The 115343-nt window shown below is 44.2% G+C and carries 106 protein-coding genes and 3 pseudogenes (1 of these 109 running past the window's edge); 61 read left to right on the forward strand and 48 right to left on the reverse strand.

Annotated features, from left to right (window positions below):
* Positions 1–248 precede the first annotated feature (248 nt).
* The 9 genes from AB6D07_RS05235 (at position 249) to AB6D07_RS05275 (ending at position 10970) form a co-directional block, all read left to right on the forward strand.
* A complete protein-coding gene (locus AB6D07_RS05235; protein ID WP_009845981.1) occupies positions 249–1352 on the forward strand; it encodes a hypothetical protein in 1104 nt (367 codons plus the stop codon).
* Between the two features lie 425 nt (positions 1353–1777).
* On the forward strand, positions 1778–2383 hold the full coding sequence (gene betI / locus AB6D07_RS05240; RefSeq protein WP_017097225.1) for a transcriptional regulator BetI: 606 nt from the start codon (positions 1778–1780) through the stop codon (positions 2381–2383).
* Between the two features lie 113 nt (positions 2384–2496).
* Positions 2497–3957 (forward strand): betaine-aldehyde dehydrogenase, encoded by a 1461-nt coding sequence (gene betB / locus AB6D07_RS05245; RefSeq protein ID WP_017102255.1) that lies wholly within the window; start codon positions 2497–2499, stop codon positions 3955–3957.
* Positions 3958–4029: 72 nt separating this feature from the next.
* Positions 4030–5742 carry a choline dehydrogenase gene (gene betA, locus AB6D07_RS05250; protein ID WP_017102256.1) on the forward strand — a complete coding sequence of 571 codons (1713 nt, stop codon included), beginning with the start codon at positions 4030–4032 and terminating at the stop codon, positions 5740–5742.
* Between the two features lie 157 nt (positions 5743–5899).
* Positions 5900–6871, forward strand: a complete 972-nt coding sequence (locus tag AB6D07_RS05255) for a choline ABC transporter substrate-binding protein (RefSeq protein WP_004732435.1) — start codon at positions 5900–5902, stop codon at positions 6869–6871.
* 95 nt (positions 6872–6966) lie between these two features.
* Positions 6967–7809, forward strand: coding sequence for a choline ABC transporter permease subunit (gene choW, locus AB6D07_RS05260; RefSeq protein WP_009845976.1), 843 nt, complete (start codon positions 6967–6969; stop codon positions 7807–7809).
* A gap of 2 nt (positions 7810–7811) precedes the next feature.
* A complete protein-coding gene (choV, locus tag AB6D07_RS05265) occupies positions 7812–9026 on the forward strand; it encodes a choline ABC transporter ATP-binding protein (RefSeq protein ID WP_017102258.1) in 1215 nt (404 codons plus the stop codon).
* Between the two features lie 363 nt (positions 9027–9389).
* A complete protein-coding gene (locus AB6D07_RS05270) occupies positions 9390–9872 on the forward strand; it encodes a MarR family winged helix-turn-helix transcriptional regulator (RefSeq protein ID WP_009845974.1) in 483 nt (160 codons plus the stop codon).
* 441 nt (positions 9873–10313) lie between these two features.
* The gene (locus AB6D07_RS05275; protein WP_012600074.1) at positions 10314–10970 is read left to right on the forward strand and encodes a Qnr family pentapeptide repeat protein; all 657 of its coding nucleotides are present in this window, start codon (positions 10314–10316) and stop codon (positions 10968–10970) included.
* Between the two features lie 176 nt (positions 10971–11146).
* Here the strand turns inward: AB6D07_RS05275 and AB6D07_RS05280 are convergent, their stop codons facing one another.
* Positions 11147–11362 carry a hypothetical protein gene (locus AB6D07_RS05280; RefSeq protein ID WP_029222792.1) on the reverse strand — a complete coding sequence of 72 codons (216 nt, stop codon included), beginning with the start codon at positions 11360–11362 and terminating at the stop codon, positions 11147–11149.
* Positions 11363–11745: 383 nt separating this feature from the next.
* Here AB6D07_RS05280 and AB6D07_RS05285 point away from each other — a divergent pair, with 383 nt between their 5' ends.
* The 7 genes from AB6D07_RS05285 (at position 11746) to AB6D07_RS05315 (ending at position 17957) form a co-directional block, all read left to right on the forward strand.
* Positions 11746–12006 carry a DUF5062 family protein gene (locus AB6D07_RS05285; protein ID WP_009845972.1) on the forward strand — a complete coding sequence of 87 codons (261 nt, stop codon included), beginning with the start codon at positions 11746–11748 and terminating at the stop codon, positions 12004–12006.
* Between the two features lie 463 nt (positions 12007–12469).
* Positions 12470–13003 carry a diaminobutyrate acetyltransferase gene (gene ectA, locus AB6D07_RS05290; RefSeq protein ID WP_009845971.1) on the forward strand — a complete coding sequence of 178 codons (534 nt, stop codon included), beginning with the start codon at positions 12470–12472 and terminating at the stop codon, positions 13001–13003.
* Between the two features lie 35 nt (positions 13004–13038).
* Positions 13039–14304: a diaminobutyrate--2-oxoglutarate transaminase gene (gene ectB, locus AB6D07_RS05295; protein ID WP_017102262.1), complete on the forward strand. Its 1266-nt coding sequence runs from the start codon at positions 13039–13041 to the stop codon at positions 14302–14304.
* Between the two features lie 13 nt (positions 14305–14317).
* Complete coding sequence (locus AB6D07_RS05300) at positions 14318–14704, forward strand: ectoine synthase (RefSeq protein WP_009845969.1); 387 nt, start codon at positions 14318–14320, stop codon at positions 14702–14704.
* A gap of 79 nt (positions 14705–14783) precedes the next feature.
* Entirely contained in the window at positions 14784–16208 is a 1425-nt protein-coding gene (locus AB6D07_RS05305) for an aspartate kinase (RefSeq protein ID WP_017102263.1), read from the forward strand.
* A gap of 229 nt (positions 16209–16437) precedes the next feature.
* The gene (locus AB6D07_RS05310; protein ID WP_017102264.1) at positions 16438–17061 is read left to right on the forward strand and encodes an HAD family phosphatase; all 624 of its coding nucleotides are present in this window, start codon (positions 16438–16440) and stop codon (positions 17059–17061) included.
* A gap of 56 nt (positions 17062–17117) precedes the next feature.
* A complete protein-coding gene (locus AB6D07_RS05315) occupies positions 17118–17957 on the forward strand; it encodes a hypothetical protein (RefSeq protein WP_017102265.1) in 840 nt (279 codons plus the stop codon).
* A gap of 101 nt (positions 17958–18058) precedes the next feature.
* Here AB6D07_RS05315 and AB6D07_RS05320 read toward each other — a convergent pair whose 3' ends face one another.
* Together AB6D07_RS05320 and add are read right to left on the reverse strand one after the other, a co-directional pair.
* Entirely contained in the window at positions 18059–18634 is a 576-nt protein-coding gene (locus tag AB6D07_RS05320; RefSeq protein WP_017100458.1) for a sugar O-acetyltransferase, read from the reverse strand.
* A 331-nt stretch (positions 18635–18965) separates the two neighbouring features.
* Complete coding sequence (add, locus tag AB6D07_RS05325) at positions 18966–19964, reverse strand: adenosine deaminase (RefSeq protein ID WP_017100457.1); 999 nt, start codon at positions 19962–19964, stop codon at positions 18966–18968.
* Positions 19965–20084: 120 nt separating this feature from the next.
* Here add and AB6D07_RS05330 point away from each other — a divergent pair, with 120 nt between their 5' ends.
* The 4 genes from AB6D07_RS05330 to AB6D07_RS05345 all read left to right on the forward strand — a co-directional run bounded on the left by AB6D07_RS05330 (position 20085) and on the right by AB6D07_RS05345 (position 24377).
* Positions 20085–21020, forward strand: a complete 936-nt coding sequence (locus AB6D07_RS05330; RefSeq protein WP_372091901.1) for a LysR substrate-binding domain-containing protein — start codon at positions 20085–20087, stop codon at positions 21018–21020.
* A gap of 136 nt (positions 21021–21156) precedes the next feature.
* On the forward strand, positions 21157–22611 hold the full coding sequence (locus AB6D07_RS05335) for a glutathione synthase (RefSeq protein ID WP_017102266.1): 1455 nt from the start codon (positions 21157–21159) through the stop codon (positions 22609–22611).
* A gap of 195 nt (positions 22612–22806) precedes the next feature.
* The gene (locus AB6D07_RS05340; RefSeq protein WP_017098497.1) at positions 22807–23325 is read left to right on the forward strand and encodes a TetR/AcrR family transcriptional regulator; all 519 of its coding nucleotides are present in this window, start codon (positions 22807–22809) and stop codon (positions 23323–23325) included.
* Positions 23322–24377, forward strand: a complete 1056-nt coding sequence (locus AB6D07_RS05345; protein WP_017102267.1) for an alcohol dehydrogenase family protein — start codon at positions 23322–23324, stop codon at positions 24375–24377. The genes AB6D07_RS05340 and AB6D07_RS05345 overlap by 4 nt, the downstream gene beginning before the upstream one ends.
* 75 nt (positions 24378–24452) lie before the next feature.
* Here AB6D07_RS05345 and AB6D07_RS05350 read toward each other — a convergent pair whose 3' ends face one another.
* From AB6D07_RS05350 to AB6D07_RS05360, 3 genes are all read right to left on the reverse strand, one after another.
* Complete coding sequence (locus AB6D07_RS05350; RefSeq protein WP_017102268.1) at positions 24453–25961, reverse strand: SgrR family transcriptional regulator; 1509 nt, start codon at positions 25959–25961, stop codon at positions 24453–24455.
* 9 nt (positions 25962–25970) lie between these two features.
* Entirely contained in the window at positions 25971–26981 is a 1011-nt protein-coding gene (locus AB6D07_RS05355) for a Gfo/Idh/MocA family protein (RefSeq protein WP_029222793.1), read from the reverse strand.
* Positions 26982–27094: 113 nt separating this feature from the next.
* Positions 27095–27994: a homocysteine S-methyltransferase family protein gene (locus AB6D07_RS05360; protein ID WP_029222794.1), complete on the reverse strand. Its 900-nt coding sequence runs from the start codon at positions 27992–27994 to the stop codon at positions 27095–27097.
* 391 nt (positions 27995–28385) lie between these two features.
* Between AB6D07_RS05360 and AB6D07_RS05365 the strand changes: the two genes are divergently transcribed.
* Positions 28386–29285, forward strand: a complete 900-nt coding sequence (locus tag AB6D07_RS05365; protein WP_017102270.1) for a hypothetical protein — start codon at positions 28386–28388, stop codon at positions 29283–29285.
* 144 nt (positions 29286–29429) lie between these two features.
* A complete protein-coding gene (locus AB6D07_RS05370; RefSeq protein WP_029222795.1) occupies positions 29430–30131 on the forward strand; it encodes a lipoyl protein ligase domain-containing protein in 702 nt (233 codons plus the stop codon).
* 167 nt (positions 30132–30298) lie between these two features.
* Here the strand turns inward: AB6D07_RS05370 and AB6D07_RS05375 are convergent, their stop codons facing one another.
* Positions 30299–31108, reverse strand: coding sequence for an SDR family NAD(P)-dependent oxidoreductase (locus tag AB6D07_RS05375; RefSeq protein WP_032500570.1), 810 nt, complete (start codon positions 31106–31108; stop codon positions 30299–30301).
* A gap of 281 nt (positions 31109–31389) precedes the next feature.
* The gene (locus AB6D07_RS05380) at positions 31390–33462 is read right to left on the reverse strand and encodes an alkyl/aryl-sulfatase (protein WP_372091908.1); all 2073 of its coding nucleotides are present in this window, start codon (positions 33460–33462) and stop codon (positions 31390–31392) included.
* 188 nt (positions 33463–33650) lie between these two features.
* Here AB6D07_RS05380 and AB6D07_RS05385 point away from each other — a divergent pair, with 188 nt between their 5' ends.
* On the forward strand, positions 33651–34565 hold the full coding sequence (locus AB6D07_RS05385; protein ID WP_017097566.1) for a LysR family transcriptional regulator: 915 nt from the start codon (positions 33651–33653) through the stop codon (positions 34563–34565).
* An 88-nt stretch (positions 34566–34653) separates the two neighbouring features.
* Here the strand turns inward: AB6D07_RS05385 and AB6D07_RS05390 are convergent, their stop codons facing one another.
* Positions 34654–35541: a DMT family transporter gene (locus AB6D07_RS05390; RefSeq protein WP_080518041.1), complete on the reverse strand. Its 888-nt coding sequence runs from the start codon at positions 35539–35541 to the stop codon at positions 34654–34656.
* Positions 35542–35750: 209 nt separating this feature from the next.
* Here AB6D07_RS05390 and AB6D07_RS05395 point away from each other — a divergent pair, with 209 nt between their 5' ends.
* From AB6D07_RS05395 to AB6D07_RS05415, 5 genes are all read left to right on the forward strand, one after another.
* Entirely contained in the window at positions 35751–36140 is a 390-nt protein-coding gene (locus tag AB6D07_RS05395; RefSeq protein ID WP_017102273.1) for a VOC family protein, read from the forward strand.
* A gap of 51 nt (positions 36141–36191) precedes the next feature.
* On the forward strand, positions 36192–36716 hold the full coding sequence (locus tag AB6D07_RS05400; RefSeq protein WP_029222797.1) for a hypothetical protein: 525 nt from the start codon (positions 36192–36194) through the stop codon (positions 36714–36716).
* A 170-nt stretch (positions 36717–36886) separates the two neighbouring features.
* Positions 36887–38326, forward strand: coding sequence for a 6-phospho-beta-glucosidase (locus AB6D07_RS05405; RefSeq protein WP_017102275.1), 1440 nt, complete (start codon positions 36887–36889; stop codon positions 38324–38326).
* Between the two features lie 99 nt (positions 38327–38425).
* Positions 38426–39424, forward strand: a complete 999-nt coding sequence (locus AB6D07_RS05410) for a LacI family DNA-binding transcriptional regulator (protein WP_017102276.1) — start codon at positions 38426–38428, stop codon at positions 39422–39424.
* Positions 39425–39627: 203 nt separating this feature from the next.
* On the forward strand, positions 39628–40191 hold the full coding sequence (locus tag AB6D07_RS05415; protein WP_017102277.1) for a sugar O-acetyltransferase: 564 nt from the start codon (positions 39628–39630) through the stop codon (positions 40189–40191).
* 64 nt (positions 40192–40255) lie between these two features.
* On the opposite strand, the gene AB6D07_RS05420 is transcribed toward AB6D07_RS05415, so the two are convergent.
* A complete protein-coding gene (locus AB6D07_RS05420; protein WP_029222798.1) occupies positions 40256–41443 on the reverse strand; it encodes an MFS transporter in 1188 nt (395 codons plus the stop codon).
* Between the two features lie 281 nt (positions 41444–41724).
* Here AB6D07_RS05420 and AB6D07_RS05425 point away from each other — a divergent pair, with 281 nt between their 5' ends.
* A complete protein-coding gene (locus AB6D07_RS05425; protein WP_017102279.1) occupies positions 41725–42606 on the forward strand; it encodes a LysR family transcriptional regulator in 882 nt (293 codons plus the stop codon).
* Between the two features lie 154 nt (positions 42607–42760).
* On the opposite strand, the gene AB6D07_RS05430 is transcribed toward AB6D07_RS05425, so the two are convergent.
* A complete protein-coding gene (locus tag AB6D07_RS05430) occupies positions 42761–43258 on the reverse strand; it encodes a hypothetical protein (protein WP_017102280.1) in 498 nt (165 codons plus the stop codon).
* Positions 43259–43397: 139 nt separating this feature from the next.
* Positions 43398–43964: a dihydrofolate reductase family protein gene (locus AB6D07_RS05435; protein ID WP_017102281.1), complete on the reverse strand. Its 567-nt coding sequence runs from the start codon at positions 43962–43964 to the stop codon at positions 43398–43400.
* Positions 43965–44024: 60 nt separating this feature from the next.
* Here AB6D07_RS05435 and AB6D07_RS05440 point away from each other — a divergent pair, with 60 nt between their 5' ends.
* Both AB6D07_RS05440 and AB6D07_RS05445 read left to right on the forward strand, forming a co-directional pair.
* Positions 44025–44588 (forward strand): TetR/AcrR family transcriptional regulator, encoded by a 564-nt coding sequence (locus AB6D07_RS05440; RefSeq protein WP_017097576.1) that lies wholly within the window; start codon positions 44025–44027, stop codon positions 44586–44588.
* Between the two features lie 160 nt (positions 44589–44748).
* Positions 44749–46281, forward strand: a complete 1533-nt coding sequence (locus AB6D07_RS05445; protein ID WP_372140707.1) for a phospholipase D family protein — start codon at positions 44749–44751, stop codon at positions 46279–46281.
* A gap of 123 nt (positions 46282–46404) precedes the next feature.
* Here AB6D07_RS05445 and nfsA read toward each other — a convergent pair whose 3' ends face one another.
* The 3 genes from nfsA to AB6D07_RS05460 form a co-directional block, all read right to left on the reverse strand.
* Positions 46405–47127, reverse strand: coding sequence for an oxygen-insensitive NADPH nitroreductase (gene nfsA, locus AB6D07_RS05450; RefSeq protein ID WP_017102283.1), 723 nt, complete (start codon positions 47125–47127; stop codon positions 46405–46407).
* A gap of 188 nt (positions 47128–47315) precedes the next feature.
* Positions 47316–48428, reverse strand: coding sequence for an OmpP1/FadL family transporter (locus AB6D07_RS05455; RefSeq protein ID WP_017102284.1), 1113 nt, complete (start codon positions 48426–48428; stop codon positions 47316–47318).
* 127 nt (positions 48429–48555) lie between these two features.
* Complete coding sequence (locus AB6D07_RS05460) at positions 48556–49956, reverse strand: DUF1254 domain-containing protein (protein ID WP_017102285.1); 1401 nt, start codon at positions 49954–49956, stop codon at positions 48556–48558.
* Between the two features lie 242 nt (positions 49957–50198).
* Between AB6D07_RS05460 and AB6D07_RS05465 the strand changes: the two genes are divergently transcribed.
* The 7 genes from AB6D07_RS05465 to AB6D07_RS05495 all read left to right on the forward strand — a co-directional run bounded on the left by AB6D07_RS05465 (position 50199) and on the right by AB6D07_RS05495 (position 58722).
* Complete coding sequence (locus AB6D07_RS05465) at positions 50199–51350, forward strand: anaerobic sulfatase maturase (protein WP_086968824.1); 1152 nt, start codon at positions 50199–50201, stop codon at positions 51348–51350.
* A gap of 17 nt (positions 51351–51367) precedes the next feature.
* On the forward strand, positions 51368–52264 hold the full coding sequence (locus AB6D07_RS05470) for a LysR family transcriptional regulator (protein ID WP_050652997.1): 897 nt from the start codon (positions 51368–51370) through the stop codon (positions 52262–52264).
* Positions 52265–52428: 164 nt separating this feature from the next.
* Positions 52429–53967, forward strand: coding sequence for a sulfatase-like hydrolase/transferase (locus AB6D07_RS05475; RefSeq protein ID WP_017096312.1), 1539 nt, complete (start codon positions 52429–52431; stop codon positions 53965–53967).
* A 61-nt stretch (positions 53968–54028) separates the two neighbouring features.
* Positions 54029–54706, forward strand: a complete 678-nt coding sequence (locus AB6D07_RS05480; protein WP_017102288.1) for a hypothetical protein — start codon at positions 54029–54031, stop codon at positions 54704–54706.
* A 12-nt stretch (positions 54707–54718) separates the two neighbouring features.
* Positions 54719–56167: a DUF1254 domain-containing protein gene (locus tag AB6D07_RS05485; protein ID WP_017096310.1), complete on the forward strand. Its 1449-nt coding sequence runs from the start codon at positions 54719–54721 to the stop codon at positions 56165–56167.
* Between the two features lie 177 nt (positions 56168–56344).
* Positions 56345–57589 (forward strand): NADH:flavin oxidoreductase/NADH oxidase family protein, encoded by a 1245-nt coding sequence (locus AB6D07_RS05490; protein WP_017102289.1) that lies wholly within the window; start codon positions 56345–56347, stop codon positions 57587–57589.
* 218 nt (positions 57590–57807) lie between these two features.
* The gene (locus tag AB6D07_RS05495) at positions 57808–58722 is read left to right on the forward strand and encodes a LysR family transcriptional regulator (RefSeq protein ID WP_017096308.1); all 915 of its coding nucleotides are present in this window, start codon (positions 57808–57810) and stop codon (positions 58720–58722) included.
* Between the two features lie 106 nt (positions 58723–58828).
* On the opposite strand, the gene AB6D07_RS05500 is transcribed toward AB6D07_RS05495, so the two are convergent.
* Positions 58829–59869 (reverse strand): DUF1214 domain-containing protein, encoded by a 1041-nt coding sequence (locus tag AB6D07_RS05500; protein ID WP_017096307.1) that lies wholly within the window; start codon positions 59867–59869, stop codon positions 58829–58831.
* A 667-nt stretch (positions 59870–60536) separates the two neighbouring features.
* Between AB6D07_RS05500 and AB6D07_RS05505 the strand changes: the two genes are divergently transcribed.
* Positions 60537–60773, forward strand: coding sequence for a YdcH family protein (locus AB6D07_RS05505; protein ID WP_017060944.1), 237 nt, complete (start codon positions 60537–60539; stop codon positions 60771–60773).
* 258 nt (positions 60774–61031) lie between these two features.
* On the opposite strand, the gene glpD is transcribed toward AB6D07_RS05505, so the two are convergent.
* From glpD to AB6D07_RS05530, 5 genes are all read right to left on the reverse strand, one after another.
* Complete coding sequence (gene glpD, locus AB6D07_RS05510; RefSeq protein WP_029222800.1) at positions 61032–62591, reverse strand: glycerol-3-phosphate dehydrogenase; 1560 nt, start codon at positions 62589–62591, stop codon at positions 61032–61034.
* A gap of 267 nt (positions 62592–62858) precedes the next feature.
* Complete coding sequence (locus AB6D07_RS05515) at positions 62859–63644, reverse strand: DeoR/GlpR family transcriptional regulator (protein ID WP_017096306.1); 786 nt, start codon at positions 63642–63644, stop codon at positions 62859–62861.
* 292 nt (positions 63645–63936) lie between these two features.
* The gene (gene glpK, locus AB6D07_RS05520; protein WP_017082581.1) at positions 63937–65457 is read right to left on the reverse strand and encodes a glycerol kinase GlpK; all 1521 of its coding nucleotides are present in this window, start codon (positions 65455–65457) and stop codon (positions 63937–63939) included.
* Positions 65458–65516: 59 nt separating this feature from the next.
* Positions 65517–66371, reverse strand: a complete 855-nt coding sequence (locus tag AB6D07_RS05525) for an MIP/aquaporin family protein (protein ID WP_004732234.1) — start codon at positions 66369–66371, stop codon at positions 65517–65519.
* Between the two features lie 448 nt (positions 66372–66819).
* Positions 66820–67251 carry a PACE efflux transporter gene (locus AB6D07_RS05530; protein ID WP_017102291.1) on the reverse strand — a complete coding sequence of 144 codons (432 nt, stop codon included), beginning with the start codon at positions 67249–67251 and terminating at the stop codon, positions 66820–66822.
* Positions 67252–67381: 130 nt separating this feature from the next.
* On the opposite strand from AB6D07_RS05530, the gene AB6D07_RS05535 reads away from it, so the two are divergent.
* The gene (locus AB6D07_RS05535) at positions 67382–68272 is read left to right on the forward strand and encodes a LysR family transcriptional regulator (protein WP_017102292.1); all 891 of its coding nucleotides are present in this window, start codon (positions 67382–67384) and stop codon (positions 68270–68272) included.
* 77 nt (positions 68273–68349) lie between these two features.
* Here the strand turns inward: AB6D07_RS05535 and arsB are convergent, their stop codons facing one another.
* Complete coding sequence (arsB, locus tag AB6D07_RS05540; RefSeq protein WP_017102293.1) at positions 68350–69405, reverse strand: ACR3 family arsenite efflux transporter; 1056 nt, start codon at positions 69403–69405, stop codon at positions 68350–68352.
* A 105-nt stretch (positions 69406–69510) separates the two neighbouring features.
* Positions 69511–69852 carry a helix-turn-helix transcriptional regulator gene (locus tag AB6D07_RS05545; RefSeq protein ID WP_017102294.1) on the reverse strand — a complete coding sequence of 114 codons (342 nt, stop codon included), beginning with the start codon at positions 69850–69852 and terminating at the stop codon, positions 69511–69513.
* A gap of 319 nt (positions 69853–70171) precedes the next feature.
* On the opposite strand from AB6D07_RS05545, the pseudogene AB6D07_RS05550 reads away from it, so the two are divergent.
* The 3 genes and pseudogenes from AB6D07_RS05550 to AB6D07_RS05560 all read left to right on the forward strand — a co-directional run bounded on the left by AB6D07_RS05550 (position 70172) and on the right by AB6D07_RS05560 (position 73025).
* Positions 70172–70968, forward strand: a pseudogene (locus AB6D07_RS05550) (Cof-type HAD-IIB family hydrolase).
* Positions 70969–71149: 181 nt separating this feature from the next.
* A complete protein-coding gene (locus tag AB6D07_RS05555) occupies positions 71150–71797 on the forward strand; it encodes a DsbA family oxidoreductase (RefSeq protein ID WP_017102295.1) in 648 nt (215 codons plus the stop codon).
* Between the two features lie 34 nt (positions 71798–71831).
* Positions 71832–73025 (forward strand): winged helix-turn-helix domain-containing protein, encoded by a 1194-nt coding sequence (locus AB6D07_RS05560; protein WP_017102296.1) that lies wholly within the window; start codon positions 71832–71834, stop codon positions 73023–73025.
* Positions 73026–73090: 65 nt separating this feature from the next.
* On the opposite strand, the pseudogene AB6D07_RS05565 reads toward AB6D07_RS05560, so the two are convergent.
* A pseudogene (locus AB6D07_RS05565) lies at positions 73091–73923 on the reverse strand (LysR substrate-binding domain-containing protein).
* A 106-nt stretch (positions 73924–74029) separates the two neighbouring features.
* On the opposite strand from AB6D07_RS05565, the gene AB6D07_RS05570 reads away from it, so the two are divergent.
* From AB6D07_RS05570 to AB6D07_RS05580, 3 genes are all read left to right on the forward strand, one after another.
* Positions 74030–74317, forward strand: a complete 288-nt coding sequence (locus AB6D07_RS05570; protein WP_029222801.1) for a putative quinol monooxygenase — start codon at positions 74030–74032, stop codon at positions 74315–74317.
* A 39-nt stretch (positions 74318–74356) separates the two neighbouring features.
* A complete protein-coding gene (locus tag AB6D07_RS05575; RefSeq protein WP_017102297.1) occupies positions 74357–75322 on the forward strand; it encodes a Gfo/Idh/MocA family protein in 966 nt (321 codons plus the stop codon).
* Positions 75323–75521: 199 nt separating this feature from the next.
* Entirely contained in the window at positions 75522–75860 is a 339-nt protein-coding gene (locus AB6D07_RS05580) for a hypothetical protein (RefSeq protein ID WP_017102298.1), read from the forward strand.
* An 85-nt stretch (positions 75861–75945) separates the two neighbouring features.
* On the opposite strand, the gene AB6D07_RS05585 is transcribed toward AB6D07_RS05580, so the two are convergent.
* Positions 75946–76845, reverse strand: a complete 900-nt coding sequence (locus AB6D07_RS05585) for a GyrI-like domain-containing protein (protein WP_017102299.1) — start codon at positions 76843–76845, stop codon at positions 75946–75948.
* Between the two features lie 416 nt (positions 76846–77261).
* Here AB6D07_RS05585 and AB6D07_RS05590 point away from each other — a divergent pair, with 416 nt between their 5' ends.
* On the forward strand, positions 77262–79493 hold the full coding sequence (locus tag AB6D07_RS05590) for a hypothetical protein (protein WP_017102300.1): 2232 nt from the start codon (positions 77262–77264) through the stop codon (positions 79491–79493).
* Between the two features lie 53 nt (positions 79494–79546).
* On the opposite strand, the gene AB6D07_RS05595 is transcribed toward AB6D07_RS05590, so the two are convergent.
* The 3 genes from AB6D07_RS05595 to ulaR form a co-directional block, all read right to left on the reverse strand.
* Complete coding sequence (locus AB6D07_RS05595; RefSeq protein WP_009845904.1) at positions 79547–79789, reverse strand: hypothetical protein; 243 nt, start codon at positions 79787–79789, stop codon at positions 79547–79549.
* Between the two features lie 68 nt (positions 79790–79857).
* Positions 79858–80925 (reverse strand): L-ascorbate 6-phosphate lactonase, encoded by a 1068-nt coding sequence (gene ulaG / locus AB6D07_RS05600; RefSeq protein WP_017089479.1) that lies wholly within the window; start codon positions 80923–80925, stop codon positions 79858–79860.
* Positions 80926–81045: 120 nt separating this feature from the next.
* Positions 81046–81801: an HTH-type transcriptional regulator UlaR gene (gene ulaR / locus AB6D07_RS05605; protein WP_009845902.1), complete on the reverse strand. Its 756-nt coding sequence runs from the start codon at positions 81799–81801 to the stop codon at positions 81046–81048.
* A gap of 340 nt (positions 81802–82141) precedes the next feature.
* Between ulaR and AB6D07_RS05610 the strand changes: the two genes are divergently transcribed.
* From AB6D07_RS05610 to AB6D07_RS05635, 6 genes are all read left to right on the forward strand, one after another.
* Positions 82142–83965, forward strand: coding sequence for a PTS ascorbate-specific subunit IIBC (locus AB6D07_RS05610; RefSeq protein ID WP_017102301.1), 1824 nt, complete (start codon positions 82142–82144; stop codon positions 83963–83965).
* A 66-nt stretch (positions 83966–84031) separates the two neighbouring features.
* The gene (locus AB6D07_RS05615; RefSeq protein ID WP_009845900.1) at positions 84032–84499 is read left to right on the forward strand and encodes a PTS sugar transporter subunit IIA; all 468 of its coding nucleotides are present in this window, start codon (positions 84032–84034) and stop codon (positions 84497–84499) included.
* 16 nt (positions 84500–84515) lie between these two features.
* Entirely contained in the window at positions 84516–85208 is a 693-nt protein-coding gene (locus tag AB6D07_RS05620) for an L-ribulose-5-phosphate 4-epimerase (protein WP_029222802.1), read from the forward strand.
* 111 nt (positions 85209–85319) lie between these two features.
* Positions 85320–86141, forward strand: coding sequence for a pyridoxal phosphatase (locus AB6D07_RS05625; protein WP_017096287.1), 822 nt, complete (start codon positions 85320–85322; stop codon positions 86139–86141).
* Between the two features lie 4 nt (positions 86142–86145).
* Positions 86146–86793, forward strand: a complete 648-nt coding sequence (locus AB6D07_RS05630) for a 3-keto-L-gulonate-6-phosphate decarboxylase UlaD (RefSeq protein ID WP_009845897.1) — start codon at positions 86146–86148, stop codon at positions 86791–86793.
* 8 nt (positions 86794–86801) lie between these two features.
* Positions 86802–87683 (forward strand): L-ribulose-5-phosphate 3-epimerase, encoded by an 882-nt coding sequence (locus tag AB6D07_RS05635; RefSeq protein ID WP_017102302.1) that lies wholly within the window; start codon positions 86802–86804, stop codon positions 87681–87683.
* Between the two features lie 166 nt (positions 87684–87849).
* On the opposite strand, the gene AB6D07_RS05640 is transcribed toward AB6D07_RS05635, so the two are convergent.
* Positions 87850–88059, reverse strand: coding sequence for a hypothetical protein (locus AB6D07_RS05640; protein WP_017092753.1), 210 nt, complete (start codon positions 88057–88059; stop codon positions 87850–87852).
* 246 nt (positions 88060–88305) lie between these two features.
* On the opposite strand from AB6D07_RS05640, the gene AB6D07_RS05645 reads away from it, so the two are divergent.
* The 3 genes and pseudogenes from AB6D07_RS05645 to AB6D07_RS05655 all read left to right on the forward strand — a co-directional run bounded on the left by AB6D07_RS05645 (position 88306) and on the right by AB6D07_RS05655 (position 89519).
* On the forward strand, positions 88306–88935 hold the full coding sequence (locus AB6D07_RS05645; protein WP_017092754.1) for an HAD family phosphatase: 630 nt from the start codon (positions 88306–88308) through the stop codon (positions 88933–88935).
* Positions 88936–88939: 4 nt separating this feature from the next.
* Positions 88940–89143, forward strand: a pseudogene (locus AB6D07_RS05650) (ribulose phosphate epimerase); the annotation flags it as partial.
* 238 nt (positions 89144–89381) lie between these two features.
* On the forward strand, positions 89382–89519 hold the full coding sequence (locus tag AB6D07_RS05655) for a hypothetical protein (RefSeq protein ID WP_012600138.1): 138 nt from the start codon (positions 89382–89384) through the stop codon (positions 89517–89519).
* Positions 89520–89730: 211 nt separating this feature from the next.
* Here AB6D07_RS05655 and AB6D07_RS05660 read toward each other — a convergent pair whose 3' ends face one another.
* From AB6D07_RS05660 to yiaK, 13 genes are all read right to left on the reverse strand, one after another.
* On the reverse strand, positions 89731–90930 hold the full coding sequence (locus tag AB6D07_RS05660) for a sugar MFS transporter (RefSeq protein WP_017096284.1): 1200 nt from the start codon (positions 90928–90930) through the stop codon (positions 89731–89733).
* Between the two features lie 89 nt (positions 90931–91019).
* Positions 91020–91343, reverse strand: a complete 324-nt coding sequence (locus AB6D07_RS05665; RefSeq protein WP_009845890.1) for a hypothetical protein — start codon at positions 91341–91343, stop codon at positions 91020–91022.
* A gap of 10 nt (positions 91344–91353) precedes the next feature.
* Positions 91354–92223, reverse strand: coding sequence for an L-ribulose-5-phosphate 3-epimerase (locus AB6D07_RS05670; protein WP_012600141.1), 870 nt, complete (start codon positions 92221–92223; stop codon positions 91354–91356).
* Between the two features lie 9 nt (positions 92224–92232).
* On the reverse strand, positions 92233–92991 hold the full coding sequence (locus AB6D07_RS05675; RefSeq protein ID WP_009845888.1) for an IclR family transcriptional regulator: 759 nt from the start codon (positions 92989–92991) through the stop codon (positions 92233–92235).
* A 7-nt stretch (positions 92992–92998) separates the two neighbouring features.
* Positions 92999–93664 (reverse strand): 3-keto-L-gulonate-6-phosphate decarboxylase UlaD, encoded by a 666-nt coding sequence (locus tag AB6D07_RS05680; protein WP_017096283.1) that lies wholly within the window; start codon positions 93662–93664, stop codon positions 92999–93001.
* Complete coding sequence (locus AB6D07_RS05685; protein ID WP_017102303.1) at positions 93657–95150, reverse strand: FGGY-family carbohydrate kinase; 1494 nt, start codon at positions 95148–95150, stop codon at positions 93657–93659. The genes AB6D07_RS05680 and AB6D07_RS05685 overlap by 8 nt, the downstream gene beginning before the upstream one ends.
* Positions 95150–95638: a YhcH/YjgK/YiaL family protein gene (locus AB6D07_RS05690; protein WP_372140708.1), complete on the reverse strand. Its 489-nt coding sequence runs from the start codon at positions 95636–95638 to the stop codon at positions 95150–95152. Before AB6D07_RS05690 ends, AB6D07_RS05685 begins: the two co-directional genes overlap by 1 nt.
* Before the next feature lie 48 nt (positions 95639–95686).
* The gene (locus AB6D07_RS05695) at positions 95687–96550 is read right to left on the reverse strand and encodes a Cof-type HAD-IIB family hydrolase (RefSeq protein ID WP_012600144.1); all 864 of its coding nucleotides are present in this window, start codon (positions 96548–96550) and stop codon (positions 95687–95689) included.
* Between the two features lie 10 nt (positions 96551–96560).
* Positions 96561–97271, reverse strand: coding sequence for an L-ribulose-5-phosphate 4-epimerase (locus AB6D07_RS05700; protein WP_017096280.1), 711 nt, complete (start codon positions 97269–97271; stop codon positions 96561–96563).
* A gap of 96 nt (positions 97272–97367) precedes the next feature.
* Entirely contained in the window at positions 97368–98342 is a 975-nt protein-coding gene (locus AB6D07_RS05705; protein ID WP_012600146.1) for a DctP family TRAP transporter solute-binding subunit, read from the reverse strand.
* Between the two features lie 21 nt (positions 98343–98363).
* A complete protein-coding gene (locus tag AB6D07_RS05710) occupies positions 98364–99644 on the reverse strand; it encodes a TRAP transporter large permease subunit (RefSeq protein WP_009845881.1) in 1281 nt (426 codons plus the stop codon).
* Positions 99644–100132, reverse strand: a complete 489-nt coding sequence (locus AB6D07_RS05715; RefSeq protein WP_012600147.1) for a TRAP transporter small permease — start codon at positions 100130–100132, stop codon at positions 99644–99646. The genes AB6D07_RS05710 and AB6D07_RS05715 overlap by 1 nt, the downstream gene beginning before the upstream one ends.
* Positions 100133–100156: 24 nt before the next feature.
* A complete protein-coding gene (yiaK, locus tag AB6D07_RS05720; protein WP_009845879.1) occupies positions 100157–101158 on the reverse strand; it encodes a 3-dehydro-L-gulonate 2-dehydrogenase in 1002 nt (333 codons plus the stop codon).
* 427 nt (positions 101159–101585) lie between these two features.
* Between yiaK and AB6D07_RS05725 the strand changes: the two genes are divergently transcribed.
* From AB6D07_RS05725 to AB6D07_RS05735, 3 genes are all read left to right on the forward strand, one after another.
* A complete protein-coding gene (locus tag AB6D07_RS05725) occupies positions 101586–102755 on the forward strand; it encodes a glycerate kinase (RefSeq protein ID WP_017102304.1) in 1170 nt (389 codons plus the stop codon).
* 201 nt (positions 102756–102956) lie between these two features.
* Entirely contained in the window at positions 102957–104408 is a 1452-nt protein-coding gene (locus AB6D07_RS05730; protein ID WP_017102305.1) for a catalase, read from the forward strand.
* A gap of 217 nt (positions 104409–104625) precedes the next feature.
* Positions 104626–105498 (forward strand): patatin family protein, encoded by an 873-nt coding sequence (locus tag AB6D07_RS05735; RefSeq protein WP_017102306.1) that lies wholly within the window; start codon positions 104626–104628, stop codon positions 105496–105498.
* Between the two features lie 120 nt (positions 105499–105618).
* Here the strand turns inward: AB6D07_RS05735 and AB6D07_RS05740 are convergent, their stop codons facing one another.
* The 3 genes from AB6D07_RS05740 to AB6D07_RS05750 form a co-directional block, all read right to left on the reverse strand.
* The gene (locus AB6D07_RS05740) at positions 105619–106611 is read right to left on the reverse strand and encodes a 2-hydroxyacid dehydrogenase (protein WP_017102307.1); all 993 of its coding nucleotides are present in this window, start codon (positions 106609–106611) and stop codon (positions 105619–105621) included.
* Positions 106612–107097: 486 nt separating this feature from the next.
* On the reverse strand, positions 107098–107430 hold the full coding sequence (locus AB6D07_RS05745; protein ID WP_009845875.1) for a DUF1971 domain-containing protein: 333 nt from the start codon (positions 107428–107430) through the stop codon (positions 107098–107100).
* A gap of 66 nt (positions 107431–107496) precedes the next feature.
* Complete coding sequence (locus tag AB6D07_RS05750; RefSeq protein WP_032500572.1) at positions 107497–108300, reverse strand: ferredoxin--NADP reductase; 804 nt, start codon at positions 108298–108300, stop codon at positions 107497–107499.
* Positions 108301–108640: 340 nt separating this feature from the next.
* Here AB6D07_RS05750 and AB6D07_RS05755 point away from each other — a divergent pair, with 340 nt between their 5' ends.
* Positions 108641–109585 carry an acyltransferase gene (locus AB6D07_RS05755; RefSeq protein WP_017102309.1) on the forward strand — a complete coding sequence of 315 codons (945 nt, stop codon included), beginning with the start codon at positions 108641–108643 and terminating at the stop codon, positions 109583–109585.
* Positions 109586–109734: 149 nt separating this feature from the next.
* On the opposite strand, the gene AB6D07_RS05760 is transcribed toward AB6D07_RS05755, so the two are convergent.
* The 3 genes from AB6D07_RS05760 to glgX all read right to left on the reverse strand — a co-directional run bounded on the left by AB6D07_RS05760 (position 109735) and on the right by glgX (position 114600).
* Positions 109735–110478 carry a tRNA (adenine(22)-N(1))-methyltransferase TrmK gene (locus AB6D07_RS05760; protein WP_017102310.1) on the reverse strand — a complete coding sequence of 248 codons (744 nt, stop codon included), beginning with the start codon at positions 110476–110478 and terminating at the stop codon, positions 109735–109737.
* A gap of 153 nt (positions 110479–110631) precedes the next feature.
* Positions 110632–112374 carry a diguanylate cyclase domain-containing protein gene (locus AB6D07_RS05765; protein WP_032500573.1) on the reverse strand — a complete coding sequence of 581 codons (1743 nt, stop codon included), beginning with the start codon at positions 112372–112374 and terminating at the stop codon, positions 110632–110634.
* 252 nt (positions 112375–112626) lie between these two features.
* On the reverse strand, positions 112627–114600 hold the full coding sequence (glgX, locus tag AB6D07_RS05770; protein WP_017102312.1) for a glycogen debranching protein GlgX: 1974 nt from the start codon (positions 114598–114600) through the stop codon (positions 112627–112629).
* A gap of 433 nt (positions 114601–115033) precedes the next feature.
* Here glgX and AB6D07_RS05775 point away from each other — a divergent pair, with 433 nt between their 5' ends.
* Positions 115034–115343, forward strand: partial view of a carbohydrate porin gene (locus AB6D07_RS05775; RefSeq protein ID WP_017102313.1) — the beginning only. Its footprint extends 1031 nt past the window's final position; only the first 310 of its 1341 coding nucleotides appear in the window; it begins with the start codon at positions 115034–115036; its stop codon lies beyond the right edge, outside the window.

Below are 115343 nucleotides of genomic sequence, written 5' to 3' on the forward strand. Positions count from 1 at the left end.
GCTGATCAGATCGTAGGTTCTTGATTTAGTTCCATTGAATTACGCAACAAAGCCCAAATGCGTCACGAAGAAATTCCTGATGCGAATGATTAAACACTTTCCATGCTAGTTCAATGCCGATTTCTTATTTTAATCGAAAAATAAAAAACAATGTTCAAAAAAATCTACATTCTATTACATTCGCACGACAGATAATCTAATTGTTATCCAATAGAATTTCTCCAATCAAAATTTTGGGGAATAATGGTATGAAGTACTATCGAAATACGTTGCTAGCGTTACCTTTGGCTCTCTTGGCTGGCTGTAATTCAAGTTCAAACACGGGACAATCAACCACCATTTCGCAAAAGGAACCGAAGGCTGACTACGTATTTTCTTCAGCTAAACTTGGTGAGTTGTATCAAGAGAGGCAAGAGCTCCAAGAAGAGGCTATGAAGCTCTCTTACGATGGTATTTTGTATGAAAAAATTCAGTTTGCTGAAGACATTAGTGATAAGCAAAAAGTGATTAGGCTTTTGGATGGCTTAGGTCAAAGTGTTGATCTGTACTTTCCTGAAGCTGGGTTTGATAGTTGTGGTATTTATACAGAGAGCAAGGGCTTGGATCTATTTGATTGTGATGCAGCACAACGCTTTACTTCTAGTGATACTACGTCAATAAAAGCAATGACGAAGGATAAAAAAGTCTCCGTTAATCTTGAATACCAAAACGAGTTGTCGCAATACGTGACGAGCCTAGGTTCGACGATTCTGAGTAAATCCAAAAATGGTAATAAAGTCACCATTACCACATCGTTTGCCTTCAACGCTTTTTACCGCGATGTGCTCAACGAAACTGGCGCTGTTGAACGGATTACTTCCACTCTAGGCGCATCAACCTATTCTCAGCTTTTTGATATCGTGAAGTTATACCGAGGCAGTGAGATGACGTTGAAGTTCACCAACCATATTGGCGGTAGTGCTGATGACGAAATCAACATGTACACCGGGCGTATGATCAATAACAACAAGATGACGACGGTTGTGACTCCAACGGGTTCGGTTTTTTCGGGTGGTACGGATCTATTTGCTGCTGGCAACCCACGCATATTGCAACGCGCTGATACTACCAAGGTCATTGAACTGAATAAACAGGTGGGTGTGCATAGTTGGGCTGAAGGGAATAAAACGGCCAAAGAATTCCCATACACCAATGAGAGTCATCGTCAGCAAGCGACCTATTTTAAAAAGGTGATGGGAGAAAAAGGGATAGACTTCTATATCTTCACTTTAGATTCTGCCCCGGCTTCCGGTGAACACTGGATGACCAAAGCAGACTCTGATAAGTACGGTTTTATTACTCGTATTGAGTAGTCAAAGAAAGTAACAATAACGACTCCGCAAAGGTTGGTGATGGCTCTGTCATTATCGGCCTTTTTTTGTTCATGTCTTGATTCGTTACTTTGTTGAGTGCAGATTTCCTAGTCTTAAATTTCAGTATTAAGACTCATTGATACTACCTTTCAACTTCCCCCAAAAAAGTGTCTACACGTATTCCTACTGATTTATTTTTTGCTCTTCCTAAGCAAAACTTTTGACCCGTAACCATCATACCTCAAACCTTTAATGATTCTATTTAGTGGTCTAAATGATATTTAAAGCATTGTTTTAAAATGATTTATTCTATTTTGAATGCTGTATTGTTACGGGTTTGTTTTAAATAATCATTTGAACCCTAACTAAATTTCTGTCATTTTATATTTAACTGAACGTTCAATATAAAATAAAAGGACTAAGAAATGCCCAAGGTTGGGATGCCTGATATACGTAAACCACAGCTTGTTCAAGCCACCATGACGGTGATTGATCGAGTGGGTTTGCATGCCGCGAGTATTGCGTTGATCAGCAAAGAAGCGGGAGTCTCCACTGGCATTATTAATCACTATTTTGGTGGAAAGCATGGGCTGCTCGAAGAGACCATGCGAGAAATACTGCGCCAACTTTCGAATACCGTAACAACAGAATTAAAAGCGCTCCCTGCTGATGCTCACCAGCAAAGGATCAACGCTATCATCAACGGTAATTTCGAAGGCTATCAAGCGGAAAATAAAGTGTCGAAAACATGGCTCGCATTCTGGTCTTATTCGATGCATGACGCTCAACTCAAGCGCCTTCAGCGCGTGAATGAAAAGCGTTTGATTTCTCACTTACTTATTGAATTGAAGTCGATTTTTCAACCTGATCAAGCGGAATTGATCGCACACGGCATCGCATCATTAATTGATGGCATCTGGCTGAGAGGGACGCTCAATCCTGAAGGCATTAACGCCGACAAAGCTCGTGCAATCATCAATGACTACTTAGACAAGCAACTTACGTTTTACTCGTGTCAGCGTGATCAATGAGTCGTCAAAAATTCTAGTGAGTGAGCTCAAAAGGCTCGCTCTCAACAACGATATGCATTCACAAATACATAGACCGATAGAGTCTAACAACAATAATTAAGTCAGAAGATCAAATGGAAATGAACTCGTTATACATCGATGGTAAAGCGGTTGACGCTACCTCAGGCGAAACTTTCGTCAGCATTAACCCTGCAAACGGCGAACCTATCGCAACGCTTGGCCAAGCTTCTTCAGCTGACGTTGAAAATGCGATTGAATCGGCGAAGCGCGGATTTGCGGTATGGTCAGCAATGACAGCCGTAGAACGCAGTCGTATTCTTTTAAAGGCGGTAGAGATACTTAGATCTCGAAATAATGACCTTGCGAACCTTGAGGTTGTCGATACGGGCAAGCCGTTACAAGAAGCGATCGAAGTCGATGTGGCTTCTGGCGCTGACGTTATTGAGTATTTCGCAGGGCTAGCACCTACGCTGCAAGGCGATCAACAACCTCTTAGTGAATCTCAATTTTTCTACACACGCCGTGAACCGCTAGGTATCTGTGCGGGCATTGGCGCGTGGAACTACCCTATCCAAATCGCAATGTGGAAATCGGCTCCAGCACTCGCTGCGGGTAACGCGATGATTTTCAAGCCTTCAGAAGAAACGCCGCTAACGGCACTTAAGCTTGCTGAAATCTTCACAGAAGCTGGCCTTCCTGATGGCGTGTTTAACGTAGTTCAGGGCGATTACCGTGTCGGCCAAATGCTCACGGCGCACCCAGACATCTCTAAAGTGTCGTTCACAGGCGAAACTGGTACGGGCAAAGCGGTAATGTCAGACAGTGCTAAAACACTCAAGTCTGTAACGATGGAGCTCGGCGGTAAATCACCAATGATCATCTTTGATGATGCGAAATTGGACGATGCGGTGTCGGCTTCAATGGTCGCTAATTTCTACACCCAAGGCGAAGTGTGCACTAACGGTACTCGCGTTTACGTTCATGAAAATATCTACAACGATTTCATCGACCAACTTAAAACACGCACTGAAAAGCTCATCATTGGTAACCCAATGGACATGGAGACTCAGATCGGCGCGTTGATTTCTAAAGAACACCTTTCAAAAGTCCTTGAAGCAATTGAACTGGCTAAACAGTCTGGCGCTACATTGCTGACTGGCGGTTATCAAGTGACGGATAACGGCTTAGCAAACGGCAACTTTGTTATTCCTACGGTATTCACCGATTGCCATGATGACATGCCTCACGTTCAGCAAGAGATCTTCGGCCCTGTAATGTCAGTGTTGAAGTTTACGGACGAAGACGATGTGATTCGTCGTGCTAACGATACTAAGTACGGCCTTGCTGCTGGCGTATTCACGCAAAACCTTTCTCGCGCTCACCGTGTTATTCATCAAATGCAGGCGGGTATTTGTTGGGTTAATACATGGGGTGACTCACCTGCAGAAATGCCTGTTGGTGGCTACAAACTTTCAGGGGTTGGCCGCGAAAACGGGCCAGAGACTCTACTCCACTATACGCAGACTAAGAGCATTCTTATTGAACTTGGCGACTACGCCAGCCCTTATGCCTAACGCGTAACACTCAATTTTATGGGTTAGCTTAACAGAGCTAACCCTACTGACTCATCTCAGGGAAATCAAAACATGGAACAACGCTACGATTATATTATCGTCGGCGCGGGTTCGGCCGGCTGTGTGTTAGCGGATAGGCTAACGGAAAGCGGTGAACATAGCGTTTTATTATTGGAAGCGGGTGGTACGGATAAGAGTATTTTTATCCAAATGCCGACTGCGCTTTCTTACCCGATGAATACTGAAAAGTACGCTTGGCAATTTGAGACCCAACAAGAACCGGGCCTTGATGGACGTGAACTGCATTGTCCACGCGGCAAGGTGTTGGGTGGCAGCTCATCGATCAACGGCATGGTTTACGTTCGTGGCCACGCATGTGACTTTGACCAATGGGAAGAAGAGGGCGCTGCTGGTTGGAATTACCAAGCTTGCTTGCCCTACTTCCGTCGTGCTGAATCGTGGAATAAAGGTGGTGACGAATATCGTGGCGACAATGGCCCAGTCGGCACTTGTAACGGTAACGATATGGAGCTCAACCCGCTTTACCAAGCATTCATTGATGCAGGTAAAGATGCCGGTTACCCAGAAACGCAAGATTACAACGGCTACCAGCAAGAAGGCTTCGGTACCATGCATATGACGGTGGACAAAGGTGTTAGAGCCTCAACCTCTAACGCTTATCTACGTCGTGCATTGAAGCGTTCAAACCTTACCTTGAAAAAAGGCATCGTGGCGCGTCGTTTCTTACTTGAAGCACAAGACTCAGAAGGTCAATCAGGCTTGAAAGCGGTTGGTGTCGAGTTTGAAAAGTCAGGCAATACCCAAGTGGCAGTGGCGAACAAAGAAGTGATCTCTTCTGCGGGATCTATTGGCTCGGTTCAACTGCTGCAACTTTCTGGTATCGGCCCGAAAGCGGTGCTTGAAAAGGCGGGTGTTGAGCTTAAACACGAACTCAGTGGCGTCGGTGAAAACCTACAAGATCACTTAGAAGTGTACTTCCAATATCACTGTAACGAACCTATCACGCTCAACAGCAAGTTGGGCTTAGTCAGCAAAGGCATGATTGGCGCGGAATGGATTCTGACTCGCAAAGGTTTGGGTGCTACTAATCACTTTGAATCGTGTGCGTTTATTCGCTCTCGCAAAGGATTGAAGTGGCCAAACATTCAATACCACTTCCTGCCAGCAGCGATGCGTTACGACGGGCAAGCGGCCTTTGATGGTCACGGTTTCCAAGTTCATGTTGGGCCTAATAAGCCAGAAAGTCGTGGTACGGTAGCGATCACTTCTGCTGACCCACATGCCAAGCCAGAGATCATTTTCAACTACATCTCGACCGAACAAGATCGCCAAGATTGGCGCGATTGTATTCGTCTGACGCGTGAGATTTTGTCGCAACCTGCGATGGATGTTTACCGTGGTGAAGAGATTCAGCCGGGTCTAAGCATTACCTCCGATGAAGCAATTGACGAATGGGTTAAGCAGAACGTTGAAAGTGCATATCACCCTTCTTGTGGCTGCAAAATGGGTTCAGATAACGACCCAATGGCGGTACTTGATGAAGAGTGTCGTGTTCGTGGTATTGATAATCTGCGCGTTGTCGACTCGTCTGTTTTCCCTGTTATTCCAAACGGCAACCTTAACGCACCGACCATCATGGTAGCTGAGCGTGCCTCGGATCTGATTCTGGGCAAGCCCGTTCTAAAAGAGCAAAACGTTCCGGTCTGGATAGCACCGGAATGGGAAGAAACACAAAGAATCAATAAGCCAGTACGAGAAGCGTAAGCGTCTGTTATTGGTTAAAAAACAGCAAAAGCAGCAAAGAATAAAAACAACAAGTAACAAGCAAAAAATAACAAAACTAATTAGTCAAAAGTCAGAAGAACTGCTCTCTATCGGTGTTGATATCGAGCAGAAAAAGGAAAGATAAAAAGGAACCATTATGACGACTCTAAATATTCAGAACATGACCACGAAAACGTTAACAGCACTAGCCATCAGTTCATTTGCATTTGGTGCTAACGCTTCTATTGAACCACAGCAATGTGAAAACGTTCGTTTCGCTGATGTAGGCTGGACTGACATTACTGCAACAACCGCCGTTACTTCTGAACTATTAAAAGGCCTTGGTTACAAAACCAAAACCGACCTACTTTCAGTACCGGTGACTTACTCTTCAATGGCGAACGGCGATATTGATGTATTCCTAGGTAACTGGATGCCAACCATGGAAGGCGATATTGCTAAGTACCGTGAAGCGGGCACGGTTGAAACCGTTCGTGCCAACCTTGAAGGCGCAAAATACACACTAGCTGTACCAAAATATGTGTACGACTCTGGCGTAAAAAGCTTCGCAGACCTAGCAAAACATGCCGACAAATTTAAAGACCGCATCTACGGCATCGAGCCGGGTAACGACGGTAACCGCCTAATCCAATCAATGATTGATTCTGACGCGTTTGGCTTGAAAGATTTCAGCCTAGTGGAATCAAGTGAAGCGGGCATGGTATCGCAAGTATCTCGCGCTGCTCGTCGTAGCCAGTGGATCGTTTACCTTGGTTGGGCACCGCACCCAATGAACAGCAATGTTGAGATGGAATATCTATCAGGTGGTGACGACTTCTTCGGCCCTAACTACGGTGGCGCGAATGTTTACACTAACGTTCGTTCAAACTACCTGTCTGAGTGTGCAAACGTCGGTCAACTTCTACAAAACCTAGAATTCACTCTAGAGATGGAAAACCAGTTGATGGAAGAGATTCTTAACCAAAAAGTGAAGCCAGAAAAAGCAGCTCAACAATGGTTGAACAAGAACCCTCAACAAGTTGAAGCTTGGTTAGACAACGTAAAAACGCATAAAGGTGAATCAGCGACTCAAGCGGTTACTGAATACCTAAAACAAGTTAAAGCTTAGTTCTACCTATCTCAACAGCTACATAAATAATAAAGGTGGGCTTGCCAATTTATCGATTGGTTTGAAGTAGCCCACCCTTAATAAAAGGCAATATTGTGAATTTTATTACGGAAAACAAAATCCCTGTCGGACAATGGATGGAAGCGGGTGTTGATTGGCTAACAATCAATGCAGCAGGATTCTTTGACGCTATTTCGATTTTTCTAGAAACCGTCATTATGTTTTTAGTCGATGTATTTAAGTGGATGCCGCCTGCACTGCCAATCGTGATGACTGCTGCGATTGCATGGTACTTACACCGTAAACCTTCGCTAGTGATCTTTGTGGTCGCGGCACTGCTGACTATTCTTAACCTCGGCTACTGGCAAGAAATGCTGGAAACCTTTGTTCTCGTCTTTGCGGCGACAACGATTTCCGTATTAATTGGCGTACCGGTTGGCATCATGGCAGCGCATCGTCCTTGGCTTTATACAGTTTTGCGTCCAATCCTTGATTTGATGCAGACAGTCCCAACTTTCGTTTATCTGATTCCTACTCTGGTTCTATTCGGCTTGGGCATCGTTCCTGGCTTAATCTCGACCATTATTTTCGCGATAGCTGCACCGATTCGTTTGACCTACTTAGGCGTCACCAAAGTGCCTGAAGAGTTGATTGAAGCGGGTAAAGCCTTTGGTGCCAGTCGCATGAAATTGCTGATGAAGGTCGAATTACCGGCGGCTTTACCAAGCATTATGGCGGGTGTAACCCAATGTATTATGTTGTCGCTTTCGATGGTGGTTATCGCCGCACTTGTCGGTGCTGACGGACTTGGTAAACCTGTTGTTCGTGCATTGAACACAGTGAACATCTCACAAGGTTTTGAAGCTGGATTAGCGATTGTATTAGTCGCAATCATCCTTGACCGCTTGTGCAAAACACCAAACCAGAAGGAAGCTTAATCATGTCTAACTCTCAGGAAAAAAAGACAATGGACGCGATTACCATTAAGAATCTCGATGTTGTGTTTGGTAATAAATCGAAACAAGCGCTTGAGCTACTCGACCAAGGTAAAACTCGCCAAGAGATCATTGATGAGACTGGCCAAGTGGTTGGCGTAGACAATGTGTCGCTGACCGTTGAAGAAGGCGAGATTTGTGTGCTGATGGGGTTGTCTGGTTCTGGTAAATCATCTTTGCTTCGCGCAGTTAACGGCCTGAATGAGATCAGCCGTGGCTCATTGGCGATCAAAGATGGAGACAAGCTGGTTGATTTCGGTGAACAGTGCGACGAAGCGACTCTGCGTCATCTTCGTACTCACCGCGTCTCTATGGTGTTCCAAAAGTTTGCCCTAATGCCTTGGTTAAACGTGTTAGATAACGTGGCGTTTGGTCTAGAAATGCAAGGCGTAGCCAAAGATGTTCGTCGTGCTAAAGCGCGTGAACAACTTGAAATGGTGGGTTTGGCAGAGTGGGAAACCAAGTATCCGCATGAGCTTTCTGGCGGTATGCAGCAACGTGTTGGTCTAGCGCGTGCCTTTGCGATGGATACCGACATTCTTCTTATGGATGAACCGTTTTCAGCGCTTGATCCGCTGATTCGTGCGCAGTTGCAAGATGAGCTAATTTTATTGCAAAACAAGCTTAACAAAACGATTTTGTTCGTGAGTCATGATTTAGACGAAGCGCTGAAGATTGGTAATAACATTGCGATCATGGAGTCAGGCAAACTGATTCAACACGGTAAGCCTGAAGAGATCGTACTCACACCAAAAACGGAATATGTGAAAGATTTTGTCGCACACACTAACCCGTTGAACGTATTGAAAGGTCGTTCGTTGATGCAGCCACTGGATTCTTTGAAACAAGAAGATGAAAGTTGGAAGATCTGTGACTCTAAAGACTTATGGATTGAGCAGAGTGAAGGTACTTTGTCTGTAAAAGGTGAATCGACTTTAGCGCTTGTTGAGTGGAACGAATCCGACGATTTAACGGCAATCAGCGCGTCGAGTGTTGTAGTGGCAAGTCCAGAGATTGGCATGCGCGATGCGATTAAACTGAAACAGCTAAGTAATCACCCGATTTTGCTAGTGGAAGACAATAAACTGGTCGGTATTTTGGATAACAGTGAATTTTATAATGCGCTAACGGGTAACTTTCAGATGAATACCGCTGCGTAAAATTTCGTTTTTCAGCTTAGCTATTGAGGCTGGTTTTTTATTGGGTGGAGAGGGTTAAATCTCTCTATCTCTATGATTATTAAAATATATTATTCTTTGAGTTTGTATTCTCTGACTCATTATTTTTGTCTTCATTGAAGCTTTGATTCCCCCTTCATTAGGCAAAAGTGCCGTACCACGCAAGTTTAGTGGTATAGAAAAGATTGAGAATAGTATTAACATCAGTACAATGCGGAAAAATCAATGAAGTAAATTATCAATTTACAGTGTAATTCGAGCGATCCTAAGCTGTTCAGTTTGGAAAATCTCATCGCCACGACACTGTAAAGTCACTCACAGTATATTAGTACAAAGGTCTGCATCTTGGATAAACATGACGAAATCTTGGTCGCTATTCGCCAAATTATTCGCGCTATCGATTTACACTCGAAAAAGCTGAGTAAGGAGTATGGTTTGACGGGCCCTCAATTGATTTTAATGCGCGCAATCCAAGAGATGGGTAATGTGACGATCAAAGAATTGTCTAATCAGACCAATGTAAGCCAAGCAACGACAACGACGATCATCGATCGCTTGGAATTGAACGGCTATGTACAACGTGTTCGCAGCTCGTCAGATCGCCGAAAAGTACACGCAAATCTGACTGAAAAAGGTCAAGAGCTACTTAACAATGCGCCACCACCGCTACAAGATAACTTCGTTAAAAAATTCCAAAATTTAGAAGCATGGGAGCAAAGCCTACTACTTTCTTCGATGCAACGCGTGTCTGCAATGATGAACGCCGAAGACATCGACGCAGCTCCAGTTCTACAGCTTGAAGGCATTGCAAACGTCGTCAAGAGCTAACGTAGTTTTAAATTGTCTAGCTAAGAAAAAGTTTAAAGAGTTATAAAATGGTCGCATCAAGCGGCCATTTTTTGCTCTTGGCCTCCCAATTTTTCTGACTTTACTAATAAAAATCATCTTTTAGTTGTAGCCTATCGATATAAGCTAAGGTTTTCGAAAGACTAAGTATCAAGCGAAGGTATCTATATAGGCTATGGCATCAAGTTTATGCTGACATATGATGATCTTCTCGTTGTGTCTAATCTCCCCCCTTCTAAGCGACAAAACTTTTTTCAAGATAAGCGCATGCCATAAAACGAAAATAACAACCTTAAATGGCTCGTTTGGTGCCTTAAAATGGCCAAAACAGGGTGTTTTAAGTTGCTGTTTTTGTTGGTTTTTAATTTGATGTTTTCTTAAGATCACAATGGTAGTCTTAGCTTGATTTCTTTAGGGGGCTAAATGGATACCAATAACAGCACTTATCATCAGCACAGTTTTGCTCAGCAAGATCTATCAGAGCTTACATTTACGGCCTGTACGTTTATCCGTTGTGATTTCAGACGTTCGAACTTACGTGATGCAACGTTTATTAACTGTAAGTTTATTGAACAAGGCGATATTGAGGGATGCCACTTTGATATTGCCGATTTACGAGACGCAAGTTTCCAGAATTGCCAGTTGGCGATGGCGAACTTTAGTAATGCGAATTGCTATGGGATTGAGCTGCGTGAATGCGATTTAAAAGGAGCGAATTTTACTCGTGCTAACTTTGCCAATCAAGTAAGTAATAGGATGTACTTTTGCTCTGCATATATTACGGGCTGTAACCTGTCATATGCCAACTTGGAGCAGGCCTGCTTGGAAAAGTGTGAGTTGTTTGAAAACCGCTGGATAGGGACTTACCTTGGCGGTGCGTCACTGAAAGAGTCTGATCTAAGCCGAGGCGTGTTCTCCGAAGATGTATGGGGGCAATTCAGTATGCAGGGGGCTAACTTGTGTCATGCGGAATTAGAAGGGTTAGACCCTCGCAAAGTGGATACGACAGGGATTAAGATTGTCGCTTGGCAACAAGAGCAGTTGCTTGAAACCATGGGTATTGTTGTGATGCCTGATTGATTTTCTAATTCTGCATATAACGCTGTAAAACTCGGTTGTCGTATCACTCGGTCGTAATTAACCACAGCAGTTAGAAGAAAAGCCCAAAGTTAATAACTTTGGGCTTTTCCGTATTTGGCCGCATGCATTTTATAATGAAGTTTAGAAAAGAGAATGCTTGGCGAATATTGAGTTGATTAGTGCATCCCTGAACGCATTTTGTCAGCAAGTGCAAAGAAGACAAACAGCACGAAACACACTAGCGCAGCACACAATGAAACTAAGATCGTCGTTGCGTCTTTTGATATCAATGGAATTGCGATAGAAGCAACCGCTACTAACATAACAAAGACATGAACGATTCGTCCGATAATTGGATTTTTATGACAGAATGAGGCCCAACGATAACGCATTTTTAACACCAGTATAATATTAGTCTTTTTATTCTATTTTACTAGTGAGCACTTTGTAAATTACTTTTCATTGCAGGGTACGGTAAATGTGATTAAAGCAAAATCAATATAAAACTAGTTAAGTAACAGTGCATTATATGACAACCACTAGATATATGAGTGTGGTGGCATTTCGTACTCTTCAGGGAGTGATTATTGATAACAGTTCTATTGCTTATTGTTATCTGCCTCGTCAATGTTATTGAAATTAACATTGATATCTACGTGGTAATTAATTTTATGTTATTTATCAAAGCGACTCCTCAAACTGAGAGCGAAGTAATCTTGTGAGTCTTTCTGTTTGATATACTCAGTGTTCATTCGATTAAGATGATGGAGATGATATGTCGAAAACCGCGAAGATCATTAATGAAGATAAATTGCTTAAGAAAGCTCTGGAAGTCGGTTCTAAAATGGCAAAGTTACAAGGCTTTGATTTGCCACACTCATCTCAACCTATAAAAGTTAAGGCTGTGTACTTGTTTCTTGTTGGAGTTAATCAGATCACGCCTTTACCTGAAAGTAAGCTTGATGGCGCGAATATTAAGAAGCGTTTAGCATTATGGATACACAAGGCTCTGCCTGATAATGATCCCCTGAAGTAATTCGCGATTAACTCAGTGATTCGAATTTGTTTCTTTTGATTGCCAATTTATGTTTACTTGAAAAACCTAGCTATCTCACGCTAGGTTTTTTTGTTTTAGGTATCTGCGTTTCAATATTAGAGCCTAAGTCATCTCTTTTTAGAGCGTCACTGTTTACCTTATTCAGTATTGGAGTCGTCGATATTTTTGCTGATTCCTATCCTTCCTACTCAGGCACTTGAACGCTGTATTTTATGAATTGCACTAACGATTTCCTTTCGTCTATTCCCTTCAAGACTCTCAAATTTATACCGACCCAATAAATACATTAGAACTCAAAGTATTATTTAATACATATAATACTTGTTCAAGTGTGATGTGCGTCGCTAAAATTTGATTTTTAGCGCTATGTGTTGATCTTTGTGTATGGGAAATGCTCATAATTAAAAGGAATTTAATTAGAGTTCAAAGGAAATGTCTCGGTATGATTACGTCAGCGCCTTGGATATTGTATCCAGAGGTTGTAGAAAAGATGATTGAAAAATGGAATTTTCGTGAGCCAGAAGTTTCGGATGGCAACAACATTTATCAATTAATTTCAGAGTGCCCCCCATTAGATACTAACTCTTCATATTGCAATTTCTTGCAGTCTACTCACTTTAGTAAAACTTGTATTTTAGTGGAGCATGAAGGTGACCTTGCTGGCTTTATTTCTAGTTATCAAAAACCCAGTGAGCCCAATGTTCTCTTTATTTGGCAAGTGGCGGTGGCGCCTAAGTTTAGAGGCAATGCTTTAGCCTACAAGATGCTGAACACCTTACTTAAACGAGAGGGTCTAAAGAGCATTGAAGCGATAGAAACGACTATCACTGAATCAAACCAAGCGTCTTGGGCATTGTTCAAAAAGCTGGACGAAAAAAACGGTAACACCGGGAAAGTGACTACTTTCTTAGATGAAAATCTTCACTTTAACGGGCAGCACGATACCGAATACCTCTATCGAATCCTCCTTAAATAATCAAACACTTATAGGAATTAAATAACGGCATTATCATGGATATTTTTAAAAAGCAGGAATCTAACGTACGTTCATACTCGAATAGTTTTCCAGTCACTTTTAGTAAATCAAAAGGTTGCTGGCTTGAAACAAAACAAGGTGATCGTTACGTCGATTTTCTTGCTGGAGCAGGATCTCTCAATTACGGTCACAACAATCCAATACTTAAGCAAGCCTTGCTTGATTACATTGAAATGGACGGGATTACGCACGGCTTAGATATGCATTCAGAAGCCAAAGCTGAATTCTTAGAAGCGCTTACTCGCTTAATTCTAGAACCAAGAGATCTCAATTATAAAGTTCAATTTACAGGCCCAACAGGAACTAATGCCGTTGAAGCCGCGATTAAATTGGCTAAAAAAGTGAAAGGCCGAAGTAGCATTGTAGCGTTTACCAATGGTTTTCATGGTTGTACTGCAGGTGCACTGGCTGCTACGGGTAACCAACATCATAGACAAGGCGCGGGCTCAAACCTTAACAACGTTACGCGTTTGCCATTTGAGGGTTACGCTGGCATTGATGGATTAAAATTGTTCGAAACGATGTTAGCTGATAATTCTGCCGGTATGGATAAGCCAGCAGCCGTCTTATTGGAAACGGTTCAAGGTGAAGGTGGATTGAATGTCGCTTCAAATGAGTGGCTACAGCGTTTGAGTAAAATTTGTAAAGCTCACGATATCTTAGTCATTGTCGATGATATCCAAGCGGGTTGTGGTCGAACGGGTACGTTCTTTAGCTTTGAACCATCAGGTATCAAGCCAGATATAGTCACGCTGTCTAAGTCGATAAGTGGTTATGGCTTGCCGATGGCCGTCGTTTTATTAAAGCCTGAATTAGACAAATGGCAGCCGGGAGAACACAACGGCACCTTCCGTGGTAATAACCATGCGTTCGTTACCGCTACGAAAGCGTTAGAAATGTATTGGTCAAATGATGATTTTGAAAATCATATTCAACGTAGCTCAAGCATGGTTGATGATGTCATTCAACGCAATATCAAGCGTTTCCCAGAGCTATTCGTTCAACGCAAGGGACGTGGAATGATGATTGGCATTGAATGTAAAGATGGAAACACGGCTGACGAAATTGCCAAAACGTGTTTTGAAAACGGTATGGTCATTGAAACAGCTGGCCCTAACGATGAAATAGTGAAGTTCTTTTGCCCACTGACGATATCTGAATCGGAACTGATGCAAGGTTTAACCATCTTCGAAGATTCAGTAGAAATTGTAGCAACTAAGTATTTCAAGAAAGTATCGTAATAGGGACAGTAAAATGATTGTTAGAACACTTGATGAATGTCGTAATAGCGAAAGACGTATTGTTTCGGATAATTGGGAAAGTACTCGCATGTTGTTGAAAGATGACAACATGGGTTTTTCATTTCATATCACGACAATTTATGAAGCGACGGAAACACATATTCATTACCAAAACCATTTAGAATCAGTATATTGCATGAGTGGTGAAGGCGAAATTGAAGTGGTTGGTGGTGAGACTTATCCCATCAAACCTGGGACGCTTTATATCCTTGATAAGCACGATGAACACTATTTACGTGCGTATAAAAACAAAGAAATGGTTATGGCGTGTGTATTCAATCCGCCAATTACTGGCGCTGAAGTTCACGATGAAAACGGCGTTTATCCTCTGGTTGATTAACCGACTTTTTCTGGGGTGAAATCTCACCCCAATTTCCATTTATCTAGTCTTTATTGCTTATCTATAACTAAGGTCTTTTATGACATTTACCGTAGAAAAAATCGGCGGTACATCCATGACAGCATTTGATGCTGTGCTCGACAATATTATTCTCCGCCCGAAAAATCCGTACAATCGAATTTTTGTTGTGTCAGCTTATAGCGGGATGACAGATGCACTTTTGGAGTGCAAAAAAACAGGCAAGCCAGGTGTTTATCAATTGATCGCAATGCGTGATGATTCTTGGGAAGAAGCGTTATCTTACATTGAAAGCCGTATGTTGTTGATCAACGAGCATATTTTTGCAGATCCTATGAATCGTGCGCGTGCTGATAAGTTCATCCGGTCGCGTATTTCAGAAGCGAAGAACTGTATTACAAATATCCTTGAAACGTGTCAATACGGTCAGTTTTCATTGAGGCATTACTTGCCTCAGATCCGCGAGTTTCTCTCTTCAATTGGCGAGTCACATAGTGCGTACAATACGGCTCTTAAATTGAAAAATATTGGTATTAATTCAACCTTTGTTGACCTTTCTGGTTGGGATAACAAGACTCCTCAGAGTTTGGACGATACTATCAGAGACGCTTTTTCAGACATAAATGTGGCTGAAGAGCTACCTATAGTGACGGGTTATGCCTATTGCAAACAAGGTTTGATGCATACTTATGACCGTGGTTACAGTGAGATGACGTTTAGCCGTGTCGCGACTATGACTAAGGCATCACTGGCTATTATTCATAAGGAGTATCACTTTAGTTCGGCCGATCCAAAAGTGGTTGGGGTTAGCTCAGTTAAACCAATTGGAGCGACTAATTATGATGTTGCCGATCAGTTAGCAAACCTTGGTATGGAAGCTATTCATTCTAATGCCGCAGCAGGGTTGCGCGAGAGTGGAATCGAACTACAAATAAAGAACACTTTTGAGCCAGAGCATGAAGGTACACTGATTTCTTCAGATTACCGCCCAGACACCAATCAGATAGAGATTATTGCCGGAAAACAGAAAGTATATGCGTTGCATGTATTTGATCAGGGGATGGTCGGTAAGGCTGATAACGTCAGTTATGAACTAATGGAAATTATCGCGGATGCGAGAGTTAATCTTATCGGAAAAGAGATGAATGCTAACTCTATTACGTATTATCTAGGCGGCAGTTCAGAAAGTTTAAATAAGGTGTTTTATAAGGCAGAGAAGCGATATCCGAAAGCATCTATTTCGGGACGTATGGTCGCTATCATTTCGGCGATCGGCTCTCAAATTGACACCAATAAAACGCTAGCGAATGGCGTATTGGCTTTGATGAGCAATAGTGTTACGCCCATTGCGTTACATTCGTCGATGAGAAACGTGAATGTACAATTTGTTGTGAGCGACGATAAGTATCAAGAGGCCATTTGTGCATTACATGAAGAGTTTTTTGAACAAAAGCAAAAGGTCACATCATCAGTGAATGCTGCTTAAATAAAGAGCGGTGAGCCCATCCCATCGACTAACTGAACGTTTGATCTGTAGGGTTGAGACTGCAAAAAATTCTGTGTAAAGGCCATTTTTATGATGGCCTTTTTCGTACCTGCTCGATGACATATTGTGATTTCAGTCCTTATTTTGTAAAACAAGGTTATGAACTTTAAGGTGCGGCATTTAATGTCGGTGTTGTTGTTATTTCACGCGAATAATTCAGGAGCAAGGTATGAGTACTCATCAAATAAAAAATGTGGTATTTGACGTCGGCAATGTGATTGTACGTTGGTCACCGCTAGAAATTACTCGCCTGACTTTCGGGGAACTTGATGATCTGGAAACCCAAGCGCGTTCAATTTTCCAAAGTTCGATTTGGTTGGATTTGAACAAAGGATTCTTGACCGAAAGTGAGGCCAAGCTTCGTTATCAACAAGAACTCGACTTATCCCCGTTAGAGTGCGATCGCCTGTTCTATTACGTTAAGCAAACGCAGATCTTACTGCACGGTTCAGTTGAACTCATCGAGCGTGTAAAGCGATCTGGGTATGGTGTGTACGCGCTTACCGACAACGTAGTCGAGATTGTTGAATACCTAAAATCAACCTACCAATTTTGGCCGTTGTTTGATGGCGCGGCGGTATCCGCTGAATTGGGCATGCTCAAGCCTCAACCTGAAATTTATCATGCTCTACTGTCACAACATGGTCTTGATGCTTCAGATACGGTGTTCATTGATGATATGCCTTGCAACGTAGAGGGGGCGAAAGCTGTAGGTATTACCGGTATCCAGTTTAGTGATGTGTCTCAGTGTGAAAGAGAATTGCTTGCACTGGGTATTGATTTGAATCGTTAACGGATTTGATGATTTCGGGTTAACGATTTAACTCTTCTTTCTAAGGGTTTAACAAGATGAAAAAATACTCAGTAAGATCAATGATCACTTTTTTGGTTCTCGCTTTATCTGGATTGGTTCTTATTGTGGCAGCAATGCTGCAGATGCAAGGTGAAGAACGCTGTCATAATTGCTATGAATCAGATAAAGGGCAGTTTAAGTATGTCCTTTACGATGGAACCTCACCTTCGATAATTCCAAGTATTCACAACGAGCTATTGCTCAAACAGGCTCCTTTGATGAAAAGCTTCGGCCTTGATTCAATACCGGTCGTAACGGTGAGAGTATGGCGAAACCAAAAAGCCTATTTGGATGAGCAGGAGCGGAGCATAGGGTATCGATATGCTTTCTCTACGGGGTATATTGACCCTAAAAGCAATGAAATTAGGCTGCTCTATTTTGGTGGTGAGATCCATAAAACCGCACTGCATGAGTTCGTACATTTACTGACTCTGCAAGTGAATCCGAACTTTGCGAATAATCCGCGTTGGTTGTGGGAAGCTATCGCTATCTACAAATCTGAAGATTATTGGTTTCACGTCAATAACAGGACTGCCATCAGTCGCCGTTTCGATGGGCTAGTTCAGGATTTATACCATATGCCAAACAGTAGCTCAGCTGTTTATGAGCTTGGCTATACGGTCGGTGAGTTTATTGAACGTTCATGGGGGGAGGAGGCGTTTGTTTATCTCATTAAAAGCAATGGTGATCCATCACAACTTACAGAGCAACCAATAGAATCGCTGTTTTCTGATTGGGAAAAGTTCGTCAAAACCACGTACTTGAGTAGCCCGAAAAGTGAGTATGAAAAGGCCATGGAACGAAATCCATTCGATAGAAGAGACACGTCTAACTAATCAAAAAAAGAGGTGATGTTTCATGTGAACATCGCCTCTTTTTGTATTCGTTGTTCTAAGTAGCTTTATTCTACTGATACGTTTTATTCTTCTACTTAGCTTTATTGTTCAGTATTTAAATATCGAATCAGTTTTGCCGGCGTGCCACCGTATAGGCAGTCTGGCGGTACATCGCTGTTGACCACAGAGTTCGCAGCAATCACTGAACGAGCCCCAATTGTCACGCCTTGGTTGATGACTGAGTTTCCGCCAACCCACACATCATCTTCGATTGTTATTGGTAAACAGAAGGTTTCCCATTTACGGCGGCTACGATAATCAAGGGAGTGTGATGGCGTATAGAATTGGGCACTTGGTCCAATTAAAACATTGTTGCCAATTTTGATTCTCGCACCATCTAGCATTACTGCGTTCATGTTAATGAAGGTGTCGTTGCCAATCTCAATGGTTTTGCCAAACTCACAGTGAAAAGGGGGCTGGATTAAGCTGCTACTACCAACCTTACCAAATAGCTGCTCTTGCAATGTGTGTTGCTGGTCTGGATCTTGGTAGTTGTTGAAAGCCATTAGCGACTTTCTGGCATTGGAACGCATGGTATCAATTTCTTGGTCTGCACCATCATATACTTGCCCAGATAGCATCTTTTCTAGTTCAGTTTTAACGTTTGTATTACTCATGCTTGCCCACTTTCCGAGAGTCTCGGTTTAATACCAATCGTAGTAAATAACTGGTCATCCTAGCTGGTTAAAACGCTCAATAACTGTGTTAGAAATTTTGATTGTAGAATGACTACTTATCGAAAATTTCTGCCTTGTTCTTAAGCCTTTTTCCTGCGCTATTTATGATCACTTACTTACTGTGATTGGTATAAATGACGAATACTGCAAGATTAGCGATTTTCAGGCATAAAAAAAGAGAAAAGCGTCAGCCTTTCTCTTCCTATTTTGTGCTTTTAAGCACTAATGCTAAGTGAGCCTAGCTATTCAGCCATAGGCGCGCTTTGACAAGTTAGATTTGCTCAACGAAACCCATTAGGTGCTGTTTCACTTCGTCTGAAGCAAAAGCGCTCTCTACAGAGAACTTGTAGATCTCTACGTAGTCTTCTTTTGTTAGGCCGAATGTTTCACACACACGCTTCACTTCGTTGGTCATGGTTGTGTTCGACACAGTACGGTTGTCTGTGTTGATCGTAACAACGATGCCGTCTTTCTTGAATTCAGCAATTGGGTGGTCGCTGAATTGGTGAATACATTTAGTTTGAACGTTACTTGTTGGGCAAGTTTCAAGCGCAACTTGCTTCTCTTTAACGATGTTGTATGCGTCTTCGTTACCTTGGATGTGAACACCGTGGCCGATGCGTTCAGCGTCAAGCATTGTCACTGCATCGTAAACGTTTTGACCATGCCATTGCTCACCAGCGTGCACGGTAATGCGGTAGCCTTTTTCAAGAGCGTATTGTGTGTATTCAGGGAATTCAGCACAGAAGCCTGGCTTTTCGCCGCCTGCGATATCAAACGCCACAACACCTTTACCTAGGTAGGGTTGGCCTGCGTCGATTACGTCTTTGATAGAATCTTTAGGGAACATACGAAGCACAGACATGATGTAGTTGCCTTTGATGTCGTATTTCTCTTCAGCGCGCTTCATGCCTTTTACTGCACTTGCAATGATCGTATCAAGAGACAGACCTTTGTTCACATGTAGGATTGGCGCAAAGCGAACTTCTAGGTACTTAACGTTTTCTAGTGCAGCGTCTTCGTATAGCTCGAAAGAGATACGTTCAATCGCTTCTTCAGTCTGCATTACTTGCAGTGGCAGGCTGAAACAAGCCAGATACTCATCTAGGTTTTTGCAATCTTCTGGCACAGTTAGAGATTGAACAACCGCGTCGCGATCTTCAGGTAGTTCGATATTGTACTGTTTTGCTAGGTCAATAATCGTATCTGGGCGAACACTTCCGTCTAGGTGGCAGTGTAAATCAATCTTTGGTAGTGCTAGAAAATCCATGAGTATTCCTTAATTCTATTATTCTTTGAGTGTTTTAACTCACATGCGCTAAATTTACCAAGACAATGATATGATTTAAAGTGACAATTAATCATCATTAACCTGAATTTAGGGAATATCATGGTAGATGTTAAAAGCTTACTTAAATGCGATATGAATTTGCTGCTTTGCTTGCACGTTCTGATTGAAGAACGAAGTGTGAGTAAAACGGCAGATCGACTCTTTTTGAGCCAGTCTGCGGTAAGTAAACAGCTCACTAAACTCAGAGCTTTGTTTGATGATCCGCTGTTTGAGCGTGAATCAAAGGGTCTATTCCCAACACCCAAAGCACTCGCGTTATCGCCTAAGATCCACCAAATTCTACTGCAGATCGAAAAGCTGACTGTTCCCGAAGTTTTCGACCCTAAAGACAGTGAGCGTACCTTTACTATAGACCTTGTCGAAACCGCGTACACGGCGATTTACCCGCATTTTATGCCGACAGCACTTGCCGATGCGCCGCACATCACCATCAACAGTTCAACGTGGAGCAGCGACAGCTTCAAGCGCTTACTGAAACGTGAGGTGGATTTTGGTATCGGCATCTTTGAGCTAGATGAGCGCGCTTCTACCCATGTCCAGTGTATCCCTGACGAGTTGGATTACGTGGAACTGTGCTTGGATTACTCGGTGTGTTTGATGCGCAATGACCACCCAGCCTTGCAAGAAGAGTGGAACCTCGACACCTTCTTGAAGTATCGACACATACAGTTGGTAACGGGTGGTGCGGGTGATTGGTTATTGATGGAAGTGCTTAACTCAAAGCAGCTTGAAATCAACAAAGCCGCTAATGTTTCAGACATCACCAGTGCCATTAAACTGTGTAAGCAGAGTGATTTACTTATGTGTTACCCATACAACTCGGTTCGCGATTACATTGATAGCGGAGAGTTGGTGATGAAGCCTGTCCCGGTTGATTTGGTGCCGGGAGGCTTGTTCCTGTTGTGGCATAAATACTTCGATTCAGAACCTAGCCACAAATGGTTGCGCGATCTGATCATTGAGCAGACTCGATAATTGAGATGTATAATCTATTCAAGCTTTTGAAAGATAAGACAAACGTAGTTGTTTGATAAAAAATCCAGTTTTATTTCGTCTTTTGGAATTAAGCTTCGTCTTATTCTGGGTGCTATTTTTATTTGGAAGATGAGAGATGACAATTCCACGGTTACCACAACAAATTATTGAAGATGCGTGTGAGTGGGCGATCATGCACGGTGTTGCGTTTCGCCAGTCAGATAATACCGCTAGGCATTGTCCTTTCAGCATTGCTCCTATGACTATGGAGCGTGAGGTGTATGAACACTTGTTGAAGGTAACACCGCTGATCACCAAGTTAATCAGCAATGTTTCCGAAGATCATGATTTCTTGCAGTCATCACTGAGTGATATGGCCAAAGCTGATCCGTTTTTTGGTCGCTTGATGGAACTGCATCAACAAGCGCATGGCGAGGTGTCTCATCGTCTTTATCCTGCTCGCCAACCGTTGTTATTAATGCGTACTGACTTTATGGATGATCGCCAACATGGCGCGAAAGTGATCGAGTTTAATGGCATTGCTGCAGGTATGGCTCCGTTTGGGCAAAAGGCCACAGAGTTCCATGATTACATGCAAAATCAATGGCCTGAGACTTATCAGAGCTGGCTTGAAGATAAATCTGCAACTCCTGCTGAAAACCAAGGCTTAACGCAGTTGGCTTATGGTATTGCGACTTCAGCAAGAAAAGTGCGAGCTGACTTTAATGATTCAAATAAGCCAACATTCTTGATGGTAGTGCAAAAGAATGAAGACAATGTTTACGATCAACACCTACTCGAAATTGAACTGCAAAAGCAGGGTGTACGTACGGTTCGTCGCACTTTTGAACAACTGAGCTGTCAGCTTTCATCGGGTGATAACCAACGCTTGTTACTGCAAGGTGTCGGCGCGGTTGATGTGGTGTACCTAAGAGCGGGCTATCAGTATTCAGATTACTGGGCACCAGAACTCAACGAATCGGTTTGTTGTCATACACTAAGCCAAACGCGCGTGTTTATGGAACAACACCATGTTGCAATGAACGCGACCATCAGCCAGCAATTAGCGACCAGTAAAACCATGCAAATGCTGCTGACCATGATGCCAGCATCAGAATACGCACGTTGGGGTTTAACGCTAGAAGAAGCCGAACTGGTCAAGAGTGTATTAGCTGACATGAAGCCAATCACCAGTGAGTCGATTGAATGGTTTAACACGCAAGCGAACAAGCAAGAATGGGTGTTGAAAAACCAAGGCGAGGGCGGTGGTCACTGTGTCTTTGGTGACGACATTAGCGAACAACTGAGCCAACTTAAGCCAGAAGAGTACGACGCATGGGCATTGATGCAGCGCTTGTATCCACACGAACGCGACGTACCAACCATTGCAGTGCGTGACACTCAACAAATGCTGGTGACAGACTTAGTCAGCGAGGTCGGCCTATTCACCGCTTACTACCAAGGGAAGCCAGTGACCGAACTGGACGGCTACGCGGGCTACTTGATCCGCAGTAAACCAGCCAGCGAAAACGAAGGCGGGATCCACAGCGGCAAAGGCATTCTAGACTCGTTGGTGTTGATTGAACCCTAGTCTTATTAAGCACTAAGCACTAAGCACTAAGCATTGAGTAAGTCGTTTTGATAACTGAAATCCCGCTCCTACTTGGTTGCGGGATTTTTCGTTTTATAGGACGACAAAAAGATCTCATTGACACTGGTAGAATGATTGCTCTACCATGTGTGTAGAACAGTCACTCTACCTTTGGTCAGGTAATAAGAGATCCGCATGTTAAGAGAACAAATTGCAGAGAGCCTTGAGGTTGCGTTTAGCCAACATGGTTTTGCAGAGCCAAGTGTGGCTCAGCTAAAGACGGCATGTAATGTCAGCCTTCGCACGCTGTATAGGCATTACCCATCGAAAGAAGCGATGATAGTGGGCGCCTTAGAGCACCGTCATCACCGTTACCTAAATTTCCTGTTAGAAAGTGCGCCTGATGAGGGCCTGGCATCCATGCTGGATATCTTCGACAAGTTACAACAGTGGATGAAAGAGTATGCACCGCACGGTTGTATGTCGATGAATGCGATGGCTGCTTTTCCTGACAACGAGATAATTAATCAAGCTGTTACTGAACATAAACGAGAAGTAAAAGCACTTCTGGGGAAGCAGAGTCAACGAGATGATCTGGCTTCAGAGCTGTTTCTACTCCATGAAGGTGTATCAAGCGCGTGGTCAGTATTAGGCGAAGAAGCGGTGACATCAGCACAGAATATGGTGACAAAATTACTCAAGGAAACACGATGAAATTCGAACTACCGAAAACAATGAAAGGCGTAGAGATGTTGGGTCATGGCGGAGCAGACATGCTTGGCTACCGTGAAGATATCGCTGTTCCTCAAATTGAACCTAATGAAGTGCTGATCAAGGTGATGGCTGCAGGCGTGAACAACACCGACATCAACACACGAATCGGTTGGTACTCTAAAAGTGATGACTCAGAAGACGCAAGTTGGTCGGGTGAAGCGTTGAAGTTCCCTCGTATCCAAGGTGCTGACGTGTGTGGTTTAATCGTGGCAGTCGGCAATGAAGTCTCTGCTGATCGTATTGGTGAGCGTGTTCTTATTGAACCTTGTTTAACGGAAGTGTGTGGACGAGATCTACCACAGCCATGGTATTTTGGCTCTGAGTGCGATGGTGGTTTTGCTGAGTACACAAAAGTGGCAGCGAAACACGCTTATGCGGTGAACAGTTCTATGTCGGATGTAGAGCTAGCGTCTTTCCCATGTTCTTACTCAACAGCAGAGAACATGCTGACTCGCGCGAATGTGGTTGAAGGTGATCGCGTGCTTGTCTCTGGCGCTTCGGGCGGTGTGGGTTCGGCGGCGATTCAATTGGCGAAAGCACGCGGTGCTTACGTGATTGCAATTACTAGCCCAAGCAAGAACCAACAGTTACTTGAATTTGGTGCTGATGAAGTGATTGCTCGTGACGCTAATTTGGTGGAAGCATTAGGTGTAAATAGTGTGCATGTGGTTATCGATTTGGTTGCCGGTGACAAGTGGCCAGAGTTTCTTGAAGTGCTGAAACCTCGTGGTCGTTACGCCGTATCTGGCGCGATTGGCGGTGCGATGGTCGAGCTTGATGTACGTACTTTATATTTGAAAGATTTGAGCTTCTTCGGTTGTACAGTGTTGGAGCCTCAAGTATTCCAAAACTTGGTTAACCGAATTGAGAAACAGCAGATTGGCGCAATTGTCGCGGAGTCTTTCCCATTGGCTGACATCCATACTGCACAAGACGAGTTCTTGAAGAAAAAACACGTCGGCAAGATAGTGTTGGAAGTGGCTCAGAGATAAAGTAACGGTACGCGACACTAGACTCGCTCCATTATGTGAAAGTAGGAAAGGCTAGCAAACTTGTCTAGCCATAAATTACAAATGGTTGATCCATAATTGGTCGAGTTCGCACCAACCGAAACCATTGACTTGCGCGCTGTGTATCTTTTCAGAAATTTCCAAATTGAACACCTCTTGCTTTAGCTCAATCACAACTCCAGAGTGATTCAACCAATGCTTGAGTGCCAACAGCGCATTCATCGCTAACTCAAAGTTTGGCTGGCTTCTTATTGAGGCTAAGCCTTGTTCGATTGTATTTAGCATCTCAGTTGGCAGAGATAAACTCTCAAACGGGAATCGACTGAAGAAGCTTAACCATGAGGAAAAGGTGTTGTTTTCATCAATAATGCTGCATAGCGCGACGTCTTTGGTAGTTAGGTAGTGGCCATATTCCACGTTGGTTTTGTGGTCGCCGGATACTGATAATTGATCAAAAAGGGTTTGGCATTCAGAGGTGTCTTCAACAGTAAATTCACGAAGTGACTTAGTTAATGCTGGGTTTTGAATCTTGAAAAACGTCGAGCAAGAATCCGGTTGAGAAGAATGGTAATCGCCACGCACGGTGGTCGTCTTTTCGGGCAGTTTCACGCACACCTGATTTTGAGCGCAGGCTTTACCCTGTGCCCATTCTGGATAGACCCACAACTCGATTCGATTGAGAATCGGAGTGCTATGTGAATACGTGCTATTACGGCTTAATCTCAACATCTTGCTTGAGAAGATGTCTAATGAGAACGCGCCAGAACCAATCAACCTATCCGTCGGTGATGAGGGATCAAATACGGAGGCTTCAACTCTGGAAAGTAAGCGCGGTAAATGCCAATCAGGTTGATTCAATTTCACGACAACCACATTACCTGCCGAGGCAGAGACCTCATCAATATGCTGATAACAGCGACGCCATATTTTGCTTTGGCAGAGTGAGTTAAGGTTGCGCGCTATGTCTTGAGGTTCGAGTGTTCGACCGTTATGAAAGTGAATACCATTACGAATCTGAAAGTGCCACTGTGTTGCATATTGATTAGCCTGCCAATGATAAGCCAGATCGCCGCTGAGTTTACCGTGCTTAACTGAGGTTAGGCGTTGGCAAACTTGCATCACTAAGAAGCGTTCGGTGCGTCTAAGTACTCGTTGAGGGTGAAGAGCCTCGAGTTCTCGGTGAAAGGGGATGTACGCGATATTCTGCGCCGACGGATTGGTATTGCTTAGAAAGGCTTGTAACTCAGCGCTAGCATTGCGGCCATTGAAGCTTAAGGTGCTAAACACCTGTTCTATATTACCCGCATCGGCTTGGGTTTGTGTGTATTGGTAACACGCCTCAATGGGCTCAACCAGACACGTGAGTTGTGCTTTCTTGCTGCGGCCTGAGCTGGCTTGCCACTCAATCCAACCTTGTGCTGTCATCGCTTTTATTAAGGTCTGAACATGACGTTCACTCACATGCAGCAGTGTAGCCAGTTGGTTGACCTGACAATGCGATACTCCAGGCCCAAAAGCCTGAAATATCTTTTCATACAGTTCAAGCTTGCGCTTAAGGTTGCCCAATTTGCTTTCCTAACGACGAGGTTGAGTTAAATGTGAATAGCCAGAGTCAATCAGTGCTTGTTCCATCGTATCGAGAACTCGAGAGGTTATCTCTGAGCTTAGGATATCCGACTCAGTTTTACCTTGAAGCACCAATCCTGAAAAATGGTCGATTTCAAATTCGAACCCATTCCCCGTCACTCGGCAGTTGATGGTCGATTTTTGCCCTTGATGTTCAATCTCAATAAAGGCCGGATTCCACCATTTTTCGTGAATGGTGATTTTGGTATCAGGCCCAGTCAAGTGTGCCGTTCGGGGAAGGTTCTGCACTGTTGATGCCGATATCTTACCGTTTATATCGCCAGAGAATGTAAAGCACGCATCGGTATCGACATTCGCGCCCTCATACAGACACGACATCTCTACCTGAGGTTTTGAAGGTTTCACACCCAGCGTTCGATACAAATCGTAGAAGAACCAAAGCCCATAGACCCCAACATCGAGCGTTGCTCCGCCTGACAAATCTGGATTGAAGATAAACAGGTCGGGCTCATAGTCATGATGGTTGCCAAAGCTGGCTTCGATTGAGTCTATCTGAATGTTGTTGTCGACCAAAAATGATTGAAGCTCACGATACGCGGGAAACACCACTGTTTTCATCGCTTCTAGCAACATCACACCATTTTGATTTGCGAGAGCTTTCATCTCCAGCCAATCATCAAGATTGGTGAAAGCGGGCTTCTCGACCAATACGTGTTTTTTATGGCTTAGAAACAGTTCAGCTAAAGGCTTGTGATAAGGATGAACCGTAGCGATGTAAACCGCTTCAACACTTGGGTCATTCGCCATGGCTTCATAAGAGCCATAAGCCTTGTCGCAACCAAACTTGTTGGCGAACGTGGCTGCGCGTGAGTGATCTCTTGCGGCAACGGCATACAGCTCACCATGCAAACAGTGTTCTGTGACTGCCGTTGCGAATCGATTAGCGATATTGCCTAGCCCTGCGATGCCCCATTTAATTTTTCGTTGCGTGTCGCTCATCAGTTACTCCAAATCGTTGTTTTGTATCAGTGTACTCAGAGACGCCACATACAAATAGAGAACAGATTTCTCAACCTGTTCTCTATTTATTTTATTCTAGTTGAAACTCTAGATCAGCTCTGTGTGGAGCGTTTCCAATCGGCTAGGGCTTGAATGTGTTTTGGTCCAATACCGCAGCAACCACCGATAATATTCGCTCCCAGCGCGTGCCAGCGTTTTGCGTAAACTAAATAACCTTGTCCATCGAGTTCACGTATCTCTTGAAGCATATCATTAGCTTCATGTTCGCTACTGATCGGTGCAAAGTTATTGGCGTAGACACCAATTTCTAAATCACTACCTAGCTCACCAATCACTTTCTTAGCATCGATAATGGCTTGATCCATCACTTCAGGCACTGAGCAGTTAAACATTATGCCAGTCGCGTTTGATTGGCAGGCAAGTTTGATCGCGTTTGTTACGCTTTCACCAGAACGAATATTGGCAGCGTCGCCCTTGGTGTCTTCCAAACTGAATGCGTAGTAACACGGCTTATCTGACTGCTTAAGTACCGAATGGATGGAATCGAATTCTTGCAGGCTACAGATGGTTTCCGCTATCCAAAGGTCGATGTTTGGGTCTTGAGCATCGTAAAGCGTTTGAATGATTGGCGCTGCCTCTTCTACCTTAAATAAATCTGGTCGGTAGCTGCCAAATGGCGGTGGAATCGCGCCCGCCACTTTCACGGTGTGAGAAGCATTGTCAGCAACTGCTTTAGCCAGTTCGCCAGATAGTGCTGCGAGTTCAAAGCCTCGTTGTTCAAAGAGCTCTTCACCCAAGTGAAAAGGTACACACGCGTAGCTATTGGTGATCAGGATTTCAGCACCTGCATCGACAAAGTTTTGATGCGCTTGGCTGACAAATTCGGGTGCTTCAATCAGCGCTTGAGCGCTCCAAAGCGGTTGAGAAAATGGCGCGCCAATTTCTTTGAGTTCTCGGCCCATGCCGCCATCAAGTATGGTTAGTGTTTTCATATTCAATACTATCTAAACAATTGCTGAAGTTCTGCCGCCACCATATCAGACAACCTCGTCTGACAGAAGCCGTCAAGACTCTGTGTTGCCTAGAATGAATCATGGCTTAAATAACAGCGGGTTTTAACTATGGTTTAGCATGAATAGAACGAACAACCACTTTTAAAAAAGCTAATAAATAGATAGATAACTCAATGGGAAGTTCAGAGCGATAACGAGCCTTTTGTAGGAGGTAATGTGTGCGTGCATGATTTCACACTTAAAGTTAGAGTTTTCTATATATTACTCAGTTGGTTATAAGCAATCTTTTTGATATGTTTAGCGAAAGGATTCGTGCTCGCACGATATTAAAATGTTATATACCTAATCTGTTGTTAAAGAGGATATCGTATTGAGTAGTAGCTATATCGAACCTGATTGTGAAAGGTTTATCCATGAGGGCAAACAAGTTGAAGAAGCATATGCAGAAGCTTGTGAGTGGATTAGCAGTTTTGGAGTTCCTTACCAGAAAACTCGATTTGGTGCTTACGAAAAAGATCTTGAAGAGTTTCTGAAAGGCGGTGGACCTAAAGACGCCAAAGAAAGTGTTACCGTTTTCATGAATGCACACAAAGAAGCTGCCGAGCTTGTTCGTATCATGAATGTATACAAATCCTTTGACGCTGATGAAATATTAGAACCTATCAAGAAAATGACCTCAGGTCAGAGATTCAGAAATGCTACGACTAAAGATCAATCAAGAGATTTTGCATTTGAGCTTGGGGTAGCTTCTCGTTTCATCAAGGCTGGTTATGTTGTTGATCTCAGGGGGATCTCAGATCTCGTTGTAGATATAGATGGAACTCGATTTTACGTCGAGTGCAAACGAATGAAGTCGTTTAAACAACTAGGTAAGCGTGTACAAGAAGCCAATAAGCAAATTAGAACACGTCTATCGACAGACCGATCTTCAAAAAGCAGAGGTATGATCGCTTTGAACGTAACTGATATCGTGATGGAAAATGAGACACCTATTATTTTCCCGAAGATCGAAGGTTACCAACAAGCTTCAGCTCAGACTTTAAAAAACTTTGTTATGGGTAACAAAGAAACTTTGGCGAATAAGAGAGTAAATAAGTGTTTAGGGGTTTTAACTGAATTTACCACTCAGGGCATAATTTTCGAGCTGGATGCTAAAGAGATGGCTTTTGCTAACATCCGTGAGGGAAATTTACTCCAATATCCTATGACTAAAACGGAACATGAGTTCTTAAATTCATTTTGGAAAAAATTAGGCAACCAGAATATTTAACCAAACTTGAGGCGGTATATAACAAACACTATGGCGCCAATAACTAAATTTTGGTGTTGTTTTGATCCCACATTGTCCCATATGTCATCAACCATTTCAGAGCGTTAAATGGTCGGTCACCACAATCTGTAGAGGAAAAGTGCATTGAAGTTAACGAATAAACTCGTACGTTACCCGCACATTGATGTTGATCGTGCGTTTGAAAAAGAAGCTGAGTTATTGCAGCAAATACAAGCCGGTGAGATTGCGCAAGCCTTAATGCTTTGGCAAGCAAAAACGGCGACACTCGTTTTGCCTGCGGGTAAAAAGTGGCCAGTGACGTTAGAGTCTAGAAAGCAACTTGTGGCACAAGGCTGGCAACTCACTTCGCGAAAAACAGGTGGCGCTCCCGTTCCTCAACTACCGGGGATCATTAACCTATCGCACATTTACCATTGGCCTCGCGATGAAGCCTACAATATCCCAAAAGCGTATCGACATTTATGCGATGTATTAACCCTGTTTTTTAAAGAACTGGGCATTGATGTGGATGTACACGCAACCCCCGGTTCTTATTGTGATGGTGACTACAACCTCAATATCAATAGACAAAAAATAGTGGGTACTGCACAGCGTGTATTGCTTAAACAAGGGGGCGGCCAAATTGTACTTTCGCAAGCCTGTATCTTGTTAGATGCCGACTTAGAGAATATTGTTGCGCCTGTGAATTTTTATAATCAAATTTGCGATAACCCGACCGTAGTGGATGCGCAGGTTCATACACTGTTGTCCGCGCATTTGATGAGCCTTCCCAACGTAGACTCACTCTTTCAGCGGTTAAGCCAAGCTTTCATCAAGTATGCGTAATGTCTTCCTTTCGCTAACACCTGTTAACTTGTCGGGTGGATGAACCATTTCAATTCTATCTAAACAATTGCTGGAGTTCTGTCGTAACCACATCTGACAACTTTGGGTTGTGGAGTGCTCCTAAATACGGAGCACTCATTGTATCTGAGTAGTGAGCGTGGCATTAGCTAGAGCTTTTTTGCAAGTAACTGGTCGAGAGTCGTCACCAACTTCTGATTTTTCTCCGTATTTAATGCATCAGCATGAGGGTCTTTAAATAGCCCTGAGTCATTATCAAAATACTTCCCAGAAGCGTTAGAAAACTCTTCCGATAGTGCCGCTCGGCATAAGATATCAGCGCCAATCCCTAAGTCATTACCTTCTAAACCATACGCATCTTTAACCAATTTACTGCCAAGAAATGAGGCCGGATTAACGGGAATGATTAGAGGCCCTTGATCTCTTAATTGGTGCGCAAGATGGATTGACCACATCGTTAACGCCAACTTACTTTGTGCGTAGATGGGGCCATCTAAAGCGTCAGGATTTGGGCTGACAAGTACCTCGAGATCGACCGATGACTGAGCGGCTGAAGATAGATTGACGATGCGACCGTTGGCATCAAAAAGTGGTAGCAGCTTTTGAGTCAGCAAATAAGGGGCAATGGTGTTCACAACAAAACGTACATCAAGGTTGTCTGAGGTGGTGACTTCCGAAACCTTGTAGACGCCAGCGTTGTTAATGAGTACATCGAGCTGTTCATGCTTCGACTTTATTTGGTTGGCGAGGGCTTCAACCTCAGAAAGAGAAGAGAGATCAGCAACATAACTTTCGATAATCGCATCCTTGGACAATCGAGAAAGGCCGGTTTCTACTTTGCTGAGTTTTGTTGGGTTACGTCCATGGATAAGGATGTGATGCCCTTGTTGGGCTAACATTTTCGCGGTCTCTAAACCGATACCATCTGTCGCACCTGTAATCATGATCTTTTTTCGCATCTTCCTTCCTTGAATAAAGAGTCCGGACAACTTTTATAACAAAGTTTGATTGCACAAAGTTTCTACTACTTCACATGCTGAGATATAGAAAGTACGGATGTGTATTGCTATTGAGAAACCGTGAAACAAGGGTGTGGTTTTTCATTTTATTTTCTTGATATCGAATAAAGCTCAAATCAAAAAAGCCTCAACCAGCTTAATGGTTGAGGCTTGGTCGTATTAGCCTTGTTTCAGCCTATTTAGGCCAGTTTGACGTTGTAATTATTATACCTAAGAGCGGCTTAGTGAGCGTGCTCGTGTGAATTTTGGTACAACTCAGCGTCGACTTCTTCGCCTTTGTTTGGGCGAGGAACAATCTCAAAAGAGGTATCCGCTTCAGTCAATGAAGACAGCAATTTGTTCAACGATGTTTTGTCTCCTTTCACGCCCGCTTGGCCGTCTTCTAACAGTTTTCCAAGGCTTGTTTTCTTAAGCACGATATCAGACACGTCAGACTTATTGATGATCAGTGTTGTATCCGCATCTTGCAGTTCTGCTACTTGAATGTTGTTCAGGTTGCCATTCGACATCTCTACGTAGTAGAACTCTTTCACATCAGGTAATTGGATATTCATGGTAAACGGCGTGTCTTGCGCCTTCAATGAGTCCACTTTTACCGCTAAGTAATCCAGCAAGTTTTCGATGGTCATGTTCGCCAATACATCCGGAGAAGCCGTTTTTGGTGCGCCCGGTTGTGTGCCGATACGCAGTTCTTGAGCACCTGTTAGATAGATGTTTCTCCACCCAGCACCTTCTGATTGGTAGCCTAGCTGTTCATAAGTATCGGCCAGTAAACCACGCGCTTTTTTGTTCTCTGGTTCCGCTTGTACAACCTTGTTAAGTGCCGTTGCAACGAAGCGATATTCGCCTTCTTGGAAATCTTGCTGCGCTTTCTCAATCACAGCGTCGCTGCCACCCATGTATTCAACAAATTTAACCGACTCTGGGTGAATTGGTAGCGGGTTCAGATTGGCTGGGTTCATGTCGAAGTAGCCAAGGTACATGTTGTACACCGCACGAGCATTGTGAGAGTAAGTACCGTGGTAACCATTGGTGTGCCAAGACTGTTGAATGCTGTCTGGCATGACTTTGTATATCTCGTCGCCAATGTCTTGCAAAACGACACCATTGTTCGCTAGGCGAAGTGTTTGGTTATGAGTAAAACCGTAAGCGTCACGTTGCATTTTTAGGTAGTCAGATATTTCTTGTTCGCCCCAAATTGGCGATGAGTGAGAGGCAAACAATACCTCGGTATCTTCACCCCAAGTGACCAACATCTCGTTGATCTTCTTAGACCACTTCAAGCCATCACGTACTTTTGCACCACGCAATGTGTAGAGGTTGTGCATGCCTTGATACGTTAGCTCACCAGTCCAAAGTGCCTTCATGCTCGGAATGTAGGTCACCATTTCTGATGCCGCTTCAGTGCCTGATGCATCCATGAATTGCATCTCTAGGCCATCGATAACCAGCGTTTCAATTTCTTCGCTATGGTTAAGTTCGTAATCCGGTAATACGTAAGTGATGGTGCCTGTCGACAAGCCTTTCGCGAGTGCCGCATCCACGATACCGTGCTCATGACGATTCAGTGTTGCGCCATATTGATAAGCGGTACGTCGAGACATCGCATTACCCGCCAATACGTTTTCGTCGACGATTTCTTTAGTAATGTTTTTAGAACCGTACACTTTTACGTCTGGGTAAGCTTCTTTGATTGCTCGTGCACCGCCAAAGTGATCGGCATGTGAGTGTGAGTAAATCATCGCTACGACAGGTAAGTCACCACCATCAGGCACGTTGTTCTTGAAGAACTTTAATGACTTAGCCGCGGATTCTTTTGTGAGAAGAACGTCGTAAGCAATCCAACCATTGTCACTGCGGATGAAAGAAATAGACGCCAGATCAGCACCACGAACTTGATACACTTTACCTGGGACAACTTCGTACAAACCTTCAGCAGCTTGGTTTAGCACGGCTTGACGCCAAAGCGAAGGGTTTACTGAATCGGGTGCTTGATCGGCATTGTTCACGCTAGGGTCGATGAAGTTGAAGCTGTTGCGAATAATATCGCCAGTTTCTTGATCGAAGCTCGCGATCAACCCTTTGTTGTTATTGTCGAACGCGCGAGTGTCTTCGAAGTTCAGCGTTTTCGCGAATTCTTGGTTTGCTTTCGTCGTCATCTCAGTCGCGTCTTTGCCACCTTGATCGCCTATATCGCTAAAGTGTGCGTGGTCATGGTTAGCTGCAATAGCAGGAAACGCAAGAGAGATTGCTAGGAACAGTGATGCATTTTTGAAAGTGCGTGATGGAGTCATAGGTGCCTCTTCAATTCGGGATTTCGTTTCGTTGAGGGAATTATATGCCTAAGACATATAGCAAAAAATAAAGTAAGCTTTAGTTAACACATCACGATTGGCTATGTATTGAGTCGTGTAATGGTTAGGGAACGAAGATAAAACCTGACCTATGATTGATTAAGAGCACATTGACAGGGAGAGTAACGGTGAGCGACATGGAAAAGTTGGATTTAAATCTACTGAGCGTGTTCTTAGAAGTGTATCGATTAAAGTCGATCACGCTTGCATCAGAATCGCTTGGTATGACTCAACCTGGAGTCAGTGGCGCTTTGAAACGGCTGCAAGCACAATTGGGTACAGACCTTTTTATTCGAGAGGGTAGAGGTATAACACCGACCAATGCAGCGATGCAGTTGGCGTTACGTGTAGAGCCCGCACTGGACGGGATAACCAGCGCTGTCAGTACCTTAAAGCAGTTTGATAATCAGCAACATCATGTGTTTCGAATTCTGGTCAACGAGATCGGTTTAACCAAGCTTCAGCCCCTTGTGGAAAAGGACGATACGCTTGGTAATATCTCAATTGAATTCAATATGGTGCCAAGTAATGAAGAAGATCTGCTGCAGAGTTTGAGCATGCAGCAAGCCGACTTAGCGATCGATATTCACTACCCACAAGTGAATGGCTATATGAACCAGCAAGTGATTGAAGATGAGCTCGTGCTGATCGCCAAGAAAGGGCATCCAAGGATTGATGGATCGGTAACGGAAGCGCAGTATTATCATGAGAAACACATCACCTTCAGAATGCGTCGCTCTCACCTTTACACCGCGGATTACTTTACAAAAAATCCGATACAGCAGCGAAAAGTCAGTTCCGAATGTGATTCATTGATGACGATGTGTGTGTTGGTCTCTGGCTCCGACTGTGTTGGTAGCACATCTAGAGGTTTTGCTAATCAGTTTGCGGAGCGATTCCAACTGCAAGTGCTCGAGCAACCTTTTGAGGTCTTGCCGATGAAACAGTATATGATTTGGCATAAACGAACAGACTTAAACACGGCACATCAATGGTTAAGAACCAAGATTCAACAATACATGACGAGCTCTCAAAGTTGTTAACGATTCAATGAAAAACGGCTTCCATTTGGAGGCCGTTTTTGTCTCTGTTACTTGAGGGTTTTAATAAGGTTTTTTGGATTCAATCAACTTATTGTGCGCGTTTCTGACGAGCGGCTTTGAGCATTTTCATTGGCGACATTCCTGTCACCAACATGGTGCCGGTGATAACCAGAATTGAACCAACAATCGTATTGATGCCAATTGCTTCATCTAAGAACAAGTTACCCCAGAGAATACCAAATACCGGAATGATGAAGGTCACGGACAGGGCTGAAGGTGCGCCGAGTTCAGAGACGAGATTGAAGTAAAGTAGATACGCTAACCCAGTACATACCGCGCCTAATAAGATAACTGACGTAGTGATCGTAACGTCGGGTGTTTCTCTCATCGGAATAAAGAATACAAATGGCAAAACCAGCAACACCGCAGCCCACATGCTGCCATGAGCATTGTTGAATGCCTCAACTTTAGGGGCTTGTTTGGTATAGTTTGACGCTATTCCGTAGCTAAAGGCCGCCATCACTGCTGCAAAGATAGGAAGCATAGCCTCACGGCCAATGTTCATCGCATCCCAACCGACTAACACGCCAACTCCCGTTACCCCAATCCCAAGTCCCAATAGAACTTTCGCCTCGAGTGCTGTTTTAGTCCATATCGCACCAATGATTGCCGCCCATATTGGCGCGGTAGAGTTCAAGATGGCGAGTGTCGAGGCGTTAAGTGTCTGCGCGGCATAAGCGAAAAGCAAAAAAGGAAGTGTGGTGTTAAACAGCCCGAGAATGAAGAAGTGTTTAGCGTGATCATGAAAAGAGAGCTTCTTTTTTAAATAAAAAGAAACTAAAAGCAGAGTAAGTGCTGCAAACAGAACTCGCGCTTCAATCAAGACTGCGGGCCCTAATGGATTAGCCGCCATTCTCATGAAAAGAAACGAGCCTCCCCATATAGCCGCAAGTAGTATCAGTTTTAAAAAGCTCACAGTTTGAATCTCAGATTGTGTAAAACACCGACTATGGATCAAAGCTATGTATTGCACAAATTTAGATGTTAATACTGTGCAGCTAATTGTTGGCATTTTGATAACGGAACTGACTATTAAATAGGAACACTTTTGATGAATTATGTTCTGTTTATCCTTCCTTGTCTGACGAGTAATCTAGTGTCATATGTAAACATTAGGTGATAAAAATGAAGATTGAACACATCGCAATTTGGACCAAACAACTCGAAGTGCTTAAACGTTTTTATGAGGATTACTTTGGTGCAACGTCCAACCAGAAATATCACAATCCAAGCAAAGGCTTCTCTTCATATTTCTTGTCTTTTGAAAGCGGTAGTCGCTTAGAGATCATGGAAATGTACTCTGTCCCTGAATCGAAAGACGATATCTATGACCAGTTCACAGGCTTCATTCATATGGCGATATCACTAGGTTCGGAACAAGCGGTCGATCAACTGACTCAACGCTTGGTTGAAGACGGCTATGAGCGCTTAGATGGCCCAAGAAGAACAGGTGATGGCTATTATGAGAGCTGTGTGCTCGATCCTGATGGTAATCGCTTGGAACTTACCGTTTAATGTAGAGACTTAATTGAGTTACTCATCTACTAACGGAACTGAGGTATGACAATGATGAAGCTTGCTGTGACTTTCCTTTTTAGTCTTGGGCTTATGGGATGTGCTACCTCAGAACCTGTGTATGAACCAGAAACTGACTCGAAGGCTGAACCATCACAGCCAATAGGCTACCTCGGTTTTAAAGCTCACCAAGAGTGGGCCATTCAATTTAACGACTGTACGGTCTATGATCTAACAGGCGCACAACCTTACCAGTGGTTTGATCGCACTTCAGCCTCTGTGAGCTGTTATACGTTTAAGCCAAACGATGCTATCAAGCCTCTGTTGGTTTACTCCGGTGCTGATTTCAACAGCAATAAACTCATTCCAATTGACCGTTTTCAAGAGTTGCAGGTATCAGAGTCAGGCTGGGGCAGTTTTCCTGCCGTCTACGAGACCAACGGCACCAATTGGCTGAAAGTCAAAGAGGGTTGGATTCACCTCACACTAGCCGATCAGACTTTGGTTCAGTTCTATCCCGGAACTCAAGACCAATCTAGCAAACACACACATGATCAATATTTTGAAGAGCACTGATCGTAACGCTGACTTTTGATTAGTCTGTAGTTCGATCAGAAAAAGATCGTTTAGTTATTGCTGAAACCGGTTTCAATCTGTATCTTTGCATTTATTGAAATCGGTTTCAGGGCTGCAATGAGCTCTCTAATCCTGATCTTTTTTGCGAATAACTTGTAGCGAGTAATGGTATGAACAACGAATTTCCGAACGATTTTTTGTGGGGTGGTGCGGTTGCGGCGCATCAGCTAGAAGGCGGCTGGGATGCGAATGGTAAAGGTGTCAGTGTTGTTGATGTTTTAACAGCGGGCGCTCATGGTGTACAACGTCGAATTACCGATGGTGTGATTGATGGCGAAAACTACCCCAACCAAGTCGCAGTGGATTTCTACCATCGTTATAAAGAAGACATTAAGTTATTTGCTGAGATGGGCTTTAAGTGTTTCCGTACCAGTATCGCTTGGACGCGTATTTTCCCAAATGGCGATGAAGCTGAGCCGTGTGAAGCGGGTTTAGCATTTTACGATGATCTGTTTGATGAGCTGCTGAAATACGACATTCAACCTGTGGTAACACTGAGCCACTTTGAAATGCCTTACCATCTAGCCAAAGAATACGGGGGCTGGATGAACCGTAAAGTGATCGATTTCTTTGTTAAGTATTCAACCACAGTGATGGAACGCTACCAGCACAAGGTTAAGTACTGGATGACGTTCAATGAGATAAATAACCAGATGAATACTTCAGCAGATATCTTTGGTTGGTTATGTTCTGGCGTGAAGTTTCCACAATGTGAAAAGCCGCAAGAAGCCATGTATCAAGCGGTTCACCATCAGTTTGTTGCCAGTGCTTTGGTGGTTAAGAAAGGTCACGAGATCAATCCAGATCTTCAAATCGGTGCAATGTGTGCGATGGTGCCTTTCTATCCTCGTTCTTCAAAGCCAGAAGACATCATGGTGGCACAACAAGCGATGCGTGACCGTTATTTCTTCTCGGATGTAATGGTGCGTGGTCATTACCCAAATTACGCTAAGCGTGACTGGGCAATCAAAGGCTTCAACATTGAGATGCAGCCAGAAGATGAGCAGATCCTAAAAGAAGGTAGGGCCGATTACTTAGGCTTTAGCTACTACATGTCGAATACATTGGATTCGTCTTCTCACCAATCGACAGAAGAAGCGATGGACGGTGGTCATGAGAACTCGGTCGATAACCCGTTCATCCAGTCGAGCGATTGGGGCTGGCCAATTGATCCAACAGGCTTGCGTTTCTGTTTAGCGTCTTTGTATGAACGTTATGAAGTGCCATTGTTTATTGTTGAGAATGGTTTTGGCGCTATCGATACCATCGAAGAAGACGGCAGCATTAATGATGACTATCGTATTGCTTACCTTGGTGACCACATCAAAGAGATGAAAAAAGCCGTTGCGATTGATGGCGTTGACTTGATGGGTTACACCCCTTGGGGCTGTATCGATTTAGTGTCGTTCACCACGGGTGAGATGAAAAAACGCTACGGATTCATTTACGTAGATAAACACAACGATCAGTCTGGCTCACTAGAACGCAAGCGCAAGAAGTCGTTCGAGTGGTATAAAGGCGTGATTGCATCTAACGGTGCCACTATTTAGAATGCATTTCCCAGCGCAGTTATGTGAACTGTGAGCTGTCATTTTGCAATGAATTAGTCGGCCTATGTCGGCTAATTTTTTATAAAGGAAAAGAAGCGAATGGTAACCATGCTTGATGTCGCGAACCGCGCAGGCGTATCTAAATCGACCGTTTCTCGTGTCTTAAATGGCAAGAACATCGTGCGCCCAGATGTGGTGAAAAAGGTATTTGATGCGATTCAAGAAACAGGTTATCGCCCGAACTTGTTGGCCCAGCAATTGGCGACCAAGAAGACCAATTTCATCGGCTTTGTAATCACCAATGAGTTGTTCAATGGCCCTTACTTCTCTTCCTTGATGTATCACGCCGCTTCCTACAGTGAAAAGTCGAATCACCAGCTGGTGATCACCGATGGTAAACACAGCGCAGAAGACGAAAGAAAGGCGATCAACTTCCTGCTGGATATGAAGTGCGCGGGCATCATCATCTATCCACAGTGCTTAACCGAATGTGAGATTGCAAAGATCATCGACAGCACTGACACACCGATTCTGGTACTCAACCGTGAAATGCCATCGAAGCCCAATCATTCTATTACCACCGACCATTATCAGAGCGCTTGTTTGATGGTTGAACACATCATCGAGCAAGGTCATACCGATATTGCAGTGATTCGTGGTAAAGCCGGATCTTCGACTGATGAGCAGCGTTACCAAGCCTATCAAGATGTGTTAACCAAGCAAGGTATTGCACTAGATGAAACCAAAGTCGTTCAAGGTGATTGGACAATGGGGAGCGGTTACCACGCGGCTCAAGCTTTAGTGGAGAATAAAGCAAGCTTCACTGCGATCTTGTCTGAAAACGATGACATGGCGATTGGCGCGATTAAGGCGTTAACTGAACTAGGGTACTCATTGCCTCAAGATGTTTCTATCGTTGGTTTTGATAACAGCAAAGTAGGGGCGTTTTTAACGCCAAGCTTAACGTCTGTCAGTGTGCCATTAGAGCAAATGACACAAAAGGCGATCCTGCAAATTGTCGGTGAAACAGAGCAAGCGACCACTATCAATACCACCGGCAGTTTGGTGTTACGTGATTCGATAGCGAAGCTAAATTAGCACTGTTCGCATTTCATATTTCACCTACAAAAAGTGACGAGCTGCGCATCTCTTAAACCAAGCGTAAACACTCCTTATTCACTGTTATTTAGATGTGCGATATTGCGTTTTTTGGTCGATGAATTGACCTGCATTAGTTAAGTAATGTGAAACTAGCTAAGTAATATAAAAATAGCTAAGTGATGTGAGAACAGGTAAGTAACGTGAAAACAGAAAAACAAAAAATGCTAGCAGGCGAACCTTATCAGGCTTGGGATAAAGAGCTTTATTCAGCTCGTATCGAATGTCGTAAGGTGCTTCAAAAACTCAATAACAGTATTCCAGACACACCCGAATGGGAAGCGGCAACGCAAGAGCTCATTCCGGGCTGTGAAAATGCACACTTAGAGCCGCCGTTCCGTTGTGATTACGGCTCGAACATCAAGCTGGGCAAGAACTTCTACGCTAACTTTAACTGCGTGATTTTGGATGTGGCTGAAGTGACTATTGGTGACAATGTGCTGCTTGGCCCGAACGTTCAAATTCTTACCGCAGGTCATCCACTCGATGTGAAAGGTCGAGTAGAAGAAGGCGTCGAATTTGGCACGCCAATTAACGTTGGTGACAATGTTTGGCTTGGCGGTGGTGTGATCATTTGCCCCGGAGTCACCATTGGCGAAAACAGCGTGATTGGCGCAGGCAGTGTGGTGACCAAAGACATCCCAGCCAATGTGGTTGCAGTCGGTAATCCATGTAAAGTGCTGAAAGCGATCGATAACGGACAATAATCAGATTTAAATGACAAAGCCCGAACCTAGGTTCGGGCTTTGTTTTTTCTATTCTTGCTAGATGCTAGATGCTAGATGGAACAGCTTGTTGTGCTTGCTTCTTATCTAACGCACCACTGAATCGAGTCAGAACAAGAGCGATCAAAACGATCACCGCACCTACCCAAGGGGTGTTCATTAATCCAGATTTCGCGACAATCAAACCACCGCCCCATGAGCCCAATGCAATACCGACGTTGAAGGCGGCAATGTTCAACCCAGAAGCGACATCGACTGCGTCTGGTGTGTATTTCTCAGCCAGTTTCACAACATACACTTGTAGCCCCGGAACGTTACCGAATGCAAATGCACCCCAAACCAAAATAGTCGCAACGGCTGCATAAGGGTTTACAGCGGTAAAGTTGAATACCACCAGTACTGCGGCTAAACCAGAGAAGATAACGGTCAGCGCTTTAATCGGGCCCATCTTGTCAGCCATTTTTCCGCCCCAGATGTTACCCACCGCCACTGACACACCGTAAACCAACATGATGAGGCTGATTGAGCTCGAATCAAACCCTGATACGTTTTCCAGTATTGGAGCAAGGAAGGTAAAGGCTGTGAATGTGCCGCCATAACCTAGTGCTGTGATAGCGTAAACCAACAGTAAGCGTGGTTGAGTTAGAACCTTTAGTTGTGCCGAAATCTTCGCCGCTGGTGGTTGCTTAAGGTTGCTTGGAACCAAGATAGCGCTACCGATAAGAGCAATAAGACCAAGCAGAGCAACGATCAAGAAGGTTGCTTGCCAGCCAAAGGTTTGGCCGATATAAGTGCCCAGTGGTACGCCGGTTACCAATGCAACCGTTAAACCCGTAAACATGATCGCAATAGCACTGGCTGCTTTATCTTTTGAAACCAAACCTGTCGCGATGGTCGATCCAATCGAGAAGAACACACCATGGGCAAGGCCAGTCAAAATTCGTGCGGCGATCAGCGTGTTATAGCCTGGAGCTTGCCACGCCAATAAGTTACCAATGACAAACAATGCCATCACGGTCAGCAACACCGATTTACGATTCCATTTGCCGGTTAATGCCGTTAAGACTGGTGCGCCAATAGCAACGCCAAGCGCGTATAAACTGACTAATAAACCTGCTGATGGCAGAGATACATTCAAGTCGCTCGCCATGGTAGGAATCAAGCCTACGATGACAAATTCTGTGGTTCCGATGGCAAAGGCGCTGAGCGTCAATGCAAGTAATGCTAATGGCATAATCATCTCTCTTACTGTTCTTTGTTAAATACCGAGCGCGATAAAATGGGGCAGCTTGTGACTGCAATAGGAGCGCTTCGTTTGATGGCGAGGATTATCTAGTAAAATATATTTGTGATAAATGATGCTATTAACAAATAACCTTTGTTAAATATGCAATAATTGAAGAGTTAACCGATCATTGGATTAAGCTGATGAGATCGAAAAGACATAGATGATTTGAGCTGTGATGAGCACAAGCGAGATGACATTAAACAAAATGAAGATAGCGAAGGAGCCTCATGTTAACCCGTTCAGATGATTTAGAAATGGTACTCACCGTTGTCGATGCTGGTGGTTTTTCTGCGGCGGCAGAGGTGTTGGATGTGCAGGTCGCCAAGGTATCTCGTTCGGTGAGTAAGGTTGAGTCGCAACTCGGCGTCTCAATATTCAACCGAACAACGAGACGCGTGGAATTGACGGAAGAAGGACGGCAGTTTGTCGATTCAGTCAGGGTGGGATTACAGATGATTCAGAGCGCGGAAGAAGAAATCGTGTCGCGCGGTGAGTTGCCAAAAGGTCGTTTAAGAGTCGATGCCGCCAGTCCATTCGTATTCCATCAGCTAGTGCCGTTGGTGCAGTCATTCAAAGAGGCTTACCCAGACATTGAGTTGGAACTCACTTCCAACGAAGGCTTTGTTGATCTTCTAGAAAAGAGAACCGATGTTGCGATTCGAATCGGTAAGTTGTCCGATTCAACACTGCACGCTCGCCCTTTAGGAAAAAGCTTACTCCATATTGTGGCGTCACCTGATTATCTCGCTAAGCGTGGGCTACCCACCAAACCTGAAGATTTGAGCTCGCATCAAATTGTGGGATTTGCGGGTAACAAAGTGCTTAACCATTGGCCTTTACCAAACCAAAGTGATGTCGCGCCTACTGTGACAGCCAGTAATGGTGAAACCGTGCGTCAACTAGTCTTAGCAGGAAATGGTATTGCTTGTTTATCGGGGTTTATGGTGCAGGAAGATATGGCAGCAGGGCGTCTAATCCCTATTCTGGAACAAGACAAACTTGCGAATACAGATCGAGAGCGAGTGAATGCGGTTTACTACAAGTCGTCCTCTGTCTCTAAACGTATCTCGGCGTTTATTGATTTTATACAGCCCCGTTTGAGCTTGTAGGAAAGAATGAAACACTCTTTAGCAGCACACAGCCAAACCGTTATTTGCATCGTTTGAGAACGGGTATTCGTATCAATGTTTAGAGAGCACATATTGTTGTCTTGAGATTCGATAGGTGGATGTGATCTCAATAGCGTTTACTGACTTTCAGTGTTTAAAAACCGCCCGCCCACGCATCAAAATCGTCAATATTGTCGAGTTCTTGCTGGCTTCTTGGCACAGGGTAATAAGGCAAGGCTAACCTTTGAACGGAAGGTTGCAGTTCCCAATCGGGTGTAATCTTGAGTCGGGTTAACTCATCGTTGAGGCGCACAAACATATAGTAGCCATCGGCATGGGTATTGGCGTAACTCGCGATAGTTGCGATATCACCGGAAGGTAATTTTACGTCTCGACCCAGTGGATAGAGTTGGTGCAATGCGAAACTCACTTTGGGATCTTCAAGTTTGCCTTGCTTAAAGCGTTCTAATCCGATGGCGGTTGAAGTGGTGCGCGGCTTCCACCCTGTGAGGAACAATCCACTCAGGTTATCTTGGAATGGCTTGCCCTTTCTACTGCCTTCATTGGTAATGAATTGAACCGTCAGCGTGTCTCCAGATTCTTGCAGAATTTCTAAAAACTGTTCACCAGTGCGATCGACCAAAAGCTTCATAATATCCAGCTACCATCAAGAATGAGAGACGATAAAGGGTACTACTTTAGGGGAGGCTTGTGTAGAGACGGTAAAGCTTACGTCGCGTGAACAATGTTTTCGGTGTTGATCCTTTCATGCCCTCAGAGCAACAACAGCTTTAACGCTTACGCAAGTAATGAGTTTGCACTATCTCATCAAGGTACGTCGTGACGTCTTTCAATGTAAAATTGACGGGAGATACTAAGTCACCAAATAACGGAGACCCACCACCAAGTAAGACTGGAATGGTCGAGATGATCAGCTCGTCAATCAGGTCTTCTTTCAGGAAGTTTTGAATGGTGATGCCGCCATCGATGTACAAGTTCTTTAAGCCTTTGTTATTCAAATCCGCAACAATCTGTTCAAGCTCACCCTTCATCAAAAATACTTTACCTTCAAGCTCTTGAGGTACTTCATTTAAAGTGTTGCTCAGTACATAGACTGGCTTGCTGTAAGGCCAATCAATGCCAAAGCTCAACACCATGTCCATTGTATTACGTCCCATGACCAGTGCATCGATATGATCAGTATGAGCGTTGTAACCCATGTCGTCACCGTCTGGATTTGGAATCGCTTGCAGCCAATCTAAGCCACCTTGCTTGTCTGCAATGTAACCGTCAAGGCTGGTTGCGATGAATACAATATTTGACATTTTTAACTCCGATATCAATGAGAAACTTGGCATCTACACGGTAATAAATTAAAATATTCTACAGTGTAGAAATAAAGTTTAAGAGGTGACGGTATGACTGTCAAGGATCAGAAACGAGGTCGACCAAAGAGTGGATCAAGCCAACTCAGCGCAGAGAGAATTCTCACTATTGCTAAAAGCATGATGCGAGAGAGTGGCAAAGTGCCAAGTGTTCGAGGGTTGGCGACGGAACTCGGGGTCGATGCGATGGCTATATACTATTACTTCAAAAACAAAAACGATCTGCTTGAGGCAATCACAGTTTCTTTGATTGAAGAAGTGGCACAGCCAGAGCTGAATCAAGACTGGCAAGATAACCTATATCGGCTCAGTGTGAGTTACTTGTCGATGCTCAACGAATATAGAGGCTTGTTAGAGACCTTATTGACCATGAAATCCCTCGGGCCAATGGAAGTATTTAGTGAACGCTTTGAAGCGGTGTTGAGCCCGTTAGCGTTAACCGATGAGCAAACCAAAAACGCGTTGGATTTGCTGGTGGATTATTTACACGGCTACGCTTTGGCGTTGAACTGCAACCCAGACCGAACTGAACTCACCATTGAAATGGTCGAAAAGCCGCTGAGTTTATACTGTTTGGCACTCACTCAACTTAAGTGATCTGTAGGCAATTTACTGACCTTTAACTTTATACTGGATAATTACCTATAAATTTCAGGCTTTAGCAGTAATAATCAATGAATAGATCGGAATAGCTTGTTCATTGAAAAGCTGTCCGGAAAGTTTCTAAAGACGCCATCGTGAAAAGGAAGTCAGATACATGCCTGTGCTCCAACGCATCAGTTTAACGTTAATCTTAATCGCCGTTTTAGGTGGGTGTTCTTCACTTCCTGAAGGCATCGATCATCCAACAGAACCGCCAACCTCTCCTGCACCTAGTTCTTTATCGGTTCTAACCAATGAATTTCAGCCTGAAGCTTTAGATCAAGGCACTACTGCGGTTCGTCTGCAAGAGTCTGGTTGGGATGCTTTGGCACAGCGATTAGCACTGGTCGAAAGTGCTGAGCACACCATCGACATTCAATACTACATCTGGAACTCTGACGAATCGGGCAGCTACTTAGCTAGTCGTTTGCTAGCCGCGGCCGAGCGCGGTGTGAAGGTGCGCGTAATGTTGGATGATATCAACCTCAACGAACGTGAAGGTTTGCTGTCGGCACTGGATGCGCACCCGAACGTCGAGATTCGTATCTTCAATCCAACGCCAACACGCCGTGGCTTCAGTAAATGGCTGAGCTTTGTCGGTGACTTTTCTCGCTTAAATCGCCGCATGCACAATAAATCGTTTACCGTAGATGGTACTTTGTCTGTGGTTGGCGGCCGTAATATCGGTGATGAATATTTTGACCTTTCTGATGAAATCAATTTCCGAGACCGCGATGTATTGGTGATGGGCTCAGTCGTTACCACTATCCAAACCAGCTTTGTCGAGTACTGGAATAGCCGTTGGTCTTACCCTGTCGATATGCTGGGTGATGACGAACAACCTGATCTCTCAAAGATAGATAATATTGTCGTTCCGCATTATCAAAATTACCCTGAGTTACCATTAGATCGTAAGGCTGCGGATAGCTTACTGAAAGAGGTGATTGGTGAGATGACATGGGTGAATGCGCGTTTTGTTTACGATCAGCCCGTCCCTGATGATTCAGACAATACCGATGAACCGAAAGCGACCGCGATTCTTCTAGGGAAATTAGCGAGCGAATCGAAACAAGAGATCTTATTGGAATCCGCTTACCTTGTATTCGATGATGGTCAGCTTGAAGAGTGGCAGGGATTGAACAACAAGGGCGTTGAGATAAAAGCGCTAACGAACTCTATGGCGTCTAATGATCTGGTGACCAATCACTCCGCTTATGCGGGCAGACGTTACGATATGTTGGAGCATGGTATCGACTTGTTTGAGCTAAAACCAGAATCTAAGCTTTGTGAAGCATCGACTCAGGACTTGTCGAAATGTGCACCTGAGACGGCCTATGGCTTGCACGCAAAATCAGTCGTATTCGACCGCAGCATCGCGAGTATTGGCTCATTCAACTTCAACTTGCGCTCTACCTACCTCAATACGGAATCGGTTTTGATCATCGAGAATAAAGAGATTGCTGAAACGTTAGCTGACACCATTGAGCAAGCGATGAGTGAAGACAACAGTTGGCGCTTGGAACTCGAAGACGGTGACGTGTATTGGTATTCAGGCGAGCAAAGTTGGGACAGCGAACCAGAAACCGGCAAGTGGGAACGAATGCAGTCAGGCTTCCTACAATTGTTACCGATTGAGAAATATCTGTAAGCTAGCCGCCTCTGGATAAATAAAAATGTCAGCGTATATTACGCTGACATTTTTGTTTGTGCTGCTGTTTGCTGTGGTTTGTTGCAAGCTCTTAACGGCTTAACGGCTTAACGGCTTAACGGCTTAACGCTTGGTCAGCTGCTTGCTGTTCAAGTAAGGCAGGATATGCGGGCGAGATTCGCCAGACAGCTTTTGAGTGATCTGTTGTGACCAACTGCTCTGCTTTTGGTTGCTTGAACGGCTTGCGTAGTAGCTCTGCATTGAATCATCGTAGCTAGCAATGTCATCTAGGCTCAGCGGTTGGTATTGGTTTTCGTGCATGACTACGTGGGCAGGAAGGCGAGGTTTAACCTCTGGTTGTTGTGCAGGGTGGCCTAAACACATCCCGAACAACACGGCAGTGTGCAGTGGCAGTTCTAACAGTTCATCGACTTGTTGTGCGCTGTTACGCAGCCCGCCAATGTAAACGCCACCCAAACCTAGAGACTCAGCAGCCAGCATGCAGTTTTGCGCCATGATGCCAGAATCTACCGCGCCAATCAGGGTCAGTTCAGTAAAGTCGGTTTTCACTTCAGGGTTGATTTGAGCGTGGCGTTGATAGTCGATACAGAACACCAAAAACTCTGCCGCGTTCTCAACGTAAGCTTGGTTACCTGCGTATTCGGCTAACAGTTTGCGCTTCTCTTTGTCTGTCACTCTCACGATAGAAACAGCCTGCAGTAAGCTCGATGACGAAGCCGCGAGACCAGCTTGAATAATCACATCAAGTTGTGTTTTTTCAATCGGTTGATTTGTATATTGACGAATGGAGCGGTGCCCCAGAATAGTTTCAATCGTGCTGTTCATAACTCTCAGACAGTCCTTGTGATGATGACGTAGAGAATCACAATAACGACAATTACCATGAGCGTAAAGGGTGTTCGAGCCTTTCTGGTTGGCAGAATGATATTCATGAATTTAAAAGGATTGCTGTCACAGCCAATCCTTTTTTGTACGGTTTCTTGCTAGAAGCGAATAACGCTCAAGAGTTCGCTTTAATGGCGAAGAGACAAAGTGATGAAGTGAACTCTGTTGGTCGAATAGCTGCCAGAAGGCTGAAATAGTCCTGAGTCAGCATTAATTTCACCATGGCCTAAATCTTGGTATTGGTAGCTCAATCCTAGATGTAAGTCGTTGGATATCTTCTTCTCAGCGCCGAATCCGATACGCCACTGTTTATCGAGCGGGAGTAACACATCTCTGTTTTGACTGCTTACAGGGCTCGTGTCACCGCTCACTCCGCTGTACAGCAACCAATCCTCGTATGCGTATTCCACACCAACCCCAAGAGAATAGGTGGTTAAGTATTTGTCATCATAATCTTGCCATGTCTCCATGTTGGAGCTGAGTAGAAGGTTTAAGTCTTCATTTAATGAATGCTTCAACCCTAAGTTTAAGCTTCGAACCCATGTTAGTTCAGAGCTAATGCCAAAAGCGTTGGCGTTATCAAGGGAAAGGTCGTGATCAAATTGGCCCTGATAACTGACACCCAATTGTGTGTTGTCACTGATGTGGTGATTGAGACTCAGGCCGAATCCTAGGTCGAGGCTATCTCCTTGAAGCTCTCGACCATTCAATGCTTGAGTTTCAAGCGCAGCGTGCTGCAATATCAAAGAACCACCAAGAGACAGTTGTTCATTGACCTGATATGACAATGACGACGTAAAGTTGAGTGCCGAAATGCTATTTTCTTTGATCAATAAAGCAGGGTGTGCGCCAACGCCGTGTGAGTATTTAACGCCAGTGCCGCCAGCTGCGTGCAATGCTGCGCCAACGACCCATTGGTCATTGAGCCTTGATGCGTAAGATAAGTGAGGGAGAACATCCGCGCTGCTTCCTGTGGTCGAAGCCGAGTTATCGTCACGGACAAATGTGGTTTCAACATCTAGGTATTGAACGCCGAGAATCCAAGCGCTTTCTTCAATGGCCGATAACCCAGCAGCGTTGGTGATCACGGCGGATGCATCGTTCGCGGTTACGTTTCCTGCGCCGGCTGTGCCAACGCTTTTGGTTGTCGCAATCTGAGATAGATTTAACCCTCCCGCGTGAGCGAGAGAGCTGACTATCCCTGTTACTAACAGAGACAGTGTGATGAAAGGTGTTTTCAAGAATAGAACCTCATTTTCAGTGTATGAGTTATGTTGCTAGCAGTTTGAGTCATGTATTTGAGGAGAGAACGAATTGCCACGAGCGAACATTAAGAACGCCGTGGCAATCGACTTGACCAAGTTGGGGCTAGAGCTTTTCAACTTGTGGCAGTGGATATTCATTGTCGAGAACGGCTTGAGTTGGCTCATACAGGCGCATGTGAAGATAGAAGTCATCTTGAGGTGCTGGTAGCCAGTTACACGTTGGATCGGACGGTTTTACGTATTGAATGCATATTGGCAAGGTGCCGTCTTCTGCGTATTTCAGCTCATCTTTACGATTGGTTGAGATGGAGTAGCGTTGAATGAAGTTCTCAACCATGAACAGGTTTTTAGCGTCGTACATGGTCAACGACCAAAAGGCGTCAGCGGGTGCATCAGCTGGCATGGTCATTCGATATTGATTGTCTCCCGACAGCTGCTCACCATTCGAGTCCGTGTATCGGTTTGGATAGAGTGCTCGCTCTGGCACATTCAAACCAGCCGCACGCATATTGATGCTCGCTCGGCTCAGATAATCATTTCCGTAACGGCCACCCTCGTACATCATCGACCAGCCATTATTGACATCACCGATGCTTCGACCTGCGTATTGAATGATCTGTTGTGAAGACTCAATCGCGCGCATTAGCCCTTTTTTCTGTGCTGAAGTTAGTGATTCAGGGTTAAAGGGGGTCGATCCTCCAATACCAATTTGCTGGAATTGATCAACGATGGCAGCATCTTCTGGAATCGGGTTTTTACGTAGCTCACGGTCAATCAATGAATACCACTCTAACCCTTCAGGCCTCGCCATGGGTGGGATGCGACCTGTCGAAGCTTTAAGTTCTACGATGTCATGCTCTGCGCCGAGTCGACCGAGTGGGTAGCTGAGGAATTTATCGTGAGTAACCAATGCGTCATTGAGGTCTTGCTCGCCAAACACGCCCGTTCGTTGAATTAACCAAACCATAGGAGTGCGAGACTCTACGACACGATCAATCCCCTCTGGCACTTCACCAGCCCATCCTTTGTTAACCAAAAGCACTTTTGAACCTTGGTCGCCGACATTCTTCACATGCAGATCTTCAATCGAATCTGAGTAAGCATCCAATAGCTGAACAATGTAATAACGGTTATCGGTGCGAGGAATATCAATCACCATTGGACCTGATAAATCCAGATCGTAGTGAGCCTGTGAGTAGAGCGTATCGTTGTTGACGGTAGGTACAATTCTATCCTGAGGTCCGGATAGAACGCGTGTTTTACCCATCTCATTCAATGGTGCCATGGCGTTGTCCATCGGCGCATCAACAGATGTGGTCGTTTGCCTAACCGCAGCCACGGTTAATGGACCCGTACCATAGATAAATGCTTGAACACCTAGATTGTAAGCGAGCTCTTCTTCAGGATTAATAGATTGTTGGGCAAGGGTTGGCATCGCGATAATACTGGACAAAGAACACACTAAACTGGTCAGTACACTTTTCTTATAGAGGAGCTTTCTCATGGAACACCTTAGATCGTAGGAACAGAATTCGGCATTTATCATATGAGCAAGTGAGATTAAGGAGTGTAATAGCCGATATTAAGGATGTTAATAGTCTCTTTTTAGCCTTCAAGTGCTTGTTTTAATTGACATTGATTTAGGGTGGTGAAGCGACTCTACGACGTGTGCGGGTAGGGTGCTTTAGGCGCTATTGTTTGATTGATTTTCGGTTGATATGTTGGCAAAAAAGTACGGGAATCGATATGAACACATCTACTTATCCTTTTAGCTTATTCATTAAAGCAGAAGGAGCTCAGTGCAATCTGGATTGTAGCTACTGCTATTATCTCAATAGACAAGATGTCGATAAAAGATCTTCAATGTCTCTAGACATGATGGAGAAAATTGTCGGTGCTCATATCGACGCGCAGCCAATGAAAGATCAGCAAGTGGACTTTATCTGGCATGGTGGCGAGCCTATGTTAAGAGGGCTCGATTTCTATGAAGCTGCGATGAAAACGCAGGCAAGCAAAGCGACAACCAAGCTCGTCGTGAATACGATGCAGACCAACGGAACCATGATTAACGATCGCTGGGCGAGTTTCTTTGCTAAACATAATTTCATGATGGGCATCAGTATCGATGGCCCCAATATTCTGAATGACATCGCTCGGATCGACAAAAATGGCGAGTCGTCTTTTGAACGCACAATGCGTGGGATGTCTTACCTAAAGAAGCACAATGTTGATTTTAATACGTTAACGGTCGTGAACAATAAAACCTACAAACACGGTAAAACGATCTATCAGTTTTTGGTTGAAAATGGCAGTGGTTACATGCAGTTTCAGCCTTGTATCGATCATGAGTTAGACAGACGAACAGGGCATGATTGGTCGTTAACCGGTGAGCAGTGGGGGCAATTTCTTTGTGACTTGTTTGATGCATGGAGCGCCAATGATGTCGGTAAAGTGTATATCCAGTTTTTTGAAAACTGTTTAATGGTGTTGATGGGCTACCAAAGCCAAATGTGCCATCACAGCGCGACTTGTGGACAGCAATTAATGGTTGAGCATGACGGCAATGTTTACAGTTGTGACCATTATGGGTATCAAGATCATCAATTGGGTACCATGAACAGTGATAAGCTTGCAACTATGGCGAGCTCACCAGAACAAATCGCGTTTGGCACCAACAAATATGATGAGTTAAACAGCACTTGTCGACGTTGTGATTTTGTTGAACTCTGCCAAGGTGGTTGTCCTAAAAACAGAATAGCAACAACCGAAGATGGCAGTCCGATGAATCATTTGTGCCAAGGGTATGAGGTGTTTTTTCGGCACGCATTACCCAAATTATTGCCTATGGTAGAAGCGATGAAAAAAGGGTATTCGCCAGCGTACTTTCCACTTTTCTAAATCATTTGGAGTAGGGCATGACCAAAGACCTAAACTTACTGCGGCTCATTTTGGTGCTTAATGAAACTCGTCAAACGGTGAGTGCAGCCAAAGCCTTGAACGTAAGTCAGCCGACGATCAGTGTCATGCTTCGTAAACTCAGAGAACAATTTGATGATGAATTGTTTGTTCGAGATAAAGCAAGGCTTGAACCCACCCCAAAATGCTTAAAGCTTATCGAAACCTTGCCTCTGCTATTAGAGCAGTTAGATAACCTTTACATACCCAATGATGAGTGGGGGTTGGAAGATTTAAGAGGGGAGGTTCAAATCATGTTGCCTTCCCCGCTTTTGATCCCAGTGGGTGTGCCATTAATCAAGAAGCTGACCAAAGAAGCGCCGCAAGTGACGTTCCAATGCTCACCTTGGTTAGATAATGGCGTGCAGTCCCTAGAGACCAACCGAATGTGTTGGGGAGTGAGCTATCTTCCTATGGACGTCAATAAAACCCTGACTGAACGCCCAGTTGGTTTTGATAAGTTCATGTTGGTGCTAAGAGCTGACCACCCAATTCAAGGCAATTCCCTTGAGGAAATTCTGGAATACCCACTCTGTATCAATATGATCCCTGGTTACATTCAGCCGTCCAAGACGGAAATGTTGATCAAAAAATATGACTTAGATAAACACATCGGGCTCAGAAGCAACAATATGAATTTGATGCTAGAGGTCGTTAAAGATAGCGACTTCATCTATGTGACATCGTCTAAATGCCGCTATTTGCTTGATCACTCTTATCGTTGTATCGATTTACCGCCGGAACTATTGAAAGACACCTATCGTCGAGAATTGGCACTGTTTACTCATCAAGCAAACCGCAATAATCCGTTCACGGATTGGCTTCAAAAAGAAATCACGTCGATTATTCAATCCTAGCATCACGCTACTATTCCCTTTAAATAACGCCCCTTTCTAACGGCCACTATTAAGAATCGTAATAGTGGCTATCAAGCCATTTTTGGCCTCTTTCTTATACCATTTACCTCAACAATGGTTCGTTGTGACTTCAGCGATTTACTCATAGTGAATGAGGGTTATAAATGTATAAGTCTTTTGTTAAATCCGCTCTGGCGCTCTCGGTACTGGCGAGCGTCAATGTACACGCAGCGAGCCAACCCAATGTGGTTGCCATCATGCTCGATGATGTGAGCCCAACGGATCTGTCTGCCTACCACCGCGGTTTAGGCGCAGTGGATACGCCGAACATTGATCGAATTGCCGAGCGCGGCATGATGGTCAGTGATTACTACGCACAAGGCAGCTCTACCGCGGGGCGCTCTGCCTTTATCACAGGTCAATATCCTTTCCGAACAGGCTTAACGTCTGTCGGTCAGCCGGGCTCTTCACTTGGCCTTCAAAAAGAAGATCCAACCCTAGCCGAAATGCTGAAAGACAAAGGCTATGCGACCGTGCATGTCGGTAAAAGTCACCTAGGCGATAACAACAGTCACTTACCAACGGTGCACGGCTTTGATGAATTCTTCGGTTTCCTTTACCACCTCAACGTTATGGAGATGCCTGAACAGCCGGAATTCCCAACAGACCCTAACTTCAGAGGTCGCCCTCGTAATGTTCTTCACACCATCGCTACCGAGAGTGTGGACATGCAAGAAGACCCAAGGTTTGGTGTGGTTGGAAAGCAAACGATTGAAGATAAAGGTCCTTTAGGCTCTAAACGCATGCAAACCGTTGATGGCGAATTTTTGGAGTTTGCTACTAATTGGCTCGATAGACATGAAGCAGAGAAAGACGAACAACCTTACTTCATGTGGTACAACCCGACTCGTATGCACCAAAAAACACACGTGCGTCCTGAGTATCAAGGCGCGAGCCAAATCAACACGTATTACGATGGCTTGATTGAACTTGATGACCAGATCGGTGTATTACTCGATAAGTTAGAAGATCTTGGTGAAATTGATAACACGATAATCTTGTTTACCTCAGACAACGGCGTAAACCTAGATCATTGGCCTGATGGTGGTTCTGCCTCTTTCCGTGGTCAAAAAGGCACGACGTGGGATGGCGGTTTCCGTGTACCAATGCTGGTCAGCTGGCCAGATAAAATCCCTCAAGGTGAATACACCGATGGCTTCATGACTTCTGAAGACTGGGTGCCAACCATTATGGCTGCAGTGGGTGAAGGCGACATTAAGCAAGAACTGCTTGATGGAAAAGAGTTAAACGGCGAGCGTTATCAAGTCCACTTGGATGGTTATAACCAGCTGGATATGTTGACCAAAGGTGAGCCGAGCCAACGCCATGAGTTCTTCTTCTACAACGAGCAAGATTTGAATGCGTTCCGAGTTGATGATTGGAAAGTGCACCTAAAAACCAAAACGGAGTGGATTGCGCCTCCTGAAGAGTGGCCACTAGGGATGCTCATCAACATCAAGGCTGATCCTTATGAGCGTAGCCCTGATACTCGTGGTTGGTTCTTATGGATGAAAGAGAAGTCTTGGGTACTACCAAAGCTGCAAAAATCAGCGGCGGAATATCAGAAGTCACTCAAAGCGTTTCCACCAAGACAGAAAGCCGGTGGTATTGGTATGGCAGACAAATCAGTGGTTGCTGACTAACGCCAAATACGACTAATACAAGGTGTGCTGTAACAAGCGCACCTTACTATCGGACAATAATATGAAGAAACCGTTACGTCTGCTCACGGGCACCTTTTCCACTTTTACACTCTCTATCTTTGCGCTTATCCCCTTTGCATTTTGTGTTTCCGCTCAAGAAGAACCTGCCAGTGACATGGCTGATCCAATGGCTGTTTATACGGGAGGTGAAATTATTGCGGGCAATAAAGGGCTTGGCGCTACCTTCCAGCTTGGCGTGAATCGTGGCGATTGGGGTGTGTTGGGTAAGCTGGAAGGCAAAAACAACTTTGAAAACTATCGAGCACGATTCTTCACACCCAACAAGAAAACGGGCACTGGCTTGTTTGTTGATGCTGGACACGACTTCTCCAACGATGGCATAACCTCAAACTATGCGTCGGCGGGCATCATGCAGTCGTTCAAGCTGAGCGATAAGGTTAACCTGTACAGCGCCCTAACGTACGGACAAATGTGGGAGGAGAGTAATCAGTTTGAGGACACGCAAATCATCAGCAGTATTAACTACTTAAAGTACGATTTTGCTGACCAATTTTATCTTCTACTCGCTCCACAATACACCTACGGATTAGATGGTGAGAACACACGAGATTTCTCTGCTGAAATGCAACTGGGCTACAAGGTCGATAGTGACAACATCATCATCTTTAGTGGTGATACTGACAACAACACTTGGATCACCTTCCGTACTCGTTTTTAGTTAGGACATTAAATGATGAAAAAAAACATACTTGCGACAGCACTGGCTTGTGCTTTCATGGTTGCACTTCCGTCTCCGGTACTCGCGAGCCAATCCGTGGACGCGACGAGCGTAGCTGTGGCAACAAAAACAGCAATGGAGATAAAGACGGAAACTCTCCCCGTTGAGATGGCGAGTTTAGCGTCGCTCAAAAAGGATAATCAGCTATTGGCACAACTTGCCTATGAGTACGCGTACTCGATAGATGAAGCCTACAAATACTTTTACAAAACCGTCGTTGAGCAAGATTACCCTTTGAATCGATTCCAAAATATTCGAATACTTGCTGACGACACTTACACTGCGCACCCGACGATTAACAATGACACGTTACATTTGATGGGTTGGATGGATCTAGCAGCAGAGCCTGTCATCGTTACGATTCCAGACCATGATGACAATCGATACTGGTTGTTCCATACCATGAATATGCAGCACTTTACTGACTCGGCTTTTGGCTCTCCACAGCGAGGCACAAAAGGCGGCAGCTTCATGTATGCAGTTGAAGGGTGGAAAGGTGAAGTGCCTGCGAGTGTCGATCAAGTCATCTATGTCGAGCATCCGCTGGTCAAGATGATGGGGCGAATCATGGACCTTGGCGGTGACGATTCTGCAACTGCTCAAAAGTTAATGGATCAATGGAATATTAGGACGTTGTCGGAATATTTAGGTCAGAAAGGGCCAGATCCTGTTGAGCGCGAGTATCCAGACCCTGAAGATTCTAATTGGGTCGAACGAACCAATTTCATTCTGTCTGAAGGAACTATGAAGGCACATGACCAAAAGCTGGTTGAACTGTTCGAGTACATTGGCTTAGGAGATCTTGAATTAGGCAAAGCCAATCATCCATTTATGAAAGAGCAGCTTCGTATGATCGAGTCTGGTCAAAAAGACGGACTGGAACGAATCATTAATGCGGGCTTTGATGATTCACGTGACGTGTTAGGCACTCGTGATGAAATGACCAAGGTTCCAAGCTTTCAGCACGCCTACGGCACCTTAATGGGCCAATGGGGGCTGCCTGCAAAACACACTATGTACAGCGGTGACTTCTTCGATAGTGAAGGCGGTGCGCTCGATGGTAGTAAGTATGATTACACGGTGACCTTCGATTCGCCACCGCTAGAAGAGGGTGGTTTTTGGTCATACACGGCCTACAGTGGTGAAAGCCGATTGATGGAGAAAAATGACTTAAACCGTCATTCCCGTGGAGACAGAACGCTAACGCCTAATGTTGATGGCAGCTACACCATTTACATGAGTAGCGATGTAAAAGGGCATGAAGATGATCCTAACTTCTTACCTATCCCCGCTCACCAATGGTATTCAGTGTTACGCATGTACACGCCCGGTGAAGAGGTAAGAACCGATAAATGGAAATCGACACCGTTCACTAAGGTCAAGAAATCCACGATAAAGTGATGACTTAGATCGCCTGTTTAAGGTTTTGTTTATAATCAATTAATGCCAGCGGCTATGCCGCTGGCATTTTATTATTGAGTGAAATTTGCTTCGAAATAGGCACTAAATGCTCAGAACTGTCGAATAAAATAGGGCATACTGGACGCAATATATAGACCAAAGAAAGTAACCACGCGCATGAATCCAATCTGCCTCAACGACCCTTTTTCTCTTCCTAATGGCCAAGTGATCAAAAATCGCCTGTTCAAATCGGCAATGAGTGAACAGCTAGGTGATAAACATCATAACCCTAAGCAAGGTTTAGTCACGCTTTACCAGCGTTGGGCTCAAGGAGGAATTGGCCTATCCATGACGGGCAACGTGATGGTCGATAGAGGTGCGCTTGGTGAACCTAAAAACGTTGTGTTGGATGAGCAAAGTGACTTAAGCGTATTTCGTGAGTGGGCGAAGGCTGGAACACAAAATGGTTCGCAGATATGGATGCAATTGAACCACCCAGGAAAGCAAATTCCTAAATTCTTATGTGATAGCCCCGTTGCTCCTTCGGCGATCTCTTTAGAGCGCGGGTTAGAGAAAGGCTTCAATACGCCACGAGCTCTGATTGAGACGGAAATAATCGCAATCATTGATAAATTCGCGCTGAGTGCAAAGCTTTCAAAACAAGCAGGCTTTACTGGCGTGCAGATTCACGGTGCTCATGGTTATCTCGTGAGTCAGTTTTTGTCTTCGAGACACAATCAACGCCAAGACAAATGGGGTGGCTCACTCGAAAACAGACTTCGTTTTGTGCTTGAGGTTTATCGCGCGATTCGAAAAGAGGTCGGTGAAGATTTCCCTGTCGGAATTAAGCTCAACAGCGCCGACTTCATGAAAGGTGGCTTCACTGAAGAAGAGTCGATGCAGGTTGTGCAAACACTGAGTGATAACGGTATCGACCTGATTGAGATCTCTGGCGGCACCTATGAAAGTCCATCAATGATGGGTTCAAAGAGCAAAGCTGAATCAATCAAGTCCAGCACGGTAAAGCGTGAAGCGTATTTTATGGATTACATGGTGAAGGCGAGAAAGCTTGTGAGCACTCCGCTGGTGGTCACGGGTGGTTTTCGAACCGCGCAAGCAATGAATGAAGCATTAAACACCTCGGCGACCGATTTTATTGGTATTGCGCGCACAATGGCGGTTGATCCAGATTTCCCTAACAAGTTAATTGAAAACCCTAGCCACGGTATGCCGCTAACGGTGCCAACCACAGGAAAGCCCGCTTTAGACAGGATGGCGATGGTCGGGCTGGTTTGGTATGAACATCAAATGTGGCGCATCGCCTCTGGCAAGAATACCGACCCTAAACTAAGCGCATTAAGTGTGGTGGTAAAAACAATTCTCAGCGCCGGCTGGCACGCTTTCAAGAAGCGCAGAGCGTAAGCAGTCATGGATTGTTAAATCAGAACTTTAAGGAATTGAAGTTCTGCTTTTTTCTATGATGATTTATTGTTTAGTTTGTCTAGAGAGTAAGAAAGAGTTAAAGATCGTTAAGCGAATCAATCGTCAAATGAGCCATAATGAGAGAGATATTCGCTAAGTTAGCTTTTATCGCCAGACGGCTAAATATCTCCCTGACCAAACTTTAATGACAGGTAACTATGAAACAATTGGATCTCAATTTAATCCGCGTTTTTCTGGTTTTGCTAGAAACCAAAAATACTCGCATTGCTGGCAATAAATTGGCGCTGAGTCAGCCCGCAGTGAGTAAAGCACTAGGGCGATTGAGAGAATACTTTGATGACGAATTGTTTACTCGTGTCCATTCCGGTTTGAAGCCAACTCCACGTGCGTTAGAGCTTGGTGAACGGCTGCCAATGATCATGGAAAGCTTGGACGACGTGATTCTTGAAACCCCAAGCTTTGACCCTGCCGAGTATCAAGGCAACATCACGATTGCAATTAACGGTTTTATCTCGAACTGGCTTGGTGCGCGTTTATGCCTTGGTCTCATTCAAGAAGCGCCCAATGCTCAAGTCAATATTGTTAATTGGGGCTCTCAAACGCTGAAAAAATTGTTGGATGGCGAGATACAAGCAGCTATCAACTTTTCTCCAATCGACACGAATAAGCAGTTTACCCATCAGATTATCGGTGAGGATGACTTTGTCGGGTTGGTTAAAACCGGCCATCCATTAGCTGGCAAAGTGATTTCACAGCAAGAGATAGATGAAGCGGAATACGCGAGTTTGGTGATACCGGGGTGGAATGATATTCAGCCTTATATCGCCAAGCATTTGTCGACAGAGCAGCTTAAAGTGAAAGCAAGAAGCTCGTATTTGCACACGCTATTAGAGGTCATTAAACAAAGTGACATGATTCTACCGTGTTCCAAGCAGCTTGCTCTTTATCTTAATGAAGAGTTCGATTATCTCTCTTTTCCTGATTATGCACCGGAAGAGCTCAAAAAAATCGTGCTGGTGGAATCTCATAACAAGAGAATGCACCCGATGAATCAATGGCTTAAGCGAAAAATTATCACTACCTCCCAAACCATCATAAAAGAAAAGCAATAAGCCTCTCAAATGAGAGGCTAGGTTATTGTTAGTAGCTGTTATTGTTAGCAGCTGTTATTGCCAGTTAATTAACACTAATCACTCGCAACTCAGTCGTTATTCCCCGCTATTGAGCAGTGACCTGTGGGAAGTTGTGCATCTCACCTGATGCTACCGCTTCATCACTAGGACGGTATGCACGAACCGCAAAGTTCCAGCCATCATCGTTTACTTCAATTACGTTATTTGCAGCGTCACAGGTTTGCCCTTTTGGCGCAAAGTGGATCGTGTAAGAACCGTCTTTATTGGGTGTTGATGTCGTTGAATCAGCACTGTTGTTGTTCGTCATCAACCAGCCTTGGCTTGAATAGGCCGTAATTGACCAATAACCGCCTTCGTCATAACGTAATGAGGGTGCTTCAAACGTGATGTTTGCACATTCTGTTTTACCTGTGCCCGCTCGTGATGTATACACAGCATGCTCTGCCGGCATACCAGCCCAACCCACCGCAGTACCAATCATAAACTGCTTGTTATCTGATGTTGCTGTGATGTTTGGTGTGAAGGCTTCTTCTGTCTTGATGTCATTAACTAGCTTCTCCCATTTTGCTCGGACGTTATCTCGAGATGCATCATCCCAATCTGAAGCAGGTTCAAAAGGCTTAGCTGATTTCGCATTAATGACCGCCGCATCTTGCAGTCGATGCGCTTCATCTGCGCCAGCACTTGTTGCAGTTCGCATCAGTATGTAGATGTAGTCTGAACCTGCGATTTCTGAGTCGATGTAAATTTCTTCGCCACCATAAATGGCCATGTGGTTATCATGATTGTTATTGAAGATATGCATGATCTGGTACGCATCGCCTTTCGCCAGTTTGAATGTTGCGCCTTCTGAGACATCGACAACCGCGGTTGAATAGAGCAGGTCGGTGTTAGAGCGGATAATCATTTGGTTCTCTACCGTTACGTTTTCGCGATTATGCTCAAAAACATTAACCGGTTGATGCTCTAACTGTTGAGTGAAGTAAAGGTCGCTTTCTGCACGAGCGAAGTTTTCGTCGGTTACTTCAACTGCTGCCATTGTTTGCATTGATGTGATGGTAATCAGTGTTGCTAAAATGGTCTTTTTCATATCGTTTACCTTGAGGTCGTCATTAGGAGATGACACTAATGTATCGGTTTGGTGGTGATTCTAAAAATGAATTGATGTTATTTATGTAATAACCAAAAGGAATCGGAAGGCTGGTTTTTGTGAAGCTTAGAGAGAGTTGTGACTGTTTTTTGTTCGTTTGGTGAAAGTTTTTTGCACAGAGACTGGTCGTTAGTTAATGAAGCGATGCTTTGTTCATTAACTAAGGCTTTATCGGCAGGTAAGGCTTTAGTTAATGACTGAGGTATCCGCGCTTTTAAGCACTATGCTTTAGTCATGACTAAAAGAGGATTAATTATGAAATGGCTTATCTTATCTGTAACGCTATTGTTCGTGGCAGGATGCCAATCGACAGGCTCTGACACGTCTTCACATGATCAAATGAATCGAGTTCATTCTGGTGGTTGTAGCAGCTAATCCTTTTTTGAAAATACTTTTTAGCTGCTGTTATTATCATTTCTGTCACTGTTCTTATAAAGAACTCACTTCTACAAAGCCTTGCGATTACGTGAGGCTTTCTTCTATGTAAAACAACGCATCCCTGCCGATTTATGTTGTAAATTTGTGAATCTGAACTGTCTATATTCTAGGCTGTGTACTGGATCTCATTTGTTATTTGAGTCCCTTGCTAAGGTAAATAATGAATGTGTACTACCAATCACTTTACTCAACTTAAGAGGTTTCTATGCTAGGTGAAAATCACTCTCTTGTTCACGAATTTCCTGAAATGAAAGACAAAATTGCTGAGCTTGCTAAAACTGACGATGGCTTTGCAGCAGATATGAAGACATACGACAACCTTGATAAAGAGATTCGTAAACTAGAGCTGAAAGATTCACCCATTGATGACGGCTCGATGCACCAATTGAAACATGATCGTTCTGAGCTTAAAGATTTACTGCATGCTCGTTTAACGGGCTAGTGAGTTGGTAATTTTGCTGACTAGCTAAATGGCGAATTACAGACTTAGACAAAAACTCCTTCGGGAGTTTTTTTTCGTTTCTGCATTCCAGTCTCTATCTGAACGCATAAGAATATTTGGATACAAGAAACCGTAGATATAGACAAACTCAGTTAGCACTAAGGTTTTGTAAATAGGGTGGATATAAAAAAGCTTAGCGCGGGGGACGCTAAGCTTCGTTGTTAAGTATGTTCTTGAACCATGCTTAGGCTGGTGGGGTTAGCCTACTTGAGAAAAGCTCACTACCTTGCTTTGTAGTTTCTCTTTCAGGTAATCCGTTACTGCTTGCTGCTCTGATTCACTCATGTACAGGCCAAGCTTGGTTCTGCGCCACAAGATGTCTTCGTCTGTCATCGCCATCTCTTCATTGATCAAGTAATCGATTTCAACTTGATAAACGCCATGTGCCTCGCTTGAGAATTGAATGCCAAGGTCAGCTTCGCTATTTGCGCCTTCCAGTAGTTTCCACGTGTAAGTACCGAATTGAGTCACGTAACGAAGCAATAGCGCTTCAGATGCCCAAGGGTATTTAGTGTGGATCATCTTCGCAAGCTGCTCTCTGCTGCAACTAAAGTTACCGCCTGGAAGCGTGTCGTTCGCTGTCCATGGTGCACCCATGTTGGTTAGGTGTGGCTCAAGCTTCTTAAGTGCCGCTTCGCCGAGCTTACGATAAGTGGTCAACTTGCCACCGAAGATCGAAAGCAGTGGCGCTTGATCGAGCTCTGCGTCCAATTCCAATGTGTAGTCACGAGTGATCGCTTGTGGGGAATCCGATTCGTCGTCACAAAGCGGTCTTACGCCACTGTATGTCCAAACCACGTCTTCACGACCAAGCTGTTTAACAAAGTGCTGGTTAACGATATCAATCAAGTAATCCACTTCGACATCATCAATTGCGACGTTACGTGGGTCGCCTTTGTATTCAAGGTCGGTAGTACCGATGATCGAGAATTTATCTAGGTAAGGGATCATGAACACAATGCGATTGTCTTTGTTTTGCAGAATGTACGCTTGTGGCTCGTCATGAATGCGTGGCACAACAATGTGTGAGCCTTTGATCAGACGAATATTACGAGGCGAAGCCTGCTCTAATCCATCATCAAAGAACTGTTTAACCCAAGGACCGGCTGCGTTAACAAGCGCTTTTGCTTTGCGTTCAAAGCGTTGGTTTGTCATCACATCAAGGATCGTTACATGCCAAACACCACCTTCGCGGTGCGCTTTTTCAACACGGCAGTAGTTACGTACTTCTGCGTTGTTTTCTTTTGCTGCCAACACGTTGAGCAATACCATACGAGCATCATCAACCCAGCAATCTGAGTATTCGAAGCCTGTCTTCATTTCTGGTTTCAGTAGGCCCGATTTCGCTAGGTTGACTGTCTTACTTCCAGGAAGAGTGGTGCGCTTACCCAAGTTATCGTAAAGGAATAGGCCACAGCGAATCATCCAAGCTGGGCGTAAAAATGGTCGATGAGGTAAACGGAAACGCATTGGCTGAGCAACGTGAGGCGCTTTTCTTAACAAGACTTCACGTTCAGCGAGTGCTTCCGAAACCAAACGAAATTCGTAATGTTCAAGGTAGCGTAGGCCACCGTGGATAAGCTTTGAGCTAGCAGAAGACGTCGCAGATGCGAAATCATTTGCTTCGTATAAGCCAACGTTTAGACCACGACCTGCTGCATCTGCCGCGATGCCTGCACCATTGATGCCGCCGCCAATCACGAGCAAGTCTAAAGTGGAAGATGTACTGTTGTTTGAATTATTTTGTTTAGCACTCATGGTTTTGACCTCTTCTGAGCAAACGAGCATTTTAGAACATAATTGAATCCTATATGAACTTTCGTTTGCGGTCATTTATTATTTTCGTTTATGCGCGTTTTATGTGATTTGGGTATAAAAAAACCTCTGCTTATGAAAGCAGAGGTTCAAATAAGTCTAATTCGAGCATAGAAGCGACAGTGACAGCGAGCAAGTTTTACTTTTTTAACTTTTCTATAAAGAATCGTGATTCATTATAGAAAGTGGCTCACCGAGCACTTATGTGAGTTATTCGCTCATAGGACGAGCGGTATCGATCACTTCTAATGGTATTGCGGAATCTTTAAGGATGTTGAGAATCTCTTCTGGTGGCTGCTTATTAGTAAACACCATGTGGGCTTGAGAGATATTACCGAGCTTAACCATCGCGTTACGACCAAACTTTGTGTGGTCGACGGCTAAGAAGATACTGCGGCTGTTTTCGATGATGGCTTGTTTCACACGAACTTCGTGGTAGTCAAAATCGAGCAGTGAGCCATCAAAGTCGATGCCACTGATGCCCAAGATTCCGAAATCAAGGCGGAACTGCTTCACGAAATCGAGTGTCGCTTCACCCACTATGCCGCCGTCGCGGTTTCTTACTTCACCGCCCGCCAAGATAACCTTGATCTCAGGGTTCGGCAGAAGGATGCTCGCAACGTTAATGTTGTTGGTCACAACTCGTAGCTGCTTATGATTCTTGTTGAGTGCGCGAGCAACCGATTCAGGTGTGGTTCCGATATCAACGAACAAGGTTGCGCCATCTGGGATATGTTTAACCAGCTCGTCGGCGATCACGTCTTTTTCGTTGAAGTTAAGCGCTTTACGCGTGTTATAAGAGGTGTTTTCCGAGCTTAAAGGAATGGTTGCACCACCGTGATAGCGACGGATTTTGTTGCTATCGGCCAGTTCATTGAGGTCTCGTCTGATGGTTTGTGGGCTGACATCGAACTTTTCAACGAGCTCTTCGGTACTCACATATCCTTGTGTTTTTACCAGGTCTACAATCTGCTGGTGTCTTGGTATCTGCTTCACTTAACTTACCACTCCCTGCGCGCAAAGGGCTCTAGCGCGTCAAAATCGAAAATATAAACTCACGCTATTGTGCTCGAATTGATGAAAAGAGAGAAGTAATGATGGTAAGGAATCATGTCTAAACCGCAAAAACGCTGCTCAAAACATGGAATTTGAGCCCGAAACGCAAAAAAGAGCACAAAATAGTGCTCTTTTTAGTTTCGTTTGCTGAGGTTCGAACAATCTAGTCGATTAGATTACTCGAGTTCCTAGGTCAGCGGCTAATGATTAACGATTAGCTGAATAATCAGTATTACTCTTCGTCGTCATCGTGCAGTTCAGACCAAACCTGTGCACACTTGATAGCACGCTTCCAACCTTTGTAACGGCGGTTACGCTTCTCTTCGTCGTGGTGTGGCATGAAGGTACGGTTAAGAACGGCTTTGTCTTGAAGCTCGTCAATGCTGTCCCAGAAACCAACCGCTAGGCCAGCAAGGTAAGCGGCACCAAGAGCCGTTACTTCTGTTACTTCCGGGCGGTGAACTTCAGTATCCAGCACGTCTGATTGGAATTGCATTAGGAAGTTGTTCGCTACTGCGCCGCCATCAACACGTAGTTTCGCTAGCTTGATGCCTGAATCCGCTTGCATCGCGTCTAGTACGTCACGCGTTTGGTAAGCAATGCCTTCCAGCGTTGCACGGATGATGTGGTTAGAGTTAACACCACGAGTTAGGCCGACAATCGTACCGCGAGCATAAGCATCCCAGTAGGGTGCGCCTAAACCAGTAAACGCAGGGACTACGTAAACGCCGTTTGAAGAATCTACTTTGGTTGCGAAGTACTCAGAGTCTTCTGCGCCAGCCAGTAGCTTCATTTCATCACGTAGCCATTGGATTGATGCGCCGCCCATGAATACTGCACCTTCAAGTGCGTATGCAGGCTCACCTTTAGGACCACATGCTAGCGTTGTTAGTAGGCCATTCTTTGATGTTACTTTCTCTTGGCCTGTGTTCATTAGAAGGAAACAACCTGTGCCGTAAGTGTTCTTAGCTTGGCCTGCTTCTACACACATTTGACCGTAAAGTGCAGCTTGTTGGTCACCCGCAATACCCGCGATTGGGATACGAGTACCGCCTTTACCACCAAGGTTCGTTTGACCGTAAACCTCAGAAGAGCGCTTCACTTCAGGCATCATGATTGCTGGAATGCCCATTTCATCAAGTAGCTTCTGATCCCAGCATAGGTCGTTGATGTTGAACAACATAGTACGTGACGCGTTGGTGTAATCCGTAACGTGTACACGTCCTTGAGTCATTTTCCAAACCAACCAAGTATCAACTGTACCGAACAGTAATTTGCCAGCTTCAGCGTCTTCGCGAGCGCCTTCAACGTTGTCTAGAATCCATTTTACTTTGGTACCTGAGAAATACGGGTCAAGGACTAAGCCAGTATTGTCACGTACGTAGTCTTCTAGGCCACGCGCCTTTAGGTCTTCACAGATGTCTGCAGTACGGCGACACTGCCATACGATTGCGTTATAAACAGGCTTGCCTGTCTCTTTGTTCCAAACAATGGTGGTTTCACGTTGGTTCGTGATACCAATGCCCGCTAGCTCATCGCTGCGGATGCCTGCTTTAGCAAGAGCTTCAACCAATGTAGAGCTTTGAGTCGCCCAGATTTCCATTGGATCGTGCTCAACCCAACCTGCTTTCGGGTAAATCTGAGTGAATTCTCTTTGAGAAGAGCTAACGATGTTTGCATCGTGGTCGAGGATTACAGCGCGAGAACTTGTAGTGCCTTGGTCTAGGGCAACAATGTATTTTTGCTCGGTCATGGTAAGAATCCTTTTTCTTTCGTTATTTATATTTTAGTAAATGTAAGGTCGCTTAGGGATTAAGCTTGAGCTTGTTCAGCTTCTTCTTCTGTTTCACATTGGTTTGGAATTGTGCAGCCTTGGCCTTCTACTGGTAGGTAAGCACCGATAACACGTGGGTACAACCAACCACCAAAACACGCACCAGCAATTGGAGCAAGAATTGGAACGATGAAGTAAGGAATATCACGAGCACCGCTTAGTGCGAAATCCCAACCTGCAAAGTAAGCGAACAGTTTTGGTCCAAAGTCACGAGCAGGGTTCATTGCAAAGCCCGTCAGTGGACCTAAAGAACCACCGATAACCGCGATAAGAATACCGATCAGTAGAGGGTTCATTGCACCACGAGATGCGCCGTTGTTCTCATCACCTAACGCTAAAATGGCAAACATCAACACTGCAGTAATCACGAATTCCACAGCAAAAGCGCCGAAGAAAGAAAGTGAAGCATGTGGGTAAGTCGAGAAGATACCAGCAGTTGATAGTGCGTCTTGGCTGCTACGAACGAAGTTATGTGCGATTTCGTAGTCAGTAAATAGGTTGCTGTACAGGCTGTAAACCAATGCTGCAGAGCAGAAAGCGCCAAGCAGTTGCGAAATGATGTAAGGCACCACTTTCGCTTTATCGAAGCCATGGAACATGGCCAGTGCAATCGTTACGGCTGGGTTGATGTGCGCGCCTGAAACGCCGGCAGTACAGTAAATTGCAATCGCAACACCGAAGCCCCAGATGATGCTGATTTCCCATTGTCCGAATGTCGCACCAGTTAATACCAGAGCGGCCACACAGCCAACGCCAAAGAATATGAGTAATCCTGTACCGATAAATTCAGCCAAGCATTGCCCAAATAAAGAAGGGTGTTTGTTTGTTGTCATGTTCGAGTCCTTTTTAGTTTTGCTTATCTAGCACGTGTATTGTGCATACATTTGCGAACTCGAAAATAAACGAACATCAAAAGTGAGCGTTTGAGCATAAAATTGTTAATTAAAGTCACTTGAAATGTTAATCCGAACACTTTTGCTCGAAAAAGATGCTCGCATGAACGTCATTGCTCGAATTGATAGGTTGCGAAGCCGCTCAAACTACCTATATGTAAATGAATGCGCAACTGGTACGAGGAGTTTATGTTTGGATTTGTGATGCTACTTCGTGAGTGGCGGATTATTAGACTTAATTAGGGAGGGCTGTGTGATGTTTTTGCTATGTAACAAGGGCGTTAACAAATGAGCTTATATGCATAAATGAATAAACTGCCAACTATGTTGTAGTTTGGCAGTTTTCATTTGGGTGTATGTTCTTGTTATACGAGACGAACTTACCGCTCTAAACCAGAGCTGCAACTTTTCCTTTCGAAACCAATTGAGCTCGGATTGAGTCATACGCCCAATTGAACGCAATCGCGTAAAGTACGAAGAAAATAACTAGGCCGATGTCCATTACTAGTACAGTCCAGAAATCGAGTTGAAGTACCCACATTAGTAGCGGGAACGTCACCAGCATCAAACCCAGTTCGAAACCTAAGCCGTGCAGAATACGTGTTTTTTTGGTTCGTTTGTTGCGGTCAGCACCGTAAATCTTGTCGTAACCGTAGTTGTAGACGTAGTTCCACGTCATCGCAATCAGCGACAAAGACAGCGCCAAGCCTGCCATTTTTACTGCTCCGCCCCCAACAATGTAAGTTGCCGCCACGGCCATCAAAATCAAAGCTGCTAATTCAAATAGCACCATGTGCAACATGCGTTCTTTATGTGACATTTTTCTAACTCTCTTTACGATTAAATAGCCGCCGATGGGCTAATGACTTGGCTAGATAATATCTAGTTAAGTGATAATATAAAGATAGTTAGCATCATATATAGTGATAGTAAGTTTTGGGAGAAACCAAATGTACAACATTGAACAGCTGAAAATGTTTGTGTATGCCGTTGAATTAGGGTCATTTTCTGCCAGTGCTCGCGAGTTAGGTAAGGTGCAGTCGGCGGTGAGCCAAGGCATCAGTAATCTTGAAATAGATTTTAATGTTGAGCTTTTTGATCGTTCGACTCGAAAGCCTTCACTAACCAAAGCGGGCGAGCAGTTATTTAAACAGGTGAAAGCGATCGTGCTTCAGGTTGAAGATCTGAATGTGACGGTTAACGCGATGGGTAGCGGTGAAGAGGGGCTCATCAAAATTGCATTAGATGATTCATTACTGGTTCCGAACTTATCTAAGATCCTTAGTCAGTTCAGTCAACAATTCCCTGCTACTGAAGTTGAACTGGTTGCGTGTACCACAACAGAGGTCAATCCGTTAATTATCGAAGAGAGAGCCGACATTGGATTGATGTTTACCAACTTGGCTTTTGATGTCGGTTCTGAGCCATGCTTTATCGGTCACTTACCGTTTATTGCTGTGTGTCATCCAAGGCATGCGCTCGCAAAAACAGGTGTGGCGAAACTCACTGACTTACTCCCGCATCGTCAGTTAATGTTGAGGGGAGACAAAGGCAAGGTGATGGATCAGTTTCCGCTGATTGCCGGAAAGGTATGGTGGTCAAACAGCTTTATTGTGATCAAAGAGATGGTACTTGGCAGCGATATTGGCTGGGCATACTTACCCAAGCACCTTGTCGAAGAGGAGCTGAATAAGCAGCGTTTAGTGGAGATTAATGTCTCATTCGATCACAAAACGTGGTCGCCGCCCGTTGATCTTGTTCTGTCTAAAACACGCTCTAAAGGTCCTGCATTACTTTGGCTTGAACAAGCATTGAAAGGCTTATTAGACGAAACTGAATAAAGAAAAGGCTCACCGTTTAACGTGTGAGCCTTTCTGTTTCAAGTGATACTGCTTTTTGTGAGTGCTAGATGTAGATCCTAGACGCTAGGTTTAACCGTCTGACCGTTGTAGTACTTGTCTTTCATCTTAAGCGCCACGTTCACTAGGTAAATCAACACAGGTACTTCAATCAGTGGACCGATAACACCGGCAAACGCTTGGTCTGAGTTGATACCGAATACTGAGATAGCAACGGCAATCGCTAGCTCGAAGTTGTTACCTGTCGCTGTGAATGCAATTGAAGCGTTCTTGTCGTATTCAATACCCATCTTCTTACCAATGAAGAAGCTGATGAAGAACATCGCTGTGAAGTAGATAGTCAGTGGAACCGCAATCAACAATACGTCCATTGGCAGCTCTACAATCATCTCGCCTTTTAGGCTGAACATCAGAACGATAGTCGCCAATAGCGCAATCAGTGTGATTGGCGAGATGCGTGGAATGAACACATCGTTGTACCACTGCTCGCCTTTCATCGACACCAGGATCTTACGGCTTAGGAAGCCCGCTAGGAATGGGATTCCTAGGTAGATAAGAACACTGTGTGCAATATCGATCATCGAGATATCAACCATCATGCCTTCGTAACCAAATACTGGTGGAAGAACGCTGATGAATAGCCACGCCATAAAGCTGTAGCTCACCACTTGGAATGCACTGTTTAGAGCAACCAATGCCGCGCCATACTCTTTGTTACCGCCGCCGATGTCGTTCCAAACCAGAACCATCGCCACACAACGAGCAAGACCAATCAGAATCACGCCGACCATGTAACCTGGGTGGTCACCTAAGAATGTTAGCGCCAACACAAACATCAGAATTGGGCCAACAAGCCAGTTCATGATCAAAGATAGTTTGATGGCTTTCTTATCTTTGACCACAGTGCCTAATAGGTTGTAGTTAACCTTAGCCAGAGGTGGGTACATCATTAAGATAAGGCCAATTGCCAGTGGAATGTTGGTGGTACCAACCGACATAGATTCGTTCCACTGCTCGATCTGTGGGAATAGGATGCCAAGCAGTACACCAAGACCCATGGCAATAAAGATCCACAGCGTTAAGTAGCGATCTAGAAAACCTAATTTTGGCTTCATGATACTTTCTCTTTGGTTGATATCGTTAATCGTCGAAAAACGATATTGGGAAGCAAAAAAATACGCTTAATTTATTCCGTATTCGACAAACTAAGCGCGATAAATCTATTTCAAAATAGTGTCGATTAGCGTCTCAAATTGCTGAATATTATCTCGATTAATGCGGTAGCACATCTTCGGTGGTATCGATTCAGCAGTGATGAAACCAGAGGTTTTCAAGATTCTTAGGTGCTCTGATACTGTCGATTGCGCCAAACCTAATTCACTAACCAAGTCACTGTTCAAACAGCCGCCCGATTTTTCTAGCGTTGAAAGGATACTCAATATACGAACTCTTGCCGGGTGAGCGAGCGCTTTGGCCAGAGCTGCCATTTGCGTTTCAGCTTCGGTATCACCATGTCCGATTGGTAGAGCACAGCCACCAGTTGTAGGGCAAGTTTCGTTCATATTGATGTTTCGCTTTCCATAATCGTTAAAAGACGATTGATGGTAGGCCTATTTCTTTTATTGGTCAATGCGAAATTTATAAGTCGCCTTAAATTGGCATCTCAGAACAATGGTTTTAGTTAAGCTTGATATTCGATTTTTATCTGTTTTTGCCTTCTTATTGCGCATAAACAAGATCTTAGATTTAAACAGAGAAATCGACCGAAAAGCATTGCATTCACTGGCTACTCTAGCGATATAATCGAAGGCAGAACCGTTACACAAGATAACGAAAAATCATAATTTACACTTTAATCTTTACTTATAGGTAAGCCCTGAAATGCCACAACAGAACATCAAATTTATCGCTGCTGATATGGACGGCACTCTTCTTAATGAACACGGAAAGTTAGACCCAGAATTCTTTAATCTTTATGAGCGACTAGAAGCTCAAGACATCATTTTTGCTGCGGCATCGGGTCGTCAGTATTACAGCCTGATGGAAACATTTTCTCCGCTAAAAGATCGCATGATGTTCGTTGCTGAAAACGGCACATTAGTGATGCACAAAGGGCAAGAGCTCTACAGCTGCTTACTTGATACTGATGCCATCAAAGACATCATCAAAGAAGCGCGTGCGATTGAAGGTGCACACGTTGTACTTTGTGGTAAAAAGTCTGCATACATTGAAACCAAAGATGAACGTGCTTTAGCGGAGATCTCTAAGTACTACCATCGCCGTGAGCAAGTAGAAGACTTACTGGCGGTAGAAGACGATTTCATCAAGGTGGCTATCTGTCACTTCGACGGTTCACAAGAGAAAGTGAACCCAACTATTGATGCCAAATTCGGTGAGAACTACCAAGTGGTTGTCAGTGCAAAAATTTGGTTGGATGTGATGAACGCTGAAGCGTCAAAGGTGCGGCGATTAAACATCTACAGAACACTTTAGGTTTCACTTACGAGCAGACCATGAGCTTTGGTGACTACCTCAATGACTTGGAAATGCTTAAAGAGAGCTACCACTCTTACGCGATGGAAAACGCACATCCAAAGTTAAAAGAGATTGCGCGTTTTGGCGCGCCAAGTAACGTTGATGCGGGTGTGTTCCAAGTGCTTGAGAAGTTGCTAGCGTAACGCTCTTAAGCTCCAACAGATTTTTATCAAAGCCAACTCGTGAACATGAGTTGGCTTTTTTGTTCGTTAATGTTGAACTTAGTTAAATTTGAACGATTGTTCAGCTTGTTGTAGTCTGAAGATAAATTGGATGCCTGCTTATACAGCGGACATGCCTTATCAATGATCATTTGGAATGACGATGAGCAAGAAACTTCAACTTGATATTATTTCTGACGTAATGTGCCCTTGGTGCGTAGTCGGCTACAAAAATCTAGAGCAAGCCGTTTCAGAACTTGGCTTAGCAGAGCAAATTGAACTTGAATGGCAGCCGTTTGAGCTGAATCCCGATATGCCGCAAGAGGGTGAAAACCTGCGTGACCATATCATGAGAAAATACGGCTCTAGCGCAGAAGAGAGTCAAAGTTCACGCGAACAGCTTGCGGCGCGTGGCAAAGCGGTTGGTTTCGATTTCAATTTCTATGACAGCATGAGAATGGTCAATTCACGTCACCTGCATGTGCTGCTCGATTTCGCGTTGGCGCATGGCAAACAGACTGAGTTAAAGCTACGCTTCTTTACTGCTCATTTTTCAGAGCAGAAAGATCTATCTGATCTTGAGGTTATCGCGCAAGAACTTGAAGCAGTTGGGCTAGATTCAACGAAGGCATTGAAACGCCTAAAGAACATCGATAACTTGAAGCAAATTGAAGCGCAAGAGTTTGAATGGCAACGCATGGGGATATCTGCGGTTCCTACCGTGGTATTCAATCGCAAGAGTGCAGTCACTGGTGCGCAGACGGTAGAAACATACAAGCAAATTCTTCAAGAGCTTATTGCTGAATCATAAGCCGATTATTGGTATCAATTAGAGTCTGAATTTCATGGAATCACTGTCACTCGCTCAAGCGCAAAAAATTGTACTGCTTTCGCAAAAATTGCCGCCCAAAAAGCAACGCAATGGAGGCACTTTGGCGAACACGCTGTCTGCGATTGAAAACCTTGGATATGTGCAAATTGATACCATCTCTGTGATTCAGCGAGCTCACCATCATACGCTGTGGAATCGTAATCAAGACTACAAGCTTGATCATCTGGATAAGCTGTTAGAGCGTCGAGAAGTGTTTGAGTATTGGTCGCACGCCGCCGCGTATTTACCCATGCGTGACTACCGTTTCAGCTTGCATCGAAAGAACGGGTTTGCGAGCGGTAAGCTTAAGCATTGGTATAAAAAGGATGATGCACTGATGGCTCATGTTCTCAAACGTATTGAGAATGAAGGGCCATTGATGGCGAAAGATTTTGAAGGGGATAGGCCAAACCCCGGCGGATGGGGCGGTAAACCTGCCAAACAGGCACTAGAGACTTTGTTTATGCAAGGTGACTTAATGGTGCCGAGCCGAATGAACTTCCATAAGGTGTATGACCTAACCGAGCGAGTTTTGCCGAGTGGTATTGATACCTCAGAACCAACGGAACAAGAGTACATCGAGCATCTAATTACGCGTTATTTAGAAGCCAATGGTGTGGGAATCGCATCGGAAATGAGTTATCTGCTCAAGAACACAAAACCTCTGATTCAGAAAACACTCCAGCGGATGCTTGAAGATAAGCAGTTGATGAAAGTAGATATTCAAGGATCGGATTATTATGTGTTGCCTAATGCGTTTGAACTGCTGAATCAGCCTCTTTCTCGAACTAAATTAAAGATACTGTCTCCGTTTGATAACCTGTTGATTCAACGTAAGCGAATGCAATCACTGTTCAACTTTGATTATCTTCTTGAGTGTTATGTACCTGAAGCTAAGCGTCAGTTTGGCTATTTTAGCTTACCGATTTTGTGGCAAGGTGGGCTGGTGGCACGAATGGATTGCAAAGTTGATAGAAAGAGTGGTTTGCTCAATATTCGTAACTTGGTTGTGGAAGACAGGATCAAAAACCATGAGTCGTTGGTTCATGCTTTATGCGATGAACTAAAACACTTCATGGTGTTCAACCAATGTGATGAGATGATCGTCCATAACACCACGCCCTCTGATCTTGGCAAGTGCTTGATGAGCCATTGGCAAACAGTCTAGCGGTTTTGTTGTTAAAAAAACTCTTCGTTACTTAGAAGCCTCTTTGCTAATTCGTCAGCGCTTAGTTACTCAGAAAGAGTGGCTAACAAGAATTCGACAAAGGTTCGGTTCTTCAACGACAGTTGCTTGGTTTTGTAGAGCAAGTGAATCGGCTTAGGGAAAGGTGCCATGCCGGGCAAGATCTCCAATAGCATTCCACGCTCAATTTCTTCTGCGACTAAGATAGTCGGCTGTAACAACACGCCTACGCCTTGAAGGGCTGCATATCGCAACACATCACCATTATTCGACATCAAGCGCACACGCTCTTTATTCGGTGTGGTGTGAGGGGCTTGGCTGCTGTAACTGAATCCAAGCGATGGGTGCTGCGCCAAGTCTTCTAGTACTCTGATTTCAGCATGTTGGTTTAGGTAAGCGGGCGCGGCGCAATAACACATCTCATAATCCCCTAAATACCTTGCGACCAAGCTTGAATCGGACAGGTCGCCAATTCGCACAATCAGGTCAATGTCGGATGAATAAGGGTCGACAAGGTCATTATTCAACATCAGCTCAACGTTGATGGTTGGGTGATGTGCGAGAAATTTGGCCACGATAGGGGCGAGCACCTTGTTTCCATAGGTAACTGGGCAGTTAATTTTTACCGTGCCTTGTGGTTGGTTTTCCAAGGTTTGAATCAGGTTCTCTGCATTGCTGATGTCTTCGAGAATTCGTTTACATTCTCGATAATAAAGCTGCCCTGAATCGGTTAACGATTGCTTACGCGTGGTGCGGTGGATCAGTTGAGAGTTGAGGCTCGATTCAAGGTGGTGGACAAGTTGAAGTGGTTGGCGGCGCTACGAAAGCTGCCTTGCTCGACCACGTAAACGAAGACCTTCATACTGGTTAACTTGTCCATTAAACACTCTTGATTGATAAACAATAAACAAAAGGTGAGTTTATCAATTATTAGGGGTTAATTATATTAATGGCAAACCGATAATTAACTAAAATAAGAGCGTGAAATGCCTCAGACGAATGAAACCATCTTTGTTACTGCAGAACTTAAGATCAAAACTAACATCGAGCGAGCTGTTGCGGTCGAAGCCATCGAACAGTTTTGTTTAGACATGCAAAGCGAGCCGGGCTGCTTACAAGCGATAGCAAGCTATGATCAAAACCAAAGCGATCGTGTGATTTTGCTTGAGCAATACGCTAACCGTGAAGCGATCAATCAGCACTTTGTGATGCCTCATACCCAAGCGTTTATTGAGCGTGATATAACGGAATTAGTACAAGCATTTGAAACGTAACGTGGACCTATCAAAACACAAGAGCAGGAGATCTAAGTCATGAAATGGGGAATCCTAGGAACCAGCTTTATCTCAGGCGTAATGGCGGATGCGATCAAAGGCGATGCTCAAAGCGAGCTGTATGCCGTCGTTGGTCGTACTGAAAAAACACTTAACGAGTTTGCAGCCCAATATCAACCAACACGAACCTTCAACTGCTATGAAGCCCTGATTGAAGATGAGTCAGTCGACATTATCTATATTGCTCTACCAAATCACGTTCACCACGAATACGTGATTAAAGCGGCTCAAAAAGGCAAAGCGATTCTGTGTGAAAAATCGTTATCGGTTGATATGGAAAAAACCGAACAAGCTCTGCAAGCGGTAAAAGAAGCGGGCGTATTCTTCGCTGAAGGTTTGATGTACTTAAACCATCCATTGATTGCCAAGCTTCATCAAGAATTAGCTATTGGTGAAGTGCGCTCAATTCAAGGTTCCTACGTTGCTGCAATTGACCAGTTCGTGAATCCTGCGAGCAAAGGCGCGCTATACAACTTAGGTTGTTACCCAATGTCGCTGATTCATTCTGTTGCGCAACAACAGTTTGGTGAAAGTGTGTTTGATGACGTGCAGATCTCAGCAATCGGTCGACGAGGCCAAGATGGTAATATCTGTGAATCGTCGGCGATGATGCGCTTCAACGACCGCTTCACCGCGCAAATTCATACTGCAGAAGACCATGGCTTAAAGCATGGCTTCACGATTCTAGGCAGCAAAGGTTGTATTACACTCGACACCAACCCATGGCTACCGACCGAAGACAATACATTCACGGTTGAGATCTATGAAACATCGACACGTGAAGTGAAAGTCGAAGCGCAAGGCGATGGCTTCCATTATCAAGTGCGTAATATTCGCCAAGCGGTTGAGCGAGGTGAAACACAACTTACTGCACCAATGGTGACTCACCAAGACTCTCGCGTAATCATGAAGTTACTGACTGATTGGGAACAAGTGGCGAGCTAAGATCTTCGTAAATTCTATATTCGGCTCATGTTTGATTGCCTCGTCAGTGATCAAGCATGAGGCGTTTCCTCTATATCTTCGAGTCGATTCTTCCCAATAAATACTTTGCATTTGAAACAGCCACAGTGTCCAATGTCGGTTAAGACAACATTGACCGAAAAACCTTATTTTTTAAGGTGTTAAATAGGATGCTTACTTCATGCGTAAATCAGATAAGAAGATCGAAAATCAAATCAGAGACGTGTTAACGGACGTTTGTGAAGACACGTTAAAAGGCTTCGATGGTTTTCTGTGGGTGACTCATACGGTCAATTTCTCTTCATTCCCGCAAAGTTTGAAAATCGTCTGCGTATTCGATACCAATCAGGATAGAACGAACTTTTTAGAGGGGGGGGGTCAGCAGAGTGCCTCTCGGGCTATCCAACAAGCGTTCAATCAAGTTGGGATTCAACTGAAGAATATCGATAAGCATGTTAGCTACGATACACAAGAAAATTGCGACCGCGACCATCAAGGGAAGTGGTTCAATAGACTTTAAGAAGCTTTCGTAAGAGTCTTTATTGGTTCGTTAACGAAAGAACGAAAGCCTACGCGAGGTAGGCTTTGTTACTGAATTTTATTTGTTATTTAATTGCGGTGCAGAAGCTAACGTTTGAATGCTGAGTTTGTGGATCGTAGCTGTGGTAAAGCTCAAAGCAAGGGCGGTCTTCGGTTTCTATGCCGGACTCTATGACCTTACTCATCAGGTCGTCCCACGCTTTAGCGTATTGGCTTAGCTCGGTGATGGTTTGGCGCATCACTGCATATTGTCCGCCGGGAAAATCTTTTAATTCTATTCCATTTGGCACTTCAGTGTCGTCTGAAACCATCAAGCAGATGTCGGTACGGCATTTATCGTTCGGCGTGATTTCTGGATTGTCATGATAGATAAAGATGCAGCTGTTACCTGCTAATCCTTTCATTTCAGCCCACTGATAAAGACGACCGCTTGGTTCTTCATAACCCTGTCCATAGGGGCCTGTCACTCGTACATACGCTAGTTTTGACGGTTCGAATTGTTGCGTTTTCATTGTCCTACTCCATGTTGTTGGTTCGGAGTCAGTATATGAATTGCCTGCGGTTGCTGCGTTTCCATTCTTGCGCAACGTGTGTCCAATCTTGCTATTTCGCGTCAACTCAGAAAACGCTTGGTAATCTTCACAATCACGAAATGCCGTAGGAGTTACTCCAAAGTGCTGTTTGAATGCTTTGGCCAAGCTTTGCGAGGACGAGAAACCATATTCCAGAGCGATATTCAGGACAGATTGCTTGGATTTGAAAAGATCATCAGCTGCGGATTCAAGCCTCAGTCGCCTGATGAAATCAGCAAGCGTCTCGCCTTGAACGGCTTTAAAAGTGCGATGAAAATGGTAGGGTGGAAAGTTGGCTAACGCCGCGACTTCGATTAGGTTGAGTGGCTCGTTAAAGTGTTTCTCTAAATAGCGGACAACGGGAATCAGCCGCTTATGATAGTCAACGTACATTACTTTATTTACCACTCTCTGTTGTCATCGTTCTTGTTTAGATCACCGAGACTAGCTTATCTAAGTTGAGTTTCAATAGAGGAGCCTTGAAACTGAGATTAGATGCGTTAATCCAATCATCTCGTTATGTTTCTCTATCTACTAACGCGATTATTTAACCTCAAAATTAGGTCGTGTTTGTATTGAAGCCGTCATTTCCCCCTTAAGCTGGCGGTAGTTTCAGATTGTCTTCGTTCGGGTATTTGATGGCACACTTAAATGCTCGTTGAACCGGGTGGCTTAACGCTTGAACTATGAACTTTTCTAGACGATACTTTTTTCGTACATTGCCCCCCCAAAAAAAAGTTGATGTTTAATATGTTGATTTTAAAGGAAGTATTTTGAATGGCAATGGTGTCGATTAGGAAGTTTGAATCATGAAAATTTACATTTCTGGGCTGCTCACACTCATTCCTTCATATTTAATCACCGGCTATTCTTTTGCTGTTGGTACAGCGATTGTACTGCCAGGGCAACATGAATCCGGCGCTGATCTTTCGGGCTCCCCAATGTCTGCGAATGCTGTCATTGATTGGGAAATTGCGAACAGTGACCTCGTATTTGGCTCTTATGCAGATAAAACCGACAATAAGCGAGCTACGACAATTGGGTATATGTATAACCAAAAAATGGAGCTCAATTCTGGTTGGTTGGAGAACGACCTTCGTAATAACGCAGAATCACATGGCGTTAATTTTGAAGACTTCTTTCTCCATTTTTCTGAAGATACAGTGCTCGCAGAAGTTGATAACACCCACGGTGAAAATACTCTCTTAAGTGGAAAGCCTATGATCTTGGGCTATACAGCCAGTGAAGACCATGCTGGCTTTTGGCTGTATCAAGAGCCTCCGTGGGATGCTGATGTGTTTGAGAATTTCGAACTGGGCGGGGCTTTGTATGTCTATCATGCTGAACAGTTCGAACGTCTGACCTTTAAGTTCTCACAGTTTGCTGTCAGCGGCGAATTCTGGATTGAATACCCAACAGCTATTGACTCTCACGGAAGGGTTTCACAGTGGGAAAGGCTCGATGTAAAGAAAGACAAAACGCTCAATATGACCAGAAACCAATCGGTGATTTGGAACCTTCCGGGTAACTGGGTAAGAGCCACAAATCATGATGGCAGTGGGGTGAGTTATGGTGGCGGCCAGTATTTTGGTTCAACCTTTTTGAGAGAGGGTGGCCGTTTATACGTTGTGAGAGTTCGTTGGCAAAGTGAGAACGCAGACGACAGGCCGCGGTTAAAAGAAGTAAAACTCAAAAGCAGCTTTCCAACCGTTAAGTTAACCGACGCTCCGACCACAACTCCGGATGGCAATGCTATCAGCCAATGGCGAAAAATTCGTGGCTTTGACGTGTCTGCAGACCTGAATGGCGATAACTACTTGTCGCCAAGCGAGTATCGAAATCGAACCAATAAGAATGCGACAGCGCGTTTTCGTTGGGAATCAAGAGTGGTGCCATTTGGTCGAATGTGGAGCACGAATTCATCTTGGTCGTTAACGAACGTCGCAAACGCGGATTATTTATCGGCCATTCATCGCTACTACAAGCAAAGTTGGGCAATCCAAGGTTTGAATGGTGCATACAACGACGATACAAATAAACTCATTGGCTCGAACCAGTTCTATGTCCATTCTGGCGGACATGTTCAAGAGTTAGGAGCTGTTGCGGGTTCAAATCAAGCGGATGCTCTCTACACGCAACAATTTTCAGCGTTTCTCAAAAATCTATCTGCTTTAGAAAGTGATGCGTCTATTGGGCTGAACATTGGTACGGCGAACTTGCTGGGTCGAAATGGGCAGTCTCATCTTAGCGAAGGCGGGTCTTTGTATCTGAGAGAGCATTACATTTTTCCGTCTACTGGATTTAGTGGTTACTCGGGGATCTCTAAATTCTGGGATAATTCTGCGCTCGCCTACAATGGAAAAGGAGTGATTTTTCAGGCGACAACGCGTTACGGGCGAGTCCAGTATCTAGGAAATAGTGAAGAGAATTGGAAGAAAGACCAATACTCGACCCTAGCGATTTACCACCTCAATCGACATGCTCAATACAGCTATTTTAATCAGTGGAACAATAGTTACGTCTATGGGAGTGATAACACGACTGCAGACATTTTCTGGCAAAGTGGTGTCCCTAAAAATATCGCTTATCAACCAAGTTCGTTATTAGCCGTTGATTTGGGAGAGCCGAGTCATCAGGTCCTACAGGGATTTGAGCCAATTCCTTTGATGCTGTCGACAACGACACCTCAGCTCGCTGATTACACCATCGTTGGTGATTCATCGATGAGTGAAGTGATGCATGCTGATCTGCCCAATGGTATGACTCATGTTCTACCGACGTTCACGTACTTTATGTATCAATCTAAAAATCTGGTGGCCGCTGGTGGCCCTGAAGATATGGTGTTAGCGAGAGAGTTCAGCAATGGTCGTGTGTTGTACCGCACGGATTTCCACGGTAAGAATTCGAGCTTTTATGAGGCAGAGAAGCTGATGATTGTATTGGACGTGCCGATGAAGCCTGTCGATGAAAACGGCAACATCGGAGAGTATGTGACTGAAATTCATATTGGCGGTTATGAAGGGCTGTTCTTGCTTTATTAGAATTATTTAGATAGACGAAGGGGATCATTTGATAGAGCAGGAGGCAGAAGGCTCTAGAAATTTTGCATATCGACTGATTGATGACTGAAGCCAATTGATTTTGCCGCATTTAGTAGAGCTTGTTGGGTCTTGAATACCCTTGGTTTCAGCTTTCGGTCGGACTCTAAGAAACTATTTATTCCCCATTTGCTGCTTAGAACCATCAAGTAATAGCCATCATTGTTTGGAGAGTTTACGGCAATTGCTGATTCTAAATCGCCACGTTTGAAATGCTCCTTAAATTCGCGTAATACCATATCAATATCCTTATTCGATGATTAAAAAAGGGAGCGAATCGCTCCCTAATTAATGTTGGTACTAATGATTACAAGAATGCGCGGTATGGCAGTTCTGGGTCATTTTTAAAGATATCTGCAAAACCACGGAAGTGTTGGTAGTGCATGCGACCTTTATCTGTAGGGTAAGTGTATCGGCCACCGACTTGCCAGAAGAAAGGTGCGAAGCCGTATTGCAGACGTTCTTTCTTCATGTTCCACAGCATTTCAATTTCACGTGGGTCATTTTGGAAGTTAGCCCAGATATCGTGGTGGAAAGGAACAACGACTTCACAATCCAAAGATTCAGCGGCACGTAAAATGTCTGAAGACGTCATTTTGTCAGTTACGCCACGTGGATTTTCACCGTAAGAAAGCAGTGCAACGTCGATCTTGTGGTCATTACCGTGCTTAGCGTAGTAGTTTGAGTAGTGAGAATCACCAGAGTGGTAAACTGAACCGCCTGTCGTTTCTACTAGGTAGTTCACTGCACGATCGTCCATGCCACCTAAGATATCAGTGTCTAAAGAAGAAGTGCCTTCAGGAAGTGTCACTAGAGCAGTACGGTCGAATGCATCAAGAACCTTAATATTGACGTCTTTGATCTTAATCTCGTCGCCAACTTTCGCGATAACACAACGATCTTCTGGCACACCCCATTTCATCCATAAATCAACACACGCTTTAGGACCAATGAATTTAACGTGCTCGCCACAGTTTTGTAGAACGGCTGCAGCAACGTTGATGTCAATGTGGTCGCCGTGATCATGAGATGCCATAACCGCATCGATCTCTTTAATAGCGAAAGGGTCCAATGGGAAGATTGCAGTACGTAGGTTTGGCTGAAGTGCTTCAACACCGCCCATACGCATCATTTGGTGCTGGTTTTTCATTTTTTGAACAGCTTGTGTTTTTTTACCAGTACCACACCAGAAGTCCATTGATAGGTTTGCACCACCTTCTGATTTTAGCCAAATACCTGTACAGCCAAGCCACCACATAGAAAATGTATTTGGTTGCACGACGGTTTGCTCGATCTCTTCATTTAACCATGTGCCCCACTCAGGGAATGTATTTAGGATCCAAGACTCGCGAGTGATTTCGTTTACGTTGCTCATGATAATACCTTTTATTTCAATAATTTGATTAATTTTGGATGTAGGGAGCCGAGCGCCTTAATTTTGATTAAGGCACTGAGCTAAATTTATTATTATTGGTGGGCTAGTTAGCCCTTCGATTTAAACTAGGATGACTTGCGTCCCTTGAGCTTCAATCCGCTTGACGACTTCGGGGTTGGCATCTTTACCAGTGATGACGATGTCTATTTGCTTGGTGCTGCAAAAGAGCATTCCGGTACGTTGTCCAACCTTTGAACTGTCGACAACAACAACGAGTTTATCGACCTGTTCAAGCATTTGCTGCTCTGCTACAGCAGTTAACATGTCGGCTTTGTAGAGGCCAGCATCGGTTAAGCCTTTACCAGAGGTAAACATCCAGTTTCCAGCATAGCCTCCCAGTGAATTGGGCGCGGGATTTAAAAAGATGTTCTGCGCTTTGTTGTATTGACCGCCAATGATGATGACATCGTCATGATCTTCGTTGATCAAGTAGCTTGCGAGTGGGAAGTAGTTCGTTACGATCTGTACATCTTCCCCACATAACTGTTGTCCAAGTAGGAACGCAGTAGAACCACAGTTGATCACAACTGTATCTCCAGCCTCGCAAAGTCCTGCTGCTGCTTGCGCAATCTCTGCTTTCTCTTCATAGAACTCAGTGCTGTTGATATTGAGTGGTGACCACTTTCTCTTCTGATTCTCTACTCGCTCAGCGCCATTTCGAACTTTTCTAAGTCGGCCAACTTCATCTAATTTAGCGATGTCACGTCTTGCAGTAGCAGGTGAAACACTAAATTTATCAATAATATGTGAGACGTTTATTGTCTGCATATCTTCTAATAGCGACACGATGCCGTTATGTCTTTGTACTTCATTCATATTTATCACTCTTTATGTCGTTGTGACAATTTGATGATTACTTTTGATTTGTTTTGATTCTAATAATCACCATCATGATTGTCAAACTACATTGCTATAAAAACTAGATCTTAATCACAATGATTTATAAGTTGTTGATTTTATTTGGTTTGTTGTTTTTTTGGTGTGATCCGAAGCTCAATTAGGCACATTCTGGGTGTGGTTAATTGATATAAATCAAAGTAATCACAAGTGAGCATTGAATGATTACTTTTGATTGGTAAAGTCTAATTCGTGAGCAAAAATAGACATCATCACATCCTACATACCATTAAAATTAAAATTAATCAGGGGTAAAGATATGGAATTCTTATACGATATTTTCTATATTTTTTACAGTCAGGTAATGACCAAAGCACCTTTGCTACTCGGTCTTGTTACTTGTCTGGGTTACATTCTACTCAAGCGTGACGCAACAACTATTATCTCCGGCTCTATCAAAACCATCGTTGGTTTCATGATAGTGCAGGTAGGTGCAGGAACATTGGTAGCGGGTTTCAAACCAGTGATTCTGAAAATGAGTGAGATTCATGGATTGACGGGGTCAGTGATAGATCCGTACACAACCATGATGTCTACCATGGAGACCATGGGAGACAATTATTCTTGGGTTGGATATGCCGTATTACTGGCACTTGGTCTCAATATTCTTCTTGTTGCCTTCCGCCGCATCACGGGCATCAGAACCATCATGCTTACGGGACATATCATGTTCCAACAAGCTGGCCTCATTGCTGTTTTCTACTTCGTGCTTGGTGCAGGTATGTGGGAAACCATCATCTATTCAGCAATATTGATGGCGTTGTACTGGGGTATCTCGTCTAACATCATGTTCAAGCCTACCCAAGAGGTTACTGGCGGGGCGGGTTTCTCTATTGGTCACCAACAACAGTTTGCGTCATGGGTAGCGACAAAGGTTGCTCCTAAGCTTGGCGACAAAAATGACAGCGTTGACCACATCAAACTGCCTAAATGGTTACACATTTTCCACGACAGTATCGCAGCGACAACGCTAGTCATGACTGCTTTCTTCGGCATTATTCTTCTTTCATTTGGTCTTGATAACCTTCAAGACATGGCAGGAAAAACACACTGGTTTATCTATATTTTCGAAACTGGGTTGAAATTCGCAGTGGCTATTCAAGTTATCGTCACCGGCGTCCGTATGTTCGTAGCGGAATTGTCTGAGGCATTTAATGGTATTTCTCAACGCCTTATTCCTAACGCTGTGTTAGCAATCGATTGTGCGGCTATCTACGCATACTCTCCAAATGCAATGGTGTTCGGTTTCATGTGGGGCGCTGTTGGTCAATTCACAGCCGTTCTTGCAATGTTAGCCTTTGATTCTCCTATCATGATCATTCCTGGCTTTATCCCAATGTTCTTCTCGAACGCGACGATTGGTGTGTTTGCGAACCACTTCGGTGGTTGGAAAGCGGTAATGAAGATCTGTTTCGTGATGGGCATCATCGAAGTGGTTGGTTCTGCTTGGGCAATTCATATCTTTGCTCAATCGGGAGCAGAGTTTAATGGCTGGATGGGTATGGCTGACTGGGCTCTGGTATTCCCACCTATCATGCAAGGTATTTCGAGCTCTAACATGTTCTTCTTCGGGATTTTGGCTTTAGCTGGTGTCTACATGTACTTCGCTTCTAAACAACTACGAGCTGAAGAAGACGCAGAAGCTGCCGCTGAAACAATGACCGCAGTAACACCTGAGGGCATTGAGGTTGAAGTCGCAGTACCACAACAATCAACAGCAACTGATCAATCTCTATCAGCTCCTACAACGTCAGAAATTCGCGTCTCACCAGCAGCTGAACAGAAACCGGTTCGTGTCTTAGTGTGCTGTGGTTCAGGGCAAGGTTCTTCAATGATGTGCTCTAAGAAAATCAAAGAGTACTTGGACAAGAAAGGCATTCCTAGTTCGACCTTTAACAGCGCTATCACTGATTACAAATCGCACCTTGGTTCATTCGACATCATCGTTACTTCGGTTGCTCTGGCAGCGAAGATCACGGGTCTGCCTGAAGGTAAGCAACAGTTAGCGGTTAAGAACATGATTATGGTGAAAACTTTCGGCGACGAGCTTGTTTCCATCATCGAGAACAACTTTCATAAATAATTAAAAACGGCTCAGTGGTATCGCACTGCTGAGCCAATAAAAACAATTATATAAGTGAGCAATAACATGAACTTAAAAGAATCTCTTATCAAGAATAACTCTATCCTACTGAACGCAAAAGCAACTGACTGGAAAGCGGCGATCAAGCTAGGTACTGACGCATTGGTTAAAGCCGGTGTTGCTGAAGAGCGTTACTACGACGCGATTACCAAAGCGATTGGTGAAGAAGGCCCTTATATCTGTATTCACGATGCGTTCGCTCTGCCTCATTGCCGCCCTGAAGATGGTGTGATTCGTACCGGGTTTGCGTTAACCGTGCTTGAAACGCCCATTACGTTTGAAGGTGTTGATGAGCCAGTTGATGTACTGATCACGCTAGCGGGTAAAGATTCAGAAGAACACATCGACGGTACCATGCAAGTGGCGAACTTGATTGAGTTCGATGAAGATTTCTCAAAACTTCGCGCATGCAAGAGCCCAGAAGAAGTGGCGCGTTTAATTGATGCTGCGTTACTGCAAGCGGAAGCAGCGTAAGGAGACAACTATGTCTATATATAGCCAACTGAAACAACGCGTCTTAGAAGCCAATTTGCAGCTTCCGAAGTATGGTTTGGTGACATTCACTTGGGGCAATGTCTCTGAGTTTGACCGTACTAATGGCGTGATAGCGATTAAGCCATCGGGTGTCGAATACTGCGATATGACAGCTGAAGATATGGTGGTCGTCGATCTAGAAGGCAACATTGTTGAAGGGAAACTTAATCCTTCAAGTGATACCGCAACTCATTTAGAGCTTTACAAAGCTTTCCCTGAGGTCAGTGGCATTGTTCACACGCATTCACGCAGTGCCACAATTTGGGCACAAGCCGGTATCGATATTCCAGCCTTGGGCACCACTCATGCTGACTATTTCTACGGTGACATCCCATGTACACGTCGATTGTCTCACTCTGAAATTGCTGAAGAGTACGAGAAAAATACTGGCTTGGTGATCATTGAAGAGTTCAAGCAGCGTCGAATCGATCCAATGGCCGTTCCCAGCGTGATTGTTGCAGGACATGCACCTTTCTCTTGGGGCAAAGACGCCAACGATGCGGTTCACAACGCGGTGGTATTAGAAGAAGTGTCTGCAATGGCGTTGGCAACGCGCACCTTGAATAGCGGCATCAAAATTCAGCCAGAACTATCCGACAAACACTACTTACGTAAGCACGGTGAAAATGCTTATTACGGCCAACAGTAAATCGGTTGTTCGTTTAAGTAGGCTGTTTAAGTAAGCCGTTTAACGAGCTTCGGCTCTAAGTAGTTTCAATATTGATTAGGCCCGACTTCAGGGAATAAGTGAGAGGACTCTATGTATAAAGTGCTGGCGTTAGATCTCGATGGAACCGTGTTAAAGGATGATCACACGATTCATCCAGAACTGAAAAAGGCGATCCAAGAAGCCAAACAAAGTTGTCATGTCGTGATTGTGACTGGTCGACACCACACAGCAGCACGACCTTATTACTACGAATTGGGGTTAGATACGCCAATCATTTGCTGTAACGGCACTTATGTTTACGACTATCAGACTGAAACGGTACTGACTCAAAACGCGATAGATAAAGACAAAGCGCTGACCTTCATCGATATGGCAGACGAGTTTCAGCTCAAAATGGTCATGTACATCACGCATGCCATGACGTACTCACACTACAACCCATTTGCCTACATGTTGGCATTGGAAAGTTGGGCGGAAACGGCACCAGAGCAACATCGCCCTCAAATTTACCAAGTGGAATCATTCATTGAAACGGCTCAGCAAGCCGAACACGTTTGGAAGTTTGTGGTGGAAGGTAGCCAAGACTCAGTAGACCGTTTAATGCAACACCCATGGATAGAAGAGAACTTCAACGGTGAGCGCTCTTGGTCAAACCGAATCGACTTTGCTGCGAAAGGTAACAGTAAGGGCCTACGCCTTGCTGAATACATCGCAGAACTCGGTTATCAAGCCGATGACGTCATTGCCGTCGGTGATAACCACAATGACATTTCCATGCTCAAGTACGCCGGGTTAGGCGTAGCGATGCTCAATGCTGATGACATCGTCAAGTCACACGTTCAATGCGTGTGCTCAACAGATAACAACCATGATGGCTTAGCCCGTCTAATACGTGAACAAATTAAAGGATAACAACATGACTAAACCAATGATTCAGATCGCGCTAGACCAAACAAATCTTCCTGCAGCAATTGAAGTGGCAAACAACGTTGAAAGCTTCGTTGATGTGATTGAAGTGGGCACTATTTTGGCTTTCGCAGAAGGCATGACGGCGGTTTCTACGCTTCGTAAAAACCACCCAGACCATATCCTTGTATGCGATATGAAAACCACCGATGGCGGTGCTATTTTGGCTCGTATGGCATTCGAAGCGGGCGCTGATTGGATTACCGTTTCTGCTGCTGCACACATCGCAACCATTGGTGCATGTAAGAAAGTCGCTGATGAATTTAACGGTGAAATCCAAATCGAAATTTATGGTAACTGGACAATGGACGATGCTCAATCTTGGGTCGACCTAGGTATCTCTCAAGCTATCTATCACCGTTCTCGTGACGCTGAATTAGCTGGTGTGGGCTGGACTGAAGAAGATCTCGTGAAGATGCGTGCATTGTCTGAAATGGGTATCGAGCTTTCTATCACGGGCGGTATCGTGCCTGAAGACCTATACCTATTTGAAGGCATTAAGGCGAAAACCTTTATCGCAGGCCGTGCACTTGCAGGCGACAAAGGTAAAGAGACAGCAGAAGCGCTAAAAGCTCAGATCGATCGCTACTGGAACTAGGAGGCGTTATGTATCAAAACTTGTTACGCCACCGTGTTGGGCTTTATGAAAAGGCTCTACCTAACGAACTCAGCTGGGAAGATAAACTTAAGCAAACCAAAGAACTCGGCTTTGATTTTCTTGAGATATCGGTCGATGAATCAGACGAGCGTCGCAGTCGATTAGATTGGAATGACGAAGAAGTGTATGCCTTGCGTCACCTGTGTGAAAAGCATGGTGTACCGCTGCAATCCATGTGTTTAAGCGCGCATCGTAAGTTCCCATTTGGTTCAGCAGATCCGGCGATTCGTGAACAAGCAGTTATTCATATGGAAAAAGCGATCTCACTCGCTTACAAATTGGGTATTCGTACCATCCAATTGGCTGGGTATGACGTTTACTACGAGCCAGCCGATAAAGTGACTCACCAGAGGTTCATTGAAGGCATGAAGCTTTCGGCGCAGTTGGCGGAAAGATCAGGCGTAATGCTTGCTGTGGAAATTATGGACACCGATTACTTGAACTCTTTGAGTAAGTTCGAAGTGCTGAGTCGCGAAGTCAATTCACCGTATTTCACGGCGTATCCGGATGTGGGTAATATTTCTGGTTGGAATTACGACATAGTGACTGAGCTAAAACTGAGTAAGCCTCATATCACTCAGATCCACCTCAAAGACACTTATAAAGTGACTGACGAGTACAAAGGGCAGTTTCGAGACTTAGTGATTGGTGATGGTGAAGTTGACTTCAATGCCATTTTTGAAACGTTGAAAGAGACTGAGTGTGTCGTACCACTCGTGATCGAGATGTGGGCTCAAGATGAATGTTGGAAAGAGAACATTCTCACAGCACAAAAACGACTGAATGATGTTTGTGTGCAAACGGGTGTTCCGATGTTGTTTGACCACTAACTCTACTTAGAATGATTAACTGGTTTCTCTTTGCGTTCTTCATGCTCCTAACGAAAAGAGAAAATGCAGCATATTGCCCCCAATATGCTGCATTTTTATATCAACTCGGCACTTTAGGCTATTTAAAGCTGCAGAAGTTATGTCAATTTCGCAATAGCTACAGTGTTTAAACAGCAATCGTCACATGATCACGGCCCACTTCAGCCATCTGAATCAGGTAGTCCGTGTGGTACTTCTTCTTGATGATGATTTGGCTACCGATTTCAGCAACAATCTTTACCACTTCCAACGCATCAGAAGGATGCAATGAAGAGTCTTTTGAAATTTCGATATTAACGCCTAAATTTGCCAATTTGATGATGTCGCTAGAATGCATGGTCGTGTCCAAGGTATTTGATTTTCGTGGACTATATCATCTTCAATTTATGCAACTCTACTTGGTTTAAGTAAAAATGGGTGAGATGTGCTCAAAATATGATTTCAATAGTAAAACAACGGCTTTTATTGCATCAATTCGTTTAATTGTCGGATTGTTGAATAAGATCATATTAAGGCGATCATGAATAGGTTTTATGTATGGTGATTAGTAGTATGAGTCTCAAAACAATATGAGAGATTGACGATGCCAAAGTTAGATAAATATAAAGGAATTATTTTTGATCTCGATGGGACTCTGGTCAATTCTATGGTGGCACATGCTCATGCGTGGGAACAAACTTGTCAGAAGTTTGGTATTCCCTACGACAAAGAGTGGCTCGATCAACTTGGTGGGATGCCATCGCGAAAAGTGACTCAAGAGATCCTTAAGCGTTACGATCTAACTCTTGATGCTCAACAAATTACTTCGGACAAAATCGCTAACTTTGAGGCTATTGAGCACAAAGGGGATGTTATTCCAGAGACATACGCACTCTTACAGCAACAGTATCAGTTGAAAAAGATAGGCATCGGCACTGGTGCTCAAGCCAAGCATGCAAGGGCGATTTTAAAGACGACCGATATCCCATCAATGATACGTACGATTGTGACTTCCGATGACGTAGAAAATCACAAACCTAACCCAGATACTTTTCTGAAAGTCGCTAGCCAGTTAGAGCTTGAACCGAGCGATTGTGTGGTGTTTGAAGATACGATTATAGGCCAGCACGCAGCGACATCGGCAGGCATGGATTGCTACATGGTTGAAAACGGGCAGATAACTAAGTTTGTTCCAGCGAATGGTTTGGAAGTGGGTAGCGGACCTGAGATCTGAAACTAAGCTGCGTTCAATCAGATCGCGCATTAATGAATCAGGTCGAAATATTCGTTTAGAAGTCGACGGTGGTGTGAAAGTTAACAACATAAAAGAGATTGCTGAAGCGGGTGCCGATATGTTCGTTGCGGGCTCTGCTATTTTTGATAGTGAAGATTATCAACAAGCTATCGATTCAATGCGAGCGGAGTTAGCTCAATTGAATTAAGTAGTGTATCTACTGCTGTATAAAGGCTCGAAGTGTTCTGTGTATCAGGCTTCGGGCTTTTTTGTATCTAATAGATGTTGATTTAATGGAAAACTACGTGGAGTCAGGGGAGGTTGCGTTGTTGGAGTTCTCTTCAGTTATATCTTTTTCATTGTGTAATAAAACTACAGTTAATATTGACTTTGGTCACATAACGGCGCAAAATTGACCTCAGATCACATAACGATGAGAACACAGTATGAACGCTACAGTAATCACGAATGAAAACAACGTATCACTAGCAAAACCTTCAGTAATGAATGAAGTTCTATTTTTTGCTAAGTCTACCGTTATCATGGGTGCAATTATCCTACTTGTTGCTTCTGCTTGGGTTTAATTTCTTAAATAACCCGCGTTAAGTGTGATCAGTGGTGGTGATTAGCCACTCACTGATTCAAACTAACGTCAGAAGCACCAAATTCATTTCCTTATCTTTCTCCAGTTCACTTTCTCTATCTTCTAGGCCAATCAGGCCGACTTTTTAGTCATCGACTTAGTGACTGAATCAAGTGATTGACTAAACCAAGTTACTTTTCTAAATCAACGGTTTAAGCACGATGCTTTAAACTAGACCAGTACAAAACTATCATTAATACATACGCTAATGCGGGCGCAATATAACTCGTACTCAGCGAAAGCTCATCAATCAAACTCGCCTGTACGAATGGTAAAACAACCCCTCCAATTGAACACATAATGAGAATTGCTGCCCCTTGTGAGTTTTGCTTACCTGATGCATGTAGCGCTTGTGCGTAAATGATAGGGTAGAGTGCTGAATTACATAACCCTACGACAAGCATCAAATAGCCAATCCAAACATAATTTTGATAGACCGCAACGGCACTAATCAAAGCTGCAATAACGCAAGACAGTGAGAAGAGATAGTGCTTGTTTACAGTGTTTCCAAACTTGGCGAATAACACTCTTCCAACAAACATTAATACCCAATAAAGAGCGATGATCTGTGTTGCGAAGACCAAACCAAGGTCGCCATATTGCTGGTCGGCAAGATACACAATAGTAAAAGTACCAAAACTGACCTCTACACCGATGTACAGCAACAGTACCAACGCTAATTTCATAAACTGCTGATTTTTAATTAGAAGCCTTAACCCTCGCCAAAAGCCAGTCATCTGTTTTGGTTTGATATCTGGAAGCGTCATTTTGCTAAAAAATACCAGTAAGCCGAAAAAGAACAGGGCGATGAATAAGAACAGATACGAAACTTGATGGGCGGTGTTGTCGACGTTAAAACTTGTAGCCACGAGAATGACAGCGGTAAGCACTAGCGGACCAAGCACAGTGCCAACGGAGTTAGATGCTGTTGCCACACTTTGACGTATAACACTCTTATCGGGTGTCGAGAGAAGTGATACGTAAGGTGAACTCACTACTTGAATTGCTGACACACCTGAGGCCATCAATAAGATCCCAATGAGTGTTGGAACAAGCTCTTCTCCTCGCACTAAATATGCCATGGCTAGACAGCCCAGAAGGCACCATATCAAGCAGAACTTCAGCGTAGTTCTATAGCCAATTTTTGCCATGACAAATGACGTTGGAAGCGACACCGTAATTCGGGTGATAAAGAAGGCCATGGGAAATAGCATCGCCATTTTATAGTCGAGAGAGAAAGCTTCTTTGTAATGTGGAATTAGCGAGTTACTTGAAACGGTAATTAAACCCCAGATAAAAAATATCAGAGACAGTAAGACCAGTGGGGCATCTTTTAACGGGAATACTCTCATAGTGATTCCTTATTGATAGCGATAAAAAAAGCAGAAGATGATCTTCTGCTTTTCGATTGAGACTTTACGGTGTATTGCCTATTAAGCTGTTAATCACGAACGAAATTGATGTGATGAACATGAATGTTGTATTTCTCAATAATCACTTTGGTCGCATGCATACTTTTGATTCGTTGCTCAGAATCTAAAGCAGCAGCCATTGCTGACTCGTTCTCGTAACTGTGCTGCATCATCAGCAGTAGGTTTTTATGGCTTTCAGCTTCAATCGCTTCAGGCTTATTCAGCGTTAACCCTTGGTTGTTCGGGAATGTGCGAATAATAGGCGCGACTTCGTTTTCCATGTATTGGTAGAAGTCTTGCTTTTGTTCTTCAGTTAAATCGGCTTCAAAAAAAGCGGTGCGAAAAATTGTCATGGTCGTTTCCTTACAGTTCAAAGCCAGATTGGTTAGCGATAGATTTCAACGTTGCTTTTGCTTGTTTGATATCTTCGAACCAGTTGTCATTTTGAGCCCACATTTCAATCACTAATGGCGCGCTGTAATCAATTTCAGCGAGTGTTTTGAAAATAGCTGGGAAGTCGACTTGGCCTTCACCAATCACCAGATCTCTGAACTGACCTTTACAGGTCTCTGAAACTCGTAGCGTGTCTTTAAGGTGGACTTGTACTAGGTGATCACGGCTTAGCTTTAGTTCGGTACACACGTCGTAGTTCCAACCAGAAATATTACCGACATCTGGGTAAGCCATGAAGTAAGGTGATGGGATCTCGCGCTTAAGCACTTCAAACTTACTTAATGAATTGAGGTACGGAGTATCCATGATCTCTACACCTAACATGATGCCTGCACGTTCTGCCATTTTGGTGGCTTGTTGCATGCCTTCAATGAAGCGAGCGTGAGTTTCAGCCGATTGCGGTTCGTAATACACATCGTAGCCCGCCATTTGAATACAGCGAATACCAAGCTTATAAGCCAATGAAATCGCTTTTTCCATGATGATCAGCGATTCAGTGCGAATAGCATCATCCATTGAGCCAAACGGAAACTTACGGTGTGCGCTTAGGCACATTGATTGGAAAGGCATTTGGTGCTTTTCACATAGACGGCGAAGCTCATAAATTTCTTCGTCTGACCAATCTAAACGAGCACGTCGCTCATCGGTTTCATCCACTGAAATTTCTACAAAGTCGAAGCCAGCTTCTTTAGCGTGAATCAAACGCTCTTCCCATGTAAGGGTGGTTGGCATCGCTTTTTCGTAAATACCTAATCTGAATTTGTTTTTAGAATCAAACATTCTTTTTCCTTAAAAGAGTTGTTGTTCTATACGCGTTGTTATGTCTTGAATTCTACTAGCGATCTCTTCGTAGCCGAGAGCTTTCATTTTTGGCGTAAGCGAAGAGACGCTAACCGCGTATACAGGAGAATTGTTCTTGTCAAAAATAGGGACAGCAACACAAGAAATACCCGCTTCGTTCTCTTCATCATCGAGCGCATAACCACGGCTCTTAATTTTATCGAGAACACCAAAAAACTGAGACTTGTCGAGAATCGTGTTTTCAGTTAACGGCTTCATTGTGCTGACATTGCGTTTCCAATAGGTTTCTCGAACGCTGTCAGAGCTAAATGCTAGGTAACATTTTCCTGCCGCTGAGCAGTACATTGGAGAATGCAGCCCTACGTAGGTTCGAGTTCTAAAGGAAGAATTAACGGGTTCAAACTTGTCTTTAAAAATGATGTTGTCAGCATCAAAAGAGAGGAAGTTAACCGTTTCATTCACATCGTCGAGTAGCTCAGATAGGTATGGCTTAACGGTGCCAGTGACATCAGAGTTGATAGCAGCGTGTCCAAGCTGAACCAACTTCATTGTTAAGCGATATTCTTTACCTGAACACATTTGAGCAACATAACCAGAGTCTTCAAATGTTGCTAAAATACGGTGGACAGATGACTTGTTGAAGCCAGTCCCTTCAGACACTTTTTGTAGCGAAACGCCATTAGGATAATTCCCAAGGAATTCCAATACGGTCAGTGCTTTAGACAACGATTTAATTTGCTCACTCATATATGTGCTACCAGTGTTTACCTATTTCAGTATGGAAGTTTTCTGCGATGTCACGTCCATTGCTACCAGCTAACGCTCGGCCAGCAATAAACGATTTCGCAGACAGATTCTTAAACAAATGCAGATCGTCAGGAACAATACCACCAGTAATGGATAGTTCAATTCCAATATCCGATAATTTCTGCATTTTTATCAAATCTTCTTCGGTCCAGCTCACACCAGCAAGTTCCGCATCACGAGAACGGTGATAAATTGCTTGTTTAATGCCCATGTCGACCCAAGCTTGCGCATCTTCCATTGTCCAGTGTCCATACAGCTCAATTTGCACTTCGCCGTCGAATTCATCCGTTACTTTCTTCGCTGAACGAATAGTTTCGATGTGTGCTGCTGCACTTACTGTTACCCAGTTAGCGCCGGCACCCATCGCTAGACGCGTTAAAATGGCGCTGGCATCGGTGATTTTCATGTCACAGACAATGATGTGATTTGGGTATTTTTCTCGTAGGATTCTTACGCTATCTACGCCGTGGGCGAAGGCTAAAATCGTCCCGATTTCAATTACATCTAACTTATCTGCAACATGCTCTATTGAGGCTAATGCCGTGTCGATATCTGTGGCATCGAGAGCCATTTGTAGCAGTGGTTTAGATGGTTTTAATACAGTGCTAGACATCTATTTCATCCTCAAATTGTTTAAACAACTGCACCAGTCTTTGATAGTGCTTATATTTCTTTTGGTATATGTCGTAGTGTTCAGGATTCGGCTCGACACGTGACGTAGAATTAGTGATGGCTTGAGTACATTCTTCTAATGAAGCGAACTCACCTGCGCCGACCATTGCCATCATTGCGGCACCTAATGAGCCGGTTTCATCCACGTCTGATATTTCAACGGTCATGCCGGTAAGGTCAGCCAGCATTTGCATCCATACAGGGCTAGATGCAGGGCCGCCTGTCACTTTTAGTCTGTTGGCTTTTGGAAAACGCTGACGCATACGTTCTAGGTGAATGTTGTGACAGAATAAAATGCCTTCCCAAATGGCTTGAATTAGGTGCCCTTTAGTATGGTGCGATTGCAGACCATAGAAGCCTGACTTTAGGCCAAGCCCTTGGTTTGAACCGTAAAGGAATGGCACAAAGTAGATACTGCTTGATGCCGGATCTAATGCTTCGACTAACGCTTGATTTTGCTGGTGGTTAAGCTCGCCATTTTCACCAAGGTAGTCGGCGAACCATTCATAGTTACCCGCAGAAGTCGGGCTCGCTTCGTGAATGATGTATTCGTTATCGACGGCGTAATGGCCGTAAACAAAATTGTGTGATTCTTGAGTCACTTGTTTTGAGATACCAGACGTGACCGCCCATGTGCCCATCACGTAATTCAGGGTATCTTCTGAAGAGTTGATTCCAGAACAGATCGCGGTAGACACAACATCAAACAAACCGCCGAACACCGGCGTACCTATTGCTAGTCCGGTTTCATTAGCAACGGCCGCAGTGATTTTCCCTGCTTGCTGTTGAGGTTTTACAACGGGTGGTAGCGCATCCCAAATTTCTTCGATGCCAAAGGTTTCCAAAAGTGCTTTGTCATACTCACCAGTGATGGAGTTGAAAAAATTACTTTCTGAAATATTGGTCAGTTCTGCTGCGACTTCGCCCGTTAAGCGATATCGAAGGTAGTCGTGAGACATCATCACTGCGCCAATGTTGTTGTATCGTTCGGCATCGTTTTCTTTGATCCAGCGAATAATCGATACAGGGTGACCTGTCCACAGTGTTTGCAGTGTGGTTGGATAGATCTCTTTTGCTTTACCCTGTTCTAGCCACTCTTTAACGATAGGCAGTGAACGCGAGTCAGAAGACATAATGCCGTGGCCGAGGTTTTGTCCCTCTTTATCAAGAAGGTAAACGCCTTTGCCTTGGGCTGAAATGCTCAAGCCTTTGATAGAGGTCGGTTCTACTTTTGTGGTCTCTAAAAGCTGCTTAATGACATCGACAGCGTTACCCCATAGTGCGTTTAGGTCGCGTTCTACCCAACCTTGTTTTTCGTTGATGACGCTCGCCGATACGCGGGCAAGACCTTGTTGTTCACCTTTTGCGTTAAACAACGCGGCTTTCATAAAAGTGCCGCCAGAATCAATTCCAATGTAGTAATTCATTATTTGGCTTCCAGTAAATCGTTGTGAATCTTCACCACCAGTTTTCTTACCGGTTGGCTGTCATCATTTTCAATATTGGTGATATGCACGATATTTGGCGTGAATAAATAAAATTGATTGCGTTTTGCATGAATGAAGCTGAGCTCAACCCCCGGGTATTCGTAAAACTGAAGGTCACGTTCTTGGTTATAAGGTTGTGCGTTGCTGTGTTCGCCAGTGTCTATAGCCCATGCCATCACTTCAGAACCTTCGAGAATGATCTGCAAGTCAGAATGGTATTTATGGACTTCAGGTTGGAAGTTTCCTAGAGGCTCTTTGCCATATTCCAATACAACAAACCATGCCTGTTTTGAATCAAAACCAGGGAGTTCATGGCGACCTAATGCGAGTTTTTCTTGGTCGAGACTGTTCAAGTACTCAAGCACGTTTTGAATAACGACAGGGTACGACTTGCTGATCTGCGTAGGTTGAGTATTTCCGACTAACATAAAAATTCTCTTTAAATATAAACAGCTTAATTAAGCCAATGCTTTAAATTAATGGGCACTAAATAGGTCTTGTAAAAGCGTCGCTAACCCTGTCTTATCATCATTGTTTTTGGGCGTGATTAGGTTGGCTGAGCTTTTTACGGTGTCATCTGCGTTTTGCATTGCGATGCCAAGTCCTGCTGCTTTAAGCATCGAAATGTCATTGTGGTTATCACCAATCGCGACACACTGCTCTAGGCTGATACCGAGCGGCTCAATGTAGCGAGTCAATGCATTACCTTTGCTATTACCTGTTGCTGCGAAATCGACACGATCAATCCAAGATCGTTCGCCGTTGAAGTTCTCTTTCACAAAAGGAATCTCTGCGAATGTGTTTACTTCACCTTCAACGACAAACTTCCACACATACTCTGAAATTTGTGCTTCATGTTGGAAGTCGTCGACCTTTTGAATGTTTGGTCGCTGGCTTTCTGGAAAGGTTTGAGACCACGTCAGTAGCGCTTCCATGTATTCAATAGGGCGTGCTCTCGAGTAGAGCATTGCATCACGCACATACATCACCATTTTCAGATCATGAGCTTGAGATAGGGTGATAAACTCAGCCGCAATTTCTTTGTCGATTGCGTTTTCTTGAATGACCGTATCGTTCTGGTAATCAAAGATGTAAGTGCCATTGCAACAAATTATTGGCGTCGATAAACCAAGCTGATCGTAATAAGGTTTTGCCGCGACATGATGGCGACCCGTAACGATAACCACATGAGTGTGTTGAGCGACTTGCTTGATGGCTTCGACTAACTCTTGGCTAATCGTGTGCTGCGAGTTGAGCACCGTCCCATCGAGATCTAACGCCAATAGCTTGTGCTTATCCAATTTATGTTTATAGGACTTATGCGGTGATGACTTATGCATGTGCGAGGCCTTACTTCTGTCCGTAGTATGAGTTCTTGCCGTGTTTACGGTTGTAGTGTTTATCTAGCAGCTCAGGTTGAATCGCTACTTCTGGACTGATAGCGCGAGTGGCTGTTGCCATGGCAGCAATCTCTTCCATTACCACTGCATTGTGCACTGCATCTGAACCATCCTTGCCCCATGTAAATGGTGCGTGGCCTGCGATGATGACACCTGGCATTGCTTGCGGGTCGATATCACGTTGGTTGAATTCTTCGATGATCACCAAGCCTGTGTTTTTCTCGTAATCTGACTCAATCTCAGCTTTTGTTAGTAGGCGAGTACAAGGCACATCACCGTAGAAGTAATCGGCGTGTGTGGTTCCAAGCGCTGGAATGTCTCGCCCGGCTTGTGCCCAGATTGTTGCATTACGAGAGTGTGTGTGAACGATGCCGCCAATGGTTGGGAAGGCTTTGTAAAGCTCAATGTGCGTAGCCGTGTCGCTTGAAGGGTTCAGCTTGCCTTCAAGGCGGTTGCCTTCTAAATCGAGAACAACGATGTCATCTGCCGTCATTACATCGTATTCAACACCTGACGGTTTTATTGCAATCACGCCACGTTCGCGGTCGATTTCAGAGACATTGCCCCAAGTGAAAGTCACTAAGCCATATTTAGGAAGTTGCAAGTTTGCTGCGAACACGCGTTCTTTTAATTCTTGGTATGTTTTTTGTTCTTGAGACATTGTGTTTGCCCATGTTGTATTGAGTGAATGACGAGCGGATTGCCTAGCTAAATTCCCTAGCTAAAAAAGAGGACTAGGCAATCGCACTCAATTACGTTACTTAGCTGCTAGTTTGATCTTGTTGATCATCACATCGCCATTTTTCTCGATGTAAGCGCTCCAAACTGGTTGGATAGCTTGTTGGAAAGCAGCACCATCAACGTCACGGTTTACTTGCATGCCGTTTGCTTCTAGTTGAGCAATCATCTTGTCTTCTTTCTGGATGCTTAGCTCACGTTGCATTGCTACGGCTTCAGCAGAAACTTCTTCGATAATCTTTTGCTCATCTTCAGTTAGCTTGTCGAACTTGCGTAGGTTCATTGTTAGAACTAATGGTGAGTAAGCATGTTGTGTAAGGCTTAGGTATTTTTGTACTTCATCAAACTTGAAAGACAGCGTTACAGAAATTGGGTGGTCTTGAGAGTCAACAACGCCTGTTTCAAGTGCAGTATAAAGTTCAGATACTGGAAGCTGCTGCGGGTTAGCACCGAGCTCATTGAACATGTCGTTTAGCGCTTTCGAGCCATTCACACGCATTTGTAGGCCTTCAACATCTGAAGGAACACGAATAGGTTTTTCGTTGTTGGTCATGTTGCGGTAACCATTTTCAGGGAAACCAAGACCTTTAAGACCGAATTTTTCAAAGTTCGCTAACACTTCTTTACCCGGCTCGCCGTCCAGTACTTTGTATGCTGTTTGACGATCTGGGAACATGAACGGCAGAGTGAAGGCCGCTGATTCAGGCATTAGGCCGTTGTAGTTGTTCAAGCCAACCATCGCTAAATCGACGATGCCAGCACGTGAACCATCGATCATTTGCTTATCACTGCCCAATTGACCTTGTGGGTAGATGTTTACTTTGATTTCGCCGTTTGAACGAGCTTCTACTTCTTTCTTAAAGAACAAAGATAGGTCTTGTTGCAAATCCGACTCTGGTGCAGCGTGCGCCAGTTTTAGAGTCGTAGCGGCAAAAGCGCTAGAGCTCATTGCGATAGTCGAAGCGAGTAGAGTAAGTTTTAGTAGGGTTTTCATTATTATTTTCTCCGTCGAGGATTAACCAATGACAAACGACATTGGCACAGTGATAATGCTTGGGAAGATGACAAACAGTGTGAGCAGAGCCATGTAAGCCGCGATGAAGGGCAATACACCTTTCACTGCAGTCGACATTGGTACTCTCGCTACACCACACACTACGTTTAGTACGGTGCCTACAGGAGGCGTAATCAAGCCAATTGAACAGTTGATAACGAACAGTAGGCCGAAGTACGTTGGGTCAATCCCAGCCATCTTGATGACAGGCATTAAAAGGGGTACAAGGATTAGAATCGTTGGGCTCAAGTCCATAACCATGCCGACACAAAGTACGAGCAACATAATTACTGCCATTAATAGGCGTGGGCTATCCACCAGTGGACCTAACATTTCTGCGAGTTGTTGAGGAAGCTGAGCAACAGTAATTAACCACGCAGCGACCATTGCACAACCCACCAAGAACATAACCATTGCGGTCGAGCGACCAGCGTTGAGTACGATGTGGTAGAACTTCTTAATAGTGAGTTCTTTATAAACAAACGTTGAGATGAAAATAGCGTAAGTGGCGGCGACTACAGCGGCTTCTGTCGGTGTAAAAATACCAAAGCGAATACCGACAATGATGATGACTGGTAACATCAATGCCCATACGCCATCTTTAAGTGCAGCGCGTTTTTCAGCCTTTGTTGCACGTTCAGACGTTTCTAAGTTTTCTTTACGAACCGTCCAGCGCCACACAAACATCAATGTCATACCCATTAACAGGCCAGGAACGATGCCGCCTAGGAATAGGTTTTTGATCGAGATACCGCCAGCAACACCTACAAGGATCAGAGGGATTGAAGGTGGAATAACGGGTGCGATGATACCGCCTGAAGCAAGTAAGCCCATTGAAGGTGCTTCTGGGTATTTCGCTGCTTTCATCATTGGGTAAAGAATACTGACCAAGGCTGCTGCATCAGCTACAGCTGAGCCAGAGAGACCAGCAAGCAGTACCGAAGTCATGATTGCAACGTAACCTAAGCCACCTTGACGGTGTCCCACGTAAGTGGTTGCTAGGCGAACAATACGCTGCGACAAACCACCCGATGCCATTACTTCACCCGCAATGAGGAAGAATGGAATGGCAAGCAGAGTGAAGCTGTCGACACCATTAATTAAAGACTGCGCAAGAATGTCTGCACTAAAGAAGTCCATGTGAAGCATCAGCGCCATTGAAGACAATAACAGTGCAAACGCAACAGGAAGACCAAGTAAGATTGAGACAATCAATACCGATAAGAAAATGGCTAACGTCATTATTCTTTCTCCTCATCTAAGCTATCTAGCTGCCAGTCGGGCTTGAAGATTCGCATAAAGGCAATCACGCCCATTAACAAACCTGACACCACACCGGCTAAGTAAAATAATGCTGAAGGAAGCCCTGTAAGCTGAGAAATATCTGACCAGTTAGACATCATTTGACGGTATGAACCGACGTAAAGCATGCCGACAGAAATCAGTACTATTACCCAGCAGATACGTCTTAATACGGGTACTGCTTTTGGGAAAAGTCGTTCAGAAAATTCCGCAACAGCGAGGTGTTCACCTCGGCGCAGCACAACGGCAGCACCGAGCATGACAACCCATACAAGACCAAGGCGAGATAGTTCTACAGAGGGACGAAGACCAGAAGAAAAGCCATAACGTAAAACTACGTTAGTAAATACGAGCGCAACCATACAGGTCAGAATGACCGCCATGATGACATCGATACTTTTCCAAATACTCTTTAATACACTTTGCATAACGCTTTCCCTACCTTTGGCTAATTACAGAGACGTAATTTGTTCCCAAATTCCATCGTTAATTTCAATGCCGCCAGCTGCTTCGTGTTTCTTAATGAAGTTTTCAATTTCAGAACCAGCAATCATCACTGAACCCGTTTCTGCAGGCTCTGACTCAAGCACGTAATCGCGGATGCGCTTCATCTCTTGTGCGTAAGTGCTTTGATCCATTGTCTTGCTTAAGTCGATAGCGATAAGGAATTGAGATACACCAAACTCACCACCCATATCTTCAGTCAGCGCTGGTACTGAGTGGCCGCCAGTGATTGCCGTTAGCATCATGTCAAGTACGATTGCCATTGATGAACCTTTCCAGAAACCCATTGGAAGTAGGCGTTTGTTTTCCCACAGTACATGCGGGTCTTTAGTGAGTTCACCTTCGTTGTCAAAGCCACCAACAACAGGTAGTTCTTTGTCAGCAAGCACGAAGTTTTGTAGTTGGCCGTAAGAAAATTGGCTCATTGAACAGTCAACAACCACCGGTGGATCGCCCGCAACCGCCATGATGAGAGGGTTTGAACCAACACGGTGATCTTTACCACCCCATGCTGGCATCACTGCGATTGAGTTGGTTGATGCAATTCCTGCAAAACCTTCGCGAGCCATTTTCAATACGTAAGCACCGCCACGCATCCAGTGGTTAGAATTACGCATACCGACCATGCCAATGCCGTAGTCACGAGCCAATTCCATGGCACGTTCTGCACAGATAAGACCGTTAAGAACGCCAGGACCGTAGTTACAATCCCATTGCTCGAGTGCACCCATGCTGTTAACGCATTCTGGTTCTGCATTGAGTTTGATTTGACCTTTATCTACTTGGTCAATGAATACAGGAAAACGGTTGATGCCATGTGAGTATGTGCCTTCGTTTGCCATCTCAACAAAACCAGCCGCAAGCTTGGTTGCCATCTCTGGCTTCATGTCGCGAGCTAAAAGGATTCGTTCGTATTCTTGTTGTAGTTTTTCTGTTGATACTAAAGGCATCTGTGTTCTCCGATAATTTGAATTCCATAATACGGAATCAATTATTGTTTTTATTCCGAAAAAATTCTGTGAGCAAAGTTACGAAATATTTCCTTATTAAGTTTTTCTCTAATAACTGTTAACTGGTTAAAAAGTGGAACAAAAAGATTTAAAGATTCCGCAATGCGAAACAAAAAGCGTGTTCAGGATCTGGTTTCTACGACTAATTGAGGTGAAATTCGACAATTTGGCGGGATTAAACTTGTCAAAAGATGGGTTATTAACCAACCGTAACTTTACTGAATATAAAATAGTGGCGGTGAAATCTGAGGTGTTGGTCAAATTCGGAGAGGGAAGTACGCACAGTTGACCCGTCTTCTATATAGTGGTTTTGTTGTTTTTGTACTATTGCTTGGTAGATATTTGTGAAGTATTGGAGCCAGCTTCTATGAAAATTGTTATTGCACCAGACTCGTTTAAAGAATCTTTATCGGCGGTATCGGTGGCGGCGTGTATTGAAAAGGGCTTTCGTGAAATCTTTCCTGACGCTGACTATGTGACTTTACCTCTGGCCGATGGTGGCGAAGGTACGGTAGATATATTGCTACAAGGTTTAGCCGGACAAAAGCGAACCCATCAAGTTGAAGGGCCATTGGGTGAGTTGGTTGGTGCTGAATGGGCGATGTTAGAACCGTCGGCTCAGAACCCAAATAAAACGGCTTTGATAGAGATAGCTGCTGCGTCTGGTTTAGACTTGCTGAAACCAGAACAGCGTGATCCTTTGATTGCTTCGTCTTTTGGAACAGGGCAGCTGATTTTGGAAGCGATAGAGCAGGGCGCTCAAACGATTATTCTTGGCTTGGGTGGCAGTGCGACCAATGATGGTGGTGCAGGCATTGTACAAGCGTTAGGTGGTAAATTGCTTGATCGTGCAGGGCAAGAGCTCAGCCGAGGTGGCGCTGTGCTAGCGGATTTGGCTTCAATTGATCTTACAGGCGTCGATTCTCGTTGCTCCGATATTGAGTTGATTGTGGCGTGCGATGTGGATAATCCATTGTGTGGTGATAACGGTGCCAGCTATATATTTGGTCCGCAAAAAGGAGCGACACCTGAACAAGTCTTAATGCTTGATAAGGCGCTTGAGAATTTTTCTCAAGTTGCAGAAACGCAAGGTTATGTCGGTGGCGATGAGCCTGCTTACAAGCGCGTGGGTTATGGCGCAGCTGGTGGTACGCCGATGGGGCTTGGTTTGTTATTCAATATCCAAATTAAACCCGGCATTGAGATGGTGCTCGATGTTTTGCAAGCTGATGATCTATTGAAAGGTGCCGATTTGGTGATTACTGGCGAAGGGCAGATGGACAACCAAACTCTGCAAGGGAAAACGCCTTATGGCATTGCTAAACGAGCGAGCTTACAAGGCATTCCGATCATAGGCATTGCTGGCTCACTGGGAACAGAAGTAGAAGCACTTTATGGTGAAATGAACAGCTTGTTTGGTACGGTTCGTTCTCCTCAGTCACTTGACCAAGTTCTGCTAGAAGCCGAACTAAACCTTACCAGAACGGCGAGAAATATCGCTGCGACTCTGAAAGTAGGCCATGCGATCTTGAAATAAAGTGAGGTTTGACAATTGGTTACTTAACATCATGGTTCGATAGGTTTTATAGATAGCAACGATAAATAGAAACGATTATATTTTATACCATTAGAGGTCTATTCTATATCCATAATATTTTAGGGGCTTTTGAAAGGAAGCCAGTATAAATATCAAGGTGCACTCACTATTGCTGCACCTTTGGACCTTAAGGAATAGATCATGAGTAAAAAACTAACTACAGCTGCGGGTTGTCCTGTTGCTCATAACCAGAATGTTCAAACTGCGGGTAAGCGCGGTCCTCAACTTCTTCAAGATGTTTGGTTTTTAGAAAAGATGGCGCATTTTGACCGCGAAGTCATTCCAGAGCGTCGTATGCACGCGAAAGGTTCAGGCGCTTACGGTACATTTACTGTTACGCATGACATTACCAAATACACCAAGGCAAAACTGTTTTCTGAAATAGGCAAAAAGACCGACCTGTTTGCACGTTTTACAACGGTGGCGGGTGAGCGTGGCGCTGCCGATGCTGAGCGTGATATCCGTGGCTTTGCATTGAAGTTTTATACTGAAGAAGGTAACTGGGACATGGTGGGTAACAACACGCCAGTATTCTTCCTTCGTGATCCTCTCAAGTTCCCAGATCTAAACCATGCGGTTAAGCGTGACCCGCGCACTAACATGCGCAGTGCGAAGAACAACTGGGATTTCTGGACTTCTTTGCCGGAAGCTCTACACCAAATTACCATCGTGATGAGTGATCGTGGTATCCCTGCTACTTACCGTCATATGCATGGTTTTGGTAGCCATACATTCAGCTTTATTAATGCAGACAACGAACGTTTCTGGGTTAAGTTCCACTTCAAATCTCAGCAAGGTATTAAGAACTTGTCTGATGCAGAAGCGGCACAAGTGATCGGCGATGACCGCGAAAGTCATCAACGTGATCTGCTAGACAGCATTGATAATCAAGACTTCCCTAAATGGACACTGAAAGTACAAGTGATGCCAGAAGCGGATGCGGCAAAAGTGCCATACAACCCGTTCGATCTAACTAAGATCTGGCCGCACGCAGATTATCCATTGATTGAAGTAGGTGAGTTTGAATTGAACCGTAACCCACAAAACTTCTTCGCTGAAGTTGAGCAGTCTGCATTCAACCCGGCAAACGTGGTTCCGGGTATTAGCTTCTCACCAGACAAGATGCTACAAGGCCGTCTGTTTGCTTACGGTGATGCACAGCGCTACCGTTTGGGTGTTAACCATCAGCATATCCCAGTGAACGCACCTCGTTGTCCTGTACACAGCTACCACCGTGATGGTGCGATGCGTGTCGATGGTAACTTTGGTAGCACATTGGGCTATGAGCCAAACAACGAGGGCCAATGGGCAGAGCAACCAGACTTTGCAGAACCGGCATTGAGCCTAGATGGTGCTGCAGCGCATTGGGATCACCGCGAAGATGAAGATTACTTCTCGCAACCGGGTGATCTGTTCCGTCTAATGACACCAGAAAAACAAGCGATTCTGTTTGATAACACAGCGCGTAACCTAGGCGGCGTGCCTAAAGAGATTCAACTGCGTCACCTAAGACACTGTTACAAAGCCGATCCAGCTTACGGTGAAGGCATTGGTAAGCTACTTGAAATCGATGTAAGCGAATTTAAGTCGTAATCAATAAGTTTGATTAGTTAAATGAAAGGCCGTTGAGTGAATCACTCAACGGCCTTTTTTGATCTCGCTGATCATCAAGCAACCCTAAATCATTGAAAAGTTGAACTATTCACATTGATAGTTTTTACCTATCGAATTGATAAATTTATCCCATTATCTTTGTAAGAACGATCGGATTATTCTACGACTATCAGTTTATAAAGTAGAAGAGTTTGAGATGAGTAAGAGCGCATTAATCGTTGAAGGTGGGGCAATGAGAGGCATCTTCGCTGCCGGAGTGTTGGACGCCTTTATGCAAGACGATTTCCGTCCTTATGATTTTGCCATCGGCGTATCAGCAGGTGTGTCCAATTTGGTTGGTTACTTATCTCAAGCTCCGAAGCGTAGCTACAACGTGATCACCACTATGGCGACCGATAAAACGTTCTTTAACCCTGCTCGCTTTGCTAAAGGTGGCAATTTGGTCGACGTTAAGTGGTTGTGGGATGAATCTAACCAACGTTATCCACTGGATTGTGGTGAGCTGTTCTCAAGTGTTCCTTTAATTGCTGCTGTAACTAACGTCGATACTGGCAGTGCAGACTACTATCACATCAAGCCAGAAAACCTTTCTAACGTGGTTGAAGCAACAACAGCTCTACCTATCGCTTACCGTGAAACACCGTGCTTCTCTGGTGGTTGCTATACCGATGGTGGTGTAGCCGACTCTATTCCGGTTCGCGAAGCCTATCGTCGTGGTGCACGAGACATTACCGTTATTCTTTCTCACCCATTAAGCTACCGAATGAAGCCGCAGAAGTATCAGTGGATGCTGAAAAAGCTGTTAAAGAAATTCCCTAATATTGCAGAGTCGATGGCGGTGCGTGCCGAAAACTACAACCAGTCTCTGGAGTTCATTCGTAACCCTCCAAAAGATGCGACCATCAAGGTGATTGCGCCGCCAGAAGCGTTTGCGGTTAAGCGACTCACTATGGATCAATCAACGCTTGATGCCGGTTATGAGATGGGGGTTAAAGCAGGGGAAGAGCACCTTGCTATTCGAAAAGGCGTGTATGGTTTAGACACCGAAGATTGTCATTTCTGCGTCTAGGAACGGTTTTAGAATACTGGATAAACGAAAAAGCCACGCTGTTCACTTAGGAATAGCGTGGCTTTGTGTTTGTAGATCTGGTCTGTTATTAACTCAGCCAGCTATTAACTCAATCTGCTATTAAACGAGTTCGTTACCGCTGTTGTTGCCTGTAAAGAAGGCATCAACACTATTTAGCGTTGTATTGGCAATGTTGAACAGAGCATCTTTAGTCAGGAAGGCTTGGTGACCTGTGAACAATACGTTATGACAAGCAGATAAGCGACGGAATACGTCATCCACAATCACATCGTTAGATTTGTCTTGGAAGAACAACTCTTTCTCGTTGTCGTAGACATCAAGGCCAAGCGCGCCAATCTTGCTTTGTTTCAACGCTTCGATTGCTGCGGTTGAATCCAGTAGTTCACCACGGCTGGTGTTGACGATCATCACGCCATCTTTCATTTTCTCAAATGCCGTTGCATCCAACAGGTGGTAGTTCTCTTTACTCATTGGGCAATGCAGAGAAATCACGTCAGATTCTTGGTAAAGCTCGTCGAGCTCAACGTATTTAGCGCCCAGTTCTTTTGCCAATGGGTTCGGGTATGGGTCGTAGCATAGGATGTTCATGCCTAAACCTTTCAGAATACGCATGGTTGCTAGCCCAATTTTGCCAGAGCCGATCACACCAACAGTTTTACCGTGGAAGTTAAAGCCAACCAAACCCTCAAGAGAGAAGTTCGCATCACGAGTGCGTTGGTATGCTTTGTGTAGTTTACGGTTCAAACACATCATCATGCCAACCGTGTGTTCTGCTACCGATTCTGGTGAGTAAGCCGGAACGCGAACCACTTGCAGACCAAACTCTTTGGCTGCATCTAAATCGACTTTATCAAAACCGGCACAGCGCATTGCAATCAGCTTAGTGCCGCCTTTCGCTAGAATCTCTAGCACATCTCGCGATAGGTCGTCGTTTACAAACGCACAAACGACTTCGTTGTCGTGCGCCATTTTTGCTGTTGTTGTAGTGAGGCGAAAATCGTGAAAATGGAACTCGGCGTTGAGTTCGCCTTTTGCCAGTTCAAATGATTTTTCGTCGTATGATTTTGAGCTAAAAAAAGCAATGTTGAGCATGGCTTCCTCTCTTACCTAAAATATAAATAACCCACTGATTCATTCTTTGAAACGGGATTAAAACAAGGGCATGTTGACCTTTCGCGGTTAAGTTTTGTTCGAGATAAAATCGTTTTAATCGCGACGAGAGGTTTGCCGCCTAGTCATTCTAAGCAAAACCCTCTCAACAAAGAGTAAAACGATTTTAGCCGAACCCTTCGGGCAGTGTTTGTGGTTCCTTTCTACAGCGTTATCGAATTCTCATGTAGGCGAGCTACACCTCGAATTCTCTGCCTTGTATAAATAACCCACAAACGGCTGCAAAAATCAGCTCGATAGGTCAACATGCCCTGCAACTCTGTTCAGTGTGCTAGAGTTTTTTTGTCTTGTCTATCACCATTAGTCACTGTAATTACTATGGTTATTTGGTCTTTTTCTTCACTTATGAACACTGAAAATCACATTACGAAGTAGCTTGCTTATAAGTTCATCAATATTGAATGGATCTTACTTTCTGGTGTTGAACATCTTCTTAGTCTCTTTCTCAGACCAGAAGTTAATGTTGAATTGTGCGTCGTCGCTAAGTTCTACTCGATGCCAATATTGAGGTGGGCTTGTGGCAAATTGTCCAGCTTCGATTGTGATAACACTTTCGGGTTCTGTCGCTTCTGCATCGGCAAAACCGTAGAAGGTGACCGTGCCTTCCATTACGCAGATCTGGCCGAATACGCCTTCTGCGGTGTTATGGTGATTAAGCAATGCAGCCGGTATGTTGTCTTTGGTGAAAAATGGCGTTGAACGTTGAATTTTCCAGTGTGACGGAATACGTAAATGACTCATATAAAACCTCTTATCTGTCTGTATTTTGAATACAAGCATTAGCTTTGATGGAATTGGTGACTGTGATTACCAGTAGTTTTCACTGCTGAATTGGCCGGGTTTTCTGCGTAAGTGCTTCTCGAAACCTAAGCTGGTTAGTGCTTCACTTGTGTCGCGAACCATTTGCGGATTGCCACAAAGGTAGAAAAAACTGCGGGTTTGATTGAAAGCGACAGACGTGGTTTGCTCAAGGTTGCCTCCAAGTAACAAGCTTGGGATTCGTCCGCGCAAAGTTCCGGTGACTGATTCTCTAGAAATAATTGGCACATATTGTAGTTTCCCTTGGAAGTGATTAACGAGTTGAGCGATACGGTCTCGATAAGTCAGGTCTTGTTCTGTTCTTACGGCATGAACCAGTACAAGGTTTTTGAATGACATTACTTTTTCGACATCTGAGCCGTTTTGCTGTTGTATCTGCATGCTTTCGAGCATTGAGATAAAAGGCCCAACGGCAGTCCCGGTTGAAAGCATCCATAGATCGTCGGCGATCTCTGGGATCTCATCTAAGGTCATAAAGCCGCTTGGGTCTTTGCCGACAAAGATGTCATCGCCTACCTTCAACTCATGAAGTTGAGGTGAAAGCTGACCGTTCTGATCCTTAATAATCAAAAACTCCAGATGTTGGTGACCTTGTTTGTGCTCTGGCGCATTCACCATTGAATAAGCCCGTCTTACGAACTCATCCTCTCTGTTAAGCAAGCCAAGTTTCGTGAATTGACCCGCCTGATAGGGAGAGACGGGAGCACTGACTTGCAGCGAGAACAGTTGATTTGTCCATTGTGTTTTATGTAAGACTTTGCCAGTTACCAAACCATGAGGAATATCTGTCATATCATCACCTTTACTTAGAGAAGTTATCTCATTAAGGATACTCAACTATTTACACTTTGGAGTTGCATGTACCATGCCATTAATGAGAATGCTTATCAATACTGGTTATTCGGTAAAAATTAACTTGAATGATGTCAAATAGACTTTGTACTGCTGTGTCTAAATGACCTCTTTATTGTTTTTTGATGTGGCACTTTCAGATTAAGGGGAGAGATTGATTTATGGGCACAGACCAAAATTAGTTCCGTGGTTTGACCCTTAATGTATTCACCAATAACTAAAGAGAATATTTTATAGATGAGTATAATGGCGGCTTTCGATCTCAATATAGCCGTGTTTTATGCTTGATAATCTTCGTATGGCCTTGAACGTGTTGTTCGTGACCATCAATACCGCAATGACTGCGTTTACCGTGAGCTTTTTTGGCCTCATCAAACTGATTCTTCCAATCTCTATTGTTCAAAAGTCATGTACTCGTTTAGCGAATTTCACATTTTGGTGTTGGGCTTCGCTCAATCTTTGGATGTTGAATGTGAATAACGATATCGAGTGGCAAGTTGAGGGCGGGGAAGACATCTCGACTAAGCAATGGTACTTGATGATGTCGAATCACCTCAGTTGGGCGGATATCGTGATTTTGTCTTCGATCTTGAAAGACAAGATGCCAATGACTAAGTTCTTCCTTAAGCATGAATTGCTGTACGTTCCTTTTGTTGGTTTGGCTTGTTGGGGCTTGGATATGCCTTTCATGAGACGTCACTCACGTGAGTTTTTGATTCGTAACCCTGAGCGTCGCAATGATGATTTCGATGCAATTAATAAGGCATGTACTAAGTTCAAATGGGCACCGACAACATTGGTGAATTTTGTTGAAGGGACTCGTGCAAACCACGAGAAACTGGCGACAGCGAAAACACCTTATCGACATCTACTCAAGCCAAAAACCGGCGGTGTGGCGTTTGCTCTGTCTGCTATGGGCCCAATCTTAGATGGTATTGTGGATGTCACTCTGGCTTATCCAGAAAATCAGGCTTATCCATTTGAAGACATGCTGAAGGGTAAAATGACCAAGGTGGTGGTGCGTATTAAACTGCACCCAATGGATGAGAACGTGAACGGTAATTATTTTGAAGATAAAGCGTTTAAACGTCGTTTCCACAGTTGGTTGAATAATACGTGGAAAGAGAAAGACGACTATCTTGATACGGTTTATGGGGTTGATACGCCCTGTAAGGTTGAAACGACTGATGAATCTGATGTGGCTTATAAGAAACAAGAACAATAAGCTCATACCAAATCGATAGCATCAAAAAAGCCGATAGTTCATTGAACTGTCGGCTTTTTTATTGATTGGGCTTTGTCTACTCAAACAGTGCAGTCAGTGCTCACTATGTTTTAAAGCGCTAAAACAAGGATGGTCAAAGAGTGAGGAAGTTAAATCGCTTGGTAAGCCTCAATGATGTGCTTAACCTGACTGGTTTTGCCTTGCTTCTCTTGTCCTTGATGGATGCGCAAGTAGTGCTGCAATGTTTTGGCTTTGTATTGCAGTGATACTTGCTTCTGTTGTTCACAGTTCGGAGTCCAGATCTTGTCGCCGACGCTTGATATCTCAGTTACCGTTCGGTTATTGCCGTTATCATCTAGATTTTTGTCGCTTTCACCTTGGTTATTGCTGACCAATAAAATCTCGTAGTAACGACGGTTCTCTTCAATTAACACTTCATCAATTAGGCCGAAATTGAGCGCCTTTAAATGATTTCTTAGCTCGAACTGCTGATGAACCGGGCAAAGCAAAAAATCGATCGCTTTGTCTGGATGCTTACAATGAATATCGTCGACGAGCTTTTGTGTTAGATCGCCTCCCACACCCGCAATAATGACTAGATGTCTGCCAGTGTGCTTTTCCAATGGAATCGCTGCGACATCCAAGCAGTAGACTTGCCATTGGCTAGTAACCTTTTGCTTTGCGGTTTCACCTTGGGGAAAGTAACGCGTTAGTTTGCCTTCCAGTTCATTCATCAGAGAAGGGACAATATCGACAAAATGAATCTGCGGTGCTTTGTGGTCAGATAATAGCTGAACACCCAAGAAGCCGTGATCACAACAACAATCCCAAATATGTTGGTAGTCATTGCTGACAAGGGAGTGGAGAGTTTGCAGTCGGTTACTTAGCTTCATAAGGCTCGTGTCGTTAAAAAAGGGTATTGTTGTATCGAACGCGCATTGTAATGACTTTCCATAAAAACAAAAGCACCTAGGGGATTAATCCTAGGTGCTTTTTTGTTATCGGTATCGTACCAATCGGTGTGATACGAGCGTGTTAGCTAAGGTTTACGACGCTTTGGCTACGCCTCTAATGTGACCTTCTACTCGATTCTTTCCAAGTTGTAGTGCGATAAGCTTTGCTTGTTCCGCAAGGGCTAAAGCAGAGTCTGTTCCGCCGTCTATTTGCGAAAACCCGACGCTGATACTGAGTGACAATGTGATATCCGGAGTGACTATGGTTTTCTCGGCGATGCTGACTCGACATTGTTCCAATTGGTGCTTGGCATCCTTCGCATCATTCGCTTTGAATAAAACGGCGAACTCCTTATCCCCAACTCGAGCAAGGCATAGCCCTTTTGGCTTAGGGAAGTAAGAACGCATCGCTTCTGCGGCGAGCTTTATCATCTTGTCGCCAATCGCTTCACCGTAAGCTCGATTTACGTGGTCAAAGTTATCGATATCGAGCAGAGCTACATAGGTATCGGGTTCGCATGCGTAGTTGTCGATCGCGATGTTAAAACTACTTTTGTTGTCTAACTGAGTCATGAGATCTTTACTGCTCAATTGATGGTGGAGCAGTAAGTTAGACAACGAGACTTCCGTGTAATCTTTGATCATGCGTAAAATACTTTGACTGATCGGCAAGGGCGCATTGACGTAAATCACCGCGATTAGCTGGTTACGAGAGTGCAAAGGGATACAGTAGTGGCGTTGGAGTATTTTGAGTTTACGTGCCAATGGATCCGCGTATTTGCTGCTTCGATAAGCCATGCTTTCGGGAGCAAATCGCTCAGCAAGGGCTTTGTCAGAATGTACCTTTGATTTGTTTCCATGATAATCGATGGTACTGAATGAATGGCTCTCTGCTTGATAAAGGCAGAATTGAATGCCTTTTTGATAGGTAAAGCTATTGAATATGGCTTTTAACTCTCGTTTAAAGCTGGCGAGATCATCAACTTTATTCAGTTGAGATAACGACATGTTCAAGCGGTGAGCCAGGTAGTGTGCGCCAATCCATAATAGAAGCAGTGACCCGAGTACCACGCCAGTTAGCGTAAATTGGTGTGAGCTGGTGAGTATGTCGTGACGATCAGTGCCCGAGACGAATACCCAGTTTAAGCTGTTGTCAGCATCAAATACCGTTATTTTGAAATTATCTTGATAGTAGTATTCGTGTTGGCCGACGGTCTCACCTTGCGAGAGCTGGTGGCTGATGCCGGCATGATAGCTGATAGATTTGGAGCCAATGCGTTTCGGATCAGGATGGAAAACCAGTCGTTCGGTTGCTCTATCAACCACAAATACATAGCCACGGTCTAATGTCTTTAAGTCTCTCAGGCCTTGTGTGGTATGCAAAAGGTCAAACTCAATCCATATTTCTTTGTTCAACTGTTCCGTCGTGTGTTTGATCGCGAAAACCCAACGACCATCGGGTTTTTGATAGATAGAAGAGATGTAAAAACCTTCTACAACACTATCTATTGGATTCCACTGGATGGCATCGATCTGCTCATTAGAAAGAGGCAGACCACGAGTTGAAATATATTGTTGGGATTGAGGCTGGTATTGAACAATATCGGAGAAGTTAGGTGTTCTCTTGAGAATATTGTCACTGATGTCCCTGAATTTTTGATCACCGACGGGGCCTGATGTAGATAAGCTTAAACTGGTTTCCAAAAAATAGAGTTTGCCGAATGTGGCTTCGATGTTGGAATTGATGATGGAACTTGCGATACGAATATTTGATAGTGATTGTTCTTTTGCTGTCGTTTCTACTTTTTCAAGTTGAGCTGCAGCAAGATAGAGCATCCCTCCAGTTAATAAAATAATGTATGGTTTAAAAAGCCGAATTAATGTTTTAGGTAAAGCCATGATATCCAAAGACGTTATAGATTCATTTTTATAGTACGGCCATACTAAACAGTTTTCGTAATCACATCAATGCAAAATGTTCCATATAAAAAATTGAGTTTGTGACGTTCAGCTAATAAAAAAGCCAGTTATAAACATAACTGACTTCTATGGCTTCGCGCGTTCTATTAAGCTGGTTTGGCTTTTAACCTAAACCGAATCTGTCTTGTTTGGCGAATAGTGCAAAATTGCCATTGAAACGGGAGATAACAGCATTTCACCTTCGGCATGACCCGGTTTCACGTTTCGCAAGTTGGTATCACAGATGGTTACCCAGTCTTGCTGACGGTCGCTCGGTAAAGAAAATCGAGCCGGTGCGTTGGTTTGGTTGATCAGATAAATCAACTCGTCGCCATCTTTGCCGATGCCTAAATGTAAGGCTACGGAGCTTAAACGGTTCCAATCATCATGTTCCATGATTGTGCCATCAACACGGCTCCAGAATATACGGTTAGAATTACGTTTATCGCCACTGAACGCTTTGATAAACGGCACCATGTATTGCTGACGTGCGGAGATCATCTCAGATAACCAAGCCTTGAAGTAAGTCTTACGCTCGGAATCTTCCCAGTTGAGCCAGCTGGTGACCCCGTCTTGGCAGTACGCGTTGTTGTTACCCTTTTGAGTATGAGATAACACATCGGCCGTCAAAATATGTGGGATACCGAATGCAAATAACAGGCTAGCCATGAAGTTACGCTTTTGCTTTTCGCGTGTTGCGATAACCAAAAGGTTTTCTGTGTTGCCTTCAACACCGTAGTTTTCAGAACGGTTGTCACCGTGTCCATCGCGGTTGTTCTCACCATTCTCTTCGTTGTGCTTGTGCTTGTAAGACACAAGATCTTGCATGGTGAAGCCGTCATGATAAGTGATGTAGTTGACGGTTAATTTGTACGGCCAGTGTGCGGCACTGTAGATGTCACGAGAGCCCATTAAGCGAGTCGCAAACTCTTTCAAGTAGCCTTGATCACCACGCCAGAAGCTACGAGTGATATCTCGCAGTTTGTCGTTACATTCATTCCACCCCAACGGAAAATTGCCAACTTGGTAGCCATTTGGCCCGATGTCCCATGGTTCTGCAATTAACTTGGTTTCTTTCAATACCGGATCTTGGGCGACGGCTTTGAAGAAAGCAGCCTCAGGATTGTAGTTATCGCCTTCGCGCCCCAGTGTTGCTGCCAAATCAAAACGGAAGCCGTCGACTTGGAACTCACTAACCCAGTAGCGCAGTGTATCCATGACTAAGTTAAGTGCTGGTTGGTGGGTGAGGTCGACCGTGTTACCACAACCGGTGAAGTTCGCGTAATGACAGCCATGCTTAATGTAGTAGCGACTATCGAGTGCTTTTAGGTTGAAGGTTGTACCACCTTCACCGCCTTCTGCTGTGTGGTTGTAGACGACGTCTAGAATGACTTCGATGCCATTGCGGTGAAGTTCACGAATTGCGGTTTTGAGTTCATTAACGGCGTCTTTTTCTGCGTAGCGAGGGTCTGGCACCATGAACAAGTATGGGTTGTAACCCCAATAGTTCACTTTCCCCATATCTAGCAGATGAGGTTCATGCATACATGCAGCAATCGGTAAAAGTTGTAAAGAGTTGATATTTTGCTGTTTGTAGAACGCTAGCATTTCAGGGCTAACTAACCCTAAGTAACGGCCTTTAGTATGGGTCGCGACTTCAGGGTGAAGCTTAGATAGGCCTTTTACATGGGTTTCGAAAAGAACGGTCTCTTCTCGGCTAATACGCGGCTTGTCTACACCTTGCCAGTCGAAAGTGTCATCAACTACGAGACACTTCGCCATCGAAAAGCTTTTTTCATTGGTATATGGCGTTGCGTAATCGAGCGGTTCGTTTATTGCTTTAGCGTAAGGGTCGGAAAGTAAGATCGGGCCATTATCAGTTTCAGCAATGAAACCGTATTTTTGTCCCGCTTTAATACCATCAACAAATACATATCTGATATCAGCGTATTCATTTTCCAATTTATAAGTGGTGAACTCATCGTTCTCGTCAAAAAGAGCGAGAGAAAGGGATTTACAGTCAGGGGAATAAATTGAGAAGTTACAGCCAGTGTTACCTAGCGTTGCGCCTAGTGGATAAGGGCGAGCGAGCGTTCTAGTCATTGCTTGATTTCTTGTTCGTTTATCAACATCAGTGAACTATTAGTAAAAGGCTTTGTCCCATTAAGGTCAAGCAACTTCATAGAATAAATTTTGTTGAAAAATAATTCATCGATGAAGTTCAAATTATATATTTGAAGTAGATCTCACTTATGCTGAATAATTAGATCTGTGTGCTGTCTACTCCTCCTAGATTAAGTGATCCAACCCTTTAAAATACCATTCTGTATAAACTCTACTCCCTTCTCATCCCCCTTAATTTAGTTCGGGGTGGAGGAAGTCAAACTTGTCATCCCCTCTTAATATTGGCTCCGTTGAAACGAATCAGGGGCAACCCTAAACCTCTCTATCTTACGTCCGCCATAACTGCCTTTGGTTGTCGCAAGAGAGCAAAAATATAAAACCTAAAAATAAATCGTCCTTAATGGAGTTAAGAATGAAAAAAGTAAGTTTGATTGCTGCTGCAGTGGCTTCCGCATTAGTTGCTGGTTCAGCGTTTGCAGAAAGTGAAGTTGCATTAGATGTAACAAGTGGTGACTCTGCAATGGAAGTAGAGGTTAAAAACCCTACTGACGTATTATCTGATGGTTGGGAAGTGCATGGTTACATGTCTTCTAACTACCGACTAATTGATGGTAATACTGATGCTACAACATTCAGCAAAGGTGATTACCATGTAGCTGGTTCTTCGGCAACGAGTGAAAGTACTAACCAAGTTGAATTTGTAATTAAAAAGCATTCTGAAT

Source organism: Vibrio sp. 10N.239.312.C11 (assembly GCF_041466065.1).
GTDB lineage: Bacteria > Pseudomonadota > Gammaproteobacteria > Enterobacterales > Vibrionaceae > Vibrio > Vibrio tasmaniensis_A.

Excerpts from the sequence above, each read along its gene's own strand:
- AB6D07_RS05280 (WP_029222792.1), bottom strand. The coding sequence starts at position 11,362 with ATGCGTTATCGTTGGGCCTCATTCTGTCATAAAAATCCAATTATCGGA.
- AB6D07_RS05555 (WP_017102295.1), top strand. The coding sequence starts at position 71,150 with ATGAGCAAGAAACTTCAACTTGATATTATTTCTGACGTAATGTGCCCT.
- glgX (WP_017102312.1), bottom strand. The coding sequence starts at position 114,600 with ATGACTAGAACGCTCGCTCGCCCTTATCCACTAGGCGCAACGCTAGGT.
- AB6D07_RS05670 (WP_012600141.1), bottom strand. The coding sequence starts at position 92,223 with ATGTTTGATTCTAAAAACAAATTCAGATTAGGTATTTACGAAAAAGCG.
- AB6D07_RS05330 (WP_372091901.1), top strand. The coding sequence starts at position 20,085 with ATGGTAGATGTTAAAAGCTTACTTAAATGCGATATGAATTTGCTGCTT.
- AB6D07_RS05405 (WP_017102275.1), top strand. The coding sequence starts at position 36,887 with ATGAACAACGAATTTCCGAACGATTTTTTGTGGGGTGGTGCGGTTGCG.
- AB6D07_RS05715 (WP_012600147.1), bottom strand. The coding sequence starts at position 100,132 with ATGCAAAGTGTATTAAAGAGTATTTGGAAAAGTATCGATGTCATCATG.
- glpK (WP_017082581.1), bottom strand. The coding sequence starts at position 65,457 with ATGACCGAGCAAAAATACATTGTTGCCCTAGACCAAGGCACTACAAGT.
- AB6D07_RS05355 (WP_029222793.1), bottom strand. The coding sequence starts at position 26,981 with ATGAGCGACACGCAACGAAAAATTAAATGGGGCATCGCAGGGCTAGGC.
- betI (WP_017097225.1), top strand. The coding sequence starts at position 1,778 with ATGCCCAAGGTTGGGATGCCTGATATACGTAAACCACAGCTTGTTCAA.
- AB6D07_RS05375 (WP_032500570.1), bottom strand. The coding sequence starts at position 31,108 with ATGCGAAAAAAGATCATGATTACAGGTGCGACAGATGGTATCGGTTTA.
- nfsA (WP_017102283.1), bottom strand. The coding sequence starts at position 47,127 with ATGAACAGCACGATTGAAACTATTCTGGGGCACCGCTCCATTCGTCAA.
- AB6D07_RS05310 (WP_017102264.1), top strand. The coding sequence starts at position 16,438 with ATGAGTACTCATCAAATAAAAAATGTGGTATTTGACGTCGGCAATGTG.
- AB6D07_RS05610 (WP_017102301.1), top strand. The coding sequence starts at position 82,142 with ATGGAATTCTTATACGATATTTTCTATATTTTTTACAGTCAGGTAATG.
- AB6D07_RS05745 (WP_009845875.1), bottom strand. The coding sequence starts at position 107,430 with ATGAGTCATTTACGTATTCCGTCACACTGGAAAATTCAACGTTCAACG.
- AB6D07_RS05380 (WP_372091908.1), bottom strand. The coding sequence starts at position 33,462 with ATGACTCCATCACGCACTTTCAAAAATGCATCACTGTTCCTAGCAATC.
- AB6D07_RS05395 (WP_017102273.1), top strand. The coding sequence starts at position 35,751 with ATGAAGATTGAACACATCGCAATTTGGACCAAACAACTCGAAGTGCTT.
- AB6D07_RS05490 (WP_017102289.1), top strand. The coding sequence starts at position 56,345 with ATGAATCCAATCTGCCTCAACGACCCTTTTTCTCTTCCTAATGGCCAA.
- AB6D07_RS05590 (WP_017102300.1), top strand. The coding sequence starts at position 77,262 with ATGAAAATTTACATTTCTGGGCTGCTCACACTCATTCCTTCATATTTA.
- AB6D07_RS05505 (WP_017060944.1), top strand. The coding sequence starts at position 60,537 with ATGCTAGGTGAAAATCACTCTCTTGTTCACGAATTTCCTGAAATGAAA.
- AB6D07_RS05735 (WP_017102306.1), top strand. The coding sequence starts at position 104,626 with ATGAGTAAGAGCGCATTAATCGTTGAAGGTGGGGCAATGAGAGGCATC.
- yiaK (WP_009845879.1), bottom strand. The coding sequence starts at position 101,158 with ATGCCTTTAGTATCAACAGAAAAACTACAACAAGAATACGAACGAATC.
- AB6D07_RS05320 (WP_017100458.1), bottom strand. The coding sequence starts at position 18,634 with ATGAGTAATACAAACGTTAAAACTGAACTAGAAAAGATGCTATCTGGG.
- AB6D07_RS05575 (WP_017102297.1), top strand. The coding sequence starts at position 74,357 with ATGAAATGGGGAATCCTAGGAACCAGCTTTATCTCAGGCGTAATGGCG.
- AB6D07_RS05625 (WP_017096287.1), top strand. The coding sequence starts at position 85,320 with ATGTATAAAGTGCTGGCGTTAGATCTCGATGGAACCGTGTTAAAGGAT.
- AB6D07_RS05480 (WP_017102288.1), top strand. The coding sequence starts at position 54,029 with ATGAAGAAACCGTTACGTCTGCTCACGGGCACCTTTTCCACTTTTACA.
- AB6D07_RS05680 (WP_017096283.1), bottom strand. The coding sequence starts at position 93,664 with ATGTCTAGCACTGTATTAAAACCATCTAAACCACTGCTACAAATGGCT.
- AB6D07_RS05685 (WP_017102303.1), bottom strand. The coding sequence starts at position 95,150 with ATGAATTACTACATTGGAATTGATTCTGGCGGCACTTTTATGAAAGCC.
- choV (WP_017102258.1), top strand. The coding sequence starts at position 7,812 with ATGTCTAACTCTCAGGAAAAAAAGACAATGGACGCGATTACCATTAAG.
- AB6D07_RS05305 (WP_017102263.1), top strand. The coding sequence starts at position 14,784 with ATGACATTTACCGTAGAAAAAATCGGCGGTACATCCATGACAGCATTT.
- AB6D07_RS05645 (WP_017092754.1), top strand. The coding sequence starts at position 88,306 with ATGCCAAAGTTAGATAAATATAAAGGAATTATTTTTGATCTCGATGGG.
- arsB (WP_017102293.1), bottom strand. The coding sequence starts at position 69,405 with ATGAAGCCAAAATTAGGTTTTCTAGATCGCTACTTAACGCTGTGGATC.
- AB6D07_RS05300 (WP_009845969.1), top strand. The coding sequence starts at position 14,318 with ATGATTGTTAGAACACTTGATGAATGTCGTAATAGCGAAAGACGTATT.
- AB6D07_RS05675 (WP_009845888.1), bottom strand. The coding sequence starts at position 92,991 with ATGAGTGAGCAAATTAAATCGTTGTCTAAAGCACTGACCGTATTGGAA.
- AB6D07_RS05425 (WP_017102279.1), top strand. The coding sequence starts at position 41,725 with ATGTTAACCCGTTCAGATGATTTAGAAATGGTACTCACCGTTGTCGAT.
- AB6D07_RS05585 (WP_017102299.1), bottom strand. The coding sequence starts at position 76,845 with ATGTACGTTGACTATCATAAGCGGCTGATTCCCGTTGTCCGCTATTTA.
- betB (WP_017102255.1), top strand. The coding sequence starts at position 2,497 with ATGGAAATGAACTCGTTATACATCGATGGTAAAGCGGTTGACGCTACC.
- AB6D07_RS05695 (WP_012600144.1), bottom strand. The coding sequence starts at position 96,550 with ATGCATAAGTCATCACCGCATAAGTCCTATAAACATAAATTGGATAAG.
- AB6D07_RS05430 (WP_017102280.1), bottom strand. The coding sequence starts at position 43,258 with ATGAAGCTTTTGGTCGATCGCACTGGTGAACAGTTTTTAGAAATTCTG.
- AB6D07_RS05465 (WP_086968824.1), top strand. The coding sequence starts at position 50,199 with ATGAACACATCTACTTATCCTTTTAGCTTATTCATTAAAGCAGAAGGA.
- AB6D07_RS05255 (WP_004732435.1), top strand. The coding sequence starts at position 5,900 with ATGACGACTCTAAATATTCAGAACATGACCACGAAAACGTTAACAGCA.
- ulaR (WP_009845902.1), bottom strand. The coding sequence starts at position 81,801 with ATGAATGAAGTACAAAGACATAACGGCATCGTGTCGCTATTAGAAGAT.
- AB6D07_RS05700 (WP_017096280.1), bottom strand. The coding sequence starts at position 97,271 with ATGTCTCAAGAACAAAAAACATACCAAGAATTAAAAGAACGCGTGTTC.
- AB6D07_RS05740 (WP_017102307.1), bottom strand. The coding sequence starts at position 106,611 with ATGCTCAACATTGCTTTTTTTAGCTCAAAATCATACGACGAAAAATCA.
- AB6D07_RS05475 (WP_017096312.1), top strand. The coding sequence starts at position 52,429 with ATGTATAAGTCTTTTGTTAAATCCGCTCTGGCGCTCTCGGTACTGGCG.
- AB6D07_RS05710 (WP_009845881.1), bottom strand. The coding sequence starts at position 99,644 with ATGACGTTAGCCATTTTCTTATCGGTATTGATTGTCTCAATCTTACTT.
- AB6D07_RS05580 (WP_017102298.1), top strand. The coding sequence starts at position 75,522 with ATGCGTAAATCAGATAAGAAGATCGAAAATCAAATCAGAGACGTGTTA.
- AB6D07_RS05755 (WP_017102309.1), top strand. The coding sequence starts at position 108,641 with ATGCTTGATAATCTTCGTATGGCCTTGAACGTGTTGTTCGTGACCATC.
- AB6D07_RS05725 (WP_017102304.1), top strand. The coding sequence starts at position 101,586 with ATGAAAATTGTTATTGCACCAGACTCGTTTAAAGAATCTTTATCGGCG.
- AB6D07_RS05525 (WP_004732234.1), bottom strand. The coding sequence starts at position 66,371 with ATGACAACAAACAAACACCCTTCTTTATTTGGGCAATGCTTGGCTGAA.
- AB6D07_RS05665 (WP_009845890.1), bottom strand. The coding sequence starts at position 91,343 with ATGACAATTTTTCGCACCGCTTTTTTTGAAGCCGATTTAACTGAAGAA.
- AB6D07_RS05595 (WP_009845904.1), bottom strand. The coding sequence starts at position 79,789 with ATGGTATTACGCGAATTTAAGGAGCATTTCAAACGTGGCGATTTAGAA.
- AB6D07_RS05635 (WP_017102302.1), top strand. The coding sequence starts at position 86,802 with ATGTATCAAAACTTGTTACGCCACCGTGTTGGGCTTTATGAAAAGGCT.
- AB6D07_RS05360 (WP_029222794.1), bottom strand. The coding sequence starts at position 27,994 with ATGAAAACACTAACCATACTTGATGGCGGCATGGGCCGAGAACTCAAA.
- AB6D07_RS05440 (WP_017097576.1), top strand. The coding sequence starts at position 44,025 with ATGACTGTCAAGGATCAGAAACGAGGTCGACCAAAGAGTGGATCAAGC.
- AB6D07_RS05760 (WP_017102310.1), bottom strand. The coding sequence starts at position 110,478 with ATGAAGCTAAGTAACCGACTGCAAACTCTCCACTCCCTTGTCAGCAAT.
- AB6D07_RS05470 (WP_050652997.1), top strand. The coding sequence starts at position 51,368 with ATGACCAAAGACCTAAACTTACTGCGGCTCATTTTGGTGCTTAATGAA.
- AB6D07_RS05460 (WP_017102285.1), bottom strand. The coding sequence starts at position 49,956 with ATGAGAAAGCTCCTCTATAAGAAAAGTGTACTGACCAGTTTAGTGTGT.
- AB6D07_RS05615 (WP_009845900.1), top strand. The coding sequence starts at position 84,032 with ATGAACTTAAAAGAATCTCTTATCAAGAATAACTCTATCCTACTGAAC.
- AB6D07_RS05420 (WP_029222798.1), bottom strand. The coding sequence starts at position 41,443 with ATGCCATTAGCATTACTTGCATTGACGCTCAGCGCCTTTGCCATCGGA.
- add (WP_017100457.1), bottom strand. The coding sequence starts at position 19,964 with ATGGATTTTCTAGCACTACCAAAGATTGATTTACACTGCCACCTAGAC.
- AB6D07_RS05690 (WP_372140708.1), bottom strand. The coding sequence starts at position 95,638 with ATGTTAGTCGGAAATACTCAACCTACGCAGATCAGCAAGTCGTACCCT.
- AB6D07_RS05750 (WP_032500572.1), bottom strand. The coding sequence starts at position 108,300 with ATGACAGATATTCCTCATGGTTTGGTAACTGGCAAAGTCTTACATAAA.
- AB6D07_RS05630 (WP_009845897.1), top strand. The coding sequence starts at position 86,146 with ATGACTAAACCAATGATTCAGATCGCGCTAGACCAAACAAATCTTCCT.
- ectA (WP_009845971.1), top strand. The coding sequence starts at position 12,470 with ATGATTACGTCAGCGCCTTGGATATTGTATCCAGAGGTTGTAGAAAAG.
- AB6D07_RS05655 (WP_012600138.1), top strand. The coding sequence starts at position 89,382 with ATGAACGCTACAGTAATCACGAATGAAAACAACGTATCACTAGCAAAA.
- AB6D07_RS05535 (WP_017102292.1), top strand. The coding sequence starts at position 67,382 with ATGTACAACATTGAACAGCTGAAAATGTTTGTGTATGCCGTTGAATTA.
- AB6D07_RS05340 (WP_017098497.1), top strand. The coding sequence starts at position 22,807 with ATGTTAAGAGAACAAATTGCAGAGAGCCTTGAGGTTGCGTTTAGCCAA.
- ectB (WP_017102262.1), top strand. The coding sequence starts at position 13,039 with ATGGATATTTTTAAAAAGCAGGAATCTAACGTACGTTCATACTCGAAT.
- betA (WP_017102256.1), top strand. The coding sequence starts at position 4,030 with ATGGAACAACGCTACGATTATATTATCGTCGGCGCGGGTTCGGCCGGC.
- AB6D07_RS05570 (WP_029222801.1), top strand. The coding sequence starts at position 74,030 with ATGCCTCAGACGAATGAAACCATCTTTGTTACTGCAGAACTTAAGATC.
- AB6D07_RS05400 (WP_029222797.1), top strand. The coding sequence starts at position 36,192 with ATGATGAAGCTTGCTGTGACTTTCCTTTTTAGTCTTGGGCTTATGGGA.
- AB6D07_RS05285 (WP_009845972.1), top strand. The coding sequence starts at position 11,746 with ATGTCGAAAACCGCGAAGATCATTAATGAAGATAAATTGCTTAAGAAA.
- AB6D07_RS05705 (WP_012600146.1), bottom strand. The coding sequence starts at position 98,342 with ATGAAAACCCTACTAAAACTTACTCTACTCGCTTCGACTATCGCAATG.
- AB6D07_RS05275 (WP_012600074.1), top strand. The coding sequence starts at position 10,314 with ATGGATACCAATAACAGCACTTATCATCAGCACAGTTTTGCTCAGCAA.
- AB6D07_RS05485 (WP_017096310.1), top strand. The coding sequence starts at position 54,719 with ATGATGAAAAAAAACATACTTGCGACAGCACTGGCTTGTGCTTTCATG.
- AB6D07_RS05730 (WP_017102305.1), top strand. The coding sequence starts at position 102,957 with ATGAGTAAAAAACTAACTACAGCTGCGGGTTGTCCTGTTGCTCATAAC.
- AB6D07_RS05410 (WP_017102276.1), top strand. The coding sequence starts at position 38,426 with ATGGTAACCATGCTTGATGTCGCGAACCGCGCAGGCGTATCTAAATCG.
- AB6D07_RS05545 (WP_017102294.1), bottom strand. The coding sequence starts at position 69,852 with ATGAACGAAACTTGCCCTACAACTGGTGGCTGTGCTCTACCAATCGGA.
- AB6D07_RS05315 (WP_017102265.1), top strand. The coding sequence starts at position 17,118 with ATGAAAAAATACTCAGTAAGATCAATGATCACTTTTTTGGTTCTCGCT.
- AB6D07_RS05530 (WP_017102291.1), bottom strand. The coding sequence starts at position 67,251 with ATGTCACATAAAGAACGCATGTTGCACATGGTGCTATTTGAATTAGCA.
- AB6D07_RS05435 (WP_017102281.1), bottom strand. The coding sequence starts at position 43,964 with ATGCCAAGTTTCTCATTGATATCGGAGTTAAAAATGTCAAATATTGTA.
- AB6D07_RS05335 (WP_017102266.1), top strand. The coding sequence starts at position 21,157 with ATGACAATTCCACGGTTACCACAACAAATTATTGAAGATGCGTGTGAG.
- ulaG (WP_017089479.1), bottom strand. The coding sequence starts at position 80,925 with ATGAGCAACGTAAACGAAATCACTCGCGAGTCTTGGATCCTAAATACA.
- AB6D07_RS05560 (WP_017102296.1), top strand. The coding sequence starts at position 71,832 with ATGGAATCACTGTCACTCGCTCAAGCGCAAAAAATTGTACTGCTTTCG.
- AB6D07_RS05640 (WP_017092753.1), bottom strand. The coding sequence starts at position 88,059 with ATGCATTCTAGCGACATCATCAAATTGGCAAATTTAGGCGTTAATATC.
- AB6D07_RS05445 (WP_372140707.1), top strand. The coding sequence starts at position 44,749 with ATGCCTGTGCTCCAACGCATCAGTTTAACGTTAATCTTAATCGCCGTT.
- AB6D07_RS05765 (WP_032500573.1), bottom strand. The coding sequence starts at position 112,374 with ATGCTCTATCTTGCTGCAGCTCAACTTGAAAAAGTAGAAACGACAGCA.
- AB6D07_RS05345 (WP_017102267.1), top strand. The coding sequence starts at position 23,322 with ATGAAATTCGAACTACCGAAAACAATGAAAGGCGTAGAGATGTTGGGT.
- AB6D07_RS05660 (WP_017096284.1), bottom strand. The coding sequence starts at position 90,930 with ATGAGAGTATTCCCGTTAAAAGATGCCCCACTGGTCTTACTGTCTCTG.
- AB6D07_RS05495 (WP_017096308.1), top strand. The coding sequence starts at position 57,808 with ATGAAACAATTGGATCTCAATTTAATCCGCGTTTTTCTGGTTTTGCTA.
- AB6D07_RS05235 (WP_009845981.1), top strand. The coding sequence starts at position 249 with ATGAAGTACTATCGAAATACGTTGCTAGCGTTACCTTTGGCTCTCTTG.
- glpD (WP_029222800.1), bottom strand. The coding sequence starts at position 62,591 with ATGAGTGCTAAACAAAATAATTCAAACAACAGTACATCTTCCACTTTA.